Source organism: Paramesorhizobium salinisoli, from assembly GCF_003335045.1.
Lineage (GTDB): Bacteria > Pseudomonadota > Alphaproteobacteria > Rhizobiales > Rhizobiaceae > Paramesorhizobium > Paramesorhizobium salinisoli.
The window spans coordinates 624,391-710,321 of record NZ_QOZG01000002.1 but is presented as its reverse complement, the minus strand read 5'-3'; the positions used below and the strand labels follow the sequence as shown (position 1 = coordinate 710,321).

Annotated in this window: 93 protein-coding genes and 2 pseudogenes (1 of these 95 running past the window's edge); 61 read left to right on the top strand and 34 right to left on the bottom strand. The window is 59.7% G+C overall.

What is annotated here, in order from left to right; all coding sequences use genetic code 11:
• Positions 1-207, bottom strand: a pseudogene (locus tag DUT91_RS26515) (hypothetical protein); the annotation flags it as partial.
• A 181-nt stretch (positions 208-388) separates the two neighbouring features.
• Entirely contained in the window at positions 389-1,528 is a 1,140-nt protein-coding gene (locus tag DUT91_RS06965) for a GNAT family N-acetyltransferase (RefSeq protein ID WP_114439601.1), read from the bottom strand.
• 289 nt (positions 1,529-1,817) lie between these two features.
• On the opposite strand from DUT91_RS06965, the gene DUT91_RS06960 reads away from it, so the two are divergent.
• Entirely contained in the window at positions 1,818-2,828 is a 1,011-nt protein-coding gene (locus DUT91_RS06960; RefSeq protein ID WP_114439600.1) for a glycosyltransferase family 2 protein, read from the top strand.
• A gap of 48 nt (positions 2,829-2,876) precedes the next feature.
• Here the strand turns inward: DUT91_RS06960 and DUT91_RS06955 are convergent, their stop codons facing one another.
• Positions 2,877-4,208 (bottom strand): lipopolysaccharide biosynthesis protein, encoded by a 1,332-nt coding sequence (locus DUT91_RS06955; protein WP_114439599.1) that lies wholly within the window; start codon positions 4,206-4,208, stop codon positions 2,877-2,879.
• A gap of 154 nt (positions 4,209-4,362) precedes the next feature.
• Between DUT91_RS06955 and DUT91_RS06950 the strand changes: the two genes are divergently transcribed.
• The 4 genes from DUT91_RS06950 to DUT91_RS06935 are packed head-to-tail and all read left to right on the top strand — an operon-like array spanning position 4,363 to position 9,087.
• Positions 4,363-5,859: a GumC family protein gene (locus DUT91_RS06950; RefSeq protein ID WP_114439598.1), complete on the top strand. Its 1,497-nt coding sequence runs from the start codon at positions 4,363-4,365 to the stop codon at positions 5,857-5,859.
• A gap of 47 nt (positions 5,860-5,906) precedes the next feature.
• Complete coding sequence (locus DUT91_RS06945; protein WP_114439597.1) at positions 5,907-6,677, top strand: polysaccharide deacetylase family protein; 771 nt, start codon at positions 5,907-5,909, stop codon at positions 6,675-6,677.
• Positions 6,674-7,924, top strand: a complete 1,251-nt coding sequence (locus DUT91_RS06940; protein ID WP_281032600.1) for a glycosyltransferase family 4 protein — start codon at positions 6,674-6,676, stop codon at positions 7,922-7,924. Before DUT91_RS06945 ends, DUT91_RS06940 begins: the two co-directional genes overlap by 4 nt.
• Positions 7,921-9,087 (top strand): glycosyltransferase family 4 protein, encoded by a 1,167-nt coding sequence (locus tag DUT91_RS06935; RefSeq protein WP_245419583.1) that lies wholly within the window; start codon positions 7,921-7,923, stop codon positions 9,085-9,087. The genes DUT91_RS06940 and DUT91_RS06935 overlap by 4 nt, the downstream gene beginning before the upstream one ends.
• On the opposite strand, the gene DUT91_RS06930 is transcribed toward DUT91_RS06935, so the two are convergent.
• Together DUT91_RS06930 and DUT91_RS06925 are read right to left on the bottom strand one after the other, a co-directional pair.
• Entirely contained in the window at positions 9,059-9,823 is a 765-nt protein-coding gene (locus DUT91_RS06930; protein ID WP_114439595.1) for a phosphate/phosphite/phosphonate ABC transporter substrate-binding protein, read from the bottom strand. The two genes, DUT91_RS06935 and DUT91_RS06930, sit on opposite strands and share 29 nt — an antisense overlap.
• 20 nt (positions 9,824-9,843) lie before the next feature.
• On the bottom strand, positions 9,844-10,896 hold the full coding sequence (locus DUT91_RS06925) for a fatty acid desaturase (protein ID WP_114439594.1): 1,053 nt from the start codon (positions 10,894-10,896) through the stop codon (positions 9,844-9,846).
• Positions 10,897-11,027: 131 nt separating this feature from the next.
• On the opposite strand from DUT91_RS06925, the gene DUT91_RS06920 reads away from it, so the two are divergent.
• The 5 genes from DUT91_RS06920 to DUT91_RS06900 all read left to right on the top strand — a co-directional run bounded on the left by DUT91_RS06920 (position 11,028) and on the right by DUT91_RS06900 (position 15,832).
• Complete coding sequence (locus tag DUT91_RS06920; protein WP_114439593.1) at positions 11,028-11,864, top strand: helix-turn-helix domain-containing protein; 837 nt, start codon at positions 11,028-11,030, stop codon at positions 11,862-11,864.
• 173 nt (positions 11,865-12,037) lie between these two features.
• On the top strand, positions 12,038-12,961 hold the full coding sequence (osmF, locus tag DUT91_RS06915) for a glycine betaine ABC transporter substrate-binding protein OsmF (RefSeq protein WP_114439592.1): 924 nt from the start codon (positions 12,038-12,040) through the stop codon (positions 12,959-12,961).
• Positions 12,962-12,987: 26 nt separating this feature from the next.
• Positions 12,988-14,154: an ABC transporter permease gene (locus tag DUT91_RS06910; protein ID WP_114439591.1), complete on the top strand. Its 1,167-nt coding sequence runs from the start codon at positions 12,988-12,990 to the stop codon at positions 14,152-14,154.
• A complete protein-coding gene (locus DUT91_RS06905) occupies positions 14,151-15,086 on the top strand; it encodes an ABC transporter ATP-binding protein (RefSeq protein WP_114439590.1) in 936 nt (311 codons plus the stop codon). The genes DUT91_RS06910 and DUT91_RS06905 overlap by 4 nt, the downstream gene beginning before the upstream one ends.
• Entirely contained in the window at positions 15,083-15,832 is a 750-nt protein-coding gene (locus DUT91_RS06900; protein ID WP_114439589.1) for an ABC transporter permease, read from the top strand. The genes DUT91_RS06905 and DUT91_RS06900 overlap by 4 nt, the downstream gene beginning before the upstream one ends.
• A 42-nt stretch (positions 15,833-15,874) precedes the next feature.
• On the opposite strand, the gene DUT91_RS06895 is transcribed toward DUT91_RS06900, so the two are convergent.
• A complete protein-coding gene (locus tag DUT91_RS06895; RefSeq protein WP_114439588.1) occupies positions 15,875-16,870 on the bottom strand; it encodes an aldo/keto reductase in 996 nt (331 codons plus the stop codon).
• Positions 16,871-17,022: 152 nt separating this feature from the next.
• Here DUT91_RS06895 and DUT91_RS06890 point away from each other — a divergent pair, with 152 nt between their 5' ends.
• From DUT91_RS06890 to DUT91_RS06870, 5 genes are all read left to right on the top strand, one after another.
• Positions 17,023-17,907, top strand: coding sequence for a LysR family transcriptional regulator (locus tag DUT91_RS06890; protein ID WP_114439587.1), 885 nt, complete (start codon positions 17,023-17,025; stop codon positions 17,905-17,907).
• Positions 17,908-17,978: 71 nt separating this feature from the next.
• Positions 17,979-18,965 carry a Gfo/Idh/MocA family protein gene (locus DUT91_RS06885; protein WP_114439586.1) on the top strand — a complete coding sequence of 329 codons (987 nt, stop codon included), beginning with the start codon at positions 17,979-17,981 and terminating at the stop codon, positions 18,963-18,965.
• Between the two features lie 210 nt (positions 18,966-19,175).
• Positions 19,176-21,086, top strand: coding sequence for a molecular chaperone DnaK (gene dnaK, locus DUT91_RS06880; RefSeq protein ID WP_114439585.1), 1,911 nt, complete (start codon positions 19,176-19,178; stop codon positions 21,084-21,086).
• A gap of 237 nt (positions 21,087-21,323) precedes the next feature.
• Complete coding sequence (locus tag DUT91_RS06875; protein ID WP_114439584.1) at positions 21,324-22,421, top strand: acyltransferase family protein; 1,098 nt, start codon at positions 21,324-21,326, stop codon at positions 22,419-22,421.
• A gap of 152 nt (positions 22,422-22,573) precedes the next feature.
• Entirely contained in the window at positions 22,574-23,077 is a 504-nt protein-coding gene (locus tag DUT91_RS06870; protein WP_114439696.1) for a cupin domain-containing protein, read from the top strand.
• On the opposite strand, the gene DUT91_RS06865 is transcribed toward DUT91_RS06870, so the two are convergent.
• Positions 23,078-23,737 carry a glutathione S-transferase family protein gene (locus DUT91_RS06865; protein ID WP_114439583.1) on the bottom strand — a complete coding sequence of 220 codons (660 nt, stop codon included), beginning with the start codon at positions 23,735-23,737 and terminating at the stop codon, positions 23,078-23,080.
• Positions 23,738-23,841: 104 nt separating this feature from the next.
• On the opposite strand from DUT91_RS06865, the gene DUT91_RS06860 reads away from it, so the two are divergent.
• The gene (locus DUT91_RS06860; RefSeq protein ID WP_114439582.1) at positions 23,842-24,378 is read left to right on the top strand and encodes a winged helix-turn-helix transcriptional regulator; all 537 of its coding nucleotides are present in this window, start codon (positions 23,842-23,844) and stop codon (positions 24,376-24,378) included.
• A gap of 69 nt (positions 24,379-24,447) precedes the next feature.
• Here the strand turns inward: DUT91_RS06860 and xylA are convergent, their stop codons facing one another.
• Together xylA and DUT91_RS06850 are read right to left on the bottom strand one after the other, a co-directional pair.
• Positions 24,448-25,758, bottom strand: a complete 1,311-nt coding sequence (gene xylA / locus DUT91_RS06855) for a xylose isomerase (protein WP_114439695.1) — start codon at positions 25,756-25,758, stop codon at positions 24,448-24,450.
• Positions 25,759-25,825: 67 nt separating this feature from the next.
• On the bottom strand, positions 25,826-27,064 hold the full coding sequence (locus DUT91_RS06850; protein ID WP_114439581.1) for an ROK family transcriptional regulator: 1,239 nt from the start codon (positions 27,062-27,064) through the stop codon (positions 25,826-25,828).
• 211 nt (positions 27,065-27,275) lie between these two features.
• Here DUT91_RS06850 and xylF point away from each other — a divergent pair, with 211 nt between their 5' ends.
• The 9 genes from xylF (at position 27,276) to DUT91_RS06805 (ending at position 37,526) form a co-directional block, all read left to right on the top strand.
• Positions 27,276-28,316, top strand: coding sequence for a D-xylose ABC transporter substrate-binding protein (xylF, locus tag DUT91_RS06845; protein WP_114439580.1), 1,041 nt, complete (start codon positions 27,276-27,278; stop codon positions 28,314-28,316).
• An 84-nt stretch (positions 28,317-28,400) separates the two neighbouring features.
• Positions 28,401-29,720: a sugar ABC transporter permease gene (locus DUT91_RS06840; RefSeq protein WP_114439579.1), complete on the top strand. Its 1,320-nt coding sequence runs from the start codon at positions 28,401-28,403 to the stop codon at positions 29,718-29,720.
• Positions 29,721-29,755: 35 nt separating this feature from the next.
• Entirely contained in the window at positions 29,756-30,544 is a 789-nt protein-coding gene (locus tag DUT91_RS06835) for an ATP-binding cassette domain-containing protein (RefSeq protein ID WP_114439578.1), read from the top strand.
• A 51-nt stretch (positions 30,545-30,595) separates the two neighbouring features.
• A complete protein-coding gene (locus tag DUT91_RS06830; RefSeq protein ID WP_114439577.1) occupies positions 30,596-31,651 on the top strand; it encodes a sugar phosphate isomerase/epimerase family protein in 1,056 nt (351 codons plus the stop codon).
• A 37-nt stretch (positions 31,652-31,688) separates the two neighbouring features.
• A complete protein-coding gene (locus DUT91_RS06825; protein WP_114439576.1) occupies positions 31,689-32,864 on the top strand; it encodes a Gfo/Idh/MocA family protein in 1,176 nt (391 codons plus the stop codon).
• Positions 32,861-34,420, top strand: a complete 1,560-nt coding sequence (locus tag DUT91_RS06820; RefSeq protein WP_114439575.1) for a sugar ABC transporter ATP-binding protein — start codon at positions 32,861-32,863, stop codon at positions 34,418-34,420. The genes DUT91_RS06825 and DUT91_RS06820 overlap by 4 nt, the downstream gene beginning before the upstream one ends.
• Positions 34,417-35,415 (top strand): ABC transporter permease, encoded by a 999-nt coding sequence (locus DUT91_RS06815; RefSeq protein WP_114439574.1) that lies wholly within the window; start codon positions 34,417-34,419, stop codon positions 35,413-35,415. The genes DUT91_RS06820 and DUT91_RS06815 overlap by 4 nt, the downstream gene beginning before the upstream one ends.
• Before the next feature lie 122 nt (positions 35,416-35,537).
• Complete coding sequence (locus DUT91_RS06810; RefSeq protein WP_114439573.1) at positions 35,538-36,485, top strand: ABC transporter substrate-binding protein; 948 nt, start codon at positions 35,538-35,540, stop codon at positions 36,483-36,485.
• A gap of 216 nt (positions 36,486-36,701) precedes the next feature.
• Positions 36,702-37,526, top strand: a complete 825-nt coding sequence (locus tag DUT91_RS06805; protein WP_114439572.1) for a DUF2189 domain-containing protein — start codon at positions 36,702-36,704, stop codon at positions 37,524-37,526.
• A 103-nt stretch (positions 37,527-37,629) separates the two neighbouring features.
• Here DUT91_RS06805 and DUT91_RS25755 read toward each other — a convergent pair whose 3' ends face one another.
• The gene (locus tag DUT91_RS25755) at positions 37,630-37,779 is read right to left on the bottom strand and encodes a hypothetical protein (RefSeq protein ID WP_160113630.1); all 150 of its coding nucleotides are present in this window, start codon (positions 37,777-37,779) and stop codon (positions 37,630-37,632) included.
• 294 nt (positions 37,780-38,073) lie between these two features.
• On the opposite strand from DUT91_RS25755, the gene DUT91_RS06795 reads away from it, so the two are divergent.
• A complete protein-coding gene (locus DUT91_RS06795) occupies positions 38,074-38,265 on the top strand; it encodes a hypothetical protein (protein WP_114439571.1) in 192 nt (63 codons plus the stop codon).
• Between the two features lie 9 nt (positions 38,266-38,274).
• On the opposite strand, the gene DUT91_RS06790 is transcribed toward DUT91_RS06795, so the two are convergent.
• Complete coding sequence (locus DUT91_RS06790; RefSeq protein WP_114439570.1) at positions 38,275-38,832, bottom strand: sigma-70 family RNA polymerase sigma factor; 558 nt, start codon at positions 38,830-38,832, stop codon at positions 38,275-38,277.
• Between the two features lie 116 nt (positions 38,833-38,948).
• Entirely contained in the window at positions 38,949-39,155 is a 207-nt protein-coding gene (locus tag DUT91_RS06785; protein ID WP_114439569.1) for a hypothetical protein, read from the bottom strand.
• Positions 39,156-39,362: 207 nt separating this feature from the next.
• Between DUT91_RS06785 and DUT91_RS06780 the strand changes: the two genes are divergently transcribed.
• The 3 genes from DUT91_RS06780 to DUT91_RS06770 all read left to right on the top strand — a co-directional run bounded on the left by DUT91_RS06780 (position 39,363) and on the right by DUT91_RS06770 (position 42,718).
• On the top strand, positions 39,363-40,451 hold the full coding sequence (locus DUT91_RS06780; protein ID WP_114439568.1) for a DUF3182 family protein: 1,089 nt from the start codon (positions 39,363-39,365) through the stop codon (positions 40,449-40,451).
• Positions 40,444-41,172 (top strand): alpha/beta hydrolase family protein, encoded by a 729-nt coding sequence (locus DUT91_RS06775; protein WP_114439567.1) that lies wholly within the window; start codon positions 40,444-40,446, stop codon positions 41,170-41,172. Before DUT91_RS06780 ends, DUT91_RS06775 begins: the two co-directional genes overlap by 8 nt.
• Before the next feature lie 115 nt (positions 41,173-41,287).
• Positions 41,288-42,718, top strand: coding sequence for an alpha,alpha-trehalose-phosphate synthase (UDP-forming) (locus DUT91_RS06770; protein WP_114439694.1), 1,431 nt, complete (start codon positions 41,288-41,290; stop codon positions 42,716-42,718).
• 41 nt (positions 42,719-42,759) lie between these two features.
• Here the strand turns inward: DUT91_RS06770 and DUT91_RS06765 are convergent, their stop codons facing one another.
• Positions 42,760-43,116: a hypothetical protein gene (locus DUT91_RS06765; protein WP_114439566.1), complete on the bottom strand. Its 357-nt coding sequence runs from the start codon at positions 43,114-43,116 to the stop codon at positions 42,760-42,762.
• 177 nt (positions 43,117-43,293) lie between these two features.
• Positions 43,294-43,491 (bottom strand): hypothetical protein, encoded by a 198-nt coding sequence (locus DUT91_RS06760; RefSeq protein ID WP_114439565.1) that lies wholly within the window; start codon positions 43,489-43,491, stop codon positions 43,294-43,296.
• Positions 43,492-43,728: 237 nt separating this feature from the next.
• Between DUT91_RS06760 and DUT91_RS06755 the strand changes: the two genes are divergently transcribed.
• The 3 genes from DUT91_RS06755 to DUT91_RS06745 all read left to right on the top strand — a co-directional run bounded on the left by DUT91_RS06755 (position 43,729) and on the right by DUT91_RS06745 (position 45,573).
• Positions 43,729-44,358: a PRC-barrel domain-containing protein gene (locus DUT91_RS06755; RefSeq protein WP_114439564.1), complete on the top strand. Its 630-nt coding sequence runs from the start codon at positions 43,729-43,731 to the stop codon at positions 44,356-44,358.
• Positions 44,359-44,539: 181 nt separating this feature from the next.
• Complete coding sequence (locus tag DUT91_RS06750) at positions 44,540-45,187, top strand: UdgX family uracil-DNA binding protein (protein WP_245419612.1); 648 nt, start codon at positions 44,540-44,542, stop codon at positions 45,185-45,187.
• 56 nt (positions 45,188-45,243) lie between these two features.
• Positions 45,244-45,573: a hypothetical protein gene (locus tag DUT91_RS06745; RefSeq protein ID WP_342634444.1), complete on the top strand. Its 330-nt coding sequence runs from the start codon at positions 45,244-45,246 to the stop codon at positions 45,571-45,573.
• Between the two features lie 201 nt (positions 45,574-45,774).
• On the opposite strand, the gene DUT91_RS06740 is transcribed toward DUT91_RS06745, so the two are convergent.
• Together DUT91_RS06740 and DUT91_RS06735 are read right to left on the bottom strand one after the other, a co-directional pair.
• Positions 45,775-46,125, bottom strand: coding sequence for a DUF427 domain-containing protein (locus DUT91_RS06740; RefSeq protein ID WP_114439561.1), 351 nt, complete (start codon positions 46,123-46,125; stop codon positions 45,775-45,777).
• Between the two features lie 65 nt (positions 46,126-46,190).
• Positions 46,191-46,475: a hypothetical protein gene (locus DUT91_RS06735; protein ID WP_147272164.1), complete on the bottom strand. Its 285-nt coding sequence runs from the start codon at positions 46,473-46,475 to the stop codon at positions 46,191-46,193.
• A 123-nt stretch (positions 46,476-46,598) separates the two neighbouring features.
• On the opposite strand from DUT91_RS06735, the gene DUT91_RS06730 reads away from it, so the two are divergent.
• A complete protein-coding gene (locus tag DUT91_RS06730) occupies positions 46,599-47,681 on the top strand; it encodes a DNA topoisomerase IB (RefSeq protein WP_114439693.1) in 1,083 nt (360 codons plus the stop codon).
• A 9-nt stretch (positions 47,682-47,690) separates the two neighbouring features.
• On the opposite strand, the gene DUT91_RS06725 is transcribed toward DUT91_RS06730, so the two are convergent.
• Complete coding sequence (locus DUT91_RS06725; RefSeq protein ID WP_114439559.1) at positions 47,691-48,731, bottom strand: Gfo/Idh/MocA family protein; 1,041 nt, start codon at positions 48,729-48,731, stop codon at positions 47,691-47,693.
• Positions 48,728-49,684, bottom strand: coding sequence for an MDR/zinc-dependent alcohol dehydrogenase-like family protein (locus tag DUT91_RS06720; RefSeq protein ID WP_114439692.1), 957 nt, complete (start codon positions 49,682-49,684; stop codon positions 48,728-48,730). Before DUT91_RS06720 ends, DUT91_RS06725 begins: the two co-directional genes overlap by 4 nt.
• 237 nt (positions 49,685-49,921) lie before the next feature.
• Between DUT91_RS06720 and DUT91_RS06715 the strand changes: the two genes are divergently transcribed.
• Genes DUT91_RS06715 through DUT91_RS06705 form a run of 3 tightly spaced genes read left to right on the top strand, consistent with a single transcriptional unit; the run spans position 49,922 to position 51,616 of the window.
• Complete coding sequence (locus DUT91_RS06715) at positions 49,922-50,257, top strand: hypothetical protein (protein ID WP_147272163.1); 336 nt, start codon at positions 49,922-49,924, stop codon at positions 50,255-50,257.
• A gap of 34 nt (positions 50,258-50,291) precedes the next feature.
• The gene (locus DUT91_RS06710; RefSeq protein ID WP_342634441.1) at positions 50,292-51,164 is read left to right on the top strand and encodes a TIGR02587 family membrane protein; all 873 of its coding nucleotides are present in this window, start codon (positions 50,292-50,294) and stop codon (positions 51,162-51,164) included.
• Positions 51,165-51,184: 20 nt separating this feature from the next.
• Positions 51,185-51,616: a TIGR02588 family protein gene (locus DUT91_RS06705; RefSeq protein ID WP_114439556.1), complete on the top strand. Its 432-nt coding sequence runs from the start codon at positions 51,185-51,187 to the stop codon at positions 51,614-51,616.
• Positions 51,617-51,721: 105 nt separating this feature from the next.
• Here the strand turns inward: DUT91_RS06705 and DUT91_RS06700 are convergent, their stop codons facing one another.
• Entirely contained in the window at positions 51,722-51,928 is a 207-nt protein-coding gene (locus tag DUT91_RS06700) for a hypothetical protein (protein WP_114439555.1), read from the bottom strand.
• Positions 51,929-52,178: 250 nt separating this feature from the next.
• Here DUT91_RS06700 and DUT91_RS06695 point away from each other — a divergent pair, with 250 nt between their 5' ends.
• From DUT91_RS06695 to DUT91_RS06665, 7 genes are read left to right on the top strand one after another with little or no spacing between them, the layout of a single operon-like run.
• Positions 52,179-53,288: an NAD-dependent epimerase/dehydratase family protein gene (locus tag DUT91_RS06695; RefSeq protein WP_114439554.1), complete on the top strand. Its 1,110-nt coding sequence runs from the start codon at positions 52,179-52,181 to the stop codon at positions 53,286-53,288.
• Entirely contained in the window at positions 53,285-54,385 is a 1,101-nt protein-coding gene (locus tag DUT91_RS06690; RefSeq protein WP_245419581.1) for an SDR family NAD(P)-dependent oxidoreductase, read from the top strand. Before DUT91_RS06695 ends, DUT91_RS06690 begins: the two co-directional genes overlap by 4 nt.
• A complete protein-coding gene (locus DUT91_RS06685) occupies positions 54,382-55,539 on the top strand; it encodes a glycosyltransferase family 4 protein (protein ID WP_114439552.1) in 1,158 nt (385 codons plus the stop codon). Before DUT91_RS06690 ends, DUT91_RS06685 begins: the two co-directional genes overlap by 4 nt.
• The gene (locus DUT91_RS06680) at positions 55,539-56,714 is read left to right on the top strand and encodes a CgeB family protein (protein ID WP_114439551.1); all 1,176 of its coding nucleotides are present in this window, start codon (positions 55,539-55,541) and stop codon (positions 56,712-56,714) included. The genes DUT91_RS06685 and DUT91_RS06680 overlap by 1 nt, the downstream gene beginning before the upstream one ends.
• Positions 56,711-57,817, top strand: a complete 1,107-nt coding sequence (locus tag DUT91_RS06675; RefSeq protein WP_114439550.1) for a CgeB family protein — start codon at positions 56,711-56,713, stop codon at positions 57,815-57,817. The genes DUT91_RS06680 and DUT91_RS06675 overlap by 4 nt, the downstream gene beginning before the upstream one ends.
• The gene (locus DUT91_RS06670; RefSeq protein ID WP_114439549.1) at positions 57,814-58,911 is read left to right on the top strand and encodes a CgeB family protein; all 1,098 of its coding nucleotides are present in this window, start codon (positions 57,814-57,816) and stop codon (positions 58,909-58,911) included. Before DUT91_RS06675 ends, DUT91_RS06670 begins: the two co-directional genes overlap by 4 nt.
• Positions 58,912-58,947: 36 nt before the next feature.
• Positions 58,948-60,003 carry a UDP-glucuronic acid decarboxylase family protein gene (locus DUT91_RS06665; protein WP_114439548.1) on the top strand — a complete coding sequence of 352 codons (1,056 nt, stop codon included), beginning with the start codon at positions 58,948-58,950 and terminating at the stop codon, positions 60,001-60,003.
• Positions 60,004-60,010: 7 nt separating this feature from the next.
• On the opposite strand, the gene DUT91_RS06660 is transcribed toward DUT91_RS06665, so the two are convergent.
• Entirely contained in the window at positions 60,011-60,325 is a 315-nt protein-coding gene (locus DUT91_RS06660) for a hypothetical protein (RefSeq protein ID WP_114439547.1), read from the bottom strand.
• A gap of 125 nt (positions 60,326-60,450) precedes the next feature.
• On the opposite strand from DUT91_RS06660, the gene DUT91_RS06655 reads away from it, so the two are divergent.
• The 3 genes from DUT91_RS06655 to DUT91_RS06645 are packed head-to-tail and all read left to right on the top strand — an operon-like array spanning position 60,451 to position 61,090.
• The gene (locus tag DUT91_RS06655; RefSeq protein ID WP_114439546.1) at positions 60,451-60,633 is read left to right on the top strand and encodes a hypothetical protein; all 183 of its coding nucleotides are present in this window, start codon (positions 60,451-60,453) and stop codon (positions 60,631-60,633) included.
• A gap of 8 nt (positions 60,634-60,641) precedes the next feature.
• Entirely contained in the window at positions 60,642-60,845 is a 204-nt protein-coding gene (locus DUT91_RS06650) for a hypothetical protein (protein WP_114439545.1), read from the top strand.
• Between the two features lie 26 nt (positions 60,846-60,871).
• Positions 60,872-61,090, top strand: a complete 219-nt coding sequence (locus DUT91_RS06645; protein ID WP_114439544.1) for a hypothetical protein — start codon at positions 60,872-60,874, stop codon at positions 61,088-61,090.
• Between the two features lie 41 nt (positions 61,091-61,131).
• Here the strand turns inward: DUT91_RS06645 and DUT91_RS06640 are convergent, their stop codons facing one another.
• Positions 61,132-61,374: a hypothetical protein gene (locus DUT91_RS06640; RefSeq protein WP_114439543.1), complete on the bottom strand. Its 243-nt coding sequence runs from the start codon at positions 61,372-61,374 to the stop codon at positions 61,132-61,134.
• 8 nt (positions 61,375-61,382) lie between these two features.
• On the bottom strand, positions 61,383-61,589 hold the full coding sequence (locus DUT91_RS06635) for a hypothetical protein (protein ID WP_114439542.1): 207 nt from the start codon (positions 61,587-61,589) through the stop codon (positions 61,383-61,385).
• A gap of 152 nt (positions 61,590-61,741) precedes the next feature.
• Between DUT91_RS06635 and DUT91_RS06630 the strand changes: the two genes are divergently transcribed.
• On the top strand, positions 61,742-63,313 hold the full coding sequence (locus tag DUT91_RS06630) for a phospholipase D-like domain-containing protein (RefSeq protein WP_114439541.1): 1,572 nt from the start codon (positions 61,742-61,744) through the stop codon (positions 63,311-63,313).
• Here DUT91_RS06630 and DUT91_RS06625 read toward each other — a convergent pair.
• On the bottom strand, positions 63,299-64,282 hold the full coding sequence (locus DUT91_RS06625) for a lysylphosphatidylglycerol synthase domain-containing protein (protein WP_114439540.1): 984 nt from the start codon (positions 64,280-64,282) through the stop codon (positions 63,299-63,301). The two genes, DUT91_RS06630 and DUT91_RS06625, sit on opposite strands and share 15 nt — an antisense overlap.
• A 102-nt stretch (positions 64,283-64,384) precedes the next feature.
• On the opposite strand from DUT91_RS06625, the gene DUT91_RS06620 reads away from it, so the two are divergent.
• Positions 64,385-65,206, top strand: a complete 822-nt coding sequence (locus DUT91_RS06620) for an endonuclease/exonuclease/phosphatase family protein (RefSeq protein WP_114439539.1) — start codon at positions 64,385-64,387, stop codon at positions 65,204-65,206.
• 5 nt (positions 65,207-65,211) lie between these two features.
• Here the strand turns inward: DUT91_RS06620 and DUT91_RS06615 are convergent, their stop codons facing one another.
• Complete coding sequence (locus DUT91_RS06615; RefSeq protein WP_114439538.1) at positions 65,212-65,544, bottom strand: four-helix bundle copper-binding protein; 333 nt, start codon at positions 65,542-65,544, stop codon at positions 65,212-65,214.
• Positions 65,545-65,757: 213 nt separating this feature from the next.
• Between DUT91_RS06615 and DUT91_RS06610 the strand changes: the two genes are divergently transcribed.
• From DUT91_RS06610 to DUT91_RS06605, 3 genes are all read left to right on the top strand, one after another.
• A complete protein-coding gene (locus DUT91_RS06610; RefSeq protein WP_147272162.1) occupies positions 65,758-66,888 on the top strand; it encodes a mechanosensitive ion channel family protein in 1,131 nt (376 codons plus the stop codon).
• A 92-nt stretch (positions 66,889-66,980) separates the two neighbouring features.
• Positions 66,981-67,118: a hypothetical protein gene (locus DUT91_RS25750; protein ID WP_160113629.1), complete on the top strand. Its 138-nt coding sequence runs from the start codon at positions 66,981-66,983 to the stop codon at positions 67,116-67,118.
• 162 nt (positions 67,119-67,280) lie between these two features.
• Entirely contained in the window at positions 67,281-67,532 is a 252-nt protein-coding gene (locus DUT91_RS06605) for a GlsB/YeaQ/YmgE family stress response membrane protein (protein WP_114439536.1), read from the top strand.
• 106 nt (positions 67,533-67,638) lie between these two features.
• Here DUT91_RS06605 and DUT91_RS06600 read toward each other — a convergent pair whose 3' ends face one another.
• Positions 67,639-67,983, bottom strand: coding sequence for a hypothetical protein (locus tag DUT91_RS06600; RefSeq protein WP_245419579.1), 345 nt, complete (start codon positions 67,981-67,983; stop codon positions 67,639-67,641).
• 432 nt (positions 67,984-68,415) lie between these two features.
• Entirely contained in the window at positions 68,416-70,161 is a 1,746-nt protein-coding gene (ggt, locus tag DUT91_RS06595) for a gamma-glutamyltransferase (RefSeq protein ID WP_114439534.1), read from the bottom strand.
• Between the two features lie 292 nt (positions 70,162-70,453).
• Here ggt and dnaJ point away from each other — a divergent pair, with 292 nt between their 5' ends.
• The 6 genes and pseudogenes from dnaJ to DUT91_RS06565 all read left to right on the top strand — a co-directional run bounded on the left by dnaJ (position 70,454) and on the right by DUT91_RS06565 (position 74,033).
• Positions 70,454-71,581 (top strand): molecular chaperone DnaJ, encoded by a 1,128-nt coding sequence (dnaJ, locus tag DUT91_RS06590; protein WP_114439533.1) that lies wholly within the window; start codon positions 70,454-70,456, stop codon positions 71,579-71,581.
• A 96-nt stretch (positions 71,582-71,677) separates the two neighbouring features.
• The gene (pmtA, locus tag DUT91_RS06585) at positions 71,678-72,277 is read left to right on the top strand and encodes a phospholipid N-methyltransferase PmtA (protein ID WP_114439532.1); all 600 of its coding nucleotides are present in this window, start codon (positions 71,678-71,680) and stop codon (positions 72,275-72,277) included.
• 21 nt (positions 72,278-72,298) lie between these two features.
• Positions 72,299-72,883: an NADPH-dependent FMN reductase gene (locus tag DUT91_RS06580; RefSeq protein WP_114439531.1), complete on the top strand. Its 585-nt coding sequence runs from the start codon at positions 72,299-72,301 to the stop codon at positions 72,881-72,883.
• A 15-nt stretch (positions 72,884-72,898) separates the two neighbouring features.
• Positions 72,899-73,018, top strand: a pseudogene (locus tag DUT91_RS27265) (histidine phosphatase family protein); the annotation flags it as partial.
• Positions 73,011-73,730 carry an orotidine-5'-phosphate decarboxylase gene (gene pyrF, locus DUT91_RS06570; RefSeq protein WP_114439691.1) on the top strand — a complete coding sequence of 240 codons (720 nt, stop codon included), beginning with the start codon at positions 73,011-73,013 and terminating at the stop codon, positions 73,728-73,730. The pseudogene DUT91_RS27265 and the gene pyrF, both read left to right, overlap by 8 nt.
• A gap of 12 nt (positions 73,731-73,742) precedes the next feature.
• On the top strand, positions 73,743-74,033 hold the full coding sequence (locus DUT91_RS06565; RefSeq protein ID WP_114439530.1) for a DUF1330 domain-containing protein: 291 nt from the start codon (positions 73,743-73,745) through the stop codon (positions 74,031-74,033).
• Here DUT91_RS06565 and DUT91_RS06560 read toward each other — a convergent pair.
• From DUT91_RS06560 to DUT91_RS06540, 5 genes are all read right to left on the bottom strand, one after another.
• The gene (locus DUT91_RS06560; RefSeq protein ID WP_147272161.1) at positions 74,030-74,329 is read right to left on the bottom strand and encodes a hypothetical protein; all 300 of its coding nucleotides are present in this window, start codon (positions 74,327-74,329) and stop codon (positions 74,030-74,032) included. The genes DUT91_RS06565 and DUT91_RS06560 overlap by 4 nt on opposite strands.
• Before the next feature lie 66 nt (positions 74,330-74,395).
• Positions 74,396-75,271 carry an SMP-30/gluconolactonase/LRE family protein gene (locus tag DUT91_RS06555; protein WP_114439528.1) on the bottom strand — a complete coding sequence of 292 codons (876 nt, stop codon included), beginning with the start codon at positions 75,269-75,271 and terminating at the stop codon, positions 74,396-74,398.
• Positions 75,271-75,918 carry a 2-dehydro-3-deoxy-6-phosphogalactonate aldolase gene (locus tag DUT91_RS06550; protein ID WP_114439527.1) on the bottom strand — a complete coding sequence of 216 codons (648 nt, stop codon included), beginning with the start codon at positions 75,916-75,918 and terminating at the stop codon, positions 75,271-75,273. The genes DUT91_RS06555 and DUT91_RS06550 overlap by 1 nt, the downstream gene beginning before the upstream one ends.
• A gap of 140 nt (positions 75,919-76,058) precedes the next feature.
• On the bottom strand, positions 76,059-76,985 hold the full coding sequence (locus DUT91_RS06545) for a 2-dehydro-3-deoxygalactonokinase (protein ID WP_114439526.1): 927 nt from the start codon (positions 76,983-76,985) through the stop codon (positions 76,059-76,061).
• Positions 76,982-77,749, bottom strand: a complete 768-nt coding sequence (locus DUT91_RS06540) for an SDR family NAD(P)-dependent oxidoreductase (protein WP_114439525.1) — start codon at positions 77,747-77,749, stop codon at positions 76,982-76,984. Before DUT91_RS06540 ends, DUT91_RS06545 begins: the two co-directional genes overlap by 4 nt.
• 184 nt (positions 77,750-77,933) lie before the next feature.
• Here DUT91_RS06540 and gshB point away from each other — a divergent pair, with 184 nt between their 5' ends.
• Both gshB and DUT91_RS06530 read left to right on the top strand, forming a co-directional pair.
• Entirely contained in the window at positions 77,934-78,884 is a 951-nt protein-coding gene (gene gshB / locus DUT91_RS06535; RefSeq protein WP_114439690.1) for a glutathione synthase, read from the top strand.
• Positions 78,885-79,149: 265 nt separating this feature from the next.
• Positions 79,150-80,682: a YifB family Mg chelatase-like AAA ATPase gene (locus DUT91_RS06530; protein ID WP_114439524.1), complete on the top strand. Its 1,533-nt coding sequence runs from the start codon at positions 79,150-79,152 to the stop codon at positions 80,680-80,682.
• Positions 80,683-80,783: 101 nt separating this feature from the next.
• Here DUT91_RS06530 and DUT91_RS06525 read toward each other — a convergent pair whose 3' ends face one another.
• Both DUT91_RS06525 and DUT91_RS06520 read right to left on the bottom strand, forming a co-directional pair.
• A complete protein-coding gene (locus tag DUT91_RS06525) occupies positions 80,784-81,401 on the bottom strand; it encodes a transglutaminase-like cysteine peptidase (protein ID WP_114439523.1) in 618 nt (205 codons plus the stop codon).
• 260 nt (positions 81,402-81,661) lie between these two features.
• Complete coding sequence (locus DUT91_RS06520; RefSeq protein ID WP_114439522.1) at positions 81,662-82,918, bottom strand: polyhydroxyalkanoate depolymerase; 1,257 nt, start codon at positions 82,916-82,918, stop codon at positions 81,662-81,664.
• Between the two features lie 295 nt (positions 82,919-83,213).
• On the opposite strand from DUT91_RS06520, the gene DUT91_RS06515 reads away from it, so the two are divergent.
• Both DUT91_RS06515 and DUT91_RS06510 read left to right on the top strand, forming a co-directional pair.
• Positions 83,214-84,320 (top strand): GNAT family N-acetyltransferase/peptidase C39 family protein, encoded by a 1,107-nt coding sequence (locus tag DUT91_RS06515; protein WP_114439521.1) that lies wholly within the window; start codon positions 83,214-83,216, stop codon positions 84,318-84,320.
• Positions 84,320-85,780, top strand: a complete 1,461-nt coding sequence (locus DUT91_RS06510; RefSeq protein WP_114439520.1) for a RimK family protein — start codon at positions 84,320-84,322, stop codon at positions 85,778-85,780. The genes DUT91_RS06515 and DUT91_RS06510 overlap by 1 nt, the downstream gene beginning before the upstream one ends.
• 58 nt (positions 85,781-85,838) lie before the next feature.
• Here DUT91_RS06510 and DUT91_RS06505 read toward each other — a convergent pair whose 3' ends face one another.
• On the bottom strand, positions 85,839-85,931 hold the 3' portion of the coding sequence (locus tag DUT91_RS06505) for a septal ring lytic transglycosylase RlpA family protein (protein WP_114439519.1). 261 nt of this gene lie beyond the right edge of the window; 93 of the gene's 354 nt are visible here — the last part of the coding sequence; its start codon lies beyond the right edge, outside the window; its stop codon occupies positions 85,839-85,841.

Below are 85,931 nucleotides of genomic sequence, written 5' to 3'. Positions count from 1 at the left end.
ATCGGCCTGGTCGAAAACGGTGATGCGCAGCCTGTCGCCGGCATCGAGCATATAGGGCCGGTTGAGCGCCGCATGGAAGGCGGCAGGCGCAGGGTGATAGCTGGAGCATCCGCTGGTGGCAAGAAGCACCGCGCCGAGAGCAGCCAGGATTATGCGCCCGGAAAATCGCCGAGAAATGTGCTCAGAAACTCGCCCAGAAACTCGCATTGTCTGCACCGCTTGCAACCTCTGCACCGCTTGAAAACCTGCCGCTGCGCCACCTCCAGGTGTCGCCATCACGCCAGGATCGTCGCACATACCTCCATGCTCTTATCGAATGATTAGGGTTAACGGCTGGTAAAAGGAGGCCGCTATCCCAGGTTCGCGCTGTTCTGTTCAGGCTGCGCTCTCACGCACGCTTGCGGATCGCGCGCAGCACCGTCCACTTCAGCGGGCGTACCTTTTGCCAGATCCGCGTACGGCGCATCCGCTCCATCGCTCGCATCCGGCTGATATAGAGATTCCCACGCCAGGTCCGAGTACCGGTCTTCTGGGAAAGTGGGACCGTGACCTCGCAATGACTGAGCTTCCACGGCTCGTCGCCGATACCGTGGTCCATGTACTCGAAACCGTTTTGATGAAGCCATTCAAGCGTCCGGTAGTTGACGATGTGGCCGACCGAATATTTGGCCCACTCTCCTGCCTCGAAGCTCATCAGTATCCCGTAGTAGCGTTTGCCGCGCACCAGCCCCCAAAGTGTCGAGACGATCTCGTCTCCGACCTTGAACGCCGAAAGGTGCAGCATGCCGGCTTCCGCGAATCTGTCCGTGCCTTCCTCGAAAAACGCTCGCTTGTCCGGCTCTGCGTCGAAGCCGGGAACCTGCGTCTCCTCGAAACGTCGCTGCTTTTGTTTGAGAACTGCCTGGAGGATTTCGTCTCTTTCGGTTTTTCCGGAGGCAATGACATATTGGCAGGACGCCGAGCGCTCCAGGTTACGCATCTTCCTCATAAGACTCTTGTGCTGAGGCTGGGCCTTCTGGATATCCGCCCACGAACGCCGCAGATCGGTCCCATGGCAGGATACGTCGTTCGGCCCGTCGGAAATCAGATGCAGCGGGTTGATCAGCCCACCGACATCCTCTGGCATCTTGTCCAGGATGAATACGTCAAAGGCAGGGAGCGACGCGACGATCGCCTCCCAGAGTTGCTCGGCCAAGGGCCGCGACCACTCCCATGGCACGGGAAAAAGAACCGGCGCATTGTAATCCGCCGCACCCTCGTCGATGAAGCTGAGGATTTTGGCGCCCTTGCTCATCTTGATGCAGAGCGGGACGAACATAACCGGATTGCCCGACCCGTCGCGCACCTCGACAAGGCACAGGCGTGCGCCGCGGGACCGGCCGAATGTCGCCCACCAGACGCCAAGGAAGGTTTTCGTCTGGAAAGCATGATAGCGGGCTTCCGGCGACGAAGCCGGCTCTCCTACAGGCCATTCGGCGGGCAAGCCTTCGAAGCTGTCATGGACGCGGATGGTGAAAGTCGGGTGCACGGCGATGATCTGTCCTGTGGCCTACTGCATGATTCCTCAAATCGAGATTTCCATCTGGGGAAAGCAGTTTTAAAAGTGTCAGAGCGTCCTTGGGCCGTCTGATGGGGCGCGTGGGGCTAAAGACGATGTGCCGGGGAAATCTGAGCAGAAACGGCACCGGATTGCCAGCGCGCATTCTTAAATCCCCCCACGGACCATCTATCGCATGCTTCTCCTAAAAAAAGCTTTCGGACAAAAAGGGGATTTGCTAGCCCCTAGGAGGCAGCGCGCCAGGGGGGTGAAATACAATATGAGCGTTTCTATCATTATGAAGACCCTCAATGAGGAGAAGCGGATCGCTGCTGCGATCGAAAGCGCGCTTGCCGCCTTGTCCCAGGACGTCGAGAAAGGGAAAAGCGAGATCATCGTCGCCGACAGCGGATCGACTGACCGCACAATCGAGATCGCCAGCCAATATCCCGTCACAGTGGTGCAGATAGAAGCGCCGGCAAAGCCCAGCTGCGGCATAGGCCCGCAATTGGGCTTTCAGTACAGCCATAACGAATTCATCTGCCTGATGGATGGCGACATGTTGCTCGACAAGGATTTTCTGGCGGCTGCCATTGCTTTTCTGAAAGCAAATCCACGCGCCGCGGGTGTTACCGGCCATGTGGTGGAAATGAATGTCGATAATCTGGAATTCACCCGAAGGGTTCGCCGCGTCTCACCGGAAAACAGGATAGGCCCGCTCGACCGGATGAATGGCGGCGGGCTTTACCGGCGTAGCGCCATCGAAGAGGCCGGCTATTTCTCAGACCGTAATCTGCATGGCTATGAGGAATTCGATCTCGGCGTCAGGCTACGGGCGCTCGGCTGGAGCCTTCACCGGCTGGACCGGCGCTTCGTCTCGCATTTCGGCCATTCCATCAACGCTTACAAATTGCTGGTGAAGCGCTGGCAATCGAAATATCTGCGCGGCGTCGGCGAGTTGCTGCGCGCGGCCTGGGGCAAGCCCTATTGGAACAATCTCTTGAAGGAACTGCCGGAATTGCGGCTATGGGCCGGCGTCTACGCTTGGTGGCTCGCAATGCTGGCGCTGCTGGTCTTCCTGCCTGACAAGAAATGGGCAATCGCCATCGATCTTGCCGCGATCATTTTCGTCATCGCGATCATGAGCCTGAAACAGCGAAGCCTGCCGCTCGGCTTTTATGCCGTCGTCGCCTGGTGCTTCCATGCCGCTGCCCTGCCGCTCGGCTTCTTCCACCCCAGGCGCGCACCCGATGCCCGGATCGAGAGCCGGGTGATTTCAAAGCCGCGCTGATGCAGATTTAAAAGGACGAGAGCGGCGCTGTGGTTGGTGACAGGCGAATTATGGCAACGGGTCGTTAGGTGTTCCGGATTTGACATCCACCTTGGCATTCGATGCCATCCGGCTACGGCGGACAAGACGGGTGAGGACGATCCATGAGGCGATCACAATACCCCCCTCGATCACATAAATGGAAATGAAGGTGCCCTGTGGCGGAGCAAGCCATGTCGCATAGGCGATGAGAATGGCGCCCAGGGCATTGCCGGTGTTGAGAATGGCGGCGCGGAATGCGTGATGACCCGCCGCACCAAGCACTTCGGTCGCGACCGACCAGATGGCGACGAAAATAACCACCCAGCAAAGGATGCGCGTGAAGGATACGAGAGAGACATATTCCTCACCGAACAGGAGTGGCAGGAACGGCGCCAGCAGGAATATGGCCACTGCCGAAGCAACGCCGATGCCGAAGCCGGCGACCAGAATCTTCTTGCTGCGACCGATGGCGTTGTGAATGCCCTTGGCGCTCGCCACCGCGAGGCTGGGGTAAACCAGCCTGTTGAGGGCATCGATCGTCATATAGCTGCTGTCGGTGATGCGCCGCACCACGCCATAGCTGCCGACGATTTCCGGTGTTGCGACGATGCCAAGCACGAGCATGTCGGCATTCTGCCGGATGGCGCGGAAGATGAAGGGTGTGGCGAACAGGATGCCGAGGCGGATCTCCTCCCGGAGGATGCGGTATAGCGGAGGGCCGAGCTTGCGCAACGACCATGCATAGGCAAACGCGATCAGAACATGACAGGCAAACTGCCATACCGCCCACTGCGCCACCGTGGAAACCCCGAATACGAGGCAGGCAAGCGCCGCCGCAGCCGTTCTGGCAAAGGCGAAACCGACGACTGATTTGTTGGCATCCGCGAACTGCGAGTGGGCGATGAATATCTGCTCGGTCAGCAGGATCAGCTTCACCAGCACGATATTGGTGATCAGCATCAAGAGCATGACGGCCCTGTTCGCCGATGGGTCGGGCGACAATTCGATCCAATGGGGCAGGATAAGAATGCCCGCGACGACCAGGAACACGCCGCTTGCTGCGATCAGGATCAGATTGTGTCCCAGCATCGTGGGATATATGGCGTGGTCACGTGCGACACGGCGCACCAGACATTCGTTTGCGCCGAGACCGCATAGATGGACTGCAATGCTGGCTATTGCGATGAACGAAACATAGACGCCGAATTGATCAGCGCCCAGGGAGCGAGCGAGTATGGCGAAGGTGACAAGCTGCGCCGCATTGGCTGTGACGAGGCTGCCGCTGGATGCGGCATATGACAGCATCATCGGCAGGAATCGCCTGAGCCGGTTGGCGCCGTCGGTCAGAATGTGCGCCATTTGATTATGAAGCCTACCCAAAGATATTGCTAATGCCGTTGTCGTCTATACCGGCGATATAGCATTTTATTAACCAAATTTTTCAACCTATCGCTTAGTCCTCGATACAGGAAAACCGTTACGCTTTGATTGATGATGACAAGGCCTGAGCCCCATGTACACCTTACGTGACCTTGCAGCCAAGGCGCAGACGAGCTCCGCGCGCCAAGCGGCCGTCGGCGACGATCATATGCGGGCCTCTATCCATGCCCCTGTGGGCCAGCCCAGACCTGTGTCTTCCCTTGCTTTTCCGCAGATCGAGCCCGCGAGCATCGTCTCCTGGCTGGTCGATCGCTGGCTCTGGATTTTGGTGGCAATGCTCATCGGCGCCCTTATCGGCGTTGGCTATGGCATGACCGCCTCGCCGCGCTATACGGTCTACACCGATATTCTCGTGCCGCCTTCCAATCTTCAAGTCGTGCCGAACGATATTTATCCGCGCAACGAGCAGAGCGAGAGCCAGCTCCTCGATGTCGGGAGCAAGCTCCTGGTGCTGACTTCGGGCAATGTGCTGCGTCGGGTGGTCAAGGAACTCGATCTCGAGAACGATCCCGAGTTCACCGGCAAGGATGGCGGCTTCAGTTTGCGATCGCTCTTCCGTCCAGCGCCTAAATCGGGCGATACGACCCTCGCGGCGATGCGCGGCCTATCCGAACGCATCGCGGCGCAGCGCCAGGAGCGGACCTTTATCATCACCGTGTCGGTATGGACCAACGATCCCGAGAAATCCGTTCGGGTGGCCGATGCGCTTGCCAAGGCATTCGAGCAGGAAGTCGTGCAGTCGGAAGCCAATGATGCGGGACGAGCGGCGGAAGCGCTCGGCAGCCGCCTGGCCCAACTGAAGAAGTCGGCAACCGAGGCCGAGCAGAAGGTCGCCGCTTTCAAGCAGGCGCATGGTCTGCAGACCAGCGGGGGTGAACTGATCAGTGCACAGTCGATGGGACAGATCAATGTCAGGCTGATCGACGCCAAAGCCCGCCTTGCCGAAGCTCAGTCCCGTTATAAGGAGCTGACCGCGGCGAGTTCCAATCCGATAAGCCCGTCAAGCACCTTGCAATCGCCGACACTGACCGGCTTGCGCACGCAATATGCAAGCGTCAAGCAAAGGGTCGACGCCATGTCCATGACCTATGGCCCCCGTTATCCCGGATTGGTCAGCGCGCAATCGCAGCTCCAGGGACTTGAGCACGGCATCGCACAGGAAACTGCCCGGATGTTGCGGGCGGCACAGGTCGATCTCGATCAGGCTGCCTCGGTGGTGGATACGCTCAACAGGCAGGCAGCAAGTGCGCGTGCATCGGTCTCCATCGACAATGACGCACAGGTGCAACTGAGCGACCTTGAACGCGACATGGCAGCCAAGGTCGCCATCTATCAGACTTTCCTCACCCGCGCCGGAGAGACGGCCGAGCAACAGCAGCTCGATACCACCAACATAAGGGTGATATCCACCGCCGTCCCGCCGCTCACTAAAAGCTGGCCGCCGCGGACATTGCTCCTGGCCGCTGGCGGCGCATTCGCCGGATTGGCCATTGGCATTTGCCTCGTCTTGGCGATAGGCTTGCTCGGCGCTTTCCGCGAGGATCAGCGGATGGCTCGGGAGCGGGGGTGATTCTATCATGCGGTTGGTCGCGCAAGACGGGGCGGAGGCGATAGCCTATGCCTGATATATTCAAGAGACTCGACGCCTGGGCGGGCAGCATCCCCGACAGGCTGCTGCGGCGTATGCCTGGCCCGCGCATTTTCATAGAGACTTCCCGGCCGCTGGTATCGTTCACGTTCGACGATGTTCCAGACACCGCGCTGACCAATGGAGCGCGCATTCTCGAAGAGCACGGGGTGCGCGGCACATTCTATATCTCAGGATCGCTTGCCGGGCGCGAGGAGCCTGACCGAACGCTCATAACGCAGGATGGTTGCCGCGCGCTCGTCGCGCATGGACATGAAATAGGCTGCCACACCTTCTCGCACATCAAGGTGCGCCATATGAACCACGAGGCCATAGATGCTGATCTCGAACGTAACGGGCAATATCTCGACGCGATCGAGAAAACGGCTTCCAAGCGCAATTTCGCCTACCCCTACAATGCCGGTTCCTTTTCGGCGCGACGCATATTCGGAAAGCGTTTTTCCACCTGCCGGATGGGCGGAGAACAGATCAACCGCGGATCCGTCAACCCGGCCTTTCTGCATGGCGTCGAAATCAGGCAGCCCGAATCCCATGCGCTGGGTCTGACGCGCCGGATCGACGAGCTTGTCGCCAAACCCGGATGGCTGATCTTCTTTACCCATGATATCGCGCAGAAGCCGACGCCCTATGGCTGCACGCCGGAGACCTTCGAGACGCTTGTCGCACATGCGCTTCTGCGCGGCTGCACTGTCCTGCCTGTCCGCGATGTTCTCGCTCAACTCGGGAGGCCGAGGTCCTGAAACGATCCGCTAAAGACGTCCATCCGCGCCTCCTTGCCATCAATAATTATTTCTATCGGCGCGGCGGGGCGGAAACCATCTTTCTGGAGCATATGCAGCTTTTTCAGGAGATTGGCTGGGATGTCGTGCCTTTTGCCATGCAGCACCCGGAGAATCGCGCATCTCCCTGGTCTGAATATTTCGTTTCGGAAATCGAATATGGCCGGGAAAGCAGCGCCCTGACCAAAATCGCCCAGGCCGGTAAAATCATCTATTCGTTCGAAGCGCAGCGCAAGCTGAAGGCTTTGATCGAGCGTGCGCCTCCTGATATCGCCCATGCGCACAATGTCTATCATCATCTCTCGCCCTCGATTTTCCCGACGCTGAAGAACGCGGGCATCCCGACCGTGATGACAGTGCATGATCTGAAGCTGGCTTGCCCGGCCTACAAGATGCTGGTCGATGGCCATATCTGCGAGGAATGTCGCGGCGGCAGAATCTACAATGTCGTCAGGCACCGTTGCATCAAGGAATCGACGGCGCTGAGCGGCCTGGTGCTGCTTGAGACCATCGTTCACCGTGGCTTGGGGCTCTACCGGCACAAAGTGGACAAATTCGTCGTGCCGAGCCGCTTCTACCGCGACAAGCTTGTCGAATGGGGATGGCCGGCCGAACAGTTCGTCCATATCCCCAATTTCGTCGATACCGATGGCTTCTCGACCGATTGGGACGAGAGCGACTATTTCGTCTTTGCTGGCAGGTTGGCGCCGGAAAAGGGGGTCGCCACGCTGATTCGCGCCGCCGCCCTGTCAAACCAGCGGCTCGTCATCGCCGGCACCGGGCCCGAGGAAAAGGCTTTGCGGGCGCTTGCCCAGGAACTCGGCACGGACGTCACCTTTGCCGGGCATGTCTCGGGCGAAACGCTGGCGCGCCTCATTGGCGAAGCGAAAGCGCTTGTGCTCCCGTCGGAATGGTATGAGAACGCACCGGTGAGTATATTGGAAGCCTATGCGCTGGGTCGGCCCGTTATCGGCGCCGATATCGGCGGCATTCCGGAAATGATCGAAAAAGGGGAAACGGGAATGACGGCGGTCTCGGGAGATGCGCAGGATCTCGCGCGCGTCATGGCCGTCATGGCGGGTTTGCCGTCCGCGGCAAGGGCCCGCATGGGATTGAACGGCCGTGACTGGATCGCCCGCGAATTTTCGTCTGCCGCCTATCGCAACCGCATGGTCGATCTCTACGCCACGCTTGGAGCGTCGCGATGACCGCGCCCATTACTGGTGTCCCTGCTGGAGAAAAACGGCCCAGGGTGATGATGCTCGGGTTGCGTGGGATCCCCGATGTGCAGGGCGGCGTCGAGAAGCATGTGGAGGAATTGAGCCACCACTTTGCCGAAAAGGGTTGGGATGTCGAGGTTATCGGCCGCAAGCCTTATCTCGGGAATTCCATTTCCTACACATGGAAAGGAATCAGGGTCCTGCCGCTCTGGGCGCCTCGTTCCATGAAATTCGAAGCCATCGTCCATACCGCACTCGGCGTCTTTGTCGCTGCGTGGCGGCGGCCCGATATCCTGCATATCCACGCCATCGGGCCGGCTTTGCTGACGCCGCTGGCAAGGCTCATGGGGCTCAAAGTCGTCGTCACCCATCACGGCTACGATTATGACAGGCAGAAATGGAATCGCTTTGCAAAGCTCATTTTGAAGCTCGGCGAAGGGGCGGGAATGCGCTTTGCCAACAGGCGCATTGCGGTTTCCAACGACATTGCCCGGACCATGGAAAAACGCTACGGCGTCGCCATGCAATTCGTGCCGAACGGCGTCGCCGTCCGCCGCGGCTCTGCAAATACTCGGGTCCTGGAGAAATTCGGGCTTGAGCCACGCCGCTATATCATCATGGTCGCGCGCATCGTGCCGGAAAAGCGCCAGCACGATCTGATCGCGGCCTTCGCCAGACTGGATGACCCGTCGGTCAAGCTGGTCCTCGTCGGCTCCGCGGAATATACGGCTTCATATGCGCAGGACGTCAGGAAGCTGGCGGAGGAGACGCCAGGGGTGATTCTCACCGGGGTGCAGACCGGCGATGATCTCGCCGGTCTTTTCGACAATGCCGGTCTTTTCGTGCTGCCGTCCAGCCATGAAGGCATGCCGATCGCGCTGCTCGAGGCGATGGGCTACGGCCTGCCGGTGCTGGCGAGCGACATTACCGCCAATCTGGAAATCGGCCTGCCCGCCGAGGACTATTTCCCGCTCGGCAACATCGACGAACTGGCCGCCGCGTTGCGCCGCAAGCTGGCAAAGCCGTTTTCCGAGGCAAATGCATCGCTGCAGAACAGCCATGTAGAAAAGGAATATGGCTGGCCCCAGATATCGGATCGCACGCTGCGGGTCTATCAGGAGATCAGGAAGCCGCCCAGATGGCAGGATTGATCAAGCCGGCCGTCAGGTTTCGCGAACGGATCAGCGGCAGCCCCTTCCGCTGCGCCGTCCAGCCGATGGCGTGAAGCTCCGCCGCTGCCGGTTCAACCCGCTGTGCCAGCGCCCAGGATTTGCAGTCGATGGCGGCGACATCGGCCTTGCCTTCGGCGACCGCGCGGATCGAGGCGCGATGTGCGCCGGTTTTCACCTTTTCCGAGAAGATGGCGAGACTCATCCCCATCGCCTCCAGATCGCGTTTCAGCGCGAGATAGCCGGAAAGCGATTCATCTTCGTTGAAGGCGAAGCGTTTGCCCCGAAAAAAGCCGGTAGGAAGATGCGCACGACCAGCGGCGGGAGGCGGTATCCGCCGCCCTTCGCCCCTGTGCGCGACGATCACGCTTGAATAGAGTTCTCCACTCCCGCCGGCAATGTCGTCATAGTCGATCTGGCCGATCACGGTCACATGGGAGCTGAGCCCCATTTCCATCGGTCCCCAGCAGGCTTCGGAAACCAGCAGATCGGGATGACGCCACAGGACGGATAGATCGAATTCATCCGGCGGAAGGTTCTCCGGATCGGCGGCGATGATATTGCCCTGCCCATCGCGAATGCTGCCCGGCACGGCAGGCATGTCGCCATTGCGCCGTGTCAGATGCTCCGGCGCATCAATGTCCCGCCGGCGCAGACCGTCGCGCATCGCCGCCCAGCGCGCATCTGTTTCATCGCGCAGTTCCAGCCAGTCATACATGGGAAGTGCCGCGATCAGTGTCACTCGTGCTTCGGTTCCGCCGGGATAGGCGCGGTCGCGCCGCCGTGGATATTGATGCGGAAACGGCGCGGGCGGAAGGCCTGATCGGCAATCATTTCCGGCCTGGTTTCCGCTTCGCCCCGTTGCAGCACGGGATGAACCACAGGTTCCTTGACGCTCAACGCGAAGGCGCGCAGCACCTCGAAATAATTGCGGAAGACATAGCCGTCATTCATCCGCTGCCATTCCTCCCGCCTGGCGCGATAAAGCGCCGGCAGTTCGTACCATGCCGCCCTCGGTTGCTTGTGATGCACGAAATGCAGATTGTTGTTGAGGAAGAGCGGCGCCAGAATGGAATTTTCGACGATAATCGTCCTTCCATCCGGCCGCTCCGACCATTGATGCTCGCAATAGGAGCGGATCGCGATGAGTGAAAGGCCGAGATAGACCGATGTGATGGCATAGAGCCAGAGCGGAATGCCGAAGGTCAAAGAGATGATCGGAAGGATCGGAAGGAGACCGGCCAGATGCTGCAACCAGGCGGAACGGACTTGCCGGTCGCCTGCCCGAAGCTCTCTCAGTTCCGAGATCAGGAATCCGGTGATCATCAACGCCGGACCGATGCTGATGCGGCCGAGAAGCGTATTGTTCCAGCGCAGCAGCGTCTTCAGGATGGATGGCAGCACCTGCCAGTCGGTGAGCGCCCGGTAATAGCTTTCCGGATCGTCATAGGGGTCGGTCAGCCGCTCGTCGGCGTGATGCTGCAGATGCGTGTGCTTGTAGCGCCGGTAGGGATAGAACAGTCCGATGGGCAGGAAGACAAGCGCCTCGTTCACGCCGGTGATGCGCGTCGGATGACCATGCAGCGCCTCGTGCTGCAGCGAGGAATGGAGCGCCACCGCAATCCCCATCAGCACGAGAGCGAGCGCCGGCATGACAGGGAAGAGAAATGCGCCCGCCCAGAACCAGAAGGCGTAGCAGGCGGCGATTAGCGCCAGTGTCGGCCATTCGACACGAAATAATCTTCCGCGGCGCAATTCCGCGCCCGGCTTGTGAGCAGATGTCCCATTCATGTGTGTGCCCCGATTGCCCCCGAAGAATCGCATCGGGTGCGGGACGCGGCAACGAGATTATGATGACTCAACGTTGATATTGATAATCATTTGCCGCATATGTTGATGATTATCATCATTTCGGAATGAAAATGGACAAAAGGGATCTGGCCGAACTTTTCCGCAACCGCCTGACAGGGCTCGTGGCCCGATCGGGCGAAAGCCAGTCGGCCTTCGCCGCGGCGATAGGCGTCGACCGCTCGGCCCTGTCGCAGCTTCTCTCCGGCAGTTCTCCGCGCCTGCCGCGCGTCGAAACGCTTCTCAACATCGCCGAGCGTCACTCCGTCTCCCTCGACTGGCTGCTCGGTCTCTCGCAGGACGAGGGGCTCATGGGCGAGTTGCGTCCCAGCCTCGAAATCGAAGAGGGAAGCGAAGGCTATGACGTCACGCTTCTCATGAAATGGCATGCCGAGGCGGCGGGGTCGAAAATCCGCTACGTTCCCTCCCGCATCCCCGATCTGCTGCGCACGCCGCAAACCATCGCCTATGAAGCGGCGGCAACACATCAAAGCGTCGTGACGCAGGCTACTGAAACGGCGTTCCGGCTGGATTACAACCGCCAGCCCGGCACCGACATGGAGGTCTGCATGCCCCGGCAGACGCTCGAAGCTTTGGCCGAGGGGAACGGCATCTGGAGTGGCCTCACGCGCACGGCAAGAGCCGAACAGCTCTTGCACATGGCGGATCTCGTCAAGGAGCTTTACCCATCCCTGCGTCTGTTCATCTTCGACGGTCGCGAGCGCTTTTCTGTGCCCTATACTGTTTTTGGCTCACAACGCGCCGCGATCTTCGTTGGCGGCATGTATCTCGTCCTCAACAATGCCGAATCTATCCGCACCATGCAGCGCCATTTCGATGAACTCATCCGCTGCACCCGGATCCATGCCCACGAAACGGCGGACTTCCTGCGCGATCTCAAGGTTTCCTGAAACAAGCGGCCCGTGTCAGCCTGTGTCAGCTGTGTGCATTGATCGGTACTTTCCTTTTGCCCGTATAAATGCTTCCTTTTCTCCAGCCGCCTCAATTGTGGAACATGGTTTTCCGGCCTGCCAGGAAATCCGTGATATCAAAGATGCATCAGGCATCGAAGGGGAGTACGAAAATGCCCTACAGGAATATCTTTCTCTCTGCTGCTCTCGGCGCTGCTCTGGCCCTCGGACTTTCCGCCGGCGCCGCCAATGCGCAGGTCGTCGTTGCCTCCAAGATCGATACGGAAGGCGGCGTTCTCGGCAACATCATCCTGGCCGTGCTGAACGCCAACGATATCCCAACCACCGACCGCATCCAGCTTGGCGCGACGCCGGTCGTGCGCAAGGCGCTCATCGCCGGCGAGATCGACATCTATCCCGAATATACGGGCAATGCCGCCTTCTTCTTCGAAAAGGCCGACGATCCGGTCTGGAAAGACGCCGCCAAGGGCTATGCGGAAGCCAAGAAGCTCGATTATGACGCCAACAAGATCGTCTGGCTGACGCCATCGCCCGCCAACAACACATGGGCGATCGCGCTGCGCAAGGATGTCGCCGAGCCGAATAAGATCGTCAGCTTAAGCGATTTCGGCAAATATGTCTCTGGCGGTGGTCAGGTCGTGCTTGCCGCGTCGTCGGAATTCGTCAATTCGGCCGGGGCGCTGCCCGCCTTCCAGACGGCTTATGGCTTTACGCTCAAGCCTGACCAGCTCATTACGCTTTCCGGCGGCGATACCGCTGCCACAATTGCCGCCGCCGCCAACAAGACCAACAACGCCAACGCCGCGATGGTCTATGGCACCGATGGCGGCATCGCGCCGTCAGGCCTCGTCGTGCTGGAGGACGACAAGGGTGTCCAGCCCGTCTACCAGCCGGCGCCGATCATCCGCGAGGCTGTGCTGAAGGAGCATCCGCAAATCGAAACGCTGTTGAAGCCGGTTTTCGAAAAGCTCGATCTCGTCACCTTGCAGGATCTCAATGGCCGAGTGCAGGTCGGTGGTGAGCCGGCCAAGGCCGTGGCGGAGGATTTCCTAAAGAAGAATGGCTTTTTAAAATAGACGGCACGGCCTGGAGAGGGGCATCGATGAGCGGGCGCATCGCCTTCGACAAGCTCGGCGTCGTCATCGCCGCTATCGCAGCTTGCGGCGTCTTCCTCGCGCCCTTCGCCACCTTCCGTGCCAATCGTATCGTTCCGGGCGATGCGAAAACGATCTTCGAGGCACTGCCCTCATGGGCGGCGATGACGCTGCTCATCGTTCTCGCCGCCGCGACCATCATTGCGCTCCTGCGCCTCGCGCTGCCATGGCGGCTTGCCGCCAGCATGGCCGCCCTTGCGGCGCTGCTGCTTCTCATCGGCCTTGCCGCGAACCATCTGACACCGCCTGGAAATACCTATGCCCGCGTCTCGCCAGCTTCTGGCTTCTGGCTCCTGAATTTCGCGTTCGTGCTGCTCGCGGCCGATAGTCTGACCCGGCTTCGCCTCGGCCCGGTGGCGCGCATCGCCGTCCTCGCGGCTGCTGCGCTCGCGGTGGCGGCCATCCTCTATTCCGGCAGCTGGAATGGACTTTCGATTCTCAAGGAATATGCCAACCGGGCCGATAGTTTCTGGGCCGAGGCCGCCAAGCATGTGACGCTGGCGATAGGCTCGCTTGCCGCCGCCGTGGCAGCCGGCATACCGCTTGGCATCCTCTGCCATCGGGTGCCGGCCCTGCGTGATGCCGTTCTCAATGTCCTTAATATCATTCAGACCATTCCGTCCATTGCGCTTTTCGGCATTCTGATCGCCCCCCTCGGTTGGATCGCGATCCATGTGCCGGGCGCAGCCGCCATCGGCATTCGCGGCATCGGTACCGCACCGGCTTTCGTCGCGCTTTTTCTTTATTCCCTCCTGCCAGTGGTGGCGAATACGGTGGTCGGGCTTGCCGGCGTGCCGGCGGCTGCCAACGACGCCGCGCGGGGCGTCGGCATGACGGCAAGCCAGCGGCTTTTCAAGATCGAGTTTCCGCTCGCCTTTCCGGTCATCCTGACCGGAATCAGGATCGTGCTGGTTCAGAATATCGGCCTTGCCACTATCGCCGCGCTGATCGGTGGCGGCGGTTTCGGGGTCTTCGTCTTCCAGGGCATCGGGCAGACGGCGATGGACCTCGTGCTGCTCGGCGCGGTGCCGACCGTGGCGCTCGCCTTCGCGGCCGCCGTCATTCTCGATGCCGCAACGGAATTGAGCGCATCCAACGGGGCCCGAACGGCATGATCGAAATCGAACACATCACCAAGCGCTACGGCGACGCGGATGTCGTCAGCGACGTGTCCTTCGTGGTCCAGCCGCGCACCGTCACCGTGATCGTCGGCACATCGGGTTCCGGCAAGACGACCCTCCTGCGCATGATAAACCGCCTGGTCGAGCCGACATCTGGGGCGATCAAGCTCGATGGCCGCGATAACCGTGCTGTGCCGGCCTATGAGCTGCGCCGCCACATCGGCTATGCCATCCAGGGCCATGGGCTTTTTCCCCATCGCACGGTGGCGCAGAATATCGCCACCGTGCCGGGCCTGCTCGGCTGGGATAATACTCGCACCGACACACGGGTGAACGAACTCCTGTCGCTATTCCAGCTCGATCCCGCCACCTTCGGCCCGCGCTATCCGCACGAGCTTTCGGGCGGCCAGCAGCAGCGCGTCGGCGTCGCCCGCGCGCTGGCAGCGGAACCAAATGTGCTTCTGATGGATGAGCCGTTCGGCGCGCTCGATCCCGTGATCCGGGCAAAGGCGCAGGAGGATCTGCTCGCTATCCAGAAGCGGTTCGGGACGACGATTATTCTCGTCACCCATGACATGGAGGAAGCCATCCATCTGGGCGACCGCATCGCCGTGATGGACGAGGGCAGGCTGATCCAATATGCGACGCCGGCCGAGATTCTCGCTAGACCGGCGACGCCTTTCGTCGAAACGCTGATCGGCACCGGCGACAGGCCCTTCCGCTTCTTGTCGCTGAACGAGGTCGGCGAAGCCGTGGAGCCGGGGACGGCTGAGGGCGAGGCGCTGCCGGCATCCGCGACGCAGCGCGACGCGCTGGCCGAATTGCTTTGGTCGGGACGAACGGCGCTGCCGGTCGAGGCGGATGGCAAGCCCATCGGACGTGTCACGGTGGAAGGCTTGATCAGGCGCGCGGCGAGGCCCGCATGAGGCTTTCGCTGCCGGTCCTGCTGCGGCTTTCTGCGCTCGCTCTGCTGATCGCCTTTCTCCTCAGGCCGGACTGGTTCGAACCGGTCCTCAAGCCGCTGACCGACAACAACGCGCCTGTTGTCTACAATCAGGGCAGCCTCCTCATGCTGACCTTCCAGCATCTGCAGATCGTGTTCATTGCCACGCTTGCCGCCACGATCGTTGCGCTGGCGCTGGCAGTCCTCGTTACCAGGCCCATCGGCGCGGAATTTCTCCCCCTGTCACGCAGCCTCGTCAATATCGGCCAGACCTTTCCGCCCGTGGCGGTGCTGGCGCTGGCTGTGCCCGCCATCGGTTTCGGTGAAAAGCCCACGCTGATCGCGCTCTTTCTCTACGGCCTGCTGCCGATCTTCGAGAATGCGTTGACCGGGCTCACCAATCTTCCCCATGCCGTGGTCGAGGCGGCGAGAGGCGTCGGAATGAATGAGCGCCAGAGGCTCCTCAAGGTCGAACTGCCGCTCGCTCTGCCGGTCATTCTGGCCGGCATCCGGCTTTCTGTGGTGATCAGCCTTGCGACAGCCACCATAGGCTCGACTGTGGCGGCAAAGACGCTGGGTGAGGTGATCATCGCAGGCCTCATCTCCAACAACCTCGCCTTCGTCCTGCAGGGCGGGCTGATCGTCGGCATCCTCGCCGTCCTCATCTATGACGGGCTGTCGGCAATCGAACGCGTACTGGCGCGCCGCATGGGCATCGCGCCGAAATGATGAGGCCCCGCTTGCGCGGAGCCTCCTTTTCAGTGAGCTGGATTATTTATTCACGAGCGCCAGCATCGCCTCGCTATAGCGCTCGCCGACCACGCGCGAGGGGGAGAGCGCTTCCCCGATCTTGGCGATCTCGTCCCGGCCGAGCACGACATCGGCCGCCGCCACATTTTCCTCAAGATGCTTGATCTTGCGCGCGCCGGGGATCGGTACGATGAAATCGCCCTGGTGCAACACCCAGGCGAGCGCGAGCTGCGCTGTCGTCACGTTCTTTGCCCGGGCGATTTCCTCCAGCGTGTCGACCAGCGCCACATTGGCCGCCAGATTGTCGGCCTGGAATCGCGGCTGTGACTTGCGCCAGTCGTCCGCGCCAAGCTCGTCCGCCTTGCGGATCGTGCCGGTCAGGAGGCCGCGTCCGAGCGGGCTATAGGGCACGAAGCCGATGCCAAGTTCGCGGCAGGTATCGAAAACATCATCTTCCGGCTCGCGGGTCTGCAGCGAATATTCGCTCTGCACCGCCGCAATCGGATGCACCGCGTGGGCGCGGCGAATGGTGGCAGCACTGGCTTCCGAGAGGCCTAGCGCCCGGATCTTGCCCTCGCGCACGAGTTCGGCCATGGCGCCAACAGTGTCCTCGATCGGCACGTCAGGATCGACGCGGTGCTGGTAGAAGAGATCGATGACGTCGATGCCGAGCCGTTTCAGCGAGGCCTCGGCCACCGCTTTAACATTTTCCGGCCGGCTGTCGAGGCCGATGATACCTTCGCCGCCCTGCTTCGTCGGGTCGATCCTGAAGCCGAACTTGGTGGCGATCACGACGCGGTCGCGCACGTCCTTCAATGCCTTGCCGACGAGTTTCTCGTTTTCGAAGGGGCCATAGACTTCGGCTGTATCGAAGAAAGTAACGCCGATCTCTACAGCCCGATGCAGAGTCCGGATCGCATCCTTCTCGTCCTGCCCGCCATAGGCGAAGCTCATGCCCATGCAGCCAAGGCCGACAGCCGATACGGTGAGTTCATTGCCGAGTTTGCGTGTTTTCATCTGCAAGCTTTCTATGTTTTACGCAAGCCCGGGCGGAAAACCGCTTCGCACTTTTCCTGGACTCGCTTTTGGATAGAATGCTGGAGATAGGGCTGAAGGGACAATTCGATAATTGCGCTTTAATTTCACGGGGCGTTCTATAATTTAGAACAATGAACCGGAATCAGCTGTCACAACTCGCCGTTCTCGCCTCTGTCGCCGCGCATGGCAGCTTCCGAGCCGCCGCCAGGGAACTGGAGATCGCGCCATCGGCGGTCAGCCATGCGGTCGCGACGCTGGAGGAAGGCCTCGGCGTGGCGCTCCTTGCCCGCACCACCCGCAGCGTGGCGCCGACGGAAGCCGGCAGGCGGCTTCTCGAACGCCTGTCGCCGGCGCTTGCTGAAATCGAGCTGGCGCTCGGCGCTGCAGTGGATATGAGGGATACGGTCGCGGGCACGCTGCGGCTGAGCGTGCCCCGGGCCGCCGCCCATCTCGTGCTGGCGCCGCGTTTCGGCGAATTCTGCGCCGCCTATCCCGATGTCACGCTCGATATCTGCATTGAAGATCATTTGATCGATATCGTCGCTCATGGATACGACGCGGGAATGCGGCTCAATGAAAATCTCGAAGCGGACATGGTGGCCGTGCGTTGTGGGCCGCCGATATGCGGCGCCGTCGTTGCCGCGCCATCCTATTTCGAGCGATATGGCATCCCGATGCATCCGGCGGATCTGATCCATCACCGCTGCATCCGCCATCGCTTTCCCTCCGGCCGGGTCTATCGCTGGGAGTTGGAGAAGGGTGAGGAAATCCTCGAAATGGCAGTCGATGGCCGAATGATCCTCAATGACGACAGGCTTGCCCTTGAGGCCGCGCTTCAAGGCGTTGGCATCGCCTTTCTGTTCGATCTTCATGTGATGGATGCCGTGGCGGATGGCAGGCTGGTACGGGTGCTGGAGGATTGGTGCCCGGCTTTTCCCGGCCTTTATATTTATTATCCAAGCCGCAGGCGGATGCGCCCGGCGCTACGCGCCTTCATCGATTTCTATAAATTCTGATCAGCCTTGCAGTCTTTCCTTTTCTCCCGGTGATGATAGGTTCCGCTCCAAATCGGAAAAGAGGAGTTGTCATGTTCCGCTGGGGTGTACTTTCGACGGCGAAAATTGGTGTGACACTGGTGATCCCGGCGCTTTGCGCGTCTGAGAATGGTGTGGTGACGGCGATCGCCAGTCGCGACATCGCAAAGGCCCGCGCCGTGGCCGACCGCTTCGGGGCGCCGCATGCCTTCGGCTCCTATGAAGAACTGCTCGCTTCCGACACCGTTGATGGCGTCTATATTCCGCTGCCGACATCCCAGCATGTCGAATGGTCGCTCAAGGCGGCGGAAGCCGGCAAGCACGTGCTGTGCGAAAAGCCGATCTCGCTGCATGCAAGCGAGATTGCATCGCTTATCCGCGCGCGTGATACCTATGGCGTGCTGATCGCCGAGGCCTTCATGGTCTATTACCATCCGCAATGGATCAAGGTGCGTGAACTGATCAACTCCGGCGCCATCGGCCGGCTCAGCCATGTGCAGGGCGTCTTTACCTATTTCAACAAGGATCCCGGCAATATGCGCAACCAGGTGGCGCTCGGCGGCGGCGCATTGCCGGATATCGGAGTCTATCCCACGGTCGCCACCCGCATGAGCACGGGCAAGGAGCCGCTGCGCGTCCTGGCGAAGGTCGAGCGCGATCCGGATTTCGGCACCGATCGCTATGCCAATGTCACGGCCGAATTCGATGGCTTCGATCTCTCTTTCTATGTCGCGACCCAGCTCGCCCAGCGCCAGTCGATGGTCTTCCATGGCGATAAGGGCTTCATCGAGGTCCACGCTCCCTTCAATACCGCCAAATACGACCATGCGCGGGTGACGCTCAACGACGCCGGCCATACCCAGGCGACCGAATGGAATTTTCAGGATGTTAACCACTATCAGCTTCAGGCACAAAGCTTCGCTCGCGCAGCTCTGGGTGAGGATGCGTCGGTGTTTACCCTTGAAAACTCTGTTGAAAATCAAAGGTTTATCGATGCGATCTATCGGGCGGGCGAGAGCGGTGGCTGGGAGGAAATCTGACCCTTTATGGTCCGCAACATGCGCAGGCGGATGAATTTACCACTAGGGCGCGTCTTGTGTCTTGCAGTAAAAAATAGCCCTTCTTATATACGCGAAGCTATTGTGCGCTGCTTTCCCCAGGGGAATCGCGTACCGTAAAAACCCGGTAGGGGCTGCTGAATGGAATGCTCGGCAGAGGTCCCGGCAGCCTGCTGAATGGAGAAATGTAATATGGCAAAAGTTATCGGCATCGATCTGGGAACGACCAACTCCTGTGTCGCCGTCATGGACGGCAAGAACGCGAAGGTCATCGAGAATGCGGAAGGTGCTCGCACCACGCCTTCCATCATTGCCTTTACGGATACCGACGAACGCCTTGCGGGCCAGCCCGCCAAGCGCCAGGCCGTCACCAATCCGGAAGGCACGCTTTTTGCGGTCAAGCGCCTGATCGGCCGCCGCTATGACGACCCGATGGTCAAGAAGGACAAGGATCTTGTGCCTTACAAGATCGTCAAGGGCGACAATGGCGATGCCTGGGTCGAGGTGCACGGCAAGAAATATTCGCCGTCGCAAATCTCCGCGATGATCCTGCAGAAGATGAAGGAAACAGCGGAAGCCTATCTCGGCGAGAAGGTCGAGCAGGCCGTCATCACAGTTCCCGCTTATTTCAACGATGCCCAGCGTCAGGCGACCAAGGATGCAGGCAAGATTGCCGGCCTCGAGGTTCTGCGCATCATCAACGAGCCGACGGCTGCAGCTCTCGCCTATGGCCTCGACAAGACGGAAGGCAAGACCATCGCCGTATACGATCTTGGCGGCGGCACCTTCGACGTCTCGGTCCTTGAGATCGGCGACGGTGTGTTCGAGGTGAAATCGACCAATGGCGATACCTTCCTCGGCGGCGAGGATTTCGACATGCGTCTCGTCGAATATTTGGCGGCTGAGTTCAAGAAGGAACAGGGTATCGACCTGAAGAACGACAAGCTCGCCTTGCAGCGCCTCAAGGAAGCTGCGGAGAAGGCCAAGATCGAGTTGTCGTCGGCCCAGCAGACCGAGATCAACCTGCCGTTCATCACGGCGGATGCCACCGGTCCGAAGCATCTGACGATGAAGCTCACCCGCGCCAAGTTCGAGAGCCTGGTCGATGATTTGATCCAGCGCACCATCGAGCCTTGCAAGGCTGCGCTCAAGGATGCCGGCCTCAAGGCTGGCGAGATCGACGAAGTGGTTCTCGTCGGCGGGATGACCCGCATGCCCAAGGTGCAGGAAGTGGTCAAGGCGTTCTTCGGCAAGGAGCCTCACAAGGGCGTCAACCCTGATGAAGTCGTCGCCATCGGCGCTGCGATCCAGGCCGGCGTTCTCCAGGGCGACGTCAAGGACGTTCTGCTCCTCGACGTGACGCCGCTGTCGCTCGGCATCGAGACGCTTGGTGGTGTGTTCACCCGCCTGATCGACCGCAACACGACGATCCCGACCAAGAAGTCGCAGACCTTCTCCACGGCTGAGGACAACCAGTCCGCCGTGACGATCCGCGTCTTCCAGGGCGAGCGTGAGATGGCGGCCGACAACAAGATGCTTGGCCAGTTCGATCTTGTCGGCATTCCGCCCGCACCGCGCGGCGTCCCACAGATCGAAGTGACCTTCGACATAGACGCCAACGGCATAGTCAACGTCTCGGCCAAGGACAAGGGCACCGGCAAGGAGCACCAGATCCGCATCCAGGCATCCGGTGGCCTTTCCGATGCCGATATCGAAAAGATGGTCAAGGACGCCGAGGCCAATGCCGAAGCCGACAAGGCCCGCCGCGCCACTGTCGAGGCCCGGAACCAGGGCGAGGCTCTGGTGCATTCGGCGGAAAAGTCGCTCAAGGATTATGGCGACAAAGTTTCCGCCGAGGACAAGACGGCCATCGAGGATGCGATCGCCGCTTTGAAAACCTCGCTCGAAGGCGAAGACGCCGAGGATATCAAGGCGAAGACGCAGAACCTCGCTGAAGTCTCGATGAAGCTCGGTCAGGCCATGTATGAGTCTGCACAGGCTTCCGAAGGCGGCGAGGAAGCCACGGCTTCCGAAAAGCCGGATGACGATGTCGTCGATGCCGACTATGAGGAAATCGACGACGATAAGAAGAAATCCGCATAAGCACGGTTTCGAAACTCACGAAAAGCCCGGCCTCAGCGCCGGGCTTTTTGTATCCGCGAGAACGCGGCCTCCGCATCAGCCTTGTTATTAACCGAACCCTGATACCATTCTGCCTGATCGGGACACACAAAAGCCAGGAGCAGGGCGGTTTGTCACGATCAGATCGAATCCGCGCGTCCCAACGGGCGCACGAAGCATACTCTGATATTGTGAAATGCTGCGGTGCGAGAGAAGGCGATGTATTTCAGGCTGTTTGAGTTCTGGCGTTTGATCGCTGCGCTTCTCATCATGCTCTACCATTTTTCCTTCAACGGGCCGCCGGGAACGGGGTGGCTGCTCGACTGGCTCGAGCGCCTGCGACCGCTGCTCGACATGTTCTTCATCATATCGGGTTTCCTGATCGTCCTGCACTATGGCGACAAGGTCACGGATTTGCGCAGCTATCGCCTCTACATGGTCAGGCGCTTCGCCCGGCTTTACCCGCTGCATATCATCACCTTTCTCCTTTTTCTCGCCGTGGGCATCGGCTATCACCTGGGGATTCTCCGCCCGTTCGGCGGTGCCGAGCGCTATGATATGGGCCAGATCGTCCCCAACCTGCTGCTCGTCCAGGGATGGGGTTTCTCGCACGAGCTGACGTTCAATTTCGTCTCTTGGTCGCTGTCGGCGGAATGGTTCTCCTATCTCCTGCTGCCGCTCATCCTTTTTGCCAACCGGCTCGCCGGTGCGAAGGGGCTGGTCGCGCTGCTGCTTCTCTGGATTGCGCTTCTGGAGATCCTGCTCGCCCTGCACATCATGCCCGGCAAACATTGGGTGGAGGCCGACACCTGGGGCGCCTATCGCGCCTTTGCCGATTTCATCGCAGGCGCGCTGATCGCTGTGCTTGCCTCGCGCAGCCGCCTGACATTGACCTCGCGTTGGCCCGCCTGGCTCACCATGTTGGCGTCCTGCACGTTGATGCAGCTTCAGGTCAATTATTACTACAGCCTCGTCGTCCTGGCCATTGCAGTGTTCCTGGCTGCGGTCGCCGAGCGCAACGACCAGAACTCGCCGGTTTATCCCAGGCTCCTGCGGCCCTTTGCGGCTGTCTCCTTCGGCATCTATCTCTGGCATCCCGTGGTCGAGATTGTCATGTTCGGGCTCGTCTGGAAAAGGCTGGTCGCGCCGCTGGGAATAGTCGATTTCTACGCTTTCCTGCCTATTCCGATGATCGCCACCATGATCGTGGCGGTCCTTTCCTATCGTTGGTTCGAGAAACCTATCGGCGACTGGTTCCTCCGCCGTCTCGGCCTCAAACATCCCGCCTCCAGCGCCGCCGCTTCGCCGCTCATTTGAGTAGGTGCTGTCCCATCTTGCCCGTTTCGCCCGTGATCCCAATTCGGCGCCAGCCATCACGACCGGTTGAGCGTGCCCGTTCGTTCCTCCCGGCTACTGCCGGAACCTTTCATGACCTGAGCCGATTAATGCTGGAAACGGAGGAGATCCTCATGTCACTGGAAACATTCATGTTCGATGCCCGCGACGGTGTGCCCAACAATCCGCGACTGCCTGTGCTTCTCTATCGTGGCCATGTGAAGGTGGAAGGCGATGCCGCCAGCCATATTGAAACGTTGTTCACGCGCAATGGCTGGACAGGTGCCTGGCGCAACGGTGTCTTTCCTTATCATCACTATCATACCGAGGGGCATGAGGTGCTGGGCGTCGCATCCGGCCGGGCGCGGCTGTTGATCGGTGGTCCCGGCGGGCGCGAGATGGCGGTCGAGGCCGGAGATACGCTCGTGCTTCCCGCCGGCACCGGCCATTGCCGGCTTGATGCGAGTGACGATTTTCTGGTCATCGGCGCCTATCCACCGGGACAGCGCGCCGATATCTGCCGCGACCAGCCGTCACCGCAGGACCTGGAGAGGATCGAACGCCTTCCGCTGCCGCAATCCGATCCGCTCGAAGGGAAGGGCGGTCCCTTGGTCGCGATCTGGCAGCGGGCTGGATGATCAATCCCGATCAGGTGCGCCGAGAGGGAAGAGCGGTCGATAAGGACGTGCCTCGTTCACCGCCCGCGCAAAGGACGGCCGCGCCAGGAGCCGCTTGCGATAGGCGTGGACATGCGCGAATTCCTCGCCGATAGGATGACTCCAGTCGGCGTAAAACAGCGCTGGTGCTGCGGCGCAATCGGCAAGGCTGAAACTGTTGCCTGAAGCCCATTCACGTCCCGCCATCCGGCCGTCGAGCCAGCGATAGGCGGTGTCGAGCATCGCGCGTGCCTCCTCCACGCCATAGGAGTCGCGGGCATCTTCCGGGCGGATGGCGTTGAAGACGATCTTCTGCTGCGGGGTCATGATATAGTTGTCGAAGAAGCGGTCCATGGTCCGCACGTCGATCGCGGCGCGCACATCTTCTGGGACGAGCCGCACCGGCCCGGGGTGATAGAGGCCAAGATATTCGATGATGATGCTCGCCTCCACCACCGTGCGGTCGCCGTCGACCAGCACCGGAAACCGCTTGAGCGGCCACAACGCCTGCCATTCGGCTACCGCTTCTTCGTCTTCGGACCCGAGCATGCGGAACACGAAGGGCGTGCCGTTCTCGTAGAAAGCGATCAGCGCCTTCTGGCAGTAGGAAGAAAAGGGATGGGCATAGAGTTCAAGTGGCATGGGTTTTCCTCAGGACGCAGCGTCTAGTCTGCTTGCAGATCGCAAGTGGTTGCTTTTTAGTCAAACCACTCCTATTTTGCAAGCAGTTTCATGGAGCTTATCTAATGGACAATGCGCACCGTTCCGGCTGCCCGATCAATCTGACTTTGGAAATGCTGGGTGATCGCTGGAGCCTGATCATCATTCGCGACCTCATGTTCGGCAATCGCCGCCATTATCGCGAGCTGCTCAACCAGTCGGAGGAGGGGATCGCCTCCAATATCCTCGCCGACCGCCTGAAGCGGCTGGTCGAGGCGGGCCTGCTTACCAGGAGCGATGACCCGAGCCACAAACAGAAGGCGATCTATAGCCTCACCGAACCGGCGATCCAGCTTGTGCCGCTGCTCGCGCAGATGGGCGCATGGGGACGGCGCCACACGCCTGCCTCCGAGGAATTGTCGATCCGCGCGCAGCTTCTGGAAGAGGGCGGTCTACCGATGTGGCAAGCGTTCATGGACGAGTTGCGCACGCTCCACCTTGGCGCCCCCGCGTCCGGCCCATCGGTCCTCGCCCGGCTTCAGGCCGCATACGAGGAAACGGTGGCGCGAAACAAGGCAAGGTCGGGAAAAGTGGGCGCCGGTTTTCCGTCCGGACTTGCGTAAAAATGCAGACTTAACAATGGAGGGCCTGAATGTCTCCAGGCCCTCCAATTCAAAAACGGACCGTTACGGTCAGACGTAACGGTTGGCGATGTTCTCCAGATATTCCTGACGGCCAGAGCGCGGCTTCGGCTCCAGGCCTTCGGCTTCGACGCGCGTGGCGATCTCTTCCAGCGAGCGTTGGCCCGCAAGCATCGCCTTTGCCTCGGCGCTGTTCCAGCCCGCATAGCGATCCGCCACGAAATCGGTGAGCGCCTTGTCCTCGACCATCGCAGCCGCTGCCTTCAGCCCGCGCGCGCATGTGTCCATGCCGCCGATGTGCGCGATGATCAGATCCTGCGGATCGATCGACTGGCGCCTGAGTTTGGCGTCGAAATTGGTCCCGCCAGTGGTGAAGCCGCCGGCCTTCAAAATTTCGTAATAGGCGAGCGCCACCTCCGCCGTATTGTTGGGGAACTGGTCCGTATCCCAGCCCGACTGATAATCGTTGCGGTTCATGTCGATCGAGCCGAAGATGCCGAGAGCCGCCGCCGTCGCCAGCTCGTGCTCGAAGGAATGTCCCGCCAGGATGGCGTGGCCCTGCTCGAGATTGAGCTTCACCTCATTCTCAAGTCCGAAGCGCTTCAAGAAGCCATAGACGGTCGCTGCGTCATAATCATATTGGTGCTTGGTCGGTTCTTGCGGCTTGGGCTCGATGAGAATCGTCCCCTTGAAGCCGATCTTGTGCTTGTAATCGACGACAAGGCTGAGAAAGCGTCCCATCTGGTCGAGTTCGCGCTTCATGTCGGTGTTGAGCAGGGTCTCGTAGCCCTCTCGCCCGCCCCACAGCACATAATTCTCGCCGCCGAGCTTCTGAGTGACGTCGATGCAGTTCTTCACCGTGGCCGCCGCATAGGCGAAGACGTCGGGGTCAGGATTGGTCGCCGCGCCCGCCATGTAGCGGCGGTTGGAGAACAGGTTTGCCGTCCCCCAGAGTAGCTTTGTCCCCGTCACCTGCATCTTGCCCGCAAAATAATCGGCGATCTCGTGAAGGCGCCGATTGCTCTCAGTGAGGGTCTCGCCCTCAGGGCGCACATCGGCGTCATGGAAGCAGAAATAGGGCGCGCCGAGCAGCGAGAACATCTCGAACGCCACATCGGCCTTGAGCTTCGCCGCCTCCATCGTATCGGCAAACCACGGGCGCTCGAAGGTCTGGCCGCCGAACGGATCGCCACCCGGCCAGACGAAGGAATGCCAATAGGCGACGGCGAAGCGCAGATGATCCTCCAGCCGCTTGCCGAGCACGATCTCGTCGGGATTGTAGAAGCGATAGGCCAGCGGATTCTTGCTCTCCGGCCCCTCATATCTGATCGTCTGGATATCGCCGAAAAAACCGGTGCTCATATTCATATTCCTCCTATGGTGGGTAGATCTCGACGGGCACCCGATGCCCGTAATTTCGTTGCGGCTTTTATGCCGCGCTGGTCTGTGAAAGGCCGCGCGCCTCGTTGCCGGAAAATACATCTGCGTCCAGATGCAGCAGCGATGTCATTGCGCAGCCCTGCAGGAGCAACGGATGCTCCTCGGGATAGCAGCGGATCGTCAGTGCCTGCGCTCCGTCCCAACCGGCCGTGCCGGAGATCGCATTGCGGATTTCCGGCTCGATCAGGTCGAAGACCCTGGCGCCCGGACCGACCAGCGCGATCGGCACGGGGTCGATCAGCGAGAACAAATTGTTGAGGCCGAAGCCGATGGCGCGGCCTGCTGTATGGAATGCCGCGCGCTCTATTCCCGCCGCCTCTCGGGCGCGTTCCGCAAGCTCGGCGAAGACATTGGCGTCGATGTTGAACGGAGGCGGCGCGGTATCGGGCATGCCCATAGCGTTGCGCCATATGGCGTAATCTCCGGCATAGGCCTCTATGCATCCGCGCCGGCCGCAGCGGCAGGCGGCGCCATAGGGAATATGCGCCATATGGCCGAATTCCGCCGCGGATGAATGCGAGCCAGAAAATGGCTGGCCTTTGAGATAAAGCCCCATGCCGATGCCATAGGACAGCATTATGGCGGCAAAATCCCCGCCGTAATGCGCCGGATCCGTCCAGCGCAGCGCCTCGGCAAGCATGGCGCAATCATTGGCGAGTGAAACCGGCACGCCGAAGCCGCGTCGCAGCGCCGGGCCGAAACCGATGTCCCTTTCGCGGATGATCGGCGCCCACCGCATCGTCTCGCCGGCGGCATCGGTGACACCCTGCACGGACATGGAGATACGCATGAGCCTGCCGCCGCTGCCGGCGCTGGATTGCAACTGGCTGCGCAGCATCGTGCTGATTTCGGCCACGAGCCCCACACCCGTCGCCGGCCATGTCGGAAATTCTGCGGTCTGCTTGGCGATTGTGCCGCCGGCATAGTCGACGAGCGCGACGGTCAGGCTGTTGAGCGAAAGATTGACGACGCCGACCTTGGCGATATCCGGGTTGGGCATCAGCGAGACCTGCGGACGACCGCGTCTCGTCGCGCCGCTATCACGGCTTTCCAGCAGCACCCCTTCGGAGACCAGTCCTGCCACGATGGCCGAAACGGTTGAGGCGCTGAGGCCGGTCATGGCGGTGATGTCGGTGCGGGAAAGCGCACCCCTGCGCCTTACGGCGGTAAGAACCAGTTTTCGGTTTTGTCGGCGCACATCGTCCGAGCGTGCGATCGCTCCAGCCAAAACGCTCCTCCTCGTCAGTCTTTTCTATTGCAGTGCAAAATTGGCATTGCTTTGCAACAACTTGGGCTCCCCACTTTCGATGTTGACATGGAAAGGAATTTTAGTCACTATTTTTTTCGAGCCTCGAAATAAAAGGCTTCCTGCCAATGGAGGGGCGGGGGTGATCGTATCCGATCATGTTTATAGTGCTGGATGCACTGGGAGGAATGTCATGAAGAAATATGCAGCAGCTCTTGCGGGCGCAGTCTTTGCCGTGTCTTTCGCTGGTCCCGTTTTCGCCAAGGACAAGGTCATCGGTGTATCCTGGTCGAACTTCCAGGAAGAGCGCTGGAAGACCGACGAAGCGGCGATCAAGGCCGCGCTTGAAGCCAATGGCGACAAATACATCTCTGCCGACGCGCAATCGTCGGCGGCAAAACAGTTGACCGATGTCGAAAGCCTCATTGCGCAGGGCGCCAACGCGCTGATCATTCTCGCGCAGGATTCGAGCGCGATCGATCCCGCCGTGGAAAAGGCGACTGCCGAAGGCATCCCCGTCATCGGCTATGACCGCTTGATCGAGAACAAGGATGCCTTCTACATCACTTTCGACAACAAGGAAGTCGGCCGCATGCAGGCCCGCGCGGTTCAGGCGGTCAAGCCCGAGGGCAATTATGTCTTCATCAAGGGCAATGGCGCCGATCCCAACGCCGATTTCCTGTTCGCCGGGCAGATGGAAGTCCTGAAGGACGCGATCGACTCCGGCAAGATCAAGAATGTCGGCGAGGCCTATACCGACGGCTGGCTGCCGGCGAACGCCCAAAAGAACATGGAACAGATCCTGACCGCCAACAATAACAAGGTGGACGCGGTCGTGGCTTCCAATGACGGCACAGCCGGCGGCGCCATCGCCGCGCTCTCCGCGCAGGGCCTTGCCGGTTCCGTGCCGGTGTCAGGTCAGGATGCTGATTTTGCGGCGCTTAACCGCATCGCGCTCGGCACGCAGACCGTCTCGGTCTGGAAAGATAGCCGTGAACTCGGCAATAGAGCCGCGAACATCGCCTCGCAGTTGGCCGATGGCAAGAAGATGGATGAAATCGCCGACGTGGAGAAGTTCAGCGGCGGTCCCAAGGGGATCGAGATGAATTCCATCTTCCTGAAGCCTGTCCCGATCACCAAGGACAATCTCGACGTTGTCATTGATGCCGGCTGGGTGAAGAAGGATGTCGTCTGCCAGGGCGTCACTCCCGATTCGGTGCCTGCCTGCAAGTAAGGCACGGCTGAGTCTGCAAACGCCGCGGTTTTTGACAACCGCGGCGTTTTCCGAATTGTCCTGCAAGCCCGTGGGAGGGGCAGCATGAACGAGAATGCGAGCACTGGGTCCAACTCGACCGACGGGGCTCGGGCGGCCGAACTCGGCTTTTTCGCGCGGTTCATCAAGGCGACCGAGCTCGACACTCGTCTCCTCGGTATGGTCCTCGCACTCCTGCTCATCTGGGTCACCTTCGATGTGCTGTCGGGTGGGCTGTTCCTGACGCCGCGCAATCTCTGGAACCTTTCGGTCCAGACGGCGTCCATCGCGGTCATGGCGACTGGCATGGTTCTGGTCATCGTCACCCGCAATATCGATCTCTCTGTCGGATCGATTCTCGGCTTTGTCGGCATGATCATGGGGGTGGCGCAGACGGAGTGGCTGCCGCCGTTCCTCGGCTTCGAAAATCCGGCGACATGGATCATCACGCTCGCGCTCGGCATCGCCGTCGGCGCAGCCATTGGCGGCCTGCAGGGCTTCATCATCGCCTTTCTCGGCGTGCCCTCCTTCATCGTGACGCTCGGCGGGCTTCTCGTCTGGCGCGGCGCCGCCTGGTGGGTCACGTCGGGGCGCACCGTCGCGCCGATGGATTCCACCTTTCGCCTGATGGGCGGCGGCCCCGCCGGATCGATCGGAGCGAATTGGAGCTGGGTTGTCGGCGTGATCGCCTGCCTCGGCATCGTCGGCCTCATCATCAATGCGCGGCGGCAGCGTAAGCGCTTCAATTTCCCGCGGCGCCCGGTATGGGCCGAAATATTGCTGGGCGTGGTGGGCAGCGCGCTTGCCCTGGGCGCGGTGGCGGTTGCCAATTCCTATCCATGGCCCATCGGCATCGTCAGGAGATATGCCGAGGAGCACAATATCACCATGCCGGAAGGCGGGCTCTTCATCCCGCACGGCATTGCCATCCCCGTGCTCATCGCGATCGTTGTCGGCATCGTCATGACATTCGTCGCCACCCGCACCCGGTTCGGACGCTATGTCTTCGCGCTCGGCGGCAACCCGGAAGCGGCGGAGCTGGCCGGCATCAACACCAAATGGGTGATCATGAAGATCTTCATCCTGATGGGGATCCTCTGCGCCATTTCAGCCGCCATTTCAACCGCCCGCCTGAATGCCGCCACCAATGCGCAAGGCACCCTCGATGAACTGCTTACCATCGCCGCGGCGGTCATCGGCGGCACGTCGCTTGCCGGTGGCGTCGGCACGATCGCCGGCGCAATGCTCGGCGCGGTGATGATGCAATCCCTGTCGTCTGGCATGGTGCTTCTCGGCCTCGATACGCCACTGCAGAATATCGTCGTCGGTGTCGTGCTGGTCATCGCCGTCTGGCTTGACACGATCTATCGCCGGCGCGTGTCATGACCCCCGGCCATAGAGATAGAGAAGGGGAGGAGACCATGAGCAACATACCTCTCGTGGAGATGGAAAATATCTCGATTGCCTTCGGCGGCATCCGCGCCGTCGATGATGCCTCGGCTGATCTTCATGCGGGCGAGGTGGTTGCGCTCCTTGGTCATAATGGAGCGGGCAAGTCGACGTTGATCAAGATCCTCTCGGGCGCCTACAAGCGCGATGGTGGAACGATCAAGGTGAACGGCGAGGAAGCCGTCATCAACAATCCGCGCGATGCCAAGGCCTATGGGATCGAAACGATCTACCAGACGCTGGCGCTCGCCGACAATGTCGATACCGCAGCAAATCTCTATCTGGGACGCGAGATCATGACCCCCTGGGGCACGCTCGACGATGTGGCGATGGAAGCAAAGGCTCGCGAGGTTATGGGCCGCCTCAATCCGCGTTTCCAGCGCTTCAAGGATCCGGTGAAGGCGCTTTCGGGTGGCCAGCGCCAGTCGGTGGCCATCGCCCGCGCCATCCTGTTCAACGCCCGTATCCTGATCATGGACGAGCCGACGGCAGCGCTCGGGCCGCAGGAAACGGCCCAGGTCGGCGAATTGATCCATCAGCTGAAAAGCGAAGGCATCGGCATCTTCCTGATCAGCCATGACATTCACGACGTGCTCCATCTCGCCGACCGTGTGATCGTCATGAAGAATGGGCGTGTCGTCGGCACGGCACGCGTAGGGGATGTGACGGAGGACGAGATCCTTGGGATGATCATCCTGGGAAAATGCCCGCCAGGCGCCATTCCGGGGCCTGGTGCGATTTCGGGCGTCGTATTGGGCTGAATATCCAATCACACGCGCGCCAGCAAGTTTGCAGATCATAAGGAGGACATCATGAAAACCATCAAGGGGCCTGCTATTTTCCTGGCGCAGTTCGCGGGAGATACCGCACCTTTCAATTCATTCGATTCCATCTGCAAATGGGCGGCTTCGCTCGGCTACAAGGGCGTTCAGATTCCGACATGGGACGCGCGTCTCTTCGATCTGGAAAAGGCGTCTGATTCCAGGGACTATTGCGACGAGATAAAGGACGTGGCGGCCAGCCACGGTCTTGAGATCACGGAGCTCTCCACGCATCTGCAGGGCCAGTTGGTCGCCGTCCATCCGGCCTATGATATCGCATTCGATGGTTTCGCCGCGCCAGAGGTGCGGGGCGATCCCAAGGCCCGGACCCAATGGGCGGTCGATCAGGTCAAGCGCGCGCTCCGGGCATCGAAGCATCTCGGGCTCACCGCCCATGCCACTTTCTCCGGCGCGCTGGCATGGCCCTACGTCTATCCCTGGCCGCAGCGTCCCGCAGGCCTCGTCGAAACGGCCTTCGATGAACTGGCGAGACGCTGGCACCCCATTCTCGATTATGCCGAGGAGAACGGCGTCGATATTTGCTACGAAATCCATCCCGGCGAGGACCTGCACGACGGCATTTCCTATGAGATGTTCCTCGACCGCGTGAACAACCATGCCCGGGCGAACCTGCTCTACGACCCCTCGCATTTCGTGCTGCAGCAGCTCGATTATCTCGACTATATCGACATCTACCACGAGCGGATCAAAGCCTTCCATGTCAAGGATGCCGAGTTCAACCCGACCGGCCGCCAGGGCGTTTACGGCGGTTATCAGAGCTGGGCGAACCGGGCCGGGCGGTTCCGTTCACTGGGCGACGGACAAGTCGATTTCGGAGCGGTCTTCTCCAAGCTCACCGCCTATGACTATGCAAGTTGGGCGGTGCTCGAATGGGAGTGCGCGTTGAAGCATCCGGAAGACGGTGCGCGCGAAGGGGCGGAATTCATCAACGCCCATATCATCCGTGTAACCGAGCGTGCATTCGACGATTTCGCCGACGCCGGCACCGATGACGCCGCCAACCGCAAGATGCTCGGCCTGCTGTAAGACTGCCTGCCGATAGAGACTTGGAGGAATTTGCACCATGACGATAGAAGCAAGCAGGCAGGAACGGAATGCCGGGCGGATCCGCCTCGGCATGGTCGGTGGCGGTCAGGGCGCGTTCATCGGCGCCGTGCACCGCATCGCTTCGCGCATCGACGATCAGTATGAGCTCGTCGCGGGCGCGCTCTCGTCGGATCCGGCGCGGGCTCGCGCATCCGCACTGGAACTCGGTATCGCGCCCGACCGTGCCTATGGCTCGTTCGAGGAGATGGCGAAGGCCGAGGCCGCACGGCCCGACGGCATCGAGGCGGTCGCCATCGTGACGCCCAACCACATGCATGCTCCGGCCGCAAAGGCCTTCCTTGAGGCAGGCATCCACGTCATCTGCGATAAGCCACTGACGCTCGACGTCAGGGAGGCGCGGGAACTCGTCGATCTCGTCGACAGGACGGGAAAGGTCTTCGCCGTCACCCACAATTACACCGGCTACCCCATGGTGCGGCAGGCCCGCGCCATGGTCGAGAAGGGCGAACTCGGCGATATCCGTCTGGTCCAGGCTGAATATCCGCAGGACTGGCTCACCGAGCGGGCGGAAGCTTCGGGGAGCAAGCAGGCTGAATGGCGCACTGACCCCAAGCGCTCTGGCGCGGGCGGTTGTATCGGCGATATCGGCACCCATGCCTATAATCTCGCCTGCTTCGTCAGCGGGCTGGAACTCGATGAGCTGCTGGCCCAACTCACCACCTTTGTCGAAGGCAGGCAACTCGATGACGACGTGCAGATCCTCCTGCGCTGGAAGGGCGGCGCAAAGGGAATGCTCTGGGCGAGCCAGGTCGCCGTGGGCCATGAGAACGGCCTGAAGCTGCGCGTCTATGGCACCAAGGGCGGCCTCGAATGGACGCAGGCCGACCCGAACTATCTCTGGTTCACCCGTTTCGGTGAGCCCAAGCAACTCCTCACACGCGGGGGTGCGGGTGCCTGGCCCGAGGCAGCGCGGGTCACCCGCGTCCCGGCCGGGCACCCGGAAGGTTATCTCGAAGGCTTTGCCAATATCTATGCGGAAGCCGCGCGCGCCATCATCGCCGCCCGCGACGGCGGCAAGCCGGATGACGCCGTCACCTTCCCGACGGTCAGGGACGGGCTCGCCGGTATGCAGTTCATCGAAGCGGCCGTCGCCTCGTCCAAGGCCGGCAATGTCTGGACGAAGGTCGGATGAGCGAGATTCTCACCCCTTCCCCGACGGATCCGCCGCCAGCAGAGACCTTGCTGGAAGCGACAAGTATTTCGAAATCCTTCGGGCCGGTCGAGGTGCTGCGTGATATCGGCCTGCGGCTGGTACCGGGGGAGGTCCACGCCATCATAGGCGAGAACGGTGCCGGCAAATCGACCTTGATGAAGATCCTTTCGGGCCATCTCGCGCCTTCGAAAGGCACGCTGAAAGTCAATGGAGAAAAGACCGCCTTCACCGGTCCGGTCGATGCCGAGGAGCGTGGCATCGTCCTCGTCCATCAGGAAATCCTGCTGGCGCCTGATCTGACGGTGGCGCAGAACATCTATCTCGGGCGCGAGCTTCGCAGGGGCATTGTCCTTGACGAGCGGACCATGGCGGAAGGCGCGCACCGCGCCGTTCTCGATCTCGGCGCCGATATTGACCCCAAGACGGTGGTCAATCGTCTTTCCATCGCCCAGCGTCAGCTTGTCCAGATCGCCCGCGCCTTGCTGGTTCCGCACCGGATAGTCATTTTCGACGAGCCGACGGCCTCGCTGACCCCTGTCGAGACCAAGGCGCTGCTCAAGGTGATCGGCGCAATAAAAGCCAAGAACGCCGCGATCCTCTATATCTCCCATCGGCTGCCCGAGGTGAAAACCATCGCCGATCGCGTCACGGTTCTGCGCGACGGGAAATTGGTCGGCACCTATGACGCCGCCAATCTCGAGCCGGTGGATATGGCTCGGCTGATGGTCGGCCGCGATGTCTCGAAACTCTATCCCGAGCGCGCCGAGGCAAAGACCGGAGAAACCGTCCTCGAAGTCGAGAACATGACGGTGCCGGGCTTTACCAGAAATGCCAGCTTTTCGTTGAAACGCGGCGAAATTCTCGGCTTCGCCGGGCTTGTCGGCGCGGGACGGACGGAACTCCTCGAAGGCATTATCGGCCTCAGGCCGGCGAATGGCAGTGTCCGCCTGAACGGAAACGCGGTCCAATTCAAGAATTCCAAGCAGAGCATGGAGGCGGGCATTGTCTATCTCAGCGAGGATCGCAAGGGAAAGGGCCTGCTGCTTGGGCAGAGCCTGAAGATCAATCTCACCCTGGCCGGCCTCGACAAATTCGTGCGCGGCATGCTGATCGACCGCAGACGCGAGGACCAGGCGCTCGACCAGGCCATCCGGGATTTCGATATCCGCACGCGCAACCGCGACCTTCTCGCCGGTCAGCTCTCGGGCGGCAACCAGCAAAAGCTGCTGCTCGCCAAGATGATGCTGCTCGGTCCAAAGGTCGTCGTCATCGACGAGCCGACGCGCGGTATCGATATAGGCACCAAGGAACAGATCTATAAATTTATCACCGGACTTGCTGCCGAGGGAAAATCCGTCATCGTCATCTCGTCTGAAATGCCGGAGTTGATCGGCATCTGCGACCGCATCATCGTGATGCGCAACGGCGAAATTGCTGGTGAGGTTGCGGGTGAACATATGACCGAAGCTGAGATCGTCGTGCTGGCAACCGGTGCGACCATGAAGGAGGCCGCCCTGGTGGCGGAAGGTGCATGAGCAATACGACGGCAGCACAACCTGCGAAGCGATCCCTGGGCGATATCGATCTGCGGGCCGTTGCGCCTTTCGTGGCGTTGGCGGTGTTGTTCGTGTTCGGCGCCATGGTCAATCCGAATTTTCTCGGCCTCGACAATCTCACCAATGTTGTCACCCGTAGCGCTTTCATAGCGATCATAGCGATCGGCGCCACCTTCGTCATTTCGGCCGGCGGTCTCGATCTTTCCGTGGGCTCCATGGCGGCTTTCGTCGCCGGCACGATGATCCTCTTCCTCAACACCGGCGCTGTTGCCGGCGATAGCGGCATGATCGCGGCGGCCATGTGCTTGGCTCTTGCGACCGGCGCCCTGTGCGGCCTCGCCAATGGGTTGATTACCACATTGGGCCGCATTGAGCCCTTCATCGTGACGCTCGGTACGATGGGTATCTTCCGCGCGCTGACCATCTATCTGGCGGAAGGCGGCTCCATCGCGATGAAATCGCAGGAGCTGCGCGCAGCTTACCGGCCGATCTATTTCGGCAATGTGCTGGGTGTGCCGATACCCGTCATCGTCATCCTTGTCGTGGCGATCCTCGGCGCTTTCATTCTCTACCGGACGCGCTTCGGCCGCCATGTCATGGCAGTGGGTTCCAACGAGGAAGTGGCGCGTTATTCCGGCATTTCGGTCAACCGGGTCCGCACGCTGACCTATGTCATCCAGGGCATCTGCGTCGCGATCGCCGTCTTGGTCTATGTGCCGCGGCTCGGCGCCGCGACACCCACGACCGGGCTGTTATGGGAGCTTCAGGCGATCACCGCGGTGGTCATTGGCGGCACTGCTTTGCGCGGCGGCGTCGGACGAATCTGGGGGACCATCTGCGGCGCATTGATATTGGAGCTGGTCGGCAACATCATGGTATTGTCCGATATGGTCAGCGAATATCTTATCGGGGCCGTTCAGGGGGCGATCATCATCATTGCCATGCTGATACAGCGCTCGCTCGGACGGCGGTGAAGAGGTTTTCGGATACGGGCGCGGGTATTGTCCCCTACGGACACACGGGCACCGTCGTGGAGGAGAGGCGGCGAAAGGGCCGGCCGCCATTCGTCAGAGAGGCCTTTTTAGGGAGAGAGAACATGAAAAACATTTTGATGGGTTTAGCAGCCCTGGCGCTTGCGTCGGCTGCGACCGGTGTGCAGGCACAGGACAGGCAAGTCAATATGGCCGTTTCCATTCCAGCCGCCGACCATGGCTGGACCGGCGGCGTCGTCTATCACGCGGAACGCGCCAAGAAAACGTTGGAAGCCCGCTATCCCGGGCTGAAGATCACGGTGAAGACGTCGCCCGACGGCGCTTCCCAGGCCAATGCGCTGGAGGATCTGACCGCTCAAGGCATCGATGCGCTGGTCACTCTTCCGCACAATTCCGATGAGCTGACCGATCCGATCCGGCAGGTCAAGGAAAAGGGCATCTTCGTCACCGTGGTCGATCGTGCGTTGTCGGACCAGACAATCCAGGATCTCTATGTTGCGGGCAACAATCCCGAACTCGGCCGCGTCGCCGGCGAATACATCAAGAAGGAGCTTGGCGGCAAGGGCGATGTGGTCGTCATCCGCGGCCTGCCCATCGTCATCGACGAGGAACGCCAGAAGGGCTTCGACGAGGGGATCAAGGGCAGCGATATCAAGGTGCTCGACCGCCAGTTCGGCAACTGGTCGCGCGACGATGCCTTCAAGGTGATGCAGGACTATCTCGCGAAGTACAAGAAGATCGATGCCGTCTGGTGCCAGGATGATGACATGGCCGTCGGTGTGCTCGAGGCCATCCAGCAGGCCGACCGCAAGGACATCAAATTCGTCGTCGGCGGCGCCGGCATGAAGGAAATGATCAAGCGCGTCGCCGATGGCGACACCATGATCCCGGTCGATGTCCTCTACCCGCCGGCGATGATCGCGACGGCGATGGAACTGACGGCAAGCAATTTCTACGACCAGATTCCGATTCGCGGCAGCTATATCCTCGATGCCACGCTGGTGACGAAGGAGAACGCCAAGGAGTTCTATTTCCCGGATTCGCCCTTCTGATCTGTAGCCCCTCACTGCCGAAACGCGGGGCTTCCGTTGGGAAGTTCCGCGTTTTCCATTCGCTCCCATGCCCAATAGGCCCTTTTGCGGGCGCCTCGCTGGCAAAATAGCGCCAATTGGCGTATATTCGCGCTATGTGCAGATTTCGGTCCGATGGCTCCGCTTTTCGCACGGACGCCACCGGTGTGTTGTTCCACTCAGTTGGGAAAAACAGCCATGGCCAATTTTCATGTCATTGCCGGTGCGAGTAGATCCCCTGTCTATCCCGAGGTGCGCCGGATCGGCGTCTCGGATGTCGTTACCGCTCTTCGTCAGGGATTCAACGATTTCTGGGAAAAGCCGTCGCATTATGTTTTCCTCTGCCTGATCTATCCGATCGCCGGCCTCGTCATCGCGCGATGGACATCGGGCGCCCATATGCTGCCGCTGCTCTATCCCTTGATGTCAGGCTTTGCGCTTCTTGGACCGCTCGCGGCAATTGGCCTCTATGAGATCAGCCGCAGGCGGGAACAGGGCCTCGATACCTCTTGGCGGCATGCCTTCGACGTGGTGCGATCGCCGGCGATTCCCTCGATCATTGCCGCTGGCGCCCTGCTTTTCGCTATTTTCATCGCCTGGCTTCTCACGGCGCAGGCACTCTACGAAAATCTGTTCGGCACGATGAGGGCTGATACGATCAGCGGTTTCCTCCAGCAGGTTTTCACGACAGAACAAGGTCTGCGGCTGATCATCTGGGGCCATCTCCTCGGCCTGGCCTTCGCAGTCATGGTGCTATGCACGAGCGTCGTGACATTCCCGCTGCTGATCGAGCATGATGTCGGTGCATTCGCGGCGATCATGACGTCGGTCAAGGCCGTATTGCTCAATCCCATACCCATGGCGCTATGGGGAATGATCGTGATGACCCTTCTGGCGCTTGGCTTCATAACATTGTTTGCCGGCCTTGCGATCGTGATACCGGTGCTCGGCCATGCGACCTGGCATCTTTATCGCCGGGTGGTGGAGCCGGAAGTCTCGATGCGGGTAAATGCAGCTCGATAGTCCTGTTGCAACCTTGCGCAGGAGCTGAACGAACCCGTTTGACACCGGCCGATCGGCGGGCTGCGCCGCCGCGACTTATTCCTGCAATTGTTTTTGAAGATCACTATTCCACGCCCGCATCTCTTTGCTGGGTGAGATACTTATTCCGTCTGCCCGAAGACTTCAGATAGAGGGTCAGGATGCCGATCCCGAGAAACGCGCAAGCCGCCAAACCGATTCCGATCAAAAGCAGAAATGCATCAAGTTGAGTCACGATCGATACTCCTTAGGCTGATGATCCGAATCCGCGAGACGGTTCTTTTCGCAGTTTAACGATTTCGGCTTGGGATCGTTCCTGATGCGCCCGATGCGCGAAAGTCCGGGTCGATCATTTGCAAATTGGAAAGCAGTCGATATTACGCTGGGGTTGTGGGCCAGTCGAAGACTATCCACTGAATGAAATGCCGAACTGATGCATTAATACCTCCTAGATGCGCCTTGCCACGGAGTTTCAGGAACATGCCAATCGCAGATTTGTTGGAATGCCGTGAATTGAAAGGAGCGTCGCATGGAGCGAAACGAGAAAAACATGAGTGATAAAGGCGAAACGCCGCTAGAACGTCTGGATGAGGAACTACGCCATTTCGGCGAATTTATCGCCAGTATTCCGGTTCCCGCCGAAACCCGACAATTGTGGGATCAGCTACAGCTTCAATTGCTGCGCCAGCTAGGAGAGGAAAAGGCTAAGGGCAAAGAGTGATCTACTTCCCTAGAATTTTCCCTGTTGCGGGGTCTCGAGCATGGAATGGCGATCCTGTTCCCCGAGTTTTTCCAGAAGTTGAGCCTTGCCGCGGTTCAATCTGCTTTTGATGGTGCCAATCGCACAGCCGCATATTTCCGCAGCTTCCTCGTAGCTGCTCCCCATGACGGACACCAGAATGATGACTTCACGCATTTCCGGATGTATTTCGTGCAGCGCGTCCTGCAGTTCGCGGGCTCTCGATACCCATTCCTGATTGGCGCTCGTGCTGCAATTTTCGGATACGCATCGTTCGGAGCCGGTCACTTCCCTCAGCTTTAGTCGCACGGCAGTATTGTATGTATTGCGCATGATCGTAAACAGCCACGACTTCATGCTTGTTCCCGGCGTGAATTGATGAAGGCTCCCCAGCCCTTTTCTCAATGTCTCCTGAACAAGATCATCGGCATCGTCAGGATTTTTGAAAAATGTGCGCGAAAAAGCTCTTAACGCAGGCAGGATCGACGCCATCTGATCTTTTAAATCGTTGGAAACGCGATCTGTTTGGCGTTCGCTGACAGCATGCATTGGACGCTCCCATGAAGATCGAGAGATGTGATTTGATGATGGAGAACGTCGCGGAGGATTGTAGGTTCCGCCTGGACGGTGTTTTTTGCCCCGGCCCGGAATTGAGCCCAATGACGCTAGTTTGACGGGCTTTGAATCTTCTGTTCGTCCCCATCCTTGGGCGTACGGGGCACCGGTCCGCCAGTCCCTGTATCTGGTGACCTGTTGGTCTTGACTGCGGGATTGGGGTCCACGGTTTCGCTCGTATTGTTCTGCTGCTCATTGTTGCAGGCGGCTAAAGCGGCCAGGGACGCGCTGAGAAGGGCGGCAACGATTGGTTTCATGTCTATCTCCCGGCGAGGATGCGATGGTTAGCTATATCGATCGTAACGCCGTCTGCTGCAAAGCGTTCCTCGCCATCAATCGAGGCTGTTGCCGCCATTTGCAGCAAGGGAACAAACTCACCTCAATTCACTTGTGATCCCAGGTGTCACTTGTGATCCGAGGTGAGCAACGGCGATTGCCGGTGCTCGACAGCCAACGGAGTTGCCATGAAGAAGAACGTCGTTCTTTCATATAAGGGCGAACAAGCGGTCCATAAAATCGCCACGCTGATCAATCTCGGCCGCAAGCTCGCGGAGATTAAGGGTTGCCCATTTCTGGATGCGCCGGCCGAGTTCGGCACGATCGCCGGTTGTTACTACGTTCCCCTCGAAACGATAATACTGGATACGCATGAAAAACCGCTGAAGGCTTTCGATCATCATGATCTGTTCGGTGGCGCCGTGCCGCATGAATTCATGGCGACGAAGATCATCACGCATCCGCTGGTGGCGGAGGCCGCCCAGGCGCCGGAAAATTGGAGGTACGATTTTTCCGCGCGGCTGAAGGAAACCGTGCTGGACGGTTTCTCGGTTTTTACGGCGAAAGACCTGATACAGGCCGCCGAGATATTGCTGACCAAAGGCCGCATCCGGATCAAAGCGGCACAAGCCGACGGCGGCCATGGCCAGACTGTGATCGCCGACCGGCAGGCGCTCCATGGCTTCGTCGATCTTCTGGAGCCGGCAAGCCTGACCGGCGGCTATGTCGTCGAGGAGAACATGGAGCACGCCACGACCTATAGTGTCGGGCAGGTCTTGGTAGACCATATTCAGATTTCCTATTTCGGCACTCAAAGGCTCACCACCGACAACCGGGAAGAGCCAGCATATGGCGGGACGCGGTTATGGGCGGTCCAGGGTGGCTGGTCGGATCTGATCGGCTGGCTCAAGGACCCGGCGGCGGCTCGCATAGTCTTGTCGGGAAAGCTCTACGATGACCTTGCGCATGATGAGCTTGGCCTCGTCGCCTCGCGGAAAAACTATGACGTGCTGGTCGGAGCGGACGGCGTGGGAAAGCGGAAGATAGGCGTACTGGAACAATCATGGCGACTGGGCGGAGCGACAAGCGCCGAACTTCTTGCCGTCGAAGCGTTCAGGCGCGATCCGTCTCTCGCGGCGGTGCAGGTCTCGTCATTCGAGGAATTCGGCCGCACAGAACCCGCCGCGAAAGCTGATCTGATTTGTTTTGCAGGGGAGGATCCGCAGGAAGGACCAATGATCAAATATTCGAGATTGGAGGCAAGGTATCATGTTTAACAAACAGGTCTCGATAGGAGTGGACCGTGAGGAAATTCTTGGAACCTTTGCGCTGCCGAAGACAGGAACGCCCGGCATTCTGTTTCTGCACGGTTGGGCCGGCAGCCAGAAGCGGGACATGGAGCGCGCGCAGCATATGGCTGCCCTCGGCTGTATATGCTTCACCTTCGACATGCGCGGCCATGCCGGGACGCTTTCGCGGGTCGAAACGGTGACGAGAGGCGACAACCTCAGCGACGTGCTTGCCGCTTATGACGTATTGGCGTCGCATCCCTCGGTGGATCCGGCGGCGATCGCGGTGGTGGGCAGCAGCTATGGCGGCTATCTCGCCTCCATCCTGACCTCGCTGAGGCCGGTCCGCTGGCTCGCTTTGCGGGCCCCCGCCCTCTACAGGGATCAGAACTGGGATGTGCCGAAGGCCTCCCTGGATCGGGCGGATCTCGTACGTTACCGATCATCCCTGATCCCGACCGACGAGAACAGGGCGTTACGCAACTGCCGGTCATTCCAGGGTGATGTCCTGATCATCTCATCCGAAAAAGACGAGATCATACCTTCCACCGTCATTGCCAGTTACCGGGCGGCTTTTCTCTATGCGCATTCCATCACCTCAAGGGTGATAGGCGGCGCCGATCATGCCCTGACCAGCGCCGAATGCCAGCGGGCCTATGATTGCCTGCTTTTGCGCTGGCTGCGCGAGATGGTGCTGGGCGCCCGTTGAGCGGCTCGGCCCGCGAGACCGGGGGAATGTTCAAAGGATGTTTTTCTTCTTCTTTCCGGAACTGCTTTGGCCGGGAAACAGTTATTCAATACCTGAATTTTTGAAAGTATGGATCGTGGAGCGCCTGGTAATCATTTCCAATCGTGTTGCTGAAATAGGTGAAAAGACTCAGATCGGGGGGCTGGCGGTTGGTATCGCCGATGCCCTGAGCAGGGGCGAAGGTCTCTGGGTGGGGTGGAACGGCGCTGTTAGCGGTCCCGGAGAGGATCCGGCCACGAGCCGCAAGCAACACGAGGCTATCACGACCCTCACATTTTCCCTCACTGAGGAAGAGCATGAAAACTACTATCTCGGTTTTTCGAACCGGGTGCTCTGGCCCTCTTTCCATTACCGCCTCGACCTCATCGAGTTCAGCGAGGCTTTTGCGAAAGCCTATTCCTCCGTCAACAAACGATTTGCCCGGACGGCCTTTCCGGAACTGAAGAGCGATGATCTCGTCTGGGTGCACGATTATCATCTCATCCCGGTCGCCCAGGAACTGAGAAAATTGGGAAGCAGGCACCGGATAGGTTTTTTTCTGCATATCCCCTTTCCGTCGGCGGAAATCTTCTCTGCGGTGCCGCGGCATGAATGGCTGCGGGAATGCCTCTTCCAGTTTGATCTGATCGGCTTTCAAACCAACCGGGATCTGGAAAATTTCCGGCTCTATCTCGCAGAACATGCGGACGTCGAGTTCATTTCGGACAATCTGATCAAAGCCGCTGGCCGGATTATCCGGCTGGGAGCTTTTCCCATCGGCATCGATGTCGAGCAATTCGCCGCGATGGCGAATAAGGTCGATGATGCCGTCGAACTGGAGCGGATGCGACGTGATATCCTTGGGCGTATCCAGATGATTTCTGCGGACAGGCTCGATTATTCAAAGGGGCTCCCCGAGCGCACGAGGGCTTTCCTGGAATTTCTCAATGCCTATCCCGAATACCGCGGCTTTGCCGAATACCTCCAGATCGCTTCCCCCACCCGGGAGGATGTCCTGGCCTATACAGAGATAAGAACCGAGCTTGAACAATTGTCGGGAGCGGTCAACGGGAAATTTGCCGAGTTCAACTGGTCTCCCGTCCAATACATCAATCGCAGCATTCCCCGCGACAAGCTTGCCTGTCTGTTCCATGCAAGCCGCATCGGGTTGATAACCCCGCTTCGCGACGGCATGAACCTGGTGGCGAAGGAATATATCGCAGCTCAGCCGGCCGACGATCCCGGCGTTCTCATCCTGTCGAAATTTGCCGGTGCCGCCGAGCAGCTCGAGGAAGCCTTGATCGTCAATCCCTATGACGCGGGCGAGGTTGCCGGGGCGATAAGGCGGGCTGTGACCATGCCGCTGGAGGAACGTCAGAACCGCCAGCGCAAGCTGCTCGACCGCATAAAGACCACCGACGCGCATTGGTGGCAGACCACCTTCCTGGAAGCGCTCGGCCATGCTCCCTATGTCTCGACACAAAGCACCCAAAGTACCAAGGCTGCGAAGATAGTGCGCATACGATGACGGGCTGGAAACCTCAGCCCGCCGCCTATTTTCGGAGCGTATTATTCCTTCGGTTTGCCCGGTATCCCTGTTGAGGTAACGGAGACCGGATCACTGCCGGGGAAGGTGTCTTCCAGGCCTTCCTGAAGCTGTTCTTCAAGTTCGCCAGGATCTGCCGTTCTCTCATCGGAGCGATGATCGGCGCCCTTCTTATCGAGATCTCCCGCCGTGTCGGCGTTCACCAACTCCGCCAGGAGCAACGTCGCTTTTGAAATCAGGCTTTCGCGGTTGGCGTTCTCGATATCTTCCCCTGCGGCAAACTTCACCGTCACCCGCTCGCCTTTCCCGCCCAGGAATTCGACGGAGGGTGATTGACCGGAAGTGGTGGCAGGAATAATTCGCGTCTCACGCAATTGCATTGCTTTTCCCTTCTCTCAGGAATGGTCCCCAAGGTGGGGAACCATGGAAACCGTTGGGAGAACATTTGGTTCCTCCACCAGACCGGAGTGTAACGCCGGCAGGGGAATTGGCCAAGCGCAAGCCGAACATGCGTAAAGCCCATGAATGGGAAGGGCCCCTTGATGAAAGAGACTGTTTCAGCCTAATTCCTTGATTGACCTGGCTTCAGCCTCCAATATCTCGGCAACATCCTTAAGCGGCATATGCGTTGCCATGAGATTGATCGCGCATTCGAGAAACCCGATAGATGAGCGGCGCAGATAGATTTCCGTCTGCTGTCGCGACATATCGTTCAACTCCTCGAGCTTTTTCCTGTTCCATTTATCTGCTTCCATATCGGCTCCTCAAGGGCGGTCTCGCCGGTGGGCTTCATGACCGGCGCCGGTCCTGCTTTCTGCTTTTGCTTCGATCGCTGTATAACCTCCGGTTTCTGGCAAAGTTCCGGCTCTCCTCGCCAAAGTACGACAGAATATCACCGTCAAAATATTGGAACGTTCGCGGGCCTGTTTCGTTAGCAATGGCACACGGAAATAACGCTTCGGTTCTGAAAACCCGAGCAAAGGAGATTTGCCATGCTTAAGAAACTTTTGGGAAGTGCCGCGGCACTTGCGATGCTGTCGAGCGTATCGTTCGCTCAAGGCACCGATCAAACGACCCCCCAGGCTCAGCCGGAACCCCCCGCGCAAACCCGGGATCTCTTTCAGTATCCGCCTGAACTAGCGCCAAAGGTAGATCCAAACCAGAACTTCACTGCCGTTGATGGCCAGGTGATTGCATCAGGGGTGATCGGAACCGGCGTTTATACCGGCCCGGATCAAAACGCCCAAAAGATCGGTGATGTAAAAGACATCATTATCGGTCCAAATGGGGTGGCGCAGGCCGCCGTCATCGGCGTCGGCGGCTTCCTGGGTATCGGCGAGAAGAACGTTGCGGTAGGTTTTGATCGGCTCGATCTGGCAACGAAGGACGACGGCGAGCGCTGGTTCGTCTCCGATGTGACCAAGGAACAGCTGGATCAGGCGCCAGCCTTCGAGACGTCGGAGCAATTCACCGGCGGCATCGCCGATCCGGGCAAGGCGACCGAGAAGCAGGGCGAGATGCCGGCTAATAACACCATGGGCACGGATAATAACACCATGGGCAACAGCCCGGAGACCAGCCCCGCAACACCGGCGCCCGCTACACCCGCTCCGGCTCAATAATACCGCCAAGAGACGGGATATGATGAACGATGAAGCGGCCACGCCAGGCGTGGCCGCTTCATTGCATCCAGCGCGTGGGTTTCTGGAACATCCCCGGCAAAACGGGTTTTCCCAACATCATTCCTGGTTTCGAAAGGAACTTGTGTTGCTTGATAAGGACCCGACACGCGCAGCGTTTGAGGTGCATGGCGGCACGGCGCAGGAAAAACTTGAAGAACTGTCCCGCCAGTCGGCAGGCTGCACGCGTTGCGACCTCTACCGGGATGCGACTCAGACTGTATTCGGAGAAGGATCGCCTGACGCCTCGATCTTCTTCATCGGAGAGCAGCCGGGAGACAAGGAGGACCTGGCCGGCAGTCCCTTTGTCGGTCCGGCAGGCGCCATCTTCAATAAATGCCTGGAAGAGGCCGGGATCGACAGAACTGAGTGCTATGTCACCAATGCGGTCAAGCATTTCAAGTTTCAACTGAGGGGTAAGCGGCGCATTCACCAGCGGCCGAATGCCGGCGAGGTGCAGGCATGCCGGTGGTGGCTCGAGGGCGAATTGGAACTCGTCCGTCCTCGGTTAATCGTCGCTCTGGGCGCGACTGCCGCCAACGCCCTGGAACCCCGAAAATATAAGATCATGCGGGACAGGGGCCGTATCATGCCGTTTACGCGAGTATATGCCCTGCTCCTCACCGTTCATCCCTCCTATCTCCTGCGCGTTCGGAACAAGGCAGACATGGCCGCACAGCGTGAGCAATTCGTGGGCGATCTCAGGACGGCGGCGGAATTCGTGCATGAGACATCTCGGACGCCCAGACACGCGATCGGAACAAATAGATAAATTTCACGTTATTTCATGCTGCCGAAGCCATTTATCCCAGCCAAAACAGGATAGCCATCATGGAAAAGTTGAAGATTTTCCGACTGGTTCCCATTGCGGAGCCGAATGATCCGCGGTGGGATAATTCCCCTTATCAGGGAGAGGTCGTAGTTCGGGCGCGCTCGGCAGCGGATGCGCGGCTGGTCGCCTCGGAGGCAGAGAAGGATTTTCTCGACATTGACGCAAAGCTTATCGACGATGCCTCGACCCGGACCTGGAGCGCCTTCCGCGAGGATAAGCTTTATACCGTCATCGAAGATGAAACGGACACATATCCCGGGGAAGGCCTTCGTGAGGTCGTCGAGGGCAATATAGATCCCAATGTGGTGAAGCCTCTCCAGATGTGAGCGACTGAATACTATTCGTCACCGTATAATTTTTTTGTGGCGCGGGACTGAGCTTCACGCTCGCCCCTGCGAAGACGCCGCGATTTCATGATTCCAAAAGCCAGAAGCGCCCCGAGAATGACGGGTCCGCCGGCTACGATAAGAAACCAGAGGAGGTTTTCTGGCATGATTGTCTTTCCTCCATAATCAAGGTCACGGAGCTCATTCAAAGCTTACCTTGGATGGATCGAACGCCGCATAGCCCTTGATAGGGGCGACGCTTGGATTGGGGTCCTCGTAGGTCCACACGGCATCCTCGGCCGCAGTGCCCTGGCCGACGATCCGCCAGTAGCTCGCAACTCCCTTCCGCGGACATTCAGTCTGCGTGGTAGTCTTCTGCATATGGACGAAATAGATGTCGTCGAAGGGAATATAGAGGACCGGGTCATGGCCGGGCTCGCGCAATTCCCTCGCACGCTCTGACGAGGCGACGACCACCTCGTGAAACCGCACGGTCACCGGTTCGCGATGATCCCTCACGGTTATCTCCTCTGTCGTTCGGGTGTCTGTCATCTCCAGATCTCCATTCCTGCTAACGCCGATAACATCCTAATTCGAGTGAATGGGAATGGTTCCGATCAGAGCTTCTCCCATGGCTTCTCTTTTCCTTCCGCGAAGCGGCCGCGGGCCTCCTCCACGATCAGTCTGTATTCGCGCATCAACGCCGCTTGCGTCGCGAACGCACCCGTTGGCAGAGCGCCCGGGTCTTCCTGCTGGTTCTGGAACGCCGCCCTTCCCTCAAGCTCATCCCAGAATCGTTCGCCTGCATCGGTTTGTCGGGCAAGAAGGGCAAGCACCAGACCCAGCACCTCGCGCTGTGCTACCAGCCGCCCCTCGATCTCCTCGTTGGATATGTCGGTCATCGCGTGGAATCCAGTTTCGAACTTCAGGCTAAACTCGCCGACCACTCCCATGTTCCCGCTCGCGTGGAACCCGTTGCATCATTTTCCGTTTCCTCCGGCAGACTTCAGCTTCGGGAGGGCATCGTGCTCAAGGCGCCGGGAAACAGCGAGAACGACTATGTCGACGTACAGGCGACGGCGCGGGCCGCGTCCCTCATCTATTGCAATGATACGGAACCGGGCATCCGGCGCCGGCGGGTGGGAAAGGGCTTTTGGTATGTCGCGACGGACGGAAGCAGACTGGACGACGGCGAGACGCTGACGCGCATAAGAAGCCTTGCCATCCCGCCTGCCTGGACCGATGTCTGGATTTCGCCTCACGAGGACGGTCATATCCAGGCGACGGGCCGCGACGCGCGGGGGCGCAAGCAATATCGCTATCACGCGCGCTGGACTATATATCGCGACGAGGTGAAATTTTCGAACCTCGTGGCATTCGCCCGCGCTTTGCCGAAGCTACGCCAGCAGGTGGACAGCGATCTGCGCCGGCATGGGGTGCCGCGCGAGCGCATCCTTGCCGCGGTCGTGTGGCTGCTCGATCGCGCCATGATCCGCATCGGCAATCCATCCTATGCACGCGATAACAACAGTTTCGGCCTGACGACATTGCGTGAGCAGCATGTGGAACTGGAAGGCTCGACCCTTCGATTGCAGTTCAGCGGCAAGTCGGGAAAGGAGTGGAACCTCAAGATTACCGACCGCCGCATCGCAAGGGTGATAAGGGCGCTGCAGGATCTACCGGATCAACGGCTGTTCCAATATCTCGATGCTGACGGCCAGCGCCATTCCGTGGCGTCGCAGGATGTGAATGATTATATCCGCGAGGCTGGAGGGCCTGCGTTCAGTTCGAAGCATTTCAGGACCTGGGGCGGCACAGTGAGGGCGGCCGGGCTTTTCGCAGGGACCGAGGTGCCGGCGACGAAAGGCGAGCACGCCCGGGTGATGAACAGCATCATTGATCAGGTCGCGGCGAAGCTCGGCAACACGAGGACGGTCTGCCGTCAATGCTATATCCATCCCGCTGTGATAGCCGCATGGAGCGACGGCCGGCTATCCCCCGAGCTGGGAGAAATCCGTCGCCGCATGCGCAAAATTCCGCAAGATCTCCATGAAGAGGAGGCGATGGTGCTGCGCTGGCTGGAGCGCCTGGAAAACGATCCGGTTTAGTGGATATTTCTATCGTGCATAAATGCGGTCGAGAACGGTGGCGACATCTACATACTGCTCTGCGACGGGAGAGAAGCGCGATCCCGCTGCCAGCCTTCTTGCCCAATCGACGGCCGCCATTCCTCCCCAGGCATCCGGAGGGTTGATCAACGTCTGTCTGCTTGTGCCGGTAAAACGCTCCGCTTTGAAATCGTAGAAGGAGCCACTGACATTCGAGAACGCCAGGGCGCCGTTCCGTCCATAGAACGTCGCCGAGATATCCGCATCGCATCCCGCATGAAGGCGCCATGAGCAGGCAATGCGCACAACCGCGCCTGTTTCGAATTCGAGCGTCGCCACCGCATGATCCTCGACCCGGTCTGGATTGCCATAAAGCCGCTCGCCTTCCGAAAAAAGCGAGCCTGAAACCTGTGAAACCGCAGGGAAATCCAACGTCCAGAGTGCAAGATCGACCAGGTGAATGCCCAGATCCATGACGCAACCCCCGCCGGAAAGATCCGGATCGTAGAACCATGGCTTGTCAGGCCCATAGGCGTTGTGAAAAACCAGTTCCGCCGCATGGACAGCCCCTATTTCGCCGCTCTGGATGCTGTCGCGGACACATTGCATCGCGGCGGTGAAGCGGTAGGAGAGATCGACCCCCAGCAGCCGGTCAGCCTCCCGCGCAGTCCTGACGACTTCTTCGACCTCGGTTGCCGTTCGGCCGAGAGGCTTCTGACAGAACACCGCCACCCCACGTTTCAAGGCGGTGATCGACTGGGCAGCGTGCAGCGCACTCGGCGTCGCGATCACCACCCCGTCTAGATCCATCTCCAGCAATTCGTCGAGCGATGCAGCCGCTTCTGCACGGGGCGCGATTTCCCTGGCGGCAGCCGCCATTTCCGGCGAAGGATCGGCGATTCCAGCCGCTTCCGCGTAGCCGGATTCCATTACAGCCTCCATGCGCTGACGCCCGATCCATCCGACGCCGAGAAAGCCGAGCCGGGGCCGCTTCAGACCTGGAGCGGAGGACGTTCGTGGCTGCGGGGCAGCCTGGGCAAGGATGGTCATGGCATCATCACCAGTGCTTTCATGAAACCGTCGGGTCGGTCTCTCGTTGCGTTGAGTGCCTCGTCCAGGCGCGACAAGGGAAAACGATGGCTGTAAAGCGGCATGGGATCGAGCGCTCCGGAAGCCACCGCCCTGACCGCTTCGCGCATGCCCTCGATATAAACCGCGCGGTCCCGTTCATGCGCATTGATGACATCTAGGCCCCGCCAGTTCCACAACTGCATATTGACCTGCCGTGGGCCATCCTGGTGATAACCGGCGATGATGAGCTTGCCCCGTTCGCGGGTGATCTCGGCGGCTAGATCGAGCGGCCATTGCTTACCCGTCGCCTCGATGACGCGGTCGCAGAAAACACCACCGGTCAGCGATTTCACCTTGTCGATGATGGCATGGTGATCGTCGAGCTCGATCAATTCCGCTGCGCCCATCCGCTTTGCCATATCCAGGGCGAATCTTCTTCGTGAAATCGCGATGACATGAGCGCCCGCGCGGGTAGCCAGTTGACAAAGCAGCGCGCCGATGAAGCCGACGCCGACGATGGCCACGGTCTGGCCGGGCTCTATTTCGCTGCGGCGGAAGATATTCATCGCGCAGCCGAGCGGTTCTCCGGGGAAAGGGAAATCGGCCATCTCGGGCGGTAGCTTCACCACGGCTTCGGCATCGCCGACGTCGTATTCGGCGTAGCTGTGGTAGAACAAGGCTGCGACACGATCGCCGATCTCGATCTCCCGGACATCCGACCCGACCGCATCGATGATCCCCCAGCCCTCATGTCCGAGCCCGCCGGGTTCGGTCGGAAAGCGCATCCATTCTGGCCCGGCCCAGGGCACCAGATTGGAGGCGCATACCCCGCATCCTTCCAGCCTGACACGCACCTGCCCTGCATTTGGCTCCGGCAGCGGTGCCGCCTCGATGCGCAATATGCCCGGTCCGGTGATCACGGCGGCGCTCATGGTTTGTGGCGGGGAAATCGAGTCGGGCGTCGTGGGTCTGTTGAGTGTGGTGTTCAGGGTCATGCCGCCATCCGCTTTTCTGCGCAGTTCCGAAACAACCGAACAATGCAGAGCGAGACATGTTCCCGCGGCTGCGTTTCCAGCGGGAGGAACGGAGACAGTGTTCGGGCGTTATATCCATGGAATTGCAGCCGGAAACGCTTTCCTGGTGCGGCTGCGGCGAAAGTGAGGCCACTCATGTCAAAGCGAATATGCGTGCTTCTGCTCGGTCTGTTGTTGCTGGGGAGCACATCTCTGTCCGCCATGGCTGCGGAGAACAAAACCAGCGATCCAGATCAGCCAAATCCGAATGAGAGCGGGCAAGTCCCGCAGGATTGCCGCGCCGATCCCCAGGCCGGACAAGGCAACACGAAGCCTGAAACGCAGGAGAGCATGGCCAAGCGGCTCGAGCGCTGCAAAGGCGTGTTGAAGCCGCCGCCGACTGGCGACAGCCAAACGGACCTACCGCCGCCCGATACCGGCAAGACACCCATCATCCCACCCGGCGCCATCCCGGGCCAGCCGGCGAAATGAGCGGGCAGGACAAGGGCCGGGGTGGGTCACAGCAATGAGCAGCAATAACAGGCCGAAGCGTGCATCCAGTCCGCCTTCCGGCGGGACGCAAATGCGGGCCTCAGCCGGAAAATTGCTGAGGGACGGCGGGCGGGCGGTGGGGGGAGCATTAATATTTTCGCTACCGATGCTGATGACCATGGAAATGTGGTGGCTCGGCTTCTATGCCGATCCGCTGCGCTTGTCGGCGTTGATTGCTGTCGCGATCCCGCTGCTCATCGGTCTTTCGCATCGCATTGGTTTCAGGCACACGGCAAGTTGGCGCGATGTCATCCTCGATGCCGCTTTCGCGCTCGGTATCGGCGTGTTTACGAGCATAACCGCGCTGGTTCTGTTCGGCGTCATCCGGTTCGGCATGTCGGCTGAGGAAATCGTCGGCAAGCTATCCTTGCAGATGATTCCGGCAAGCATAGGCGCGCTACTGGCGCGGGGCCAGTTCGTGGCGGCTTCGGATGAACCCATTCAGGAGCAGCAAGATACCTATGCGGGAGAAATGTTTTTGATGGGGGTGGGGGCGCTATTCCTGGGCTTCAACATCGCACCGACCGAGGAAACCGTTCTGATATCCTATCAGATGACGCCGTGGCACGGGATCGCGCTGGTCCTGCTTTCGCTTTTGACCATGCATGGCTTCGTATTCGCCCTTGGGTTCCATGGCGGCACGGAGCTCTCGCCGGCTACACCGTGGTGGAGCGCGCTCGTCCGCTTTACGCTGCCCGGATATGTGGTCGCCTGCTGCATCAGCCTCTTTGTTCTCTGGGTATTCGGCCGCCTTGATGAACTTCCGCCCGAACAGATTGTCATGACCATGATCGTCCTGGCGTTTCCTTCAGCCGTCGGTGCGGCGGCCGCACGGCTGATACTTTGAGGACAACGAAGGAGCAGACCATGGCCGGAAAAACCGAGCAGCCCAAAGCGAAGATGCCGAATGCGGCAGTGAAGGAAGGAGCGGCCCATCCAGTCGAATGGATCGTCGGCGCGATTTCCATGCTGATCATCTCAGGATTGCTCGGATTTCTTCTTTACGACGCGATTTTCGCCCCATCCGAACCGCCGCGATTCACCTATGACATCGGAAAAACCAAACGCACCGACGGCACATTCCGGATACCCGTTGCGATTACGAATCGCGGAACGGAAACAGCTGCCGGGGTGCACCTGCGCGGGACACTGGAGAGGAACGGAGCAGTTGTGGAGACCTCCGAGATCGAGTTCGATTATGTGCCGCGGAACTCGATGCGGGACGGTGTCCTATTCTTTAGCGCCGACCCGGACACGGCTCATCTGCGCCTCATGGTCGTGGGATATGATAATCCTTGACGTCGATTGATGTCAGGAATGATCGTGGAAGCCCCACGATCATTCCTTGGATTCCCGCTCGATGAATTTGTTGAACCGGCTTTTCCCTCCGCCCGCCGCGGTGTCCTAATAGAGAAACGCCAGATCGTTCTCGTCGAAAATTGCGAAGAACTCATCCCACGAAATTTTCTCCAGGCCTTCCTCCGGCTCGCCGAAATCGATCCTCAATATTCCGCCCGGCCCGGATGTCTTGACGCGTGCGGGATGGCCGTCTCTCGCCTCGGCCCATTGGCGGATGGTGTCATGATCGGTGGTGGTTTTGGCTTCGCTCATCGGTCTCTCCCGGGATTTTTCCTGACGAAAATACATCCGATGCCAGGTGCATGAAGCGGAAAATTCGGACCCGGGGAAACCAATAACCGCGTAAAATGTTCCTTTGGTTCCGACTTCCCTCCGCCGGCTTCCCTGTCGTGCACATCCTTACCCAACGCCATCATCTTGTTCATCAACTTCGGGAACAAACGTCTGCCGTTGCTGTTCGATGGGAAAGATTACTGATTTCAATTCCATATGAGGAGCCGGCGTGAACAAGAAGATATTGATCACCGGAGGATGCGGTTTCATTGGCCGCCATCTCACCGACGAACTTCTGGAAAACGGCTATGACGTCCGCGTCCTGGATGGCCTGGTCGAACAGGTCCACGGGGAGGAAGCAGCCACGCGCGATAGCCGCGTCGACTATGTCTTCGCCGATATCCGCGACCGCGATGCCTTGCGCAGCGCCCTTAACGGAATCGACCAGGTGGTGCATCTCGCCGCCGAGGTAGGCGTTGGCCAGTCCATGTATGAGATCGCCCGCTATGTCTCAGCCAACGATCTCGGCACCGCGGTACTGCTTGAGGAACTGATCGAGCTTCCCGTGGAGCGCATCGTCGTCGCCTCTTCGATGAGCGTCTATGGCGAGGGCCTGTACCGCAATGAACAGGGCGAACTGCAAAGAGCTGTCCGTCGCGAGGCGAGGGCTATCGGACCGGAACGCTGGGACCCGACGGGCGCAGACGGACAACCGCTGACCCCGGTCCACACCGATGAGCAAAAGCCGGTCGATATCGCCTCTATCTATGCGCTTACCAAATATTGCCAGGAGAAGTCGGTCCTCATCTTTGCCCAGGCCTATGCCCGCCAGGCCGTAGCCCTCCGTCTGTTCAATGTCTTCGGGCCGGGCCAGGCCCTGTCCAATCCCTATACCGGCGTTCTCGCCAATTTCTCGGCGCGCCTGGCGAACGGACAAAGCCCGATGATCTTCGAGGATGGCGAACAGCGGCGTGATTTCGTCCATGTAAGGGATGTAGCCCGTGCATTCCGCCTGGCGCTGGAGCAGCCACAGGCCAATGGCCACGTGATTAATATCGGCAGCGGTCGTTCCTACACCATTTCTGCCGTCGCGCGGCTTCTGGCGGAAGTCATGGGCGTGCCCGAGATCGAGCCCGAAATTCTCCAGACCGCCCGCTCCGGCGATATCAGGCACTGCTTTGCCGATATCGCAAAGGCCGGCGAACTCCTTGGTTTCCAGCCGCAGCTTCACCTGGAGAATTCGCTCAGCGAGTTCGCGGAATGGGTTCGCCATACCCGTGCGGTCGACAAGGGAGCCGAAATGCGGCGCAACCTAGAGGTACGGGGATTGGTGACATGAGCGACCGCGATCTGGCCGCCCCCTCTTTGGCCGGCAAGGCCGAGCCTGTCGTGATCACGGGGGGCAGCGGGTTCATAGGCTCCAATCTGGCCGATAGCCTGCTGGCAAGCGGCGAGGAGGTGGTGATCCTCGACAATCTTTCACGGCCCGGCGTCGATCAGAATCTGAGTTGGCTGAAGGAGAACCACGGCCCGCGCGTCCATACCCTGATCGCCGACATCAGGGACCTCCAGGCCATAGAGCCGGCATTCGCCGATGCGAAGGCGGTGTTTCATCTTGCCGGCCAGACCGCTGTGACGACAAGTCTGTCGGAACCTTTCCTCGATTTCGATGTCAATGCGCGCGGCACGCTCAACGTGCTGCAGGCGGCGCGTCGGTCGAAACACCCGACGCCCGTCATCTTCGCCAGCACCAACAAGGTCTATGGCGCGCTCGACGATCTCAAGCTTATCGAGCGCGAAGATAGATACGTCCCCGCCGCGCCCGATATCTATCATCATGGGATCGGCGAGGATCGCGGCCTTGATTTTTGCACCCCTTACGGCTGTTCCAAGGGAGCGGCAGACCAGTACGTGCTCGATTACGCCAAATCATTCGATATCCCCACGGCGGTGCTGCGAATGAGCTGCGTCTACGGTCCCCGGCAGTTCGGCAATGAGGATCAGGGTTGGGTAGCGCATTTCCTCATTCGCGCATTGGAAAACCAGCCGATCACCATCTATGGCGATGGCAAGCAGGTGCGCGACATTCTCCATGTCAGGGACGCAGTTGCCGCCTATCGGACGTTGCTGCGGTCGATCGACAGCGTAAGGGGGCAGGCGTTCAACCTGGGTGGCGGCCCCGCCAATGCCGTCAGCCTCAGGCATGTTCTCGGCGAGATCGCTCAGATCACCCGGCGTGAATGCGTCATCGAACACGCGGACTGGCGGCCTGCGGACCAGGCATATTTCGTAGCGGATACGCGATCGCTTCAGCGCCAGCTGGAGTGGAAGGCAACTATCGCCTGGCGTGATGGCCTGCGCGATCTCGCCGCCTGGCTGCGCAGCAACAGGGGATTGGATGCGCCCCTTTCGGGCCGGGAGAGGATTTCAGCATGAGCCTGTCTGCCCTCCATGACGGGAAGTCACGGCACAGCGCGGCTCATACCCGCAGGCCCGCAGAGTTGCGTGTTCTGATGACTGTGGACGCGGTGGGGGGCGTTTGGCGCTACGCCATGGATTGCGCAGAGGCATTAAGGGAATTCGGCATCTCCACCCTGTTCGCCGGATTGGGGCCGCAGCCCGGCCCCGAGCAGAGGCATGAGGCCGAACGGATCGGAGAACTGATCTGGCTGGACCAACCGCTCGACTGGATGACCGATGACGAAGCCGCGCTTGAGACCTTGCCTTCGACACTCGAACAGCTGGTTGAAAGCCATCGGATCGACATCCTCCACCTCAATCTGCCGTCACAGGCGGCCGGTCTGAAGCGTGATATTCCCGTCGTGACGGTATCGCATTCCTGTCTGGTCACCTGGTGGGAGACGATGCGAACAGGACCGTTGCCCCGCCATTGGCATTGGCATCGAAGCCGCAATGCGAAAGGCTTTGCGCGTGCCGACGCGATCGTGGCGCCGAGCTGGTCTCATGCCAATGTCCTGACGCACTGCTATGGACCGCTTCCCCGCATGTCCGTTGTTCCCAACGGAAGTGCGGCCACCTTCGCATATGGTAAGAAGCAACCTTTCGTCTTCGCTGCCGGTCGGTGGTGGGATGACGGCAAGAATGTCTCGGTGCTCGATGCGGCCGCCGAAAAATCGTCATGGCCTATCCAGCTGGCCGGACCGCTCGGGGGTCCGAATGGCCAGACAATCGTCTTGCAACATGCTCAGAGCCTCGGCAGCCTGCCGCATAGCGAGGTTCTGGATCTGGTCCGCCGCGCCGGCATCCTCGTATCGCCCTCGCTTTACGAACCGTTCGGGTTGGCGGCGCTGGAGGGAGCAAGAGCCCGGACGGCGCTCATCCTCTCCGACATACCGGTCTATCGCGAATTATGGGACGAAGCGGCGATCTTCTTTGATCCCGCCAAACCGGATCAGCTTGTGGAGGCGATCGCTTTGCTGGCCGGCGATGCGGATTTGCGCAGCCGGATGGGGGAACGCGCCTGGACGCGATCGCTCGACCTTACACCTGACAACCAGGCGCGCCGGATGGCCGCAATCTATCGAGAACTCGCGCCGAACATGGCCCGGCAGTCAGTATCGGAGGCGTGATGCGTTTCATTTTTTACACTCATTCGCTCGTTTCCGACTGGAATCACGGCAATGCGCATTTCCTGCGTGGCGTGATGCGCGAGTTGCTGGCGCGCGGCCACAAGGCCGTGGCGCTGGAACCGGAAAATGGCTGGAGCCGGGTAAATATGATGAGAGATCAGGGCGCAGTCGCCCTTGATCGTTTCAGCCGCGAGTTTCCCGAGCTCACGTCCTTTACCTATGGTCCGACTTTTCCGCACGAGGAAGTCCTGGCGGGCGCCGACGTCGTCGTGGTGCATGAATGGACGGACCCCGCATTGGTGAGGCGGATCGGCAGGATAAGGGCCGACGGGGCCGCTTTCACGCTTCTCTTTCACGATACCCATCATCGCGCGGCATCGGCCACGACGGAGATCGCCGACCTTGATCTTGACGACTACGACGGTGTCCTCGCCTTCGGCGAAACGCTGCGTGAGCGCTATCTCAGGGCGGGTTGGGGCAGGCAGGTCTTCACCTGGCACGAGGCCGCCGACACGCGATTGTTCAAGCCCCGCCGCGAGGCCGGGCAGGATGGGGATGTCGCCCGTGACGCCCCCCGTGACGTCGTATGGGTTGGAAATTGGGGAGATGGCGAGAGAACCGCTGAAATCGAGGCTTTCCTCACGGGTCCGGTCAGACGCCTAGGCCTGAATGGAACTGTCCATGGTGTGCGCTATCCCGAGGATGCACGCGCCCGGCTCGCCGCAGCCGGTCTCGATTATCGCGGCTGGATCGCCAATGCGGATGTTCCCGAGGTCTTCGCGCGCCATCGCCTTACGGTGCACATTCCACGTCGGCCCTATACGGAGGCGTTGCCCGGCATTCCGACGATCCGCATGTTCGAAGCGCTTGCCTGCGGCATTCCGCTGATTTCCGCTCCCTGGGCCGACAGCGAGGGACTGTTCCGGGAGGGTCGCGATTTTCTCTTCGCCCGCGATGGCGAGGAAATGGGTTCGCTGATGAGGGATGTCATCGCCGACCGCGACCTGGCCGCCGCGCTTTCGGCAGCGGGGTTGGAAACCATCCGTTCCCGTCACACCTGCGCTCACAGGGTTGATGAGCTTTTCACGGTGCTCGACAGGCTGGGGACGCCGAAAACACGGGGGAAGATTGCCGACACGCTTTCGGCACTGTTGCTGCAGGAGGAACTGAAATGAAAATTGCATTCTACGGGTCAAGCCTGCTTTCCTCCCGCTGGAACGGCGCGGCTACTTACTATCGCGGGATCATCAAGGCGTTGGCGGCGCTTGGCTATGATGTCACGTTCTATGAGCCTGATGTCTATGGCAGGCAGCAGCATCGCGACATCGATCCACCCGACTGGTGCAAGGTCGTCGTCTACCAGCCGACGCAGGCTGCGATGAAAGCGGTGACCGCCCGCGCGGCCGAAGCCGATATCGTGGTCAAGGCGAGTGGCGTCGGTTTCGAGGACGATGCCCTGTTTGAAGAAATTCTCAATGCGGCAAGCCCGCACGCGCTCACCATCTTCTGGGATGTGGACGCGCCGGCCACATTGGCCTCATTGGCCGCCGATGGCGACCAGCCGTTGCGGGGGCAACTCGGGCGCGTCGATCTCGTGCTGACCTATGGCGGCGGAGATCCTGTCGTCTATGGCTACCGCGCGCTCGGCGTTTCCGATTGCATCCCCATATACAATGCGCTCGACCCTCAAACCCATTATCCCGTGGCACGGGATCCGCGTTTTGTCTGCGATCTCGCCTTCCTCGGAAATCGCCTGCCGGATCGTGAAGAGCGCGTCGAGGATTTCTTCCTGTCAGCGGCCGAGATGCTGCCGGAGCGCACCTTCCTGCTCGGCGGTTCGGGCTGGGAGGACAAGCCGATGTCGCCGAATGTCCGCTATATCGGTCATGTCGGCACGGCTGATCACAATGCCTTCAATGTCTCGCCGAAAGCTGTGCTGAATATCAGCCGCGCCAGCATGGCTTCGAACGGGTTTTCCCCCGCCACGCGGGTGTTCGAGGCAGCCGGCGCGGGCGCCTGCCTGATCACGGACGCCTGGGTGGGGCTCGATCTTTTCCTCAAGCCGGGGGAGGAGGTGCTGGCCGCCCGTGATGGTCAGGATGTCGCCGATCTTCTGGACGGGTTGACGCTTGCACGGGCCATCGAAATTGGCAGGCAAGCGAGGGAAAGGGTGCTGCGCGAACATACCTATGACAGGCGGGCCGCCGAGGTCGACAGGATCATCCGCGCGCGTGTTCCCGGGAGTGCGCAAGGAATCCGGATGGAGGCTGTGGGATGACGCAACCATTCACATTGGTCGTTCTTGGGCTTTCCCTCTCGTCCTCCTGGGGTAATGGCCATGCGACCACCTTCCGCGCGCTCCTACGTGGTTTGCGCGAGGACGGGCACAGGATCCTCTTCCTCGAAAGAGATGTCCCCTGGTATGCCGAGCATCGCGATCTTCCCGATCCCGATTTCTGCACGCTTGAATTTTATACCAGCCTTGAGGATCTGCGCCGTTATCAACCAGCGATGGCCAGTGCCGATGCGGTTGTCGTTGGGTCATTCGTGCCCGAGGGCGTCAAGATCATCGATTTCGTGGCGGCGATCGCACCGAAAGCGCTCTGCTTTTACGATATTGACACGCCGGTGACGCTCTCGCGTCTCGATCAGGGCCATGAGGATTATCTGTCAAAGCGGCAGATACCCCTTTTCGACGTCTATTTCTCATTTTCCGGCGGAAAGGTGCTCGACCTCCTGGAAAATCGCTACGGTGCAAAGCGAGCGGAGGCGCTGCATTGTTCGGTCGATCCCGCTCAGCATTTCAACACCGGTGAAGCGATCGAATGGGATCTCGGTTATCTCGGCACCTATAGTTCCGACCGCCAGCCAGCGCTGGAAAGGCTCCTGATTGAACCGGCCCGGCGCCTTCCCGATTTGCGTTTCGTCGTCGCCGGCGCGCAATTTCCCGACGATATCGACTGGCCGGCCAACGTAGAGCGGTTCGAGCACCTGCCGCCCTCCCGGCATGCCTCCTTCTATAGCCGCCAGCGCTTTACCTTGAACATCACGCGCCGCGATATGATCGATCTCGGCTGGTCTCCGAGCGTGCGGCTTTTCGAGGCGGCGGCCTGCGGCACGGCGATCATCAGCGACCGCTGGCGGGGGCTCGGTGAACTTATGCCGGAAGATGAAGCCATTCTCATGGGCGACACGACCGAGGAGGTGGTGCGCCATCTGACATCCTTGCCCGAAACCAAACGGCAGGCCATCGCGGAAGCCGCGCACAAAAGGGTTCTGACTGCCCATACCGGCCGGGCGCGAGCAAGGGAAATGATAAACGCCATCGAAGGCACAAGGCCCGTGCTTTCCCATTCCATAGCCGTCCGGTGATTTTTCCCGGACGATGTAAAAAAGGTGAGTGAGCTCATGAATGGAATTCGGAAGAAGAAAAAGGCAAAGACTGTTCTGGTTGCTGGGGGAGCTGGATTTGTGGGCTCGCATCTCTCCGATGCGCTTCTGACCGACGGTCATTTCGTCATCTGCGTCGATAGCTTTCTGACCGGGGCCGCCGCGAATATCACAGCGCTGGAAAACCATCCGCGTTTTCGCCTGATAGAGCACGATGTCTGTGAGCCGCTGACAATCGATGGAGAGATCGACGAGATATTCAATCTCGCCTGCGCCGCATCGCCGCCGCGTTATCAGGCCGATCCCGCGCACACCATGATGACGAGCGTCGTCGGAACCGCCAATCTCCTGCAACTCGCTGAGCAGCATGGCGCGACCTTCCTTCAGGCCTCGACGAGCGAGGTCTATGGTGACCCGCAGGAGCATCCGCAGAACGAGTCCTACCGTGGCCATGTGAACTGCACGGGCCCCCGCGCCTGCTACGACGAAGGCAAGCGCGCCGCCGAATCGCTGTGTTTCGATTTCCTGCGGGCGGGCCGTGTTGATGCCCGCGTTGCGCGCATCTTCAACACCTATGGGCCGAGGATGCAGAGCGACGATGGCCGCATCGTCTCCAATTTCATCATCCAGGCGCTGGAGGGCAAGCCACTGACGATATACGGGACGGGAAAGCAGACAAGGTCCTTCTGTTATGTCTCGGACCTGATCGCGGGCCTGCTGGCGCTGATGCGGGTAAAGCCAAATCCTGGCCTGCCGGTCAATCTCGGTAATCCCGGCGAATTTTCGGTGCTTGAACTGGCGCAACTGGTTCAGGAGCATATTCCGACAGGCTCCCCCCTCCAGTTCGTTGCGCTGCCGGAAGATGACCCGCAGCGGCGACGGCCAGACATCGGGCGCGCGCAGGCATTGCTGCAGTGGGAGCCGAAAATACCTCTGGAGGAAGGGTTGGTCCGCACGATCGAATGGTTCGCCACGTTTGCTGATTATAACGATAGCCAAGGGCGGACGGCAGCAAGGACAGCACCGACATCGAGCCCGGCGGCGGGCGCATATCAGCATGCCGTCGGTAAATAAGGGGTACTCAGTTGCGGTTGAGGAAAACCGCAACACTGCCCAGGATGACGCAACCGATAAGGATGGTGATCAGGACATAAACCACCACTGCTGCCGGTTGCCTGCGGCTTACGCCGACAGGATCGGTCCGTGCTTCCACTTCGATGGCACGCTCTTTTTCGCCGGGAGGATTTCCCGCTGCTTCCTCGTCCGTCCCCATTGGCGCGGCTGCCGGGTCTGGATAGGGCACCTTTTCGCGAGTTGAGCCCCTATCGATATCTTCCCGCATCCGGTCCACCGTGGGCGGGGCATTTCGGCTATCTGCAACGTTTTTCGCAGCCATGTCTAGGATCTCCCTGATTACACGCTCCAACGTCGCCCTGAGCCCGATGTTCCCATGTGTGGTGTGCGATATCCCGGGAACATCAGCCTTTGTCAGGCGTTTGCCAAAAGAAATGGAGAACGACCATGACTCGAAGGATACCTCCCGCTCCCCCCGAAAACCGCTCTCCCAAGGGTACCGGTGATGAAAAGAAGACCATCGTCAGCGATCAAAAGGCGGACGGCGGCGCCGAAAACCCGGAAAAGCGCGGCCAATCAGGGAATACGAAGATCAATACTACCCATCAGGGCTATCAACAGGATCGCTGAGGTGAGGGATGTCGACATCGAAGAAAACACCAGCATCTATCCGGCAGGGCGGCCCCGGCGCATCGCATGAGAATGCCAAGGAACCGTTCAAAATCGAGAAGCCGCCGGCGGATTCCGATCGCCGTACCAAGAGCAAGGTTTCCGGCGGTGGCGGCGAAAGAGACAGCCACCATACGCACGATCCGCTGAGAAAAGCCGGCAAGAAGGTCTGACACGCACGAACAAGTGGAAAAAACCAATGGCAAAGGCAGACAAGAAGCACATTGGGTCGGGCGCTCAGGGCAAAGGCTCTGGAGAAGGCGCGATGACCGATATCGACAAGGATAAGATCGAGGAAAATGCAGTCCTGTCAAACAGGGACAAGGCGCAGCATACGCGAGAGCGCGGACTCGACAGCAAGGAAATTGAAACCGAGCAGTTTCATGATCACCCGGGCAACCGGATGACTGATGACTAGACATCGCTTCGTTTGCCGGGAGCGGGTTCTATGAACCGCGCTTAATCATCCGGCCGATTCTTGTGATGCTCGCTTTCCTGATGTTCGCCACGCAGCATGCTGCGATTATCTGTCTCCGCCTTTTTGCGGGCGGCGGGAGAATGGGTCTTTTCCTGGTAGGCTTCGCGCACGGGTTTCGGCGTGTTCAAATCTGTGCTGGGACCGAAATCCTTATCGGCATTCGCCGTATTCTCCCGTTTTTCAATGATGCGCAGCTGCTGATCATGGGTTTTTGGTCCGGTCATGATTTACCTCATTTATTGGTGCGTCCGGTCTGCCGGGGATTGATGCCGTCGAGCCGCGTGGTGTCGTTTTCGACGTCGCCCTCAAACGTAACTTCACCTTCGAGCAGTGTGTCGTCGCCCTCTTTGATCGTCCCCTTCGAAGTCCCGATACCGGGATTTCTCTTCAGGTCGGCATCGTTTGGAATTTTCCGTTTTGGATGTTTGTTTCCGGTCATTGCTCAACTCCATTTCCTATCGGACGAACGGCTCGCCGACGCGAATGTTCCGATCAAATTGCGGAAGAGCCCGGGGTTAAAGAGGGTTCCGGAACCTTAACCAGTGTTACGCGGTTGATAGGCATCAGCGTTTCAGCAGCAATGGGTTGTTCATGAATGATCTTCGAAATACCCCCCGCTCCGTTTATTCTGACGCCAGAGAGGCGGATACGGAGATTTTCGACAAGGCAAGGAAACAGGCTCCCGCCCCTGCCGGAACGATGAACATGGCTCGTCCTCCCGCATCCGAGCCGATCATCCGTGAGGGCCGCAATGCATGGGCTGTCCGGAGCGCAGAAAAAGTTGCCTTTCTGGTCGACAGCGAAATTTATTTTCGCCATGTCGAGCAAGCCCTCTCTCATGCCACGAGGAGCATCTGGATCGTCGGATGGGATTTCGATCCAGATATTCGATTGCGGCCCCACATGGATCCCCAGGGAGAAACCTTGGGCGGGTTGCTGCGCCGGCTGGTCGACGCAAACGAGAAGCTGGAAATTCGCATCCTTGTCTGGTCCATGGGACCGATATATTCGGGCAAGTCGCTGAAGCTCTATATCGAACATGAATGGGCCGATCATCCCCGCATTCATCTGCGGTTCGATTCCAGGCATGCGCTTCGCGGGTCGCACCACCAGAAAATGGTTTGCATCGATGATATGATCGCCTTTGTGGGCGGCATCGATCTGACCCTCGGGCGCTGGGATACAAGCGACCATCCCGCCCGGTCGCGGCATCGTGTCACCCATAGAGGCGATGAATACGGCCCTGTCCACGACGTGCAGGCAATGGTCTCCGGCGCTGCCGCTCGCGCAATCGGCGATCTGACGCGTGGCCGTTGGAAGCGGGCGACCGGCGAAACCATTGGCTCTGCCGAAGGAGCGGCGCCGATCTGGCCGGATGGCCTGGCTTACGAAATATCAGCCTGCGATGTAGCGATAGCCCGCACTGAACCGCCGCTCGCAGGCCAGCGCGGCCGCCGCGAAACTATCCAGCTTACCGCTGACGCTATCGCCGCCGCCAGGAAGTCCATTTATATCGAAACGCAATATCTCGCGTCCTTCGTGGTCGGCAAGACTGTGGCCAAGCGGCTTGAGGAGCCTGACGGGCCGGAAGTCGTCATCCTGACCACATACAGTTCCCGCGGTTATCTCGAGCAGGTCGTGATGGGCCATAACCGCAACAGACTGATCCGCCGCTTGAAGCGGGCCGATAGATTCGGCCGCCTGCGGGTGGTCTATGCGGTGGTTCCGCAAGCCGATGGCGGGGAATGCGAAGTTCTCATCCACTCAAAGGTGCTGATTGTCGATGATCATTTCATCCGCATCGGGTCGTCGAATCTGAACAACCGCTCGGAAGGCCTCGATACTGAATGCGATATCGCCATCGAAGCAAAGACCGACGCGCACAGACAGATCATCATCAGCTTTCGAAACCGGCTCGCCGCCGAACATCTCGATGTGACCCCGCAAGCTTTCGAAGCAGCATTTGCCCGCACGGGCTCGCTGGTCGCGACGATCGATGATCTGAATAGCCGACCAAGGGGCGTACGGCCGTTTCCGATCAGCGCCTCAAACGGCAAGACGACGCCGCTCATCGGCACGGGACTGCTCGATCCCAAAAAGCCCTTCTGGCCTCTGCAGCGGATATCCGGATATATCGGTTCGCTATTCTCAAAAATTCTCTGATGGCCTTTCCCTGGGCGCTCCTGCAGGAAAGGTCCTACCCCTCGGCGTCTTGCGACCTTCACGTTTGCGCAGCACATGCTCGCTGATGAGGAACAGGGGCAATCCGAGCGTGAGCGGGATCAGGAAATAAACCACACGAAAGGCGATCGCTGCGCCGATGGCGGCCGCACCGGGAAGAGAGTAGATGACGGTCGCCTCAATGACGCCGATGCCGCCGGGAACATGGCTGATGATGGCGGCTGCATTGGCCGTGGTGTAGATCGCCACGATATCCAGATAGTTCATATCCGTGGTTGCTGCGACCAATTGGTAGAGACAGGCGGCAACGAAGGCAAAATTCAGGGTTCCGATGAGGATTTGGCCAACCGCCAGACGAAAGGACGGCAGCTCCAGCTTCCATTTCCCGTATCCGAACGGCGTGCGGATACGGGCTGAGAGGATCAGGTAAAGCGCGGAAAACAGAAGGCTCGCGATCGCCACCGCCTGAATGGCGGGCCGGCTGAGATTGGTCAGGCTTCGGGCATCCGCCGGATAGAGCAACAGTCCGATGCCGCCCAGCGTCGTCAATCCGAGGCAGACGGTCATTCCGGTGAAAACGACGATCTTGGCAACATCGCCGGCGCTCAGGCCCCAACGCGAATAGAAGCGATAGCGGATCGCTCCGCTGCTCAGCGCCGCCACACCGACATTATGGCCGATGGAGAGGCTGATGAAGGAGGTGAGCGCGATCCTGCGATAGGCAAGCCTCTTGCCGATATAACGCACCGCCAGCGTATCGAAGCCAGTCAGGCAGAGATAGGAGGCTGCCGCAAAGCCTAGCGCCGTTATCAGCCTGGCAAGCGAGATGGCCTGAACGGATTTGATGATCTCCTCGAGGCTGTACTGGCTGACCGCGCGATAGAGCAGATAGGCCGCGCCACCGATCATCAACACAATGAACAGTCTCAGGAGAAGCCGATAAGCGGTCATGATCCTTCTTTCCAACCATATAGCCCAACATGTTGGCCAAGTATGTGAATACGCAGCCGGTATCTCTCGGGAACGAACCGGAGAAGCTAGCGTTCCCATCCGATGAACTCAGTCCGCACAAATTCCGATCCATCAGGCATCTCGCCGTGCTCATCTCTGAAGGTCCTCACCTATAATGTGCACAGTTGCCGGGGGACCGACGGCAAGGTCGATCCCGCGCGGATCGCCAAAGTGATCGCGCATTGCTCGCCCGATATCATTGCACTCCAGGAAGTGGATGTCGGGCGCGCACGCACGCAAGGCATCGATCAGGCGCGGATCATCGCATCGCATTTGCGCATGGAAGTGCACTTTCACCCCGCCCTGCATCTGGCCGACGAACAATATGGCGACGCGATCCTCACGGCCCTTCCGTCGCGTCTCATAAGGGCAGGGCCGCTGCCGTCTATCGGTGAGCCGCGCGGCGCCATCTGGGTATCTGTCGACCTCGGCGGGACGGAACTGCATGTGATCAATACGCATCTCGGATTGCGTCGACGTGAGCGCATGAACCAGGTGGTGACGCTTCTGGGGCCAAGCTGGCTCGGAAATCCAGTGTGTCAGAATTCACCGTTCGTCCTGCTGGGCGATTTCAACGCCAGACCCTCCTCGCTCGCCTATCGCACTATCGCTCGGCAGGCGACGGACGTACAACTCGACGCCAAGCCACGGCCGCAGGCGACGTTCCCCTCGCGTTTCCCACTATTGAGGCTTGATTACATTTTCGTCGGAAACGGGATCGTCTCGCTTGAATCACAGGTCTGGTCGAATGCGTTGACGCGTAGCGCCTCGGACCACCTGCCCTTGGCGGCAAAGATTTCCGTACCGTTGCGACCCTTGCAGGAAATCACACGGGAAGGCGGCCTGGAAGCAGCTATGCCTTGATACGTCTATGCAGCCATCTTGCGGCAACTCTCGGCGCAGGCACGGCAAGCCGCCACGCATTCCGCCATGTCGCCGATACGTTCGCAATCATCCGCGCATTGGAGGCAGATCTCGGCGCACTCACGGCAGACATGTTTGTGATGCTCGGAACCAAGCAGCATGAAATGGGCCGCACCGCGACATATTTCAGCGCACGCCATCATCAGCGTGAAATGTTTTCGCTCGGTATGTTTGCCGCCCATTTCCAGGCAATGCCCCATCGCGGTCGACAGGCAAGCCTGATAACAGCGCAGGCATTCATCGATACAATGTTTCATTTCGGGATCGATATGGTGCATGGCAGTTCTCCCAAGGTGAATGCGTGTTGGGTCTGCAGATAACCTGATCTGTGCTGGATCGTTCCTGGATTGACCGCAGTTTGCGGAACAATTTTCTCGCGCAAAGGTTCTCGGATAATATACAGATAAGTTAAAGAGGGAGAGAGCCGTGTTCGTCACTTTGGCCTTTTGCCACGGGTAGGCGCCAATACCGCATAGAAGAATGGAAAGATCTTGCCTGAAATAGTGGAACTCACGCACTCCTGGGAAATTTTCGGGAATCGCCTCTATTTATGGGGTCTGGCGCTTCTTGCCTTCGTTCTTGTCTTTGGCGTGACGACAAGATTGCGATCGTTTATCGACAATCGGCTCGTCGCTGACGGCAGAGCGAGGAGAAATTTACTGGTGCGGGTCCTTCTGGCGCTTACCAGCCGGACCTATCGGTTCTTTCTGGCAGCAGTCGCATTATGGATCGCAGTGCAGTTCCTTGTTCTGCCACCGCGGGCCGATCGCCTGATTTCGGGCATTGTTCTGGCGGCAACGATGATCCAGCTCGGGCTTTGGGGCAGCGCTTTCGTCAGCCTGTGGATCGAAAATCATCTTCTGGGGCCGAGCCAGCCGGACCCCGCTCGGTCAAGTGCCGCTCAAATCGTGCGGATCATGGGACTTTCGGTTGTCTGGTCCGCAGTCGTGCTGGTGATGCTCAGCAATCTCGGCATAGACATAACCGGTCTGGTGGCCGGCCTCGGCATCGGCGGCATAGCCATTGCTTTTGCCTTGCAGAGCCTTCTCAAGGATCTGTTCGCGTCCCTGGCGATCATTCTGGATAAGCCTTTCATCGTCGGCGACTTCATCACCTTCGACGGTTCCATGGGCACAGTCGAAAAGGTCGGGTTGAAGACAACGCGCATTCGGGCCTTGTCCGGTGAGCAGCTTTGCGTCGCTAACGATACGCTGCTGAACGCGCGATTGCACAATTTCAAACGGATGCAGGAACGCCGCGTTGTATTCGATCTGCACACGCACTCCCGGGCGCCAATAGCAAAGCTCCAGGAATTGGCGACTCATATCCGTAAGGTGATAGAGGCAATCGATAAGACGCGCTTCGACCGGTCCCATCTGGCTGAATTCGCCCAGACCGGACCTCGTATTGAAACGGTCTATTACGTACTCAGCGCCGATTATAACGTCTACATGGACATCCATCAGAAAATTCTGGTGCAGGTCGCGCAATGGTCTGAAGACAATAATTTGGAGCTGGCCTCTCCAGCCCAGCGCGTCCTGGTCGATCGCGACACCGTGGAGCAGTTGCTGGAAGCATTCGCCGCTGCAAGGTCGAAGCAGGACAAGCCGTTGATCCACTGATCCGGGAACAGCCTGCCGAGGAACTTTCCGGGACAGCCGGCGTTTGGACCATTGAAACCGCCGGAAGACTGCCGGAAGACTGGATGAGGCCGATGCAGAATCAAAGATTGTTCGTAGGGTCGATCATCATTGCGCTGATAGCCGTCATCGCCATCGTTTCGGCCGCCCAATTGTCGGGTAACGAGCCGGATAAGAACATGCCGCCGCACGCGCTGGATCAGTCCAATTGATCGAGGAGATATCCTGCTATGGAGGGACGCTGTTGTTTTATTCGCCGACCGGTAGCATTATCCTCGGGCGGCTCCAGGAGCCGGAGCCGGAGCCGGAGATAAAATCCGGTTCATACTTCGCGATTAACCCATTTCGGTAAATCTAGGACGGGAGACACTTATATGGAACAGGCTGGCGTCGGCTGGATCGCAGCAATCATCATCGGTGGCCTCGCAGGTTGGCTCGCTGAAATGTTCATGAAAAGCAATATGGGCCTCTTCATGAACATCATCCTCGGTATCGTAGGAGCCATCCTTGCAAATGCGGTTCTGGGCATCTTCGGCGTTACGCTTACCGGCTGGATCGGCTATCTCGTCGCGGGCTTCATCGGCGCATGTGTTTTGATCGCTGTCGCCCGGTTCGCCAAGCGATAGAAGCCGCATGACCATTGCGTGATTTCCTTAATCGAAACCGATTAAGGGCATTTTGAACAGGGGGGCGAAGTTTTCTCGCCCCCCTGTTCATGCGCTGATCGCCGGATCAGAAGCCATTCTGATCTTCCAGATTTGGTGACGCGTCGGTGAAGCGGTGTGCAGCCGGATTGTCCATTGGGTCGGACACATAATTGCCCATACGGTGTTGCGAGACGCCCGTTTCGCCAATATCACTTGTCGCCGTATAGTCGATAGCACCGAAATGGTCCGCATGGTTCATGACGGGCTGAGCGCCGGAACTGGCGATTGGCTGAGTCGGATCCTGCAGGTCGGCTGGAATCCCGAAATTCGGGTTTTCGGCGAAAGCTGCGCCAGCACTGAAAGCCAGAGCTGCGATGGTAAGGGCAAAAGTCTTCATTATACCTAATCCCTGCTTCTGCGACGGAACCATTTCGCGTCGCCATGCGGGGAAACTGCCATGCATTCCGGCAGGTTTGAAAGTAAAAATACACCAACTGGTTGCGTTTCTTTATAGCTGGTTAAGAATCGGCTCCACTCTATAAGAAATGTATTTCATATTATTTTCAGTATAGAAGAAAGTTATAATATAATTTCACATATCACCACCACAATGAATTGCGTGCATATTTATAATATTACAATTCGCGATCTGCAAGGCGCAGGCTGAAAATTTCATCGCTCGATGTTCGAAAGTCAATTAGGATACAAGTGATGAAATGCGTTCAAAACAACTTCACGAGCTGAGTTATGATTAGAATAAAAGCTGCTGCGAGCGCAGCCGTATCTCTACGAAGAAATTGATCTACGCTCGCTACTTGGGAATATTCAGAATAAGGTGGTGATTTCTATTCTGAGATTTCCTTCAATAACCACGCGCCGCGCCGGAAGCTGCACGGCTGTCAATTGCGCCGTAATAGCGACTGCTATCGGCTTTGCCCATATCGGCGAGGCTCTTGCCGCCAACCAGTATCCCCGCGGCTTTGCCCCAGATCGTCCAGTTTTCGTCTATATCGATGTCATGCCCCATGCCCGCAAGCACGCGGCGCGTATCGGGCGACAGGGCGTAAGGCTCCATATAGATCTTGTCGGGCAGCCATTGGTGATGGATGCGCGGCGCATCGATTGCTTCCTGGATATTCATGCCATGGTCGATCACATTGATGATCGCCTCAAGCGTGATGGTGATGATGCGCGCGCCGCCGGGGCTGCCGATGACCATGAATGGCTTGCCGTCCTTGGCGACGATCGTCGGGCTCATTGAGGACAGCGGCGTTTTGCCAGGTGCTATGGCATTCGCCTCGCCCTGTACCAGCCCGTAGAGATTGGGAACGCCCGGCTTCGCGGTGAAATCGTCCATCTCGTTGTTGAGTAGAATGCCGGTTCCCGGCGCAACGACTCCGGCGCCGAACGAGCCGTTCAGCGTATAGGTGACCGCAACAGCATTTCCATCATTGTCGATGATGGAATAATGCGTGGTTTCCGTGCTCTCGCCAAAGCCTTTCGGCATCAATTCCTGCGATATGCCGGCCTTGAAGGCGCTGATCTCCTCGCGGATTTTCTGGGCATAGCCCTTGTCGAGCAATTTCCCGATAGGGTTTTCGACGAAATCCGGATCGCCCAGCGCGGTGTTGCGGTCGACATAGGCGTGGCGCATTGCTTCGATCATGACATGCACCGTGTCGGCCGAGCCATAGCCGAGATAGGAGATCGGATATCCCTCGAGGATATTGAGGATCTCGCAGATGATCACCCCGCCCGAGCTGGGCGGCGGCGAGGAAAAGATGTCATAGCCGCGATAGCTGCATTTCACCGGCTCCAGCTCTCGAACCTTGTATTGTTCGAAATCCTGCCTTGCGAGAATCCCCTTCCTTTCCTGGCTCGCCTTCACGATCGCGTCGGCAATTGGCCCCTTGTAGAAGGCGTCGGGTCCCAGTTCCGAGATGCTGGAGAGCGACGCGGCGAGATCCGCCTGAACCAGCGTCTCACCGACCGCATGGGGCTTGCCGTCGGATTTGAGAAAAATGGCTGCGGCGGCCGGGTCCTTCACCAGCGTCTCTGCGTTTTCGGCTAGCGAAGCGGCATCGCCTTCGTCCAGGACGAAACCGTCCCGGGCAAGCTTGATCGCCGGCGCCATCAACTCCTCTCGCGATTTCGTGCCATATCGCGTCCTGGCGGTCTCGAAGCCGAGGACCGATCCCGGCACGCCGACGGCAAGATAGCCATCGGTGCTGAGACCCTTCACCGGATTGCCCTTGTCATCGAGATACATCGTCTTGGTCGAGGCGAGCGGCGCGCGTTCGCGAAAATCGAGGAAAGTCGTTTTCCCGTCCTTGAGGCGGATGGTCATGAACCCGCCACCGCCAATATTGCCCGCTTCGGGATAGACAACTGCCATGGCATAGCCGACGGCAACGGCGGCATCCACTGCGTTGCCGCCATTCTTCAGGATTTCCACGCCGATATCCGACGCCAGATGCTGGGCCGTGACGACCATTCCATGTTCGGCTTCGACCGGTTCTGGAGATGCGGCTGATGCCTCCGCCAGCGGCGACACGCTGAGAGCAAAGGCGAAGAGGACGGCAATCGCTTTTCTACAGGGATCGTACATGTTCATTCCTCCGGAGATTATGCTCTATTCGGAGCATGTTCGTGGCTGCGCGTCCAGTGCAAGTCCAAGAAAGTGGAGGCCTGTTCAGTCGAGAAAGCGGTACATGCTTCTCTGTCCGGATGGCGAGGGCGGTTAAGGACGACATGAAATAACGGGTGGTAGAATTTCTGTTCGGCTATGGCATTCGCCGCGTGGAACGCCTAAATAGCGGTTCAAGCCGATATTTACGCGGAAACGGGAACGCCATGGATTATGGCTCCATGATGAATATTGCCATCGGGAAGACTGGTTTATGAAGCCTGATTATTATGAGACGCTCGGCGTTGCCAAGGGCGCGGACGAAAAGACCCTGAAAAGCGCCTTCCGTAAGCTTGCCATGCAATTTCACCCGGATAAAAACCCCGGAGATCACGAGGCGGAGCGCAGGTTCAAGGAAATCGGCGAGGCATATGAAACGCTGAAGGACCCGCAGAAACGGGCCGCCTATGACCGTTTCGGCCATGCCGCTTTCGAGCATGGCAACGGTTTCGGCGGCGGCGGCTTCGGCGCTGCCGGCGGCTTTGCCGATATTTTCGAAGATATTTTCGGCGAGATGATGGGTGGCGCACGCCAGCGTCGCACCAATGGCCGCGAACGCGGCGCCGATCTTCGCTATAACATGGAGGTCTCGCTGGAGGAGGCCTATAGCGGCAAGACGGCGCAAATCCGGGTGCCGACCTCCATGGTCTGCGAGGATTGTTCCGGCACGGGTGCCAAGCCCGGCACACAGCCCGTGACCTGTTCGATGTGCGGCGGCGCGGGACGCGTGCGCGCGGCTCAAGGCTTTTTCTCCATCGAGCGGACATGCCCGTCCTGCAACGGTCGCGGCCAGATCATCAAGGACCCCTGTGCGAAATGCGCCGGCCAGGGCCGCGTCACCCAGGAGCGTTCGCTATCCGTCAATATTCCTGCCGGCATCGAGGACGGCACGCGCATCCGTCTTACCGGCGAGGGCGAGGCAGGGCTTCGCGGCGGCCCATCTGGCGATCTCTATATCTTTCTCTCCATCAAGCCGCATGAATTCTTCCAGCGTGACGGAGCCGATCTCTATTGCAAGGTACCCATCTCGATGACCACGGCGGCACTTGGCGGCCAGTTCGAGGTATCGACGCTCGATGGCACGCAAACGCGGGTGAAAATCCCCGAGGGCACGCAGAACGGCAAGCAGTTCCGCCTCAAGGGCAAGGGAATGCCCGTCTTGCGCCAGCCGGTAATGGGCGACCTCTATATCCAGATCGCCATCGAGACGCCGCAGAACCTGACCAGACGCCAGCGAGAGCTTCTGGAGGAGTTCGAGAAGATCTCCTCAAAGGACAACAGCCCGCAATCGAGCGGCTTCTTTTCGCGGATGAAGGAGTTCTTTGAAGGAATTGGCGAATAGGTTATAATTCAGACCACAAACTTGCCAAGACGCTTTGCTTTTGTCAGGTGATGCGTCATAAATCTGCCCAATAACGACATTCAGGAGCGGTACGACATGGCAGGGCCACTCGGCAAGAGACTAGCGGAGAAGTTCGACGAGGAAATCCGTTTCTTCAAGGGCTGGATCGATGGTCCCAAGGCGGTCGGCGCGATCCTGCCGACCAGTTCGGTCACCGCACGGCGCATGGCGAGCGTCGTCGATCCTGATTCCGGCCTGCCGGTGCTGGAACTCGGACCGGGCACTGGCGTCATTACCAAGGCGATCCTGCAGCGCGGCGTGAAGCCGTCCGATATCTATTGCGTGGAATATTCGGAGGATTTCGCCCGCCATCTGCGCGAGGATTTCCCCGAAATCAACATCATCCAGGGCGATGCCTTTGATCTCGACACGACACTCGGCGAGCACAAAGACCTCATCTTCGACAGCGTCATCTCCGCCGTGCCGCTTCTGAGCTTTCCGGTCGAAAGGCGGGTGGCGATCCTTGAGGATCTGCTGAACAGGATTCCCGAAGGGCGTCCGGTAATCCAGATCACCTACGGGCCGCTGTCGCCGATTCCGCCCGGACGCGGAAATTATATCGTCCAGCATTATGATTTCGTCATCCGCAATGTTCCCCCGGCGCGGCTATGGATCTATAAGCGCGGACGCACCTGATCTTTCTCCCGCAGGACAAGCATGGCTCCCAGGATTCTCGTCTTTTCCGGATCGATCCGCTCGGGCGCCTATAGCAGCAGGACGGCGGATGCCGCGATGAAGGAACTGGCGCTGCAGGGGGCCGAGGTGACGCGCATCTCGCTTGCCGATTATCCGCTGCCGATCATGGATGAGGATCTGGAAAAGGAAAAAGGCGTCCCGGAAAACGCCATGAGGCTCGGGCGCATGTTCGCAGCCCATGAAGGGCTGCTGATCTGTTCGCCCGAATATAATTCCTCCATCCCGCCGCTCCTGAAAAACACCATCGACTGGGTCAGCCGCATCTCGCGCGATGGAGAGCGGGCGCTGAAGCCCTATGCTGGTAAAATCGTCGCGCTCTGTTCCTCGTCGGACGGCAATTTCGCCGGGATTCGCGGCCTTTATCACCTGCGTTCGGTGCTGATGAATGTCGGCACGCAGATCATCACCGAGCAATGCTCTGTCGCCCGTGCCTCAGAGGCCTTCGACGACGACGGCTCGTTCAAGGAGGAGCGCATGGCCAGGACAATGGGAAAGGTTTGCCATTCCCTGATCGAGCATGTGCAGATGGCATCGTTGCGGCGCTGATGTACGGCTACTACATCCCGCATTCGCGACCAGCCGCCCGGCGGCGGAAATATCTTCGCCTTCCGGCTTTCCGACCGCGCGTGTCTGTGCGATTGGGAATCCATGGAAACATTCAGCGGTGATTTTCATGAATGAGAATAATGGGGACGAGAACGCAATGCGCGACCGGCTCATCGTCGGCCTCGATGTCCCGACGGTAGGAGAAGCCAAAGCGGTCGTTGCGGCTCTTGGCGAGACGGTGTCCTTCTACAAGATCGGCTATCAGCTTGTCTTCGCCGGCGGCCTCGATTTTGCCGGCGAGCTTATCCGCTCGGGCAAAAAAGTCTTTCTCGATATGAAGCTGCTCGACATCGACAACACGGTCGCCAAGGGCGTCGAGAACATCGCGAAGATGGGCGTCACCATGCTGACGCTGCATGCCTATCCCAAGGCGATGCGCGCCGGTGTCGAAGCGGCAAAGGGCTCCGGTCTATGCCTCCTCGGCGTCACGGTGCTCACCTCCATGGACGGCGCGGACCTCATCGAGGCCGGCTATACCGATGATCCGCAGGCGCTGGTTCTCAGGCGTGCCGAACAGGCCCGCGAGGCAGGCATGGGCGGTATCGTCTGCGCTGCGTCCGAAGCACGCGCCGTACGCCGCATCATCGGTCCCGGCATGGCGCTGGTGACCCCGGGCATACGCCCCGCCGGTGCGGAGAAGGGCGACCAGAAACGGGTCATGACCCCGGCCGAAGCCTTGAAGGCCGGTTCGAGCCACCTTGTGGTCGGACGTCCCATCGTCGTCGCCGCCGACAGGCAGGCAGCCGCCCGCGCCATTCTCGCCGAGATGGCGGCATCAACGGTTTGAAGGAGAAAGAGCATGAAAGGCTATTGGATCGCCCGCGTCGATGTCAGGGATGCCGAGCACTATAAGGATTATGTCTCGACCGCCAAGCCCGCCTTTGAGCGCTACGGCGCCAGGTTTCTGGCACGCGGCGGCACGGCCCATGCCGTCGAAGGCCCCGGCCGCGCCCGCAACGTCATCATCGAATTCCCGTCCGTCCAGCATGCGCTCGACTGCTATAACTCGCCCGAATATCAGGCCGCGAAGGCGATCCGCCAGACTGTCGCCGATGGCGAGATCGTCATCATGGAAGGCTATGACGCTTAAAGCCCCTGCGATGCAGCTGGCTTCCGGCCAGTTAACGATTGCGGCTCGCCGGACACTGCTTTCACCGCGCGTTGCGAAGACGGTTTCGGGGATTGCTCGCTGCGGGTGATCAACTGGCAATTGCTGCCCAGCATCTTCCATGAGCTATTGTTGAGCACTTTTTCGCAGCGCGCGAGCTGCGGTCCCGTGGGCAGCTTGAGGCAGACCTGGTCACCCTCGTTGTAACGCGCGCCATTGCCAAGGCATTGGCAGTCCGCGAGAGCGGGCTGCGCAAGCAAAGCACCGGCAACAGCCAATCGCGCGCGCATCCTCATGATTGACGATATCACGCAGCGCCGGACTGCGCCATGCGGATCGTGCGATCAAAGCCTGACAGGCGCGTCCAAAATTCCCTGCACGGCGATATCGAGAAGCAAGGCCCGTCCGGCGTTAGGATCGGCATCGCGGTCGCTCTGGCTCATGCCTTGCCAGGCCGTCGTGACGAGGAGCCGGTCGGCGTCGGGTCCGACGAAGGCCGGGCAGGATGGCTGGCGGGCCGGCACGGGCACGGAGCGGATCAGCCTGCCATCGGGCGAATAGGCGTTGACGCTCTTGCCGCCCCAGCAGGCATTCCAGAGAATACCGTTCGCATCGACGACGGAGCCGTCCATCCCGCCGTCTTCTACGCGGTGGTGGAAGACGCTTCTCTCGCCGGTGGGCAGGCCGGTTTCCGGATCGGTGTCGACGCGCCACAAGATGTTCTGGTCGGTGTCCGAGAAATAGGCCACGCGCCCGTCAGGCGAAAAGCAGATCGAATTGGTGATGGTGATGCCGGAGAATATCTGGCGGACCTGCCCTTCGCGATACCACCAGATCGAACCGGCGCCTTCCTCGGCCCGTCGGCCCATCGTTCCCAGCCAGAATGCGCCGGAGGGATGGACGCGTGCATCGTTCGAACGGGTGGCCGGATTGTCGGCTTCAATCGCTTTGTGAAGCGTCAGTCTGCCGCTTGCGCGATCCCGGATGAATAGCCCGTTCTCGGTCCACAAGAGTTGGCTCTGTGCATCAATGACGGCCAGCGCGCTCGCCATCATCCCAAGCTCCTGGACCCGCGTCTCGCCATCCGGCCAGTTCTTCTCGATCAACTTGCCTGCCATGATATCGAACCACCAGACTGTATTGGTCAGCGGATCATAGCCCGGCCCTTCGCCGAGTTCGCAGACGATATCGGAAAAGACGGTGGCATTGGTCGCAGTCATCATGCCTCTCCTGCATAAACCACATCATAGGCGCTGATCGTCCGCCATGCACGTTCCGCCACATCGGCCGCGTTCATACCGGGCTTGTAGATGCTGGAACCCAAACCGAAGGTGCGGATACCAACCTCGGCAAAGGCAGCGAACTCGCCCTCGGCAACGCCGCCCACCGCACCGATCACCGTACCCTTCGGCAGGATGGCGCTGATCGCCTTGATGCCCTCGGGCCCGAGCACATTGGCGGGAAAGAATTTCAGCCCGGAGGCCCCCGCCTTCAGCGCGGCAAGGGCTTCCGTCGGGGTGAAAACGCCGGGTAGCGTCACCATGCCGGCAGCCGAGGCTGCGGCGATGACCTCCGGATCGACATTGGGGCTTACCATCAGCCGGCCGCCTGCGGCGTGCAACCGCGCCACATCGGCAGGGTTAAGCACTGTGCCCGCGCCAACCAGCACATGGGCGGGCATTGCCTTTGCCACCATCTCGATGGAGCGGAACGGCTCCGGCGAGTTGAGCGGTATCTCTATCGCCTCGAAGCCCGCCCCGGCGAGGGCATGGCTGATATCGACCGCCTCTTCCGGCTTGACGCCACGCAGGATGGCGATCAAATCGCGCTTCAGCTTTGGCCAGGCGATCGAGGGAGCATGCGTCATGCCGTTTCCTTTCTAGAGCAAGTCCAGGCAAAGTTCGAAGCGGTTTTCCCGGGAATAGCAGGAACTGCTTTTCCCGTCGGACTCGCGTTAAAACAAAAAACCGGAGCAGTTTTCCGATTCCATCACAACAGGAACCGCTCCTAGAACCATAGTCCTGCAGCCGCCGCATGCAGGCCCTTCCTGACCGCATCGTCGGCATCGACCGTCTCGCAATCGAAACCTGCCGCGCTCAGCGCCTTGCGGTAGAGCCGCTCCATGCGTCCGGACGCCACTAGATGCACGGTCTTGATATCGGCACCTGCCTTGGCGCATGCGTCGGCCGCCTCCGTGCCGATTACCATCCCGGACAGTCGCGCGGCCGCTTCGTCTTCGGCCAGCCCGTTCAGGAGCATTCCCGCCCGGATCTCGAAAAGCGTGCCGAGCAGGCTGAAACCGGGGGCGAGCGCCAGCGCAAGCCCGGCGCCAAAGCCCGGATGATCCGCATCGACACCTTCCGCGGCATTGCCGATGGAGTGGCGCAGGATCGAGTGGCTGCACAGAAGTGCATAGAGTTCGCCGGTCAGATAGGTGGAGAAACCGGATACTTCACCATTTTCCAGATGCACCCATTTGGAATGGGTGCCGGGCATGGCGACGAGGCCGGAAAAGCCCGGCTTGCCGTGGACGAGGCCGAGAAGCTGGGTTTCCTCGCCGCGCATGACATTGGGATGTGCGCCCTGCTGTGCCAGGCCCGGCACGATGCGGATGTCGCGCTTGGTATCGATAATGCGCGCTGAAGCCGCGAGAATGGTTGCGGGATCGGCGGGAATATCCACATAGGCCGCCTCGACCCAGCCCTGCCGCGACCCGGCCATGCCACAGACGACCACCGGCAGGTCGGCTGGCGCGCCAACCGCCGCGAGATGACCTTCGAGAACCTGTGAGAATCCGGTGGCGCGGGAAGCGTCGAGCCCGTCGTCGCTGCGCCGTTCAGCCAGTACCTGGCCCGCCCTGTCCATGAGCCAGAGCCGGAAACGGCTGGTGCCCCAGTCGGCCCCGGCGAAGGCAGGTTCTCCGTTTTGGCTCACAAATAGCCTCCATCGACGATCATCGTTTGCGCGGTGAGCATGCGGGCGGCGTCGGAAGCAAGGAACAGGCAGGGCCCGACCATGTCGTCCGGCAGCACCGCTTCCTTGAGGCATTGCTTGCCGACATGGACCTTGAGGCTCTCCTCCGTCACCCAGAGTGCCTTCTGGCGCTCTGTCATCACCCAGCCGGGTGCAATCGCGTTGACACGGATTTTATCCGGTCCCAGCGTCCCGGCAAGACCCTTGGTGAGGCCGATGACACCGGCCTTGGCCGCCGTATAGGCGGGGAGGTCGCCCTGGTTGATCATGAAGGAAATCGAGGTGAAATTGATGATCGATCCGCCGCCGGCCTTTTTCATGCCTGGCAGCACCGCCTGTATCGCAAAGAACTGCGGGCGCAGATTGATTGAGTGGTTGAGGTTCCAATATTCCTCGGTCACGTCCTCGACCGTGTGGCGGTCGTCCCATGCCGCATTGTTGACGAGAACGGTGACCGCACCGTTTTCCGCCTCCGCCGTCGCCACGGCCTTGCGCAGCGCGTCGAGATCGCGCAGATCCGTTTCGAGATAAAGCGGGCGGTTGCCATATTTCTGTTCGAGCTGATCGGCCAGCGCCTTGGACGGCTCCGCGGCGATATCGATGAAGGCGACCCTGGCCCCTTGAGCGATGAAGCCTTCCGTCAGTGAGGCGCCGATGCCGGAACCGCCGCCGGTGATCAGGACGGAACGGTCCTTCAGGTCGGGAAATACGGTCGATGGCAGCATGAGGATTCCTCCCGGTTGGGCCAAGTTGGGCTTGCATAGATGGATGGCGGCCTGCGGCCAGCCCGAACCGATTAGCGGAATTCCGCGATATCGTATAGTATGATAAATAAAAATTCCTGTTATCAGGGCGCGGGCCGTGACAGTTTGGCGCCGTTTCGATCACTGCGAATCGCCCGAGGACATCATGGCAATGAAAATCGCGGTCCAGATGGACCATATCAATTCCATCCGGATCGCCGGCGACACCACATTCGCGCTTTGTCTGGAAGCGGCGCGGCGTGGCCACACGCTTTACCACTATACGCCGGACCGTCTTTCGATGCGCGACGGCATTGTCACGGCGGCTGTCGAACACCTCGAAGTGCGAGATGTCGAGGGTGACCATTTCACGCTGGGCAAGCCCGAACGCCGCGATCTCTCGGAGATGGACGTGGTCCTGCTTCGCCAGGACCCGCCCTTCGACATGAACTACATCACCACGACGCTTCTTCTGGAGCGCATCCATCCGAAGACGCTCGTGGTCAATGATCCCTCCTGGGTGCGCAACAGCCCGGAAAAGATTTTCGTGACCGAATTCCCGGATCTGATGCCTGAGACGCTGATCACCAAGGACCCGCAGGAGGTGGCGGATTTCCGCCGCGAGTTCGGCGATATCATCGTGAAGCCGCTTTACGGAAATGGCGGCGCCGGCGTATTCCACCTGGCCGATGGCGACCGCAATCTCGCTTCGCTCCTCGAAATGTTCGCCCAGATGCACCGCGAGCCCTTCATCGCCCAGCGTTACCTTAAGGACGTGCGCGCTGGCGACAAGCGTATCATCCTGATCGACGGCGAGCCGGTCGGCGCGATCAACCGCGTGCCCGCCGAGCATGACGCCCGCTCCAACATGCATGCCGGCGGCAAGGCCGAGGCATCGCAGTTGACGACACGCGAATATGAAATCTGCGCCCGTATCGGCCCGTCATTGCGCGAGCGCGGCTTCATCCTCGTCGGCATCGATGTCATCGGCGACTACATGACCGAGATCAACGTGACCTCACCGACCGGCATCCGCGAAATCAAGCGCTTCGGCGGCGCGGACGTGGCGGCCCTCTTCTGGGATTGCGTCGAGGCCAAGCGCCGGAAGACGGCATAGAAGCCGATTTCGGATTCACCCGACATGGCATTTCTGCCGGAGCGGCTTCCATTGTGATGGAGGCCGCTCATAACAGTTCTTGAGCATATACAAATATAAATCCCTATCTCCTGACGATACAACTCCGAGCCGTTATAAGCATCCTGGAGTTGTTTTTGTTCTGCAAATGTTCTTGATGATCCAATCAATCTATGCTTAGCTCACGCGGTGAAGGCGTGAGACTTCCGCAGGGGTGGCGGAAGGTCTGTTTGGGGGCAGCGGCAAAATGGTATCGCGGGTCAATACCGTAGCGTTTCAAGGGGTCGAGGCCGTCATTATCGATGTGCAGGTGATGATCGCGCCTGGCAAGATGGGGATGTCTATCGTCGGCCTGCCCGACAAGGCGGTGGCCGAAAGTCGCGAGAGGGTGCAGGCTGCGCTCCATGCCTCCGGCCTTTCGATGCCGCCGAAGAAGGTGACGGTCAATCTCGCTCCAGCCGATCTGCCCAAGGAAGGCTCTCATTACGATCTGCCGATCGCGGTCTGCCTGATGGCGGCGCTGGGCGCGCTTCCCGGGGATGCGCTGCAATCCTATGTGGTTCTGGGTGAGCTCTCACTGGACGGCACGATCAGTGCCGTCGCCGGCGTACTGCCTGCCGCCATCGGCGCCAATCGGCAGGACAAAGGTCTGATCTGTCCCCATGCCTGCGGGCCGGAAGCCGCATGGGCAGGCGCGGAGATCGATATTCTGGCGCCCCGCAGCCTGATCGCGCTCGCCAATCATTTTCGCGGCACGCAAGTTTTGTCGCGTCCCGAGCCGGTGATGCGCCAGAGAGCGGACGATCTGCCCGATCTTGCCGATATCAAGGGCCAGGAGACGGCGAAGCGCGCGCTCGAAGTGGCGGCGGCAGGCAATCACAATCTGCTTCTGATCGGCCCGCCGGGATCGGGTAAGTCCATGTTGGCGCAGCGCCTGCCCTCGATCCTGCCGCCACTTTCGCCACGCGAATTGCTGGATGTGTCGATGATCGCGTCGATTGCCGGCGAACTGGCCGGCGGCAAGCTCTCGGATCGCAGGCCGTTTCGCGCCCCGCATCATTCCGCCTCCATGGCGGCGATGGTCGGCGGCGGCTTCAGGGCCAGGCCGGGCGAAGTGTCGCTAGCCCATAATGGCGTCCTTTTCCTCGATGAATTCCCGGAATTCACGCCGCAGGTCCTTGATTCGCTGCGCCAGCCGCTGGAAACCGGTGACTGCATGATTGCCCGCGCCAATCACCGCGTCAGCTACCCCGCGCAGATCCAGCTCGTCGCGGCCATGAACCCGTGCCGCTGCGGCATGGCGGGTGAACCGGGGCATCGCTGCGCGCGCGGGCCGCGCTGCCAGTCGGACTATCAGGCGCGGATTTCAGGTCCGCTCCTTGACCGTATCGACCTGCGCATCGACGTGCCGGCGGTTTCGGCATCCGATCTCATCCGTCCGTCGCAGGCCGAGCGTAGCCATGTCGTGGCGGAGAGAGTGGCACGGGCGCGCGCAATCCAGAAGCGCCGCTACGAAACACTGGGCCTTCCGAATGTTTCGACCAATGCGCATTGTTCCGCCGCGCTGATCGAGCAGATCGCCGCGCCTGATGCCGGCGGCGCCGCCCTTCTGAAGGATGCCAGCGAGCAGATGAAGTTCTCCGCCCGCGCCTATCATCGTATCCTGAAAGTGGCGCGCACCCTTGCCGATCTCGACGGGGCCGAGAAAGTCGGACGGCTACATCTCGCCGAGGCAATTTCCTACCGAATGAGCGGTGAAAGGACCATGTCTACGGCGTAATCCGCTGCAGTTTCGCACGTAAGAGCGTGAAATGGGAAAGCCCGCTGTCTTGCTTGCCCGCGCTGTCTTGAATGACAAGCGCGGGGGATATGCGACGGGAATTACTTGACCGAGCCGACCAGCAGATTGCTCGGCGCTTCGATGCTGACCCAGCGGCCGCTGTAGTTTGCCGCCTGGCGCTTCAGATAGGTGTAGTTCGTTTCCTGCCAGTTCTTGACCTCGTCGGTAAGATTGTCGAGGACGAAATCGCCGCGATCAGTGCGCACTGTCAGGACGGCATGGCCTTCACCGTCGCGCTTGCGAACCACCGTAATCAGGAGATCGGAAATCCGAATCCCGGTCTGGGCAAGCTCGCGGCGCTTCTCGAGGACGTAATCCTCGCAATCGCCGAAAAGCACCGGATAGGCCCAATATTCTTCCTTGCCGTAGATTTCCTTGTCCGTCAGCGGCTTGATGCGTTCGTTGACCGAGGCGTTGACGGCGACAATGCGCTGCCAGATCTCCTGGGTCAGGCTGAGCGGCGAGGTATCCTTCGAGCGGACGGAGCATTCCTGCGGCAAGCGCTTGCAGAATTCATAATGGCCGATCGGCTGCGAGCTCAACCCGCCGATGCGCATGAAATCGTCTGATGCCGCGAAGGCCCCGGAAGAGGCGGAAAGGAGCGCGCCAAAAATGATCGCAGCCCCAAACGCCCCACAAGACCATATGCCCCTGAACATACACAATACTCCGCCGCACGCTTAATCGTTAACAAAACGTTAAAGGCTGACACGGAGGAGAGTCAATTCATAAAGCTGTCACTCAACTACCAATTCGGCGTATGGTTACCGCGCGAAATGGTGGCGTTGGATGCAACCTGAGGGAATACCGCAAAGCTGCCGAGACATATTTTGGGGAGGGGGCACCGGTTGTTGTTAGACTCATCACGGAGACCGCTACCGCTATAGCGCACTGATATTCTATCCGGAGACGGGCCGATTCAGCGCTCTCGCTGCCGTTTCGGTGCGGATTTGTCGCTCTCGCGAATGAAATTGACGATACGGGGCGCAATCTCGTTGCGGAAGCGCGAACCGTTGAAGACGCCGTAATGGCCCACCTTGGGCTGCAGATAATGCATCCGGCGCCCCGCCGGAATATTGACGCACAGCGTCTGCGCCGCTTCGGTCTGGCCGACGCCGGAAATATCGTCGTTCTCGCCTTCGACCGTCAGCAGCGCCACGTTCCTGATGGCGGAAAGGTCGACGCTGTCGCCGCGATGCTTCATCTTGCCCCTGGGCAGATCGTGGCGGATGAAAACCGTCTCGACCGTCTGCAGGTAGAATTCAGCCGACATATCCATGACCGCCAGATATTCATCGTAGAACTCACGATGCTTTTCGGCGGGTTCGCCATCCTCTTTCACAAGATGAAAGAAGAATTCCTTGTGTGCTGTGATGTGCCGGTCGAGATTCATGCTCATGAATCCGGACAATTGCAGGAAGCCGGGATAGACCGGTCGCATGACGCCTGGATGCGGCCACGGAACGGTCATGACCGCATTGTCGCGAAACCAGCCGATATCCTTTTCCGCCGCCATTTTGTTGACGGCGGTCGGGTTGATGCGGGTATCGATGGGCCCGCCCATCAGCGTCATCGAGGAGGGCGCGAAGCGGTCGCCGGCCTTCTCCATCATCGCCACTGCAGCCAGCACCGGCACCGACGGCTGGCAGACGGCGATGACATGGGTGTTCTCGCCGATGGCATGGAACATCTCGATGAGATAATCGATATAGTCGTCGAGATCAAACTTGCCGTCGCTGAGCGGCACCATGCGCGCGTCGATCCAGTCGGTGATGTAGATCTCCGCGTGCGGCAAAAGGGCTTCCACCGTCCCCCGTAGAAGCGTTGCGTAGTGGCCGGATAAAGGTGCGACCAGCAGGATTTTCGGGTCCCCCGCGCGGCTCTTCGGTACGTCGCGCTGGAAATGCAGAAGATTGCAGAAAGGTTTCTGCCAGATGATTTCTTCCGTCACGGCCACGTTCTTCCCATCCACGGAGGTTTCGGGAAGATTAAAGGCCGGCTTGTCATAGCGTCGCGTCGTCCGCTCGAAGAGTTCCATAAGCGCCGCCATCGAACGGCCATAGGAGCTCTGCGAAATCGGGTTGAATGGACTTTCGAAGAACAGCTTTGTTGCATCCGCCAGAGCCCGGTAAGGCTGGAGCGCGGCATGATTTAGTTCATAAAGCTGATAATACATTTTCCAAGCCCCTGCGAAGCGCGTAAAAGAGATACCGGAAAACCTTATACTGAAACAGCATTTCTCTTTCCTGAACATAGTGCAATCCGAGGATATTGCAATGCACACATTCTTAAGCCGATTTGCTGCTATGCACCAATGGCTACCGATTGCACCGCCACAATCCCGCCCCACAGTCGCACCAATGTCGTGATGCCTGCCTGCGCCGGTCACGGACAAAACGTCCAGTGGTTCGCTCGCCAGACCCGATCTTAGTCAGAGCCGTATTGCGGCCCCCCGTTTCGAAGGCCAAGACATGACAGGCGCTGCGACGCGCAAGGCCACGCCCGACGACATCGAAGCGCTTTTGCGCATAGAGGAGCGTTGCTTCGACACCGACCGCATCTCGCGGCGCTCCTTTCGTGTGCTGATCCCGCGTCCGACGGCGGAAACCATCGTCGCGGAAGAGGGCGGCGTCATTGTCGGCTACGCGATGATCCTGTTCCGCAAGGGAACAGCCCTTGCCCGCCTCTATTCGCTGGCGGTTAATCCGGAAGCGAAGTCGCGCGGCGTTGGCGGCCTTTTGCTCGCGGCGGCCGAGCAGGCGGCTTTCGATCATGACAGGCTGTGGCTTCGTCTCGAGGTGCGAGAGGACAATGAGCGGGCCATCGCGCTCTACAAGCGCCATGGCTATCGCCCCCTTGGCCGCTGCCTCGATTATTATTCCGATCATTCCGATGCGCTACGCTTCGAGAAGACGCTGCGCGGCGACGCCCCGATTTCGGCTCCGGTTCCCTATTATGAGCAGACGACCGATTTCACCTGTGGCGCGGCTTGCCTGATGATGTCGCTGGTCGCCAATCTGCCTTCGGTCAAGCTCGACCCGGTGCTGGAAATTCGCCTGTGGCGCGAGGCGACGACGATCTTCATGCAGTCGGGGCCCGGCGGGTGCGAGCCCTTCGGGCTGGCTGTCGCGGCCCACGAGCATGGGCTGAAATCATCGGTCGCCGTCTCGACCGATGCCATCCTGTTCCTGGATTCGGTGCGCGATCCGGAAAAGCGCCTGGTGATGGAGCTTGCCCAGACGGATTTTCGCCGCCGCGCCAAGGCCTATGGCATCAGCGTGCGCCAGCGCGGCTTTACCATGCAGGACCTGCGTTCGGCCTTGCGGCGGGGGGCGTCGGCCATCATCCTTGTCAGCGGCTATCACATGTTCGGCAAGAAGGTGCCGCATTGGGTACTCGCCCATGGCGATGACGGGCGCCATATCATGATCCACGACCCATGGGTGGAAGACGAGGTCGGCGAGACGGTCGCCGACGCCGCCAATGTTCCCATCTCGTATGAGATTTTCGATCGCATGGCGCGGTTCGGCAAAAGCGGCCTCAGGGCGGCGGTTTTCCTGGAGAAGAGAGAGGATTGATGTCGATATGTGTCATTCTGGTCGGACGGCAGTCCGACATCGACAATGGCGCGACCCCTCACAAGGTCATGACCAACCGGGATTACCTGGCCCATCCGGCGCTGTTCAACGGCCAGCGCCCGAGGATCATCAATCTGTCGCGCACCTACACCTATCAAAGCCGCGGCTATTATGCCTCCCTCCTGGCGGAAGCCCGTGGCCACCGCATCATCCCCTCGGTCGAAACGATGATCGATCTTTCGGAACGGCGACTTTATGAAAACGCCATCCCCGAACTCGAAGATGCGTTGAACAAGGCGCTCGGCCACCACCCGGAACATGCGCCGACGACCATCCGCATCTATTTCGGTTATGCGCCCACTCATCAGTTGGAGCGTTTCGCCAGGCTTCTGTTCGACTGGTTCCGTGCGCCTGCCCTCGAAGTCACGGTCAAACCGGGCGAATGGGCGAAAATACAAAAGATCGCCTTCGCCAATCTCGGAAAGCTGGACGAAGAGGAAAAGGCGCATTTCAACCATGCGCTCGACCGCTATACGCAGCGCGAATGGCGCGCCGCCAAGCAGAAGACACCGGCGCGCTACTCCTTCGCCACCCTGTGCGATCCGCATGAGGCGATGCCGCCTTCCACGGTCTCGACGCTCAAGCACTGGGCCCGCATCGCCGGCCGTCTTGGCGTCGATGTCGCGCCCATCGGCAAGAAGGATCTGTCGCGCCTGGCCAATTACGATGCTCTGTTCATCCGCGAGACAACGTCGATCTCCAACCATACCTACCGCTTTGCGCGCCGGGCACAGCAGGAGGGAATGCCTGTCATCGACGATCCGGTCTCGATGATCCGCTGCACCAACAAGGTCTATCTGAACGAGCTGATGCAGGCCAACGGGGTTCCCGTGCCGCCGACGGTGATGATAGCCGGCGACGAGGATCTGACGCGCGCCGCCGACCTGCTCGGTTTTCCCATGGTCATCAAGATACCGGATTCCTCCTTTTCGCGTGGCGTCAAGAAAGTCTCCTCATATGACGAGCTCAAGGTGCTTGCGACGGCATGGCTGGAGGACAGCGATCTCCTGATTGCGCAGAAATACATGCCAACCCGATATGACTGGCGGGTCGGTGTGCTCGACGGAAAGCCGCTTTTCGCCTGCCATTATCTGATGGCCAAGCACCATTGGCAGATCGTCAATCATGATACCGGCGGCAAGCCGCTGGAAGGCGGCTTCCGCTCCTTCGCGCTTGCCGACGCGCCGCCGCCGGTCATCGAGACCGGGCTGCGGGCAGCGCGCTGCATCGGCAAAGGCCTCTACGGCGTCGATCTGAAGGAAACCGAGGATGGTGTCGTCGTCATCGAGGTCAACGACAATCCCAATCTTGAGCACGGCGTTGAAGACGCGGCCGAGAAGGACGAGGTCTGGCTGAACCTGACGCGATGGTTCATTGAACGGCTGGAGCGTACGCGATAGCGCACAGCCGACGTTCGTGGAACTGTTTGTAGGCCGGCATTAGCCCATTTCAGCAGCCCTAAAGCCGGCTGAAGCAGACCTTCGCATGTCCCGCACTGATGAAGCCGAGGCGGCTTGCCGCGCCTTTCGAGAGATCGAGGATGCGTCCCTT

Bases quoted from the DNA above. Each gene is read 5' to 3' on its own strand.
- DUT91_RS06840 (WP_114439579.1), top strand. From the start codon at position 28,401: ATGAACGAGAATGCGAGCACTGGGTCCAACTCGACCGACGGGGCTCGG.
- DUT91_RS06580 (WP_114439531.1), top strand. From the start codon at position 72,299: ATGGCTCCCAGGATTCTCGTCTTTTCCGGATCGATCCGCTCGGGCGCC.
- DUT91_RS06805 (WP_114439572.1), top strand. From the start codon at position 36,702: ATGGCCAATTTTCATGTCATTGCCGGTGCGAGTAGATCCCCTGTCTAT.
- DUT91_RS06630 (WP_114439541.1), top strand. From the start codon at position 61,742: ATGAATGATCTTCGAAATACCCCCCGCTCCGTTTATTCTGACGCCAGA.
- DUT91_RS06870 (WP_114439696.1), top strand. From the start codon at position 22,574: ATGTCACTGGAAACATTCATGTTCGATGCCCGCGACGGTGTGCCCAAC.
- DUT91_RS06600 (WP_245419579.1), bottom strand. From the start codon at position 67,983: ATGGTTCCGTCGCAGAAGCAGGGATTAGGTATAATGAAGACTTTTGCC.
- DUT91_RS06835 (WP_114439578.1), top strand. From the start codon at position 29,756: ATGAGCAACATACCTCTCGTGGAGATGGAAAATATCTCGATTGCCTTC.
- DUT91_RS06700 (WP_114439555.1), bottom strand. From the start codon at position 51,928: ATGAGCGAAGCCAAAACCACCACCGATCATGACACCATCCGCCAATGG.
- DUT91_RS06895 (WP_114439588.1), bottom strand. From the start codon at position 16,870: ATGAAAACACGCAAACTCGGCAATGAACTCACCGTATCGGCTGTCGGC.
- DUT91_RS06875 (WP_114439584.1), top strand. From the start codon at position 21,324: ATGTATTTCAGGCTGTTTGAGTTCTGGCGTTTGATCGCTGCGCTTCTC.
- DUT91_RS06540 (WP_114439525.1), bottom strand. From the start codon at position 77,749: ATGCTGCCATCGACCGTATTTCCCGACCTGAAGGACCGTTCCGTCCTG.
- DUT91_RS06905 (WP_114439590.1), top strand. From the start codon at position 14,151: ATGATCGAAATCGAACACATCACCAAGCGCTACGGCGACGCGGATGTC.
- DUT91_RS06795 (WP_114439571.1), top strand. From the start codon at position 38,074: ATGGAGCGAAACGAGAAAAACATGAGTGATAAAGGCGAAACGCCGCTA.
- DUT91_RS06510 (WP_114439520.1), top strand. From the start codon at position 84,320: ATGTCGATATGTGTCATTCTGGTCGGACGGCAGTCCGACATCGACAAT.
- DUT91_RS06885 (WP_114439586.1), top strand. From the start codon at position 17,979: ATGTTCCGCTGGGGTGTACTTTCGACGGCGAAAATTGGTGTGACACTG.
- DUT91_RS06555 (WP_114439528.1), bottom strand. From the start codon at position 75,271: ATGACTGCGACCAATGCCACCGTCTTTTCCGATATCGTCTGCGAACTC.
- DUT91_RS06755 (WP_114439564.1), top strand. From the start codon at position 43,729: ATGCTTAAGAAACTTTTGGGAAGTGCCGCGGCACTTGCGATGCTGTCG.
- DUT91_RS06685 (WP_114439552.1), top strand. From the start codon at position 54,382: ATGAGCCTGTCTGCCCTCCATGACGGGAAGTCACGGCACAGCGCGGCT.
- dnaK (WP_114439585.1), top strand. From the start codon at position 19,176: ATGGCAAAAGTTATCGGCATCGATCTGGGAACGACCAACTCCTGTGTC.
- DUT91_RS06530 (WP_114439524.1), top strand. From the start codon at position 79,150: ATGGTATCGCGGGTCAATACCGTAGCGTTTCAAGGGGTCGAGGCCGTC.
- DUT91_RS06950 (WP_114439598.1), top strand. From the start codon at position 4,363: ATGTACACCTTACGTGACCTTGCAGCCAAGGCGCAGACGAGCTCCGCG.
- DUT91_RS06550 (WP_114439527.1), bottom strand. From the start codon at position 75,918: ATGACGCATGCTCCCTCGATCGCCTGGCCAAAGCTGAAGCGCGATTTG.
- DUT91_RS06945 (WP_114439597.1), top strand. From the start codon at position 5,907: ATGCCTGATATATTCAAGAGACTCGACGCCTGGGCGGGCAGCATCCCC.
- DUT91_RS06650 (WP_114439545.1), top strand. From the start codon at position 60,642: ATGTCGACATCGAAGAAAACACCAGCATCTATCCGGCAGGGCGGCCCC.
- DUT91_RS06665 (WP_114439548.1), top strand. From the start codon at position 58,948: ATGAATGGAATTCGGAAGAAGAAAAAGGCAAAGACTGTTCTGGTTGCT.
- DUT91_RS06740 (WP_114439561.1), bottom strand. From the start codon at position 46,125: ATGACAGACACCCGAACGACAGAGGAGATAACCGTGAGGGATCATCGC.
- DUT91_RS25750 (WP_160113629.1), top strand. From the start codon at position 66,981: ATGCAGAATCAAAGATTGTTCGTAGGGTCGATCATCATTGCGCTGATA.
- DUT91_RS06710 (WP_342634441.1), top strand. From the start codon at position 50,292: ATGAGCAGCAATAACAGGCCGAAGCGTGCATCCAGTCCGCCTTCCGGC.
- osmF (WP_114439592.1), top strand. From the start codon at position 12,038: ATGCCCTACAGGAATATCTTTCTCTCTGCTGCTCTCGGCGCTGCTCTG.
- DUT91_RS06715 (WP_147272163.1), top strand. From the start codon at position 49,922: ATGTCAAAGCGAATATGCGTGCTTCTGCTCGGTCTGTTGTTGCTGGGG.
- DUT91_RS06735 (WP_147272164.1), bottom strand. From the start codon at position 46,475: ATGACCGACATATCCAACGAGGAGATCGAGGGGCGGCTGGTAGCACAG.
- DUT91_RS06645 (WP_114439544.1), top strand. From the start codon at position 60,872: ATGGCAAAGGCAGACAAGAAGCACATTGGGTCGGGCGCTCAGGGCAAA.
- DUT91_RS06775 (WP_114439567.1), top strand. From the start codon at position 40,444: ATGTTTAACAAACAGGTCTCGATAGGAGTGGACCGTGAGGAAATTCTT.
- DUT91_RS06705 (WP_114439556.1), top strand. From the start codon at position 51,185: ATGGCCGGAAAAACCGAGCAGCCCAAAGCGAAGATGCCGAATGCGGCA.
- DUT91_RS06865 (WP_114439583.1), bottom strand. From the start codon at position 23,737: ATGCCACTTGAACTCTATGCCCATCCCTTTTCTTCCTACTGCCAGAAG.
- dnaJ (WP_114439533.1), top strand. From the start codon at position 70,454: ATGAAGCCTGATTATTATGAGACGCTCGGCGTTGCCAAGGGCGCGGAC.
- DUT91_RS06655 (WP_114439546.1), top strand. From the start codon at position 60,451: ATGACTCGAAGGATACCTCCCGCTCCCCCCGAAAACCGCTCTCCCAAG.
- DUT91_RS06765 (WP_114439566.1), bottom strand. From the start codon at position 43,116: ATGCAATTGCGTGAGACGCGAATTATTCCTGCCACCACTTCCGGTCAA.
- DUT91_RS06640 (WP_114439543.1), bottom strand. From the start codon at position 61,374: ATGACCGGACCAAAAACCCATGATCAGCAGCTGCGCATCATTGAAAAA.
- DUT91_RS06525 (WP_114439523.1), bottom strand. From the start codon at position 81,401: ATGTTCAGGGGCATATGGTCTTGTGGGGCGTTTGGGGCTGCGATCATT.
- DUT91_RS06935 (WP_245419583.1), top strand. From the start codon at position 7,921: ATGACCGCGCCCATTACTGGTGTCCCTGCTGGAGAAAAACGGCCCAGG.
- DUT91_RS06925 (WP_114439594.1), bottom strand. From the start codon at position 10,896: ATGAATGGGACATCTGCTCACAAGCCGGGCGCGGAATTGCGCCGCGGA.
- DUT91_RS06825 (WP_114439576.1), top strand. From the start codon at position 31,689: ATGACGATAGAAGCAAGCAGGCAGGAACGGAATGCCGGGCGGATCCGC.
- DUT91_RS06635 (WP_114439542.1), bottom strand. From the start codon at position 61,589: ATGACCGGAAACAAACATCCAAAACGGAAAATTCCAAACGATGCCGAC.
- DUT91_RS06955 (WP_114439599.1), bottom strand. From the start codon at position 4,208: ATGGCGCACATTCTGACCGACGGCGCCAACCGGCTCAGGCGATTCCTG.
- DUT91_RS06690 (WP_245419581.1), top strand. From the start codon at position 53,285: ATGAGCGACCGCGATCTGGCCGCCCCCTCTTTGGCCGGCAAGGCCGAG.
- DUT91_RS06660 (WP_114439547.1), bottom strand. From the start codon at position 60,325: ATGGCTGCGAAAAACGTTGCAGATAGCCGAAATGCCCCGCCCACGGTG.
- DUT91_RS06780 (WP_114439568.1), top strand. From the start codon at position 39,363: ATGAAGAAGAACGTCGTTCTTTCATATAAGGGCGAACAAGCGGTCCAT.
- ggt (WP_114439534.1), bottom strand. From the start codon at position 70,161: ATGTACGATCCCTGTAGAAAAGCGATTGCCGTCCTCTTCGCCTTTGCT.
- DUT91_RS06790 (WP_114439570.1), bottom strand. From the start codon at position 38,832: ATGCATGCTGTCAGCGAACGCCAAACAGATCGCGTTTCCAACGATTTA.
- xylF (WP_114439580.1), top strand. From the start codon at position 27,276: ATGAAGAAATATGCAGCAGCTCTTGCGGGCGCAGTCTTTGCCGTGTCT.
- DUT91_RS06675 (WP_114439550.1), top strand. From the start codon at position 56,711: ATGAAAATTGCATTCTACGGGTCAAGCCTGCTTTCCTCCCGCTGGAAC.
- DUT91_RS06725 (WP_114439559.1), bottom strand. From the start codon at position 48,731: ATGACCATCCTTGCCCAGGCTGCCCCGCAGCCACGAACGTCCTCCGCT.
- DUT91_RS06830 (WP_114439577.1), top strand. From the start codon at position 30,596: ATGAAAACCATCAAGGGGCCTGCTATTTTCCTGGCGCAGTTCGCGGGA.
- DUT91_RS06625 (WP_114439540.1), bottom strand. From the start codon at position 64,282: ATGACCGCTTATCGGCTTCTCCTGAGACTGTTCATTGTGTTGATGATC.
- DUT91_RS06860 (WP_114439582.1), top strand. From the start codon at position 23,842: ATGGACAATGCGCACCGTTCCGGCTGCCCGATCAATCTGACTTTGGAA.
- DUT91_RS06620 (WP_114439539.1), top strand. From the start codon at position 64,385: ATGAACTCAGTCCGCACAAATTCCGATCCATCAGGCATCTCGCCGTGC.
- DUT91_RS06680 (WP_114439551.1), top strand. From the start codon at position 55,539: ATGCGTTTCATTTTTTACACTCATTCGCTCGTTTCCGACTGGAATCAC.
- pmtA (WP_114439532.1), top strand. From the start codon at position 71,678: ATGGCAGGGCCACTCGGCAAGAGACTAGCGGAGAAGTTCGACGAGGAA.
- DUT91_RS06910 (WP_114439591.1), top strand. From the start codon at position 12,988: ATGAGCGGGCGCATCGCCTTCGACAAGCTCGGCGTCGTCATCGCCGCT.
- DUT91_RS06820 (WP_114439575.1), top strand. From the start codon at position 32,861: ATGAGCGAGATTCTCACCCCTTCCCCGACGGATCCGCCGCCAGCAGAG.
- DUT91_RS06960 (WP_114439600.1), top strand. From the start codon at position 1,818: ATGAGCGTTTCTATCATTATGAAGACCCTCAATGAGGAGAAGCGGATC.
- DUT91_RS06615 (WP_114439538.1), bottom strand. From the start codon at position 65,544: ATGCACCATATCGATCCCGAAATGAAACATTGTATCGATGAATGCCTG.
- DUT91_RS06605 (WP_114439536.1), top strand. From the start codon at position 67,281: ATGGAACAGGCTGGCGTCGGCTGGATCGCAGCAATCATCATCGGTGGC.
- DUT91_RS06565 (WP_114439530.1), top strand. From the start codon at position 73,743: ATGAAAGGCTATTGGATCGCCCGCGTCGATGTCAGGGATGCCGAGCAC.
- DUT91_RS06930 (WP_114439595.1), bottom strand. From the start codon at position 9,823: ATGTATGACTGGCTGGAACTGCGCGATGAAACAGATGCGCGCTGGGCG.
- DUT91_RS06670 (WP_114439549.1), top strand. From the start codon at position 57,814: ATGACGCAACCATTCACATTGGTCGTTCTTGGGCTTTCCCTCTCGTCC.
- gshB (WP_114439690.1), top strand. From the start codon at position 77,934: ATGGCAATGAAAATCGCGGTCCAGATGGACCATATCAATTCCATCCGG.
- DUT91_RS06890 (WP_114439587.1), top strand. From the start codon at position 17,023: ATGAACCGGAATCAGCTGTCACAACTCGCCGTTCTCGCCTCTGTCGCC.
- DUT91_RS06900 (WP_114439589.1), top strand. From the start codon at position 15,083: ATGAGGCTTTCGCTGCCGGTCCTGCTGCGGCTTTCTGCGCTCGCTCTG.
- DUT91_RS06520 (WP_114439522.1), bottom strand. From the start codon at position 82,918: ATGTATTATCAGCTTTATGAACTAAATCATGCCGCGCTCCAGCCTTAC.
- DUT91_RS06760 (WP_114439565.1), bottom strand. From the start codon at position 43,491: ATGGAAGCAGATAAATGGAACAGGAAAAAGCTCGAGGAGTTGAACGAT.
- DUT91_RS06720 (WP_114439692.1), bottom strand. From the start codon at position 49,684: ATGAGCGCCGCCGTGATCACCGGACCGGGCATATTGCGCATCGAGGCG.
- pyrF (WP_114439691.1), top strand. From the start codon at position 73,011: ATGAATGAGAATAATGGGGACGAGAACGCAATGCGCGACCGGCTCATC.
- DUT91_RS06920 (WP_114439593.1), top strand. From the start codon at position 11,028: ATGGACAAAAGGGATCTGGCCGAACTTTTCCGCAACCGCCTGACAGGG.
- DUT91_RS06515 (WP_114439521.1), top strand. From the start codon at position 83,214: ATGACAGGCGCTGCGACGCGCAAGGCCACGCCCGACGACATCGAAGCG.
- DUT91_RS06815 (WP_114439574.1), top strand. From the start codon at position 34,417: ATGAGCAATACGACGGCAGCACAACCTGCGAAGCGATCCCTGGGCGAT.
- DUT91_RS06810 (WP_114439573.1), top strand. From the start codon at position 35,538: ATGAAAAACATTTTGATGGGTTTAGCAGCCCTGGCGCTTGCGTCGGCT.
- DUT91_RS06785 (WP_114439569.1), bottom strand. From the start codon at position 39,155: ATGAAACCAATCGTTGCCGCCCTTCTCAGCGCGTCCCTGGCCGCTTTA.
- xylA (WP_114439695.1), bottom strand. From the start codon at position 25,758: ATGAGCACCGGTTTTTTCGGCGATATCCAGACGATCAGATATGAGGGG.